The organism is Paraburkholderia phenazinium, from assembly GCF_900141745.1.
Taxonomy (GTDB): Bacteria; Pseudomonadota; Gammaproteobacteria; order Burkholderiales; family Burkholderiaceae; genus Paraburkholderia; species Paraburkholderia phenazinium_B.
This window is the reverse complement of sequence record NZ_FSRM01000002.1, coordinates 802,749-915,277: the sequence shown is the minus strand read 5'-3', so window position 1 is coordinate 915,277 and position 112,529 is coordinate 802,749. Positions and strand designations below refer to the sequence as shown.

The following is a 112,529-nucleotide window of genomic DNA, read 5'->3' as shown; positions in this document are numbered from 1 at the left end:
GGTTTGCGGATCTTTCGACGAGCGTAGGGGACCGCTCGGCAACGCACTGCCAAAGCGCCGCAGTCGGCTGCCAGGGCCGCTGTCCGGCTTGACGTTGGCGACGTCGAGATCGAAGTCAGCCACATAGACGATTGGGGGCTGAAGCGGCGCGCTGTCAGCGGCGCAACTGGCAACGGCAAGCGTGCCGAGCGACGCCGCCACGACGGCGGGTTGCATCCATCGACGTAGCATGACGCGCCTCCGCGATCGTCGTATTGACGCCGCTATCCTACATGGCCGAGCTTGCCCAGTAAGGTTGGCACGCACTTATTTGCGCAAGGGATAAACCCCTAGGGTCTGCGCCGGGCACCTCACGCAAGATCCTTCATCAACGCTGCCCGCACCTTCGGCTCGATAGCCTCGGTCGGCACCGGATAATTCGGATGATCGCAGCCGATCTGCAGCGCCGCGCCGTCGCGTAGCTTCGCTTTCATCGCGGGCGTCAGTTCGAAGCGGACGAAATGCACGGCCGAGGTCTTCTGCTCGTTTTCGCGCTCCAGGTCCTCGTCGGCGATCGCATAGACCGGCGGCTCGCCCTCCACCTGCAGGAACACGCGGTCCTCAATCCCAATCAGCCGCGCCAGCGCCGCCTGCCGCTCGATCTCGTTCTCGTATTCGATCTGCATTGTCGCCTTCAGATTGCTGCCGTCCGGCACCAGCGGCAAATAGGCGTTCAGTTCGCCCTGAATGCCGTCCTCGTCGAAAATTTTCTCGATATGGAGCATCTCCTGAATCTGATAACGGATCGTGGTTTCGTCTTCGAACAGGAACGTGACGTGGTTGCCGAGCGCGACCGTACGGTCTTTCTTGTGCTCGATCACCTTGGCGCGCATCGCGATACGCGACTTCGAATAGTTTTCGAGCGACAGCAGCGAGTTACGGGCGATGCTCATCTCGGTGTCCTTCCAGTCAGTGAGGGGTTATCAGAGGCCATACGCCTTGCGCAGCAACGTCAGCGGATGCGCAAGCTGTCCTTTCGACAAGCCGCTTTCGTCGAGCCCCTGTTCGATATGATGGCCGGCCAGCTGGCAATCCGATGAAATGTAATCGGGGTGCGGCTGCGCCATCGCCTTGAAAACCGGCGTGCCGATCTGCATCGCCGTGCGGTGGAACTCCTTCTTCACGCCGAACGTGCCGGCATGTCCGGAACAGCGCTCGACTACGGTGACCTGCGTATCGGGGACCAGCGCCAGCGTCTCGGACGTTTTGCGGCCGATGTTCTGCACCCGCGCATGACACGGCACGTGATACGCCACTTTTCCGAGGGGGTTCTTGAAGTCGGTCTTCAGGAGTCCATCGCGATGACGCGACACGAAATATTCGAACGGATCCCAGAAGGCCTCGCTGACGGCGCGGACATCGGCGTCGTCGGGGAACATCAAGGGCAGTTCGTGCTTGTACATCAGCACGCAGCTCGGAATCGCGCCGATGATCGCGTAGCCCTCGCGAGCGTATTTCGCGAGCACAGGAATGTTCTTGGCCTTTTTATCGGCGACGCCCTGCAGATTGCCCTGTTCGAGCAACGGCATGCCGCAGCACGCTTCGCTCTTCACCAGTTCGTAAGGAATTTCATTGTGCGCGAGCACGGCGAGCAGATCGTGACCGATCCCCGGTTCGTTGAAATTCACGTAACAGGTCGCGTAAATCGCCACTTTGCCGGGCGTGCGCTCGCCATCGCGCACGGCAGCGGTGCGAGACTTCTTTGCGGCACTGCGGAATTTGCGCGGAGCGAAATTCGGTAACCAGGCGTTCTTGTCCACACCAAGCGCGCTCTCCATCATCCCGCGCGCTGCAGCGGTGTGATTGACTGCGTTGATCGTTTGGGTCACCACCGGAATGCCTGCGAGGTGGCCGAGCGCGTCGGTATTCGAGAGAAACTTGTCGCGCAGCTTGACGTCGCCGCTTTTGTAGTCGATCGCCTTGGCGCGCAGCATCAGGTGCGGAAAATCGACGTTCCACGGATGCGGCGGCACGTACGGACACTTCGTCATGTAGCACAGGTCGCAGAGATAGCACTGATCGACCACTTTGCCGAACTCGGCTTTATCGACTTCGTGTATTTCGCCGGTGTCGGTGGCGTCGACCAGATCGAACAGCGCTGGAAACGCACCGCACAACGAGACGCAGCGGCGGCACCCCGCGCAGATATCGAAGACGCGCGCCAGTTCCTGGTCAAGCGCGTCCTGATCGTAGAACGCCTCCGAAAGCCAGTCGAGCGGATGCCGGGTGGGCGCCTCGAGGCTGCCTTCTTTGTGGGGCATGGAGTCGAACTCCTTGAATGCGGGTTTGCTTTTATGTTTGGTAGCCGACGGTGCACCGCACCATGCGGCGCGCCCATAAGAACGAAAGCCTGCGGACCGTGCCGCAGGCTTTCGTTGCCTGTCTAACCAGGGCCGGCGCTCGCGCCGATGCGTGCCGGGCTGTCGTAGCGCGCCGTATCAGTCAACCAGTGCTTCGAGCGCTTTCGAATAACGGTTCGCGTGACTGCGCTCGGCCTTTGCGAGCGTTTCGAACCAGTTGGCGATTTCGTCGAAGCCTTCTTCGCGTGCCGACTTCGCCATGCCCGGATACATGTCGGTATATTCGTGCGTTTCACCGGCAATGGCCGCTTGCAAATTTTGCCGCGACGAGCCGAACGGTAGTCCCGTGGCTGGGTCGCCTACCGCTTCGAGATATTCGAGGTGCCCGTGCGCATGACCGGTCTCGCCTTCGGCGGTAGAGCGAAATAGCGCCGCGACATCATTCTGGCCTTCGACGTCGGCCTTTGCTGCGAAATACAGATAACGACGGTTCGCCTGCGATTCGCCGGCGAATGCTGCCTTCAAGTTCTCCTCGGTCTTCGAACCCTTGAGTTGCGACATCTGAGCCTCCATACAAACCTGTAATGTGGGGTGCGCGACGGTGGACGAGCGATCGTCCGGTCACCTCCCGGGCAGACGCGCATGACTGCACGGTGTCTTTAAATCTAGAAGCTGGACAAGACGTTCCCCAATTGTGTTTTTCAATGCCGCCGATAGCCGTTTGCCTTGCATAACGCGAAGTCCGGTCTAGACTGTTAAGGCGATACTTCGCACTCTGTAAACGGAACTGCCATGCGCCTGACCATTCTCATCAACGGTTCCGATCCCACCGTCAGTCACGATTACGCTGTGCTATGGCTCGACACCGATGAGCGCCGGTGGTCGAGAGAAGCGCATCAAGGGATCGATCTGCCCCCTTGGGGCGAACTGCGCGACGCCGACGGCGTCACGACACTCTGCGCGCCCAGCACCGACGCACCGCTTTGCACGCTGCGCGGACTGCACGTGGACCGCAAGCAACGCGTCAGCTCGGCGCAGGGGTCGGCCGCGTGGACGTGTGTGCCGGCGCGTGCGCCCACTAATGGTTACTGGCGTCTGCAAGCTGTCGATCGTCAGCCCACGCGCGCGGAACATAGGGTGTTCGATAGCTAGGGCTGAGTTTGGGTTGAGCGGCCGGGTTGTTGTTTCTGTTGCTTCGCGTCACTTCTGATCCCACGCGTCGATGCGTCGGTTTGCTCGCGCGAACCTCACGCACGACGCTATACTTTTGCCCCCTCGTTCGTCCTATACCTCACCCATGAAGAAGTGGTTTGCCTCTCTGTTGTTCGCCGTCGCGGCTCACGCGATTGCTGCACCCTCCTCCTGCACCGACTTCACGCCCAACGCGCAATGGCCCGTACTGGCCAATGCGAGGATGGCACCGAAGACGCGCATGCTCTGTTACTCCGACTTCGCGGTCTTGCATTCGGGCATCACGCATGGACCGCTTTGGTCTGCAGAACATCTGACCCGTGCGCATATGGATGCCGCGCAGGACATGGTGCGCACCAACAAGTTTTTTGCGGACGCACGTCTGCCGGATGGTGAGGGCGCGACCCTCGACGATTACAGGCACAGTGGCTATGACCGTGGTCACATGAGTCCCGCCGGGAACCGTTGGAATCCGCAGGCGATGGCACAGTCGTTTACGTTGGCGAATGTCGTACCGCAGAATCGCGAGAACAATCAGCGTTTGTGGGCGCGCATCGAAACCTCGGTACGCGGGATCGCCTTCCGCTACGACGACACCTATGTCGTGACCGGCCCGATGTTCAATGGCCAGCAATTGCAGACCATCGGACCCACGAGAGTCTTCGTGCCGACGCAGTTGTTCAAGGTCGTGTATGTGCCGTCGAGGCAGATGGCATTCGCGGTGGTGGTCGACAACATCTCGACGAATCGCTACGACATCAAAACCGTGCACGAACTCGAAACGATGAGCGGGATCCGCTTTCCGGGCATTCCCGAGTCACTGAAGGATCAACGGCCAGGAGGACTCAAAGGTGTTTAACGCATTCGCGAACGACAACGACGTACTCAACATTGAGGGCGACGCGCTGACCGTCAGCAACGGTACGACGCGTGTCACGCTGAGCGGTACGCTCGAGTTGACCAAAGACCAACGCGGTCTGCAGGCTGCGCTTGCCTTGAAGCAGGCGCTGGATCGGGTTGTCGAAACATTGCAGGCCCAAGCTCATTTACCTGAGCGGATCAAGGACGAACCGGACGCAAAACCCGCCGTCACCGACAATCCATTCAATTGACGGATTTCTGGCGAAACCGGCCATGTCAGGCCAAAAGCGCCGACAAGACGATCGACATCGTAACAATTTGTAAAAACCTTAGCCTCCTGCCAGGCGTTGGGTGCGCTAGCACACAGAAATACGCGATTTGCAGACGTACCGTGCACGCACAAAGACTTAGCGCTGCCTGAACCGGGCGCGCCGCACCAAACAAGCCGCAGGGGCAGTCATGAATTGGAAAGATCCGCAGTTCCTCGTGGACGTCGGGCAGGTAGGCAATCGGGGTAGCCGGAAATGCGGCACCGGTGTCCGTTCGTTCCAGAAGCGTACGTGTCTCGTACCGGAAAACATTTGCGCTGCAGTCGCGCAATCGTTAGCGCGAGCGCCATCATGAGCGAACCGATTGATTCCCTGCAGATTGGCATGCACCGTCCGTCGGCCAGGGCCGATGGTCTCGACCGGATGCTCCAGACCCTGGCCGCAGCACTGCCCAGTCATGGCGTCAACGTACACGACCCGAGCGCTGAGTCGCCGGTGCTCCCACCGCTGCCCGTTTCAACCGCGCCATCGAACGCCATCGTGCAGACCTTCGCGAACGCGCAGGCGAGCCTAGCCAAACTTTTACGCCGCGCCCCTCCTAAAGGCGCGCTTGAACCGGTGCGTCAACCTGACGTGGTTGCGTTGCACTTTGCGTCACAGGCTGCGCCGACCCTGGGCAAATTCGGCAAGATACCGCGTGTCGTGCATTTTCACGGCTCCTGGGTCGACGAACATAGGACCGAACGCGGGGCCGCGTTGTTAGGGCCGATACGCTACGGCCTCGAGCGCATGGTGTACGGCGGCGCTACTCGCCATATCGTGCTGTCGCAGGAGTCCAGTGACGTCCTGCACAGGCGCTACCAGGTGCCGGAAGAAGCGATTAGCGTGGTGCCAGGATGCGTCGACACCTCGCGCTTTGCGTTACGTTTCACCAAAAGGCAGGCGCGTAAGCGCCTCGGTCTGCCGAACGATCGGCCGATTCTGCTGTGCGCGCGGCCGTTGGTCCCGGGCATCGGCCTCGACGAGCTGGTCGACGCGATCTTTATCGTCAAGAGGAGCGTGCCCGAGGTACTTCTGGTGATGGCTGGCATGGGTCCCGAGCAAAACCGGCTTTACGGGCGCATCATCGCGCGCGGTCTTGAGGAACATGTTCGGCTCGCCGGCTTCGTATCGGATGACGTCTTGCCCGAGTATTACCGCGCGGCAGACCTCACGGTTGTGCCGACCGTCAACATGAGAGACTGCGGGCTGACGGCCATTGAATCGCTGGCGACTGGCACACCGGTTCTGGTGACCTCCGAAGGCGGCGCTGCGAACGCCGTGGCGCCACTATCGGACGATCTGGTGGTGCAGTCCGGAGACCACATGGCGCTTGGCGGCGGTATCGCCGATGCGCTACTCGGCGTACGCCTCACCCCAAGTCACGACGCATGCCGCCGCTACGCTCGCAAGCACTTCGACCACTCGGTGATCGCGCCGCAAATCGCGGGAGTCTACCGCGACGCCATAGAGAAGTTCTGAGCAACACGCCGGTACCGATCAGCATATCTAATCAAGTGTTGCCACGCTCCGGCGTCATGTTCACGAGCGTGCTTCACATCGCACGCACACTCGCCTCTCGCATTTCTTAAGGAAAACTTAAATCTTCATATGCGTGAGCTTCGACGCTTACGCATTGTCCGTGAGAAGCGATTGTTTCCGTCGTTACGTTTTGTCACCAGAGCAGCGTCAACTCCTGTGATCCGGCTAGCGTTAAACCGGCAGCGCTGAACCTTTTCAGCCGCGACACACGGAGTTGATCCATGAAGATGATTCTTGCTGCTCTCGCTTCCACCCTGCTCGTTTCGACGGCGTTTGCACAAACCGCTGCACCGGCGATGTCAGGCGATCAACAAACTCAAGCGGCTGGCCAGGCAAATCTCAAAGCTGGCGGCGCGGCGTCTAAGGACGCAGCGAAGACCGACGTCTCGAAGAAGCAAGACAGCGCTTCCACCGAAAAGACCGAAGCAAAGCTTCACGCCAAAAAGATCGCGCCCACTCACACGCAAAAGACCAAGGCGCATCAGGTCAGCAAGAAGAAGCACGCCTCGGTTGCCAACGCCGAAAAAACAAAGGCCGCAGGGGATAGCAGCAAGGAGGCCAGCACTGCGCCGGTGAAGGCAGACGGCGCAAAGACCGACGCTACCAAAACCAACTAGGGTGATCGGTCGCCGACATAATCCGGCCGCCGGGGTCTTATAGTCGAAGCCGAATATGCCGTTGGGGAGGCGAGTCTACGGACTCGCCTTTTTTGCTTTTACGTAGGGCGATCGCACATGATTGAATCTACGAACGTTGATTCGCATGAGGATCGGCGAGCGCCGCGAGTATCTTGACGTCGACGATTTCTATTTCAGCATACCGCAGTTGCAGTGCACCCTGTGCTTCGAACTGCTTAAGAATCTGGTTGATGGTTTGGCGGGACAACGCCAGCATCATCGCGAGATCTTCTTGCGGCACCTTCAGCACACGCCGCAAAACACCCGGTTCGCCGTAGCCACCCGCCATCAGCAGCAAGCGACGCGCGATGCGCTGCGCCGCCGGCAACAGCGCCGCTTCTTCAATCGCGTCGAACGCGAGGCGCAGCTTTTGCGTCAACAGCAGACCGAAGCAATGCCAGTACTGTGGCGCACATTCGAGCAGCCCAGCCAGTTCCGCACGCGGCAAATGAAACAGCACGGACTCGCGCTCGGCGTATGCATCATGCGTGCGTTCGCGGCCGTCGAACAACGCGATCTCGCCAAACCAGTTGACCGGTTCGATCACCGCAAGCAGTGCTTCTTTACCGGCAAAGCTCGCTGCGCTGATACGCATGAGGCCATCCAGCACGCAGTAGAGGCCGTCGTCAGGATCCCCGCGTCTGAAGAGCCGCTCGCCTGTCTGCAGACGCTCAACGCGACCTAGCTGAACCAGTTGTGTGCGCAACGCTTCGGGCGCGGCACGGAACCACGCGCTACGTTCGAGCGTCGCAAGCGGATCATTCAGGGGCGAAGGCGAACTCATAGGCTGGCACCGTGCTGGACTGGAGTGCGGAGATTGTCGGCTACCCGAAGGTTTCAGAACCGCTTGAGCGCGATTATGATGGCTTTGATCCAGGAACGGCACCCATGAGAACGCTGACCCAACAACTGACCCAGTACGCCGCCTACCACCGCGACCGGCGCAACATCGCCACGCATTTCATCGGCATTCCGATGATCGTGCTGGCGCTCGCAGTGTTGTCGAGCCGCCCCGCGTGGGTCTTTGCCGCGCTGCCAGTGCAGCTCTCGCCCGCGTGGGTGATGCTGGTAGGGGGCACGCTCTACTACCTCGTGCTCGATGTGCCGCTGGGCGTGATGATGGCGATCTTCTCGGCACTCTGCCTCATCTGTGGTCAATGGCTCGCCGCGCAATCCACGCTCACCTGGTTGGCCAGCGGTATAGGACTATTCGTCGTCGGCTGGGTGTTTCAGTTCGTCGGTCACATAGCGTATGAGCATCGTAAGCCGGCCTTCGTCGACGATGTCATCGGCCTGCTGATCGGCCCGCTGTTCGTGCTAGCTGAAGCGCTGTTTGAATTCGGCTGGCGTCCTGCGCTACGCGAAGCAATCGAAGCCGAAGTGGGCCCGACCCGCATCAACCCGGACCGCGCCGCCGCGCATCATTGACGCTGACACCCAAACGCGATGCCAGTTTCGTCGCGATGCCAATCTTCCCGCCTCGCGGGCATTCATCGGACGGAATTCCCGGCGGCGTCGTGCGAACTGCGCTGGCACGCACCGCAACTCCGCGCATCACGCCGATACGCAAGCTTCATTTCAATTTGATGATTCCCGTGCCACGAGCCGGCCTCCTGGACGCCAGACGCGTTGCCAGCAAAACCAGGCGCCTCCGCGCATAATTAGTTCGTGCGCGATGGCCTGCGATGGACTAGAACATAACTTCACGCGTAGGCCGATCCACCATTGCGCCAATGACACGGCGCGCCGCCGCGTAACAGCGTGCAAGCGCGCTTCTTGCTTGATCACCCCGGCTAGCCCGGCTAAATCGCCGTCCATGCGGACCCACGGTCCGCTCCTTCCTGACGCGTGCGACGCCTCCCGTGTCGCGCCCGTGAACACTCTACCCAGACAGATAATCGTCAGAAGAACGTGAAAACTGGAGCAAGCATGACTCAGCCAGCCCTATCGCATGAAGTCTCGCCCGAGTTCGCCAATGAAGTCCGCGCCGGCCTCACACACGCGCCGCAAAAGGAGTTGCCGTCCAAGTACCTGTACGACGAAGTCGGCTCCGCGCTGTTCGAAGTGATCACCGTGCTGCCCGAATATGGCGTGACGCGCGCCGAGGAACGACTGCTAGCAAAGCACGCAGCGGAGATCGTCGAGCAGCTTCCGCACGACGTCACCGTCGCCGAACTGGGCAGCGGCAGCGGCCGCAAAACGCGCCGAATTCTGGAAGCGCTGTGTAAAAAGCGCCCCACCTCGTACTTCCCGATTGAAATTTCGCGCGCTGCGTTGCAATTATGTCGGCGCGAACTGGGCGACATCGAACGCATTTCGATCGTCGGTTACGAGCGCGACTATCTGGCGGGCCTCGCAGAAGTGAGCAAGAAGCGCGCTTCGGGCGAACGGCTGCTTGTGCTGTTTCTCGGCAGCACGATCGGCAATTTCAGCCGCCTCGCGGCAACACGCTTCCTGCGTTCGATCCGCAGCATGCTGGCTCCCGGCGACGCGTTGCTGCTCGGCACCGATCTCGAGAAGCCGATCCCCGTGCTGGTCGCGGCCTACGACGATCCGATTGGCGTCACTGCGTCGTTTAACCTGAACCTGCTCGCGCGGATCAACCGCGAACTGGGCGGCGACTTCCCGCTCGATGCGTTCGAGCACGTGGCGCGTTTCAATCCCGACGCGCGCAGCATCGAAATGCATCTGCGCGCACGGCGCGCCGTCACTGCGCATGTGCGGGCCGCGCAACTGACGGTGACGCTGGAAGAAGGCGAGACCATCTGGACCGAAAGCAGCCACAAGTACCGCGCTGAGGAAGTCCACGCGATCGCCGACGATGCCGGTTTCGCGTGCAGTCATCAGTGGGTCGAGCGGGAGTGGGGATTTGCCGAGAGCCTGCTGGTCGCACGGTAAGAAACGGGTGGCCTGGTAACCACCCTTAACCGCGACCGCTCAGCCTAGTGCTGTTCGAAGCGCTCGTAGCGCTTTTCCGTTGACCGCTCTTCGCCGGCCACTTCGCTCACGCGGGCGGCCGGCGGCCCATGGCGCAACCACGAGAGCATCCGGTCGACCTGATTGGCCGTTCCCTGCAAGATGGCTTCGACCGAGCCATCGTCGAGATTCGCCACCCATCCTTTGATACCGAGCGCGTGCGCCTGGCGTACCGTCGCGTGGCGAAAACCCACGCCCTGCACGACGCCGCGCACCTGCACGTAATACGTTTCGATCCGCGAATCCAGATCCGGGCCTGTCATGCCGTCCTCTCAAAGCAAACTTTCAAGCGGGCATTCTAGTCGTCTCGTGGCGAGATTGCTTGCACGGCATCACCCGTAAGAAGTCAGCGCAATGCGACACGCTCTGCACGCGCCACGTACAATCCGACGACCGCCACGCAGGGAATTGCAAAAGAATGATGGATCAGAATCGCGATCTCGTACTCGTCACCGGCGCTTCCGGCTTTGTCGGCTCGGCGGTGGCGCGCATTGCGCAACAGAAAGGTTTCAGGGTGCGCGTGCTGGTGCGCGCCACCAGTCCGCGCCGCAATGTCGAAGCGCTCGATGCCGAAATCGTCGTGGGCGACATGCGCGACGAAGCGTCGATGCGCGCCGCGCTGCGCGGCGTGCGCTATCTGCTACATGTCGCGGCTGACTACCGTTTGTGGGCGCCGGACCCGGGCGAGATCGAACGCTCGAATCTGGAAGGCACCGAGGCGACCATGCGTGCGGCGCTGAAGGAAGGCGTCGAGCGCGTCGTCTACACCAGCAGCGTGGCGACGCTGAAGGTCACGAGCTCCGGCCAGTCGGCCGACGAGACTTCGCCGCTCAAGGCCGAGCAGGCGATCGGTGTGTACAAGCGCAGCAAGGTGCTGGCAGAGCGCGCGGTCGAGCGGATGATTGCCGAAGACGGCCTGCCCGCAGTGATCGTCAATCCTTCGACGCCCATCGGCCCGCGCGACGTGAAACCCACGCCGACCGGGCGCATCATCGTCGAGGCGGCGCTCGGCAAGATTCCGGCTTTCGTGGACACCGGCTTGAACCTCGTGCACGTCGACGACGTCGCGGCCGGCCACTTTCTCGCGCTCGAACGCGGCAAGATTGGCGAGCGCTATATCCTCGGCGGCGAGAACCTGCCACTGCAGGCGATGCTCGCCGATATCGCCGCGCTCACTGGACGCAAAGCCCCGACCATCAGCCTGCCGCGATGGCCGCTCTATCCGCTGGCGATGGGCGCCGAAGCGGTGGCGAAAATCACGAAGCGAGAACCGTTTGTGACCGTCGACGGTCTGAAGATGTCGAAGAACAAGATGTACTTCACGTCCGCGAAGGCGGAACGCGAACTCGGTTATCGCGCACGACCTTACCGCGAGGGTCTGGCCGATGCGCTCGAGTGGTTCAGGCAGGCGGGGTATCTGAAGGCGTGAGGCCGGACCCGCACGCACTTTGTTACAACGTCGCGCGACCCGCGGCGGGTTAAAGCCCGCGCGCAACAGGTAAAATCGCGAGTCTTACCAGAGAATCCTCGCATGAACCTTCACGAACAGCTCGGCGCGCTTGAAGTGGGCGTCGCTCAGCTCATTCAGGCTGTCGTGGCCCCGCAGGCCCAGAACATCCCCGAGACACCCGCAGCAAACGCAGCGTCCCAGGCGCCCGCGCCTCAGGCTGAGCAAGTCGCACCAACAGCGGCTTCGGCAAGCGAAGACGCGTCAGCTCAAGAGGCAGCTGCTGAAGAGAAGCCCACTCTTTCAATTGGCCGTCCCGCTCAGAACGTCATCACGATGACGATCGCCGGCAAGACCGTCTCGCTGCATCCCGAGCAGGTGGGTCAGCTGATCGAGGAGCTGGCGAATGCACGCGCTTCGATGACGCCCGAGCCGCCGATGGGCGTGCCAGCCGGCTGGCGCTTCGCATCGACCCGCAACCCGGTCATGGCGGTACAGAAACAGTCGAACGGTGACCGCCTGCTGATCGTGCGGCATACCGGCCACGGCTGGGTGCCGTTCACGTTCTCGCCGGCTAACGTCATTCAGATGTACGCGCTGCTTACGCAACGGTAAGGCGACAGCGGCGTGAGACGCCTGCCTTGATGCGGCGTGGCGGTGAGCCAACAGGTACCGCCGCGCAGCATCCAGTCCGCTGCTGCGCTCACCGGTCCTGTTGCACCGGCGCCTGCACACGCGCCTTCCACTGACCGCCCTTTCCGCGCCAATAGCGCACGGCCGACGCAAACGTCGCGCCGACATAGAACAGCGCCACCAGCGGCAAGAACGGAGCCCACAGCGGCGAGCGGCCGTAGTAGCGCAGCATCGGCGCATACGCGCAGCACATCGCCGCCCAGGCGAGCCAGGCAGGCCAGTCCAACGGCCCGAGCACGAGTGCTGCTATGGGCGGGATCAGGTAGATGATCGTCATGCCCGCCAGCGTGCCTGCCAGCAACCATCCCGAGTAGCGCAACTGCGTGAACGCCGTGCGCGCAATCATGTTCCAGATCTCGCCCGAGTTGTCGTAGGGACGCAGCGAGACGCTGCGCGCCGCCACATCCAGCCGGATCGGATGACGCCCCTCACCGCGATGCTTGATACGCGCGGCAAGGCTGCAATCGTCGATCAGTTCGGCGCGGATCGACTCGATACCGCCCGCTTCTTCCAGCGCCGTACGCCGCACCAGCATGCAGCCGCCGGCCGCCGCCGCGGTCTTGTTGCGCGGGTTGTTGACCCACGAGAACGGATACAGCTTGGCGAAGAAAAACACGAAGGCCGGGATTAGCGCCTTCTCCCACAGCGAATCGCAACGCAGCCGCACCATCAGCGAGACCAGGTCGCGCTTCTCCGCATCGGCTCGCGCAACGAGTTGCGTGACGGCGTCGGTGGGGTGGCCGATATCGGCGTCGGTCAGCAGGAGGAAGTCGGCAGGCAGGCCCAGCGTGCGCACCGCCTCGATACCCTGCGACTGCGCCCATACCTTGCCGGACCAACCCGGCGGCAAAGGCTTGGCCGTCAGCACCGTGAGGCGGTCGGAGCACTGCAACTGCAGCGCGGCCGCGCGAGCGGCGTCAGCGGTGCCGTCAGTGCTGTGGTCGTCGACTACGATCACATGGAAAGGACCGGGGTATTCCTGGGCGAGCAGCGTACCGACCGCCTGCGCGATCACATCGGCTTCATTGCGCGCCGGTACCACGGCGGCTACCGCCGGCCATGCGTCGCGCGGCGCGGTCGCGATCGGCGCGGCGGGACGCGCGCGCCAGAAGCCGCCGCGGAAAAACAGCAGCACACACCAGATCAACAGCGAAAGACACGACAGAACGAACAGAACCACCTGCATTACGCGTTGCCCTCAATCGAAGTGGCGCGCACGCTGACGCGCCGGGACAGCCACATCGCGAGCGCGCGCGCCGTGACAACAGACCAGTCGAAGCCATCGAGCGCTGGCCGATGGCGGAACACATCGTAGCCCGCCCGCTCGATGCGCTCCAGAATGCGCAAGCCACCATGGACGATGCCGCAAAGAACGATTCCCGCGCGCCCTGGAATGCGCAGCGCGAGCGGCGCGCCTCGGACCAGCATTGCGCGGGCGTAGGCCACTTCATAAGCCATCAACGCGCGCCACCTATCGTCGACCACGCCGCCGCCGATTTGCGACTCGCTGACATTGAACCGCGCGAGGTCGCTTTGCGGCAGGTAGACGCGGCTATTCTTGAAGTCGATCGCGACGTTCTGCCAGAAATTGATCAGATGGAGCGCCGTGCAGATCGTATCGGAGTCGGCCAGATTCGCCGGGCTCGCAGCGCCGAACAGATGCAGCATCAGATGCCCCACCGGGTGCGCGGAGCGGCGGCAATAGTCGAGCAGAGCCGACCGGTCAGCGAAGCGGGTGGTGTCGATCTCCTGGTCGAGCGCTGCCACGAGATCGTAGAACGGTGCGAGCGGCAGTTTATACTGTGCAACCACGCCAGCGAGCTTGCCGAACAGCAGCGGATGCACCGGCGCCATCCGGCCGCTTGCCACGGCGTCGAGACCAGCCCGGAAGTCAGCGAGGCGCGTGTGACGCTCGGCGGCGCTCCAGTCGCCTTCCTCGGCGATGTCAGCGGCCGTACGGGCAACCTGATAGATCACGCCGACCGGGGTCCGCAACCTCTTCGGCAGCAATGCGCCGGCGATCGGTAAGTTTTCGTAGTGGTCGGCTTCCACGCAACGAGCCTCGAATCCATTCGGTAATGCGGTTGTAAGCATGCACCGCAGGGCCACATAGTTTAAGGGTTCCGCACTGGGACTGCAGCGCGCAAATCTTGCGGCACGGCGCTTACAGCCCAGTCGACCCGGCCCTGGCCAGAGCAAAGCAAGCCCGATAGCGTTAGAATGCGCGTTTGGTTTTCGTCTACCGGCTTAACGCTGGTTTAAGACATCAATTAATATCATGGTCGCGGCGACAAAGTCGTTTTTACCGACTTCATCGAAACCAGCGTCAGTCGGAGTTCGGCAGCCTATGCGAGTCATCCTTGCTCAACCCCGTGGCTTTTGTGCGGGGGTGGTCCGGGCGATCGAAATCGTCGATCGCGCGTTGCAGCAACACGGCGCACCGGTCTATGTGCGTCACGAAATCGTCCATAATCGGCACGTGGTCGACAACCTGCGTCAGAAAGGGGCGCGGTTCGTCGAAGAGCTCGATGAGGTGCCGGAAGGCGCCGTGGCGATTTTTAGCGCGCACGGCGTGGCTCAGACCGTCGAGCGCGCCGCGGAGCAACGCGGCCTCGACGTGCTCGACGCCACTTGTCCGCTCGTCACCAAGGTGCACGTGCAGGGGCGTCAATACGTGGGCGCCGGCCGCACGCTGATCCTGATCGGCCACGCGGGCCATCCGGAAGTCGAAGGCACGATTGGCCAGATCCCCGGCAAGGTATTGCTGGTGCAGAGCGAGGCCGAGGTCGCGCACCTGGATCTGCCGCAGGACGCGCCGCTTGCGTATGTGACGCAGACGACGTTGTCGGTGGACGACACGCGCGGCATCATCGACGCGTTGCAGCGGCGCTTCACGAACATTGTGGGTCCGGATACACGGGACATCTGCTACGCGACGCAAAACCGCCAGGCGGCGGTGCGCGAGTTGAGCACGCAGGTTGATGTATTGCTGGTGGTGGGCGCAACGAACAGTTCGAACTCGAACCGGCTGCGCGAGATTGGCAGCGAGACGGGCGTACCGAGCTATCTGGTGGCGGACGGTTCGGAAGTGAAGCCGGAGTGGTTTGCGAATGTGCAGACGGTCGGCATCACGGCGGGCGCTTCGGCGCCTGAGGAAATGGTTGAAAACGTAATCGATGCGCTGCGCGCATTGGGGCCTGTCGACGTTACGACGATGGCTGGCCGAGAAGAGAAAGTTGAATTCAAGTTGCCGTCGAAGTTGACGCAACCACTCGCCGCACGCGAAGTTTAAGGAGGACACCTTGTCTATTCCGTTGCTCCAGAAAGTCCGGGTTGGCGCATACATCATGCGTCAGCATTTGTCGCGCAATAAGCGCTATCCGCTGGCGCTGATGCTCGAGCCGCTGTTCCGCTGCAACCTTGCCTGCAATGGCTGCGGCAAGATCGACTATCCGGATCCTATTCTGAACCAGCGTCTGTCGCTCGAAGAGTGTCTGGGCGCGGTGGACGAGTGTGGCGCACCGGTCGTTTCCATCGCAGGCGGCGAGCCGCTCCTGCATAAGGAAATGCCGCAGATCGTGAAGGGCATCATCGCGCGCAAGAAGTTCGTGTATCTCTGCACGAATGCGCTGCTGATGGAAAAGAAGATGGACGACTACGAGCCGAACCCATACTTCGTGTGGTCGGTGCATCTGGACGGCGACGAGCAGGCGCACGATCACTCGGTGTCGCAAGAGGGTGTGTACGTCAAGGCAGTGGCCGCGATCAAGGAAGCGAAGCGCCGCGGTTTCCGTGTGAACATCAACTGCACGTTGTTCAACGACGCTGTGCCGGAGCGCGTCGCCAAGTTCTTCGATACGGTCAAGGAAATGGGCGTGGACGGCATCACCGTCTCGCCGGGCTACGCGTATGAACGCGCGCCGGACCAACAGCACTTCCTGAACCGCGACAAGACGAAGCATCTGTTCCGCGAGATTTTCAAGCGCGGCAACAACGGCAAGAACTGGTCGTTTAGCCAGTCGGCGATGTTCCTCGATTTCCTGGCCGGTAATCAGACGTATCAGTGCACGCCGTGGGGTAATCCGGCGCGTACGGTGTTTGGCTGGCAGAAGCCGTGCTATCTGGTCGGCGAAGGGTATGTGAAGACCTTCAAGGAACTGATGGAGACGACGGAGTGGGAGAAGTACGGTACGGGTAACTACGAGAAGTGTGCTGACTGCATGGTGCACTGTGGGTTTGAGGCTACCGCCGTCATGGATACGGTTACGCATCCGCTGAAGGCTCTTGGGGTTTCGCTGCGCGGGCCTAAGACTTCAGGCGCGTTTGCCAAGGATCTTCCTCTGGATAAGCAAAGGCCTGCTGAGTTTGTTTTCTCGCGGCATGTCGAGATTAAGCTTGAGGAGATTGGGCGCGCTGGTAAGGGGAAGAAGGTCCAGACTGCTACGGCTCATTAAAGCTGCCCGCTTTGGGGCCCTTCGCGGGGCTTGGTTTTACTGTTTTCCGCTTAGTTGTTGCTTGAAGCGCATCGGGTTTTTGACGGTGCGCTTTTTGCTTTTTTTGTCGCTCTTTGCGGGGCTTTTTTTGCCTGCGGCGCCTTGGTTTTTTGGTTTTACTGGGGTGTTGGCCTTTCCTTGCTGTCTTATCGGTCTATTAGCGATGCCCCTGTGCGGGGCGGCACTTACTTTCTTTGCCGCCGCAAAGAAAGTAAGCAAAGAAAGCGGGCTTCCAACCGCCAGCCTTTAGGTGTCCACCACTCAAGCTAACCCGGAGCGGTCCGCGCACGCACCGTGCCCTCGCACCACCACACTTAGTGACAAAGCACTCATCCACCCCACTCCGCACTACGTGCGTCGCGGATGGGTTTGCAAAGGAAGGCGGGGGTCGCTGGAACGCAAAGAACGCCGCACATTCCGCCGCTCCCGGACGCGAGGTGAAGGAACTTCTCAGCCCACCAAACAAGTCCACCCAACATAGTCAGCATCCCTACAGAGCATGAGAAGGGCGTTATGTCCAACGGCGGGGCGCGTAGCGCGACGCTGGAACGGATGACTGCCTTGTCACTAACGGGGGTGGCGTGAGGGCACATTGCGTGCGCGGACCACTTCGGCTTCATGCCAGTGGTGGACACCTACAGACTGGCGGTTGCAAGCCCGCTTTCTTTGCTTACTTTCTTTGCGGCGGCAAAGAAAGTAAGTGCCGCCCCGCACAGGGGCGAAGCTAATAGACCGATAACAAAGCAAGGAAAGGCCAACACCCGGTAAAACCAAAAAACCAAGGCACCGCAGGCAAAAAAACCAAAGCCCTATCCCGCACTCCGAGCATTATGCTCAGTCAAAAATTTAATAAGCCCGTCAACTCCACCCTTAGCGAGCTGATCTGCAAACTGCGTCTGATAAACCTGAATCAACCAAGCCCCCATCATATCGATGTCGTAAACCTTCCAACCGGAATCGGTCTTCTCCATCCGATACCCAACCGAATCATCCCCGCCATTGCTCAACACGTGCGACTGCACAACAGCATCCTTACCGCCAGCGCCAACATTCGCAGGCGCGAACTTGAACGTCACATCCTGATCCCTTAACTGCGCCAACGAAGCAGCATAAGTCCGCACCAGCAACGTCTGAAACTGCTCGTATAACTGCTTCTGCTGCTCCGGCGATGCCGTCGTCCACGCCTTGCCCACAGCAATCCGCGTCGTACGCTGAAAGTCCGTTGCAGGCACGAAATGTGTTACCACCACCTGGGTGATTTTGCCCATGTCGCCGCCGCGCGCCTGCGGGTCGGCCTTCATCGCGCTGACCGTGCCTTCAACAGCATTCTTTACCACCGCATCAGGCGCGGTTTGCGCAAAAGCCGCGGTGGAAACCACCGCCGCTGCCAGAAAAGCAGACAGATAACGTTTCATAAGCTCATCAGGACAGTAAATATGACCACTGGATGACCCACCGGGCCACGCTGAAAGCCAGTATACCGATTTTGCTGCTTCGTCCGTGCCCCACAACCTGAGCCAATTGGCCCTACGTCGGTATACTTATGCCCTTATGCCAAAAACGCCATCTGTGACAGGGCCCCACTCGCCTACATGCTGAAGTCATCTATCGTCCGCCTCGTCGCCTGGTCGGTCAGCCGCCCGCTGCGCGTCATCCTCATATCGCTCATCCTCGCGGTCCTGAGTAGCTATTACGTCGTCCATCACTTCAAGATCAACACCGACATCAGCCGTCTCGTCGAAACCAACAAGGCCTGGTCGTCCCTCGACGACGCCATGGATAACGCCTTCCCCCAACGCGGCCAAACCGTGCTGGTCGTCGTCGAAGCGCGTGCCCCCGAATTCGCCGATGCCGCGGCAAACGCTCTCACCGACGCGCTGAAAAAGCAGCCCAAGGAATTCGTCGCCGTCACGCAACCGGCCGGCGGTCCGTTCTTCGAACACGACGGCTTGCTGTTTCTATCGCTCGACCAGGTCCAGTCCACCACCGGACAACTCGTTCAGTCGCGTCCCCTCGTCAATGCGCTCGCCAAAGATCCCAGTCTGACCGGTCTTGCAGGGGTCCTCACCACCAGCCTGCTGCTGCCGCTTCAGCTCGGCCAGGTCAAGCTCAGCGATATGAGCCATCTGCTCTCGCAAAGCACCACCGTGCTCGACCGTGTGCTCGCCGGTCAGCCCGCCGCCTTCTCGTGGCGCGCGCTGGTCGACAAGGACATCAGCACGAACCCGGCGCGCGCCTTCATCACCGTGCAGCCGGTGGTCAACTACGGTGCGCTCGAACCCGGCGCCCGCGCCTCCGCCGCCATCCGCGCCACGGCCGCGTCGCTCGATCTCAACGCCCACTATGGCGCGTCGATCCGTCTGACCGGCGAACAACCGCTCTCCGACGAAGAATTGGCCTCAGTGCAAGATGGCGCCGCGCTCAACGGCATCATCACTTTCGTCGTGGTCCTCGTGATCCTGTGGCTCGCGTTGCGCTCGGGCCGGATGATCGTCGCCGTGCTCATCACGCTGTTCGTCGGTCTTGCTATCACCGCCGCGCTCGGCCTGATGATGGTCGGCGCGCTCAACATGATTTCCGTTGCGTTCATGGTGTTGTTCGTCGGGCTTGGGATCGACTTCGGGGTCCAGTTCGGCGTGAAGTACCGCGAGGAGCGCCATCGCGATGACCGGTTGGCCGCCGCCCTCGTCAACACCGCGCATACCATCGGCGTACCGTTGACGCTCGCCGCGGTCGCCGTGGCCGAAGCGTTCTTCTCGTTCCTGCCCACCGCCTACCGCGGCGTGGCGGAGCTGGGGCAGATCGCCGGCGTGGGCATGTTCGTCGCGTATGGGACCAACATGACGCTGTTTCCGGCACTCCTGAAGATTTTCAATCCACCTGGTGAAGTCGCTTCGCCAGGTTTCAAGCAACTGGCACCCGTCGACGATTTCCTCGACCGTCACCGCAAGCCCGTCCTGATCGGCACCCTCGTGGTTGTCGTCGGTGCGATGCCGTTGCTGACTCATCTGCGCTTCGACTTCAACCCGCTGCATCTGAAAGACCCGCATACGGAATCGATGGCGACACTGCTCTCGCTGAAGGATTCGCCCGAGGCCGCTGTCAACAACGTGCACGTGCTGACGCCATCGCTCGCGGACGCGGACAAGATCGCGGCGCATCTCAGGACACTGCCGGAGGTGGGCCTTGTCACGACACTGAGCACCTTCATTCCGACCGACCAGTCCCAAAAGCTTCTGCTCATCAATAGCGCAGCGCAGCAGCTCTTGCCCGCCTTGACGCAAACGCCCGCGCCGCCGTCGAGCGATGCGTTGCGCGTTGCCGCCTTGAAGCGAGCGGCCAACCAGCTGTCGCTTGCCGCGGAGGACCATCCCGGTCCGGGTGCGGCCGAGGCGCAGCATCTATCGACGACGCTGCAAAAGCTTGCCGCCGCAGATGCCGCCACGCGCGACCGCGCAGAAACTGCGATGTCCAGCACGCTGAAGATCGCGTTGCAGCAACTCGCCGAACTGCTGCAGCCGAGCGAAATCACGCGTGCCACCTTGCCGCCCGAAATCTCGCGCGACTGGGTCGCGGCCGACGGCCGCGCGCTGGTCGACATCGCTCCCAAGGTCGCGCCAGGCGCAGACCCAGGCGACGATGCGATGCTGCGACGCTTCGCCCATGCGGTGAAGACGACGGAGCCGGACGCGATCGGCGGGACCATCTCGATCCTGCATTCCGCAGACGTAATCATCAAGGCGTTCCTGGAAGCCGCCGCGTGGGCGCTGGTGACTATCACCATCCTGCTATGGCTCGCGTTGCGGCGACTCAGCGACGTGCTGCGCACGCTGATTCCGCTGCTGGTGTCGGCGCTGGTCACGCTTGAATTGTGCGTTGTGTTCGGCATGCCACTCAATTTCGCCAACATCATCGCGTTGCCGCTTATGCTCGGCGTAGGCGTCGCGTTCAAGATCTACTTCGTCATGGCGTGGCGCAACGGACAAACGGGTCTGCTGCAGTCGAGTCTCACGCACGCCGTGATGTTCAGCGCGGCGACTACCGCAACGGCGTTCGGGAGCCTCTGGTTGTCGCATCATCCGGGCACGTCGAGCATGGGGCGGTTGCTCGCACTATCGCTGTTGTGCACACTGATCGGCGCAGTGGTGTTTCAGCCCGTCCTGATGGGTAAGCCGCGCGCGCGTCGCGCATCGAAAGAAAAGCAAGGAATCACCAAATGAAGATGCGAACCACCGCCCTGACCCTGCTCGTTGCAGGTGCGCTTGCAGGGTGCGCGACGGGTCCCGACCGCAAGCCGGGCGACCCGCTGGAACCGATGAACCGGCAGATTTTCAAGTTCAACGATGCGCTCGACCGGACCATCGCGCAGCCCGTTGCGAAGGGCTATCAGAAGGTCACGCCGCAACCGGTCCGTCAGGCGATCAGCAACTTCTTTTCCAATCTCGGCGACCTGGGCAATGCCGCCAACAACCTTCTGCAGTTGAAAATCACGGATGCGACCGAAGATGTCATGCGCTTCGTGATGAACTCGACGTTCGGGATCGGCGGTCTGCTCGACTTTGCCACGCCGGCGGGGTTGCCGAAGCATCATGAAGACTTTGGACTGACGCTTGGCCGCTGGGGCGTGCCTGCGGGTCCGTATCTGGTGCTGCCGTTGTTCGGACCGAGCTCAGTGCGTGACAGTACGGGCTATATCGTCGACTTCCGCTTTAACGTGATCCACTATCTGAAGCCGGCCGTACGGAATCCGATGTATATCGCGCAGTTCATCAGCGCGCGCGCCGATCTGCTCGGTGCGTCGGACCTGCTGCAGGCTGCCGCGCTCGATAAATATTCGTTCGTTCGCGACGCGTATACGCAGCAGCGCCAGTCGCTGTTGCGTGGTTCGAGTTCGACGCCCGCTCCGCTGCCGAACTATGGTGATCCGGGCTCGGACGGTGGGGGCGCGGCGCCGGCAACAGGAGCATCTGGGACGGCGCCTGCTGGTCTGCCGGACTACACCGACCCGGGTGATTCGTCGGCGCCGGCTGCTCCAGCTAATGGTGCTTCGGGCACGGAACCCGCCGGCTTGCCGAACTACACGGATCCAAGTGATTCATCGGCACCGGCCGCACCCGCCAATGGCGCATCGGGTGCAGCGCCCGCAGGGGCACCGAATTACACTGACCCAGGTGATTCATCGGCACCTGCCGCACCCGCCAATGGCGCATCGGCTCCCGTCGGCGCAAGCTCGGCGAAGGCCGCCACGGCTCCGGCGGCATCTGGCGCGGCAGCCGCAGCAGCAGCTTCCGGCGCCGCCGCGCCGGTTCCGCTGAGGCAGTAACTAGTCGCATTCGTCTGGGCAATGCAAGTAGTTTGTCGCCGTCCTTTCGCCAGCGCTAAACGAAACAGCCCGACCGGCTATCAACGCCGGTCGGGCTGTTTCATTTTTCGCCTCTGGTGACGAGCGTAAGAAGACGCCCCAGCCTCACTTCAATGCATCGTATCGGTTTCGACGCCGGCTGCCGCATCCTCGACGCTCGCCGCCGGCTGGGCCGCCGGAGCCAAACTCGAGCGATAGCGCTCAAACGCCTCATCCGCGAAGCGAATCTGCGTGCGGCCATGCGGAGCCGGCTCGCCGTTTTCGCCGAGATTCACAAACACGATCTTCTCGATCGTCAGGATGCTCTTGCGGGTGATCTTGTTGCGGACTTCAGCGCGCAGCGTGATCGAAGTCCGGCCAAAGTGCGTCGCGGTAATGCCCAGTTCGATGATGTCGCCCTGGCGCGCCGAGCTGACAAAGTTGATCTCCGACATGAGCTTGGTCACCACGCGCTGGTTGTCCAGCTGGCAAATGACGTAAATGGCCGCTTCTTCGTCGATCCAGCGCAGCAGGCTGCCACCGAACAGCGTGCCGTTCGGATTCAGATCTTCGGGCTTGACCCATTTTCTGGTGTGGAAATTCATCTGGTATCCCCTTCGTGAGGTGATGCGGGCCGGCATCGCAGCCGGAATCTAGGGTTAATACCTAGATTATACCAAAATTAAGGGTTTTCCCTTATGCCGCGCAGCAGAGGGTACAGACATCTAGCCCCGTTTCACACACCCGGCTGCAACGCTCCGGCCGCACCTAGCGCCTGCCGCGCCTGAACCAGCGCCGTGCGGGCCGCACGGGCGTCGGTCGCCACCCTTAAAAGGGCCCCGAGTTGGGAAGGTTGCTTCAGCAGTTCGCGCAGGATTGGCCCAATCGCCGTGCTACCGTCGTCGCGTAAGCCGGCCGTGGCTGCCGAAGGCAACGTGCGCCGCGCCGGATCGACAATCGCCCGGCAGACTGCGAACGGAAGGCCCTGAGCCGCGGCGATGGCGCCCGCGATATGCGATTCCATATCTACAGCGAGCGCGCCGCTGGAGCGATGCAAAGCGGCTTTGTCGTCGGCGCCCGTGAGCGGCGCCGTCACGCCAGCCATCAGGCCACGGCGCAGGCTCGCGCCAAGCGGCGTAGCCGCCAGCGCGGCAGCCAGATGCCCGGACCAGAGCGGATCGGTGGGGAAACGCCCGTGCGGACCTTCTACGGCATCCGCCACGATCAGCGCGCCCGGTTCCAGATCCGGCGCGAGCCCGCCCGCCGTACCGAAGCTGATGATGCCCGAGCAGCCGCGCGCGAGCGCGGCGCGCAGCGCCCGTTCGAGCAGATCGGCCCGCGCCGCGTACACCACCTCGACGCCCTCGCCACGCACAATGCGCGCCTCGAAAGCCATGCCCGTGACCGCGATCACGGGCAGCCTGCTTCCGCCTGCCTTGGATGAAGGGAACAACTGACTAGAACCAGAAGACGTAGACACACTACATCCCGACCGTAACGCGCGTCAGCCCGTCACGTTTCAGTTGCCGGTAACGCGCCAGTGCCCAGAGCGGGAAGAACTTGCGATAGCCGTGATAGCGCAGATAAAACACACGCGGAAAACCGGTGGCGGTAAAGCGGGCTTCATCCCACAGACCGTGTTCGCGCTGCTCGCGCAACAGATACTCGATGCCGCGCGCCACCGCCGGATGTTCGACGCACCCCGCCGCCATCAGCCCGAGCACGCCCCACGCGGTCTGCGACGGCACGCTCGGCGCGCGCTCGTAGCCGCGGTAATCGAGCTTGTAGCTGGTGCCGTCCTCGCCCCAGCCGCCGTCGTCGTTCTGGATCGACACGAGCCACTGCGCGGCGCGCTTCATGCGCGGGTCGTCATGCGTCATACCAGCGGCGTTCAGCGAACAGAGCGCCGTCCACGTACCGTAGATGTAGTTCATGCCCCAACGGCCATACCAGCTGCCGTCCGACTCCTGTTCCTTGAGCATGTAGTCATACGCGCGGCGAGCCGGCTCGCTGTTGGCCGGCAGTTCACCCAGTTGCGCGAGCATCGACAGACAACGGCCCGACACGTCCGCAGTGGGCGGGTCAAGCAGCGCGCCGTGATCGGAGAACGGAATGTTGTTCAGGTAGTACTGCGTGTTTTCCGGCTCGAATGCGCCCCAGCCGCCGTCGCTGCTCTGCATGCCGACCACCCACTCGCGGGCGCGGGCAATCGCCGCATCATCGACGTTCGACTCCGTGAGCGCCGCCGAGCGCTGCATGGCCATCACCACCACGGCCGTATCGTCGACGTCCGGGTAGTACGCGTTTGCATACTGGAACGCCCAGCCGCCGGGACGCACATCAGGGCGGCGCGAGATCCAGTCGCCGCGCACATCGAGAATCTGCAACGGACGCAGCCATTGCAGACCGCGCTCGGCAGCCTGCTCGGCACGCGGCTCGCCGGTTTCGAGCAGCGCGTGCGCCACGAGCGAGGTGTCCCACACCGGCGACAGACACGGCTGACAATATGCTTCGTCATCCTTGATGACGAGAAGCTTGTCGAGCGATTGGCGAGCAATCGCTCGGCTCGGATGATCGGCCGGATAGCCCAGCACGTCATACATCATCACGGAGTTGGCCATCGCCGGGAAAATCGCGCCGAGTCCGTCCTCGCCATTCAGACGCTCGTCGACAAAGGCAACGGCCGCCTTGACCGCACGCTCGCGCGTGTACTTTGGAAACAGGCCGTCGACCAGGCGAAGCACGTTATCGACGCCGCGGAAGAAGGTGAACCAACCCTGATGCTGATGCGGGGCACGCGGCAACAGTCCGGTTGTGACGGGCGCGCCGCGGAACAGTTCGTCGATACGCACGCCGCGCGGGTTGCGCGCCACCGGGCGCTTCGCGTTGAGCACGAGCAGCGGCACAATCACGGTACGCGCCCAGTACGACACCTTCGACAGATGGAACGGGAACCACTGTGGCAACAGCATTATCTCGACCGGCATCATTGGCACTGCATACCAGGAGACCACGCCGAACAGCGCGAGCAGGACGCGCGTGAAGACGTTGGACGCTTCTGCGCCGCCGTGCGAGAGAATCGCTTCGCGGGCGCGGCGCATATGATCGGCATCCTCAGGATCGCCAATCATCTTCAGCGCGAAGTATGCCTTCACGCTTGCGCTGACGTCGAGCGCGCCATCCGTGAAGAGCGGCCAGCCACCGTTCGACAACTGGATGCGGCGCAGATAGCGCGCGATCTTCTGCTCGAGTTCCACGTTCGGCTCTTCGCCAAGGTAGTGAGTCAGCAGCACATATTCGGCAGGAATCGTCGCGTCGGCTTCGAGTTCATAGACCCAGTGGCCATCGGGGCGCTGCGCCGCGAGAATCGCGTCGGTCGCGCGGGTGACGGCGGCGTCCAGCGTGGTGGCGGACTGTGTAGCGGCACCAACGCCTGCAGTGGCGGTAGCCGCAGCAGCGTCGGGCTCGCTCGCGGGCGAAACAGCGGCCACCCCGGACGCGTCAGGTGAGACGACTGCGTCAGGAGAATCGGCTGAATCGTCTTGATTGGCGCCCGTCGTCTGGGCAAGGGAAAAATCGTTCATCTGCGTTCCATCGGTTCGTTCAGCAGCGTATCCGCGGCCTTCTGGCCGGAGCGGATCGCTCCTTCGATCGTCGCGGGCAAGCCAGTGGCCGTCCAGTCTCCCGCGAGCGTCAGGTTTTTCCAGCGGGTGCGCGTGCCGGGGCGGCGCATTTCTTCGCCCGGTAGCGCGGCAAAGGTCGCGTGGCGTTCAGACACGACCTGCCAGGCCGGCATGGGTTCGAGCGGCAGGCTCGCGGCCTGGGCGACTTCGGCCCAGACCGTCTTCGCAAGCGTTTCGTGCGGGGTGTCGAGCAAGCGGTCGGCACCGCTAATCGTCACCGAAAGACGCCCGTCGAATGCGAACAGCCACTCGGCCGTGCCGTTGAGCAGCCCCATCAGCGGCGGCACCCCGAACGGCGGTTCCACGGCAAAGTGCACGTTGAGCGTCGCGCTAAAGCGCCGCGGCGCCTGCAGACCGGGCACAAGCGTCTGCGCGATATCCGGCGGCACCGCCAGCACCACCGCCGCCTGATCGTCGAGTTCGACGCGCTGATTGCCGTCGCCTTCGGCAAACTCCAGCGCGCTCACCCGGCCCGTGTCCGCAAACACAATTTCCTTCAGTTGCGCGCCAAGCCGTATCGCCGCCCCGCCATGCTGCAACAGACGCAGCGCCGGATCGACGAAGGCGCTGCTCAAGCCATTGCGCGCCAGCAGCGGCCGGCACGCTTGACCACCAGCCGCAAGCGTCTCGCGAATCATCGCGGCGGCCAGTTCGGCGCTCGCCTCGCGCGGCTCGTGGTTGAGCATCAAGCGGAGCAGCGGCCGCAGCAAGCGGTCCCAAAGCACCCCGTCGCAGCGCATGGTCTGCGCCATCGTCCGGCCGGGCTTCGCCAACAGCAGCGGCGCGAGCATCAGATAGTCGCCCGGATGGGTATTGGGCACCCGCGCGGCCTGATCGAAGACCCACAACGGCAAGAGTCCAGCCGACGGACGCACGGTCCAGCGCGCCCGTGTCGCCAGGTCCATGAACGGATATTCGGGCTGAGTGGGCCCGACCAGCTCGTCGAACGCGCCAATCGCACGCACGTAATTCAGCGTCGCGTCGTTGCCCGACATCACCAGATGATTGCCACTGTCGATGGTCGCACCGAGCGTCCGATCGTACCAGGAGCGGCAGCGTCCACCCGCCTGCCCGGCCGCGTCGTACAACACGACCTGCGCGCCGCGCCGCTGCAATTGCACGGCGGCGGCCAGACCGGCGAGACCCGCGCCGATCACGTGGACGAGTTTCGGCATCAGAAAAACGCGTACCGGGCGACGATCCACAACAGACGCGCCTTAGGCTTGCTGACCTTGGTGCGCGGCAGATCGAAGCCGCGTTCAACGGTGCGATCGAGAAGACAGCGATAGACCCCGGACATGATGCGCGGGGCGCGAACGTGATTGCGCGGCGAGGCGTCCATGATCGCGTCGGCCTGGGCGAAATGCTCGCGCGCGAGCTTCACCAGCTTGCAGCAGACGCGCGGCAGCGACGGATCGTCGGCAATAATCGCGGGCGTCGTCGTGGCGATACCTTCGAGCGCGAGCAGTTCGCGCGGCAGATAGCAGCGGTTGATGTCCGCGTCTTCGTCGATATCGCGCAGGATGTTGGTCAGCTGCAGCGCCCGGCCCAGGTGATGCGCCAGCTGGCGCCCGGGCTCTTCCTGCATCCCGAAGATCCTCACCGACAGACGCCCCGCGGCGCTCGCGACACGGTCGCAATAGAGGTCGAGGGTGTCGTCGTCCGGCGCGCAGATATCTTCGGCGGCATCCATCGCCATACCGTCGATCATGGCGTGGAAATCTTCGCGTTGCAGGTGAAACGTGTGGATGTGCCGCGTCAACGCGCGCAACGAAGCGCGCGGCGCGCCGGCATAGCACGCGTCTATATCGGCGCGCCAGCGCTCGAGTCCAGCCGAGCGCTCGGCGCGCGGCAGGTCGCTATCGGCGATATCGTCGACAGCGCGGCAAAAAGCGTAGACCTGATACATCGCGTCGCGCTGCGCCGCTGGCAGGATGCGCATCGCGAGGTAAAACGAGCTGCCTGACGTGGCGGCAGCGGCGTCGGTTTCAGTATCGTCCACGACAAGATTGGAAACAGCCAAGACGATCTCCGCTGAGGGGCCCTCTGGAGGCGGTCAAGAAATCGGAAGCGTGCCCGCCCAGAGGGCAGGCCGCGCGCGCGGACACGCGCGATAACACCGGCAAGGGATACCGGAAACGGCGAAAAGTATAACAATCTTTGCGAGACGGCGCAGTTTGAGGGCGCAATCGGCCAATCTTGCGGATGACAAGGCGGCGCGGCGGCAGGCGGCGCCAGACCGGTCAGATAAAGGCGACCGAGCGGTTGCGGCCCTGACGCTTGGCGCTGTAGAGCGCGGCGTCGGCCTCGTTGATCAGCACGTCATAGTTCGGCACGCCGACCCGCGCCGATGCACCGCCGACGCTCGCCGTCACCGGTACCTGGGCGCCCTGCACCTCGACCGGCTCGTCGCCAATCGTATGACGGATTTTCTCGGCCACCTGCATCGCGTCTTCGAGCGGCGTGCATGGCAGGAGCAACGCGAATTCCTCGCCGCCGAAGCGGCCGAACGTATCCTGCACTCGCACCACCTGCGCAACCCGTTGCGCCATCTCGCGCAGCACCGTGTCGCCAACACCGTGGCCGAACTGGTCGTTGATCTTCTTGAAGTGGTCCAGATCGAACAGCAGCAACGACATATCGCCGCCGTAGCGCTGCCAGCGCGTGTACTCGTCGCGCAGGCGCGCTTCGAAATAGCGACGGTTCGCGATGCCGGTCAGGCCGTCGCGGTCCGCGTACTCCTGCAGCTTGGCAACCGCCTCTTCGCGCTCGCGCTGCACGATGCTCACGTGCGTTACATCGGAGATGGTCACGCACACGGCCACCACCTCGCGGTCGCGCGTGAGCGGCATAAAGGTGCAGTCCTGCTGCATGAAATCGACGCCGCCGGTAATGGGCCGGTCGTGGTCGAACTTGAACAGATAGGGCCGCTGCTCCCATGAACTGAACGCGAAGCTGCCGAGCTGGAACACGCTCTCCAGCTTGCGGGTCAGCCACACGCGCGGCAATTCGGGAAAATTGGCGAAAATCGACTTGCCGACCACCTTCTCGGCCGATAAACCGCTGTGATCCTGCATGAAACGGTTCCACATCAGCACGTTCATATCGCGATCAAGCACGAAAATTCCGAAACCGACGCGTTCGACAACGAGATCGCTTAGCGAAGCGGAGACATTCATAGACTGGACAGCAACGCGTCGAGCGCGTCATTCATGTGCACGATGGACTCTTCGGCCATCAGCATGACAAGGTGGGCGCGGAAACTCTGGTCCTCGAGCGCGAAGTTGACTTCGACCAGCAACGCGACTTCCCAGCCGAGCAAACCGGGCTGAAACACGTCCTCGAGCGACATCGACTCGCCGAGCAGACCCGGCGCCGAAAATACCGGCGTGCGGCCAAGCTGCTCGAGGATGCACGAGACGCAAGCGCCGATCAGCACATTGGCGACGTCGAAGATCACTTCCTGCTGGCTGACGGCCTCGTAGGCCGAACGCGGATACGGGTCGTTCACCAGCGCGCACAGCTGGTCGATGCTGCCGCTGCGGCAAATGACCAGGGCCTCGCCCTTGATGTCGGAGCGGAAACCCTGGCGCACGGCGCTCACGGTCTCCTGAATGCCGGTCATCTTGCGCAGCGCCGCAGCCGCGTCGCTTACCTCGACCACCTGCACGCGCGGCACGGACAGCTCGATAAACGTATCGAGCAGGCGAGCGAGCCGCGTCGCGGCCTGGCCCATCGCAAGGTTCGCAACCTCCTGCAGCGCGTCGCGCCGATCTTCGTTGAGGACTGGCTCACTCATACAACCCGTACTCCTTGAGGATGGGTAGTACTGCCTCGGGAGTGACGGGCTTGGCGATGAAGGCAATGGCGCCCAGGCTGCGCACGCGCGCCTGGGCCATCGGCTGCACATCGGCCGACACGACGATCACGAACGTGTTCAGGTCCTCATGCTGCAGCGCCTCCAACACCTGATAGCCGGTCATGTCCGGCATCGTCAGGTCGAGGAACATCACGGACGCCTTGCCTTCGCGATACAGCGAGAGCGCTTCGCGCCCATTGGATGCGTAGCTGACGTCCACATCCCACTGCGGCGGCAGCGCCTTTGTGAGCACCTTGCGGGCAAGCAACGAATCGTCGGCGATCACAATGGGCAATGACATGGCGGGAGGGTGAAAACGGAATGGGCTCGGTCGGATTAACGGCCTGGATCAAAGTTTCTTTAGCGGCCCGGACACAGACCGGCCGAAGCATGCCTCGACGCGAGCGGGACTACCAATTGCGTGAATGACGAACAGCAAGGGACGGCACACGCAGTTGCGCGTGCGATGGGAACGATGCGGATGCGCGCGTGCGCACGCGGGACGATAGCGATGACCGGCATGTTCGAGCCTACCCCAAAGGTGGTTCTGCGCGGCCGAATGGATGAAGGCGTACCCCAGCCTGTCGCGCGCGTTTCCGCGAACTCCCTCCGTCACGCTAGCAATGCGTTCTCGGGCTGGCCCTCGCGGCAAAGACGTCCGAGCATGGCGGACGCACTTTTTATCGTGGCAGGATTCTTAAATTATTCCAGCGAAAAGGCAACTCGCCAATATGGATTTAACGAACAGAAATCACTCGCCATATGACAGTTTGTGGGTTTTATATATCCTCAAACGCAAGCTATGACCCGTTTATGCTTTTGTGTACGTTTGCGCTTCTGGATTCTTCGCTGTTTGGAGAAAAAACTTTCGCATCATTCCCGAGGTCTATTGTTACCGGTTTCGACAATCCTTCCCGGCAAATTCCGGGTTCTCGTATGATGGTAGGCGTAAGGTTTTCCGTCCCAGACGACAGTAGCGGTATTAAAGATGACATCCGACCGGTCCGACCCGCGCGACGCGAGTCGCCTCTCCGCTGAACGCGAAGACGAGGCGCTGTTCCCGGTCGTCCCGGAGCAGAATTTCCACGTCCGGCGCATGACGCTGATCGCCCTGCTGATCGCGGCGATCGTGCTACCGTGCGTCTACGTAGCGGCCATGGCCGTCAGCGATCTGCACGCCCGCGAAGCCGACGCCACCGATCTGACGGTGCACACGGTGCGCGTCGGAGAAGAACACGCGCTGAAAGTGTTCGACATGAACGAAGCGCTCGACGCGCGCGTCGTCGATCTGGTGCAGGGCCTCGACGACAACGGTATTCGCGCGGACGAAGCGCAGATCCATGACAAGCTACGCACCATGGGCGGCGGTTACCCCCAGGTCGCAGCGGTGTCGATTTTCGGCGAGGACGGCTCGCTCCTCGCGAGCAGCCGGTTCAATCCGCCCCCAGCCGTGTCGATCGCTAACCGCGACGACTTCACCGGCATTCGCGACGGCAAGGTACTCGAACACGTCTCGAAGGATATGGTCGGCCAGGTTGCCGGCGAAAGTGTGTTCAACACGGGCGTCGCGCGGCGCAACGCTGACGGCGGCTTCGCCGGGGTGGTCTCGGTCGCCTTACGGCCGGGCTACTTCATCGCCTTCTATCAGGAACTGCTCGGCGGCACCAATACGCCGATGACCATGAGCCTGACCCGCGCCGACGGCTCGGTTCTCGCCCATTACCCGCCGGCGCCTGGCCAGCCGGCCATGATCACGCCCCACACGCAGCTCAGCCAAGCCTTGGCTCAAGGCAGCCACGCCGGCGTGGTCCGGCTGCACTCGGTGTTCGCCAACGACAACCTGATCGTGGCGTACCGGCGCGTCGGCGCCTATCCGGTCTACGTGTCGTGCGGCTACCGCACGTCGGCGATCTGGGCGGCCTGGTACCGCCATCTGAGTGTGCTGATCCTGTCGATGTTCACGCCATCCATCGTGCTGTGGTGCGTGATCTGGTTGTCGCTGCGGCGTCTCGGTGCGGAAGAGGAAGCGTGGGAGCGCTGGCAGGCCGAGGCTTCGATGCGGCGCTCGATCGAATCCGCCTATCGGCAGTCGCGCAAGATGGAAGCGCTCGGCAATCTGGTGGGCAGCGTCGCGCACGACTTCAACAACCTGCTGATGATCGTCTCGGCGAATGTGCAGATCGCGCGGCGGCGCGGCGCGCCGGGGCTCGATCGCGAGCTCTCCGCCATCGAGCGGGCGCTCAAGAGCGGTCAGTCGCTCACGCGCCAGCTGCTCGGCGTGGCGCGCAAGCAGCCGTTGCGCAACGAGACGCTCGCCGTCGAGCGCTGGCTGCCGGCCTGTCGCGAATTGCTGCGCGCGTCGCTGGGCGCAAAAGTTTCGCTCGTGATGGACATCGGCACCGACGTCTGGCCGATGCGCGTGGACGTCGCAGAACTCGAACTGGCGCTGATCAATCTCGCCGTCAACGCGCGCGACGCCATGCCCAACGGCGGCCGCTTCACCGTCCGGGCAGCCAACATTACCTTCCGTCATGAAGACGGCTTTCCGCTGACGGGCGATTTCGTGCAACTCTCGCTCGAGGATACCGGTGTCGGCATGCCGCCGGACGTACTCGCCCGGGCCTTTGAGCCGCTCTTCACGACCAAGCCGAAAGGCATGGGCACCGGCTTGGGCTTGCCGCAGGTGTTCGCATTTTGCGAGCGCTCGGGCGGCCTCGCCGCGATCGACAGCGCGATCGGCGCGGGCACCTCGGTGCGGCTGTACCTGCCGCGCGCCGCGGCGCTGCCGGAGGTCGAACGCCCCGTCGAGCCGAACGTCGAAGACACGGGCACGCCGCAAGGCTTGCGCATCCTGCTGGTCGAAGACAACGACGAGGTCGCCGCCGGCACCGAAGCCTTGCTGCAGATGATGGGCCACCAGGTCACCTGCGTGTTCAACGCGGATACCGCGCTGCGCCTGTTCGACGAAGCGCACGCCAGGCAGAAGCGCACCGGCGATCCGCTGCCGTTCGACCTGGTGATCTCCGACATCCATATGCCCGGTACGACAAACGGTATCGACCTGGCCGAAGCGGTTCAGGCCTTCGAAACCCGCCTGCCAGTCATTCTCGTGACCGGTTATGCGGAAGAACTCGACCGCGCACGACATGTCGACGTTCGGGTACTGTCCAAACCGTTCGATATCGCCCTCCTCGACAAGCTGCTGCAGGATATCCAGCACGATCTGGCACAGAACAGTGCGCATTCCGCGAATTGACCGTGTTACGGCGGGTTTCGACGCTGGGTACGCGGGACTTTGAATTTTCGGCAGCGCAGCACGCACGGCCCGAATTACCAGTTGTTGTAAAAGAAGCGCCTTGCCAGGCTGCCGGCCTCCGCCTCTAACTCGCTAACCCACGTGGCACATGGCTGTGCAGACGCGCCGCCTGACGCTGCGTGAGGGTCCGGCACGATCGTTGCGCGTCTCGACCAGTAGAAGGCTCCGCGCTATCGCGGCGGCCGTCAGTAAAACGTAGGGAGACAGCCATGCGACATACCGTGATTGGTTTATTCGGCACTTACGCCCAGGCGGAGAGCGCGCGCGACACGCTCGTGCAAACGGGTTTCGCCTATGACGCCATCGAGTTGCAGGCCAACCCGGTGCCCTCTGCGACCGACGCAGTCGAAAACGCCGGCGTGCTGGCCAATATCGAGCGCTTCATCTCCAGCCTGTTTGCCAAGGAGCCGCGCGCGCCGGAGGCAGAGCGATATACCGACGCCGTGCGCCGCGGTGCGGTGCTGGTTTGCGTCAACGCTGCCAGCGAGTCGCACGCGGAGCTCGCCAGTAGCACCCTGGCACGGCTGGGCGCCACCGACATCGGTGAACGCCAACCGGGCTGGGACACAGAACGGGACGAACCGGCCGCCCGCCGGGAAAACTCGGTACTCGACGAACTCGGCATAGGCGGCGTCAATACGCCGCCCTCTGCGAGCGTCGCCCCGGGAGATCCACGGCGAGGCGTGCCGCCCGTGCCTGCCGACCCGCTAGTCGACGAGCCTTTGACGGCGCGGCCACTCAGCGAAGCGGCCACGCTCAACACCATTGCCGCTGGCAGCGCGCCGGGGTTTGGCGCCGTGTTCACGCCGGTCGATGTGGCGCCCGCCGCGCGACGCCCGGAACCCATCGAAGGCGAGACGATTCCGGACGAGTTTCTCGAGTATGAAGAAGACTTCCGCAATCATTACGACGAGCAGTACGCGAGCGAGGAAGCTCGCTACGAAGACTACGTGCCCGCGTATCGCTACGGCGCGACGATTGCCCATGACGCGCGCTTTCGCGACCGCCCCTGGGACGACGTCGAGCCGGAAGCCCGGCGCCACTGGGAAACCACGTCACCGGCCGCGACCGATACGTGGGAACGGTTCAAGGCAGCGGTGCGGCATGGCTGGGATCGCGTGACGGGACACCATCACGTGTGACGCGTGAAGGCGCTTCGCGGGAGGTTGCGGTGGATAACCCTGCGGCCTCCAAAGTTATCCACAATTTCGCTGAATAACCTTGTGGATAAGTGGAGGTTTTGCCTTTGCAGTCAAGCACGTCTCCGGTCTGAGACGAATTAAGGCAAATGGCCGCTGTCGGAGCGTGGCGCGGTAGTGCGACGGAGCGGAAAAATGGCGCTATCGTCCGGTCACGCCGACAACCCGCAAGACGCCGGAATAGCGTCTGTTCTTTCGCCTGCGGTTACTCCGGTACGGCGATATCCCCATCTACAAGCTGCAAGCCGTACGTTTGCGCGTACAGTTCCGCAGCTTGTGCGTCTTCGAAAAACGGCATGTCCGCATGCCCCTGGAACGGGTAGATCGCCCGCCCATCGCTCAAACGTGTGACCTTAAGCGTCGGCACAGTCCCGCTCGACGTACGGCGCGACGATACCGCAACGTGATAATTCTCCCGGCCAGGGCGATCCGGCTGGTCTTGTAGCGGCTGGCGCCGGGCGGTGGTAGTGGAATAGGCCATCGGGACGCCGTTCACAACCCGACGATCGACTGGCCGGCAATCATGCCGTCAATGACCTGTTCCGCGTGACTTGCCGAGGCCATCCGCGCATCGCCCGTCGTGCCGAAGGGCGAGCGGCTTGGCACGCGAAATACGCGGCTCGTCGTCATCGTGTCGTCCTTGCCGCGCCGGCAGATCTTCACCGCGGCATCGAAACCCGCATCGTAGTGACGCGTGCCGTTTGCTCCCCGAGGCTGATGCGGATAAACCAACGGATAAATCTCGAGTCCGCGGTAGCTTCTGATGATGTTGTTCATGGTAGTTGTCTCCCGTAAGTGGTTTGCCGGGTGGCGATCGCGGTATGGACGCCGCCTTTTGCGCGACTCACAACACACGACTGCGGTTTCTGCGGCAAACGGTTCTGCGACTGGCGCAGGGATGTCGATACGCGCAAACGAAGGTCGCCTCCGTTACGTTGGAGCAGCGGCCACGCGTAGTGACTTAAAGAGGGATCCTGATCGATCCGGGAAGCGCGATAAAGCGAAGACGTGAGGGGGTCGGCGCAAGCGCGCGAGAGATCAACAAGCGGTTGAGCCACTGTAGCACGTATGCACCCAAATGACGCGGGACATTTGAATGGTGGCGGACCGCGCGAGGATCGTTGCCTCGCGGCGAAAATGTTCGAGCGCCCCGTTCAAAGAGAAAACATTCAATATTGCCGATACCGCTGTCATAAACGCGCGCTTTTACCGACTTATCTGTGTTTACGTCGCCGCTGCAGGCAAATCCATGCTGAACTTCCGTCTGCTACAGCAGGAGCGAGCGCGAAGATGAGCGCCACGCCCCATCTTCGATACCCCAAATATCCACACATGAACACCATCGATCTTGCAGCGCGTCCGAACAGACGCGTTAAAGCGGCGCCGGGCCCGATTGGGGATTCAGTTGACGCTTGCCCGGACGCCGTACGGCGGTGGGACCGGGCATGAGGCAAACGGCGGAGCGGGGTTTCGACGACCCGGTTTATCTGACGCAACTGCGGCGCGATCTGTTGCGCTTCGCCCGACTGCAGTTGCGCGATGCAGCCGCCGCCGAAGACGCCGTCCAGGAAGCGCTCGCCGCGGCGTGGTCGCAAGCGGATCGATTCGCCGCGCAATCGGAGCACAAGACGTGGGTGTTCGGGATCTTGCGGCACAAACTGGTCGACACCCTGCGCGCCCGCAAACGCACGGTGAACCTGTCAGCGCTCGACTCCGAACTCGACGACGAAGCGTTGCTCGACCGCGAGCTTTTCAAGGACAACGGCCACTGGTCGAAAGAGGCCAAACCGCGTCTATGGCCGACGCCCGAGACCGCGCTACGCCAGCAGCAATTCTGGCAGCTCTTCGAGATGTGCCTCGATCATCTGCCGGAACATATCGGCCGTGTGTTCATGATGCGCGAATTCCTCGATCTGGACACTGAAGAGACATGTACTGAATTGCAGATAACCGCCAATCACTGCAGCGTCCTGATGTATCGCGCACGGCTACGGCTGCGCACCTGCCTGACCGAAAAGGGCCTTTCCGGAGAAGATGCGAATGGGGAAATGTAAGCACATCACGCGGCTGCTATCCGACGCGCTCGATCGGCCATTGAAGGCCGGCGAGTGGATCGCGGTCGGCCTGCATCTTCCGATCTGCAGCGGCTGCCGCAACTACCGCAAACAAATCAGTTTGCTGCGGACGGCGTCGCGCGAGTTAAGCGGGCTCGATGGAGCCGGCGAGGTCCATTCTGACGATTGACGCGCCGGCAAGCGACCACAGCGGATTAGCGCTCGCCGGGCGGGATCGCGCGATACCGTTCGAGAAAGGCCGCGTGGCCGGCTTCGTTGATGTGTACAGAATGCCGCTGCGCGCCTGCGGGATTTTTGGCGAGCATCGCGCGCGGACGGATGGGCCGGGGCTGGAAATTGCCGCCGCAATTCGGACACACGTTGTCGAGCGTGCCTAGCGCGCAATTTTCGCAGAAGGTGCACTCGTAACTACAGATCATCGCGTCGGGCGCATTGGGCGGCAATGACTTGCCACATCCTTCACAGGACGGTCTCAGTTCCAGCATCGCATGCTCCCACGTTGAGAGAAAGAAAAAGGCGCGTTCGCTGCGCCCTTCGATACGAGACAGTGTAGGTGCTGCTGCAGGGCAGGCGAGGTGCCCATCCTGCGGCAGGCGGGTACCAAGGTACTGCCACGGCGTGTGGACGCGGTAGCGATCCGGCTTAGGTCAGGACACTCCACATCAAGAGCGTCAGCGCGAGTCCAACCACCGACACAATAGTCTGCAGGATCGACCAGACGAAAACGGTCTGCTTGAGTTTCAATCCGAAATATTCACGCACCATCCAGAAACCTGCATCGTTCACGTGGCAGAAGAACACCGAACCCGCGCCGATAGCGAGCGCCAGCAGCGAATTGTGCGTCGGGCTGAGGCCGATGACGACCGGCGCGACGATACCGGCCGTCGTCGTCGTGGCGACGGTGGCCGAGCCGGTGGCCTGGCGCAACGCGACGGCGATCAGCCAGGCGAGCAGGATTAAAGGCAGGTGCGCGCCGACCGCGATCTTGCCGATAGTCGTGCTGATGCCCGCGACCACGAGCGCCTGCTTGAGTCCTCCACCTGCGCCGATGGTCAGAAGCAGCGCCGCGATCGGCGGCAAGCTTTTGCGCAGGATGCCGCTCACGCGGTCGCGCGGCATGCCTCGCGACCAGCCGAGCGCCACGATGGCGAACAGCACCGTGAGCCCGAGGGCAATTAGCGGCTCGCCAAGAAAATTAAGCGCGTTAAAGAGGAACGTTTCCGGTTGCAGCGCGAGTTTCGCGACGGTGCGCCCTAACATCAAAATGACGGGCAACAGGATCGTGATCAGCGAAATGGCGAAGCTGGGCGGTTCGGCCGTATCGGTCTGCGCGGAGAACAGTTTGCCCATTTCCTCCGGCTCGGCCACGTCCATTCGCCCGGACAACCAGATGCCGTAGAGCGGTCCGGCCAAAATCACCGCCGGAATGGCGACGATCAGACCCAACCCAAGTGTCAGGCCGAGATCCGCGTGCAGGGCGCTGACGGCGATCAACGGACCTGGGTGCGGCGGCAGCAACGCGTGCAACGTGGTCATGCCGGCGAGGGCGGGAATTGCGATGCGCAGGATCGGCTGCTGGGAGCGCCGCGCCATCACGAAGATGATCGGCACCATCATCACCAGTCCCACTTCAAAAAACAGCGGCATCCCGATGATGATCGCCACCAGGGCCATCATCCACGGCAGTGAGCGCGGCGTGGAGTGCTTGAGGATGGTCGAGACGAGCCGGTCCGCTGCGCCGGACTCGGCCATCAACGCGCCGAGCATCGCCCCCAGCGCGATGATGATCCCCACATCTCCAAGCAGCGCGCCCGCTCCCTTGCTGAAAGCACCTGCCACCGCTTCGAGCGGCAGGCCGGCGGCAAACCCGGCAGCAAACGTGCCGACCAGTATCGACAGGAACGGTGCCAGTTTGAGCGCACTGATAAAGACGATGATCAGCGCAAGCCCTAGTACGCACGACAGGATCAGTTGGGTGTCGTGGGGCGACCACGGCGCGAGTGTTGTCGGTAAATGCACGATGTCCCTTTGTGTTGATTGACGCCTCCGCGGCCACGCGCGGATGACGGCGATTGTAGCGGGCGTCAGCGGTTCGGCGTAGCGGAGCCGGGCGTAAGTGAGGGATTCAGATGAACAACGGTTCGACGTTCTCGGGTGGCCGTCCGATGATCGCTCGACCATTGCGAACGACGACGGGACGCTGCATCAGGATGGGGTGTTTTTCAATCGCTTCGTATAACTGATCGTCGGAGAGGTCGGTGCGGTCAAGGTCGAGTTCTTCGTAGACGCTCTCGGAGTTACGCAGCATTTCGCGGACGGGGCAACCGAGCATTGCGTTCAGTGTTTTCAGTTGCGCGGAGGATAGCGGGTGCTTCAGATATTCCACGATCTCTATGGGCTCGCTTGCGACGTTGAGGCTGTTGGTGATCAGGTCGACTGCAGCTCGTGACTTGGAGCAGCGGGGGTTGTGATAGATCGTGATCATGGTGGTGTTTTGGTTGGATGCGGGCTGGCTGGAGAGCGGTGGCGATTTTAGCGTTGATTGTGAGGTGAAATTAAGGCTGTGGATGGGTGGGGTTGGCTGCCGGGGTAGGTGTAGATTCAATCGCGAAGTTTTGTTTATACGGTTTTTTGCGAAATGTTGGTGGCTAGCTTAGTGGCCGTCGTGCGATGTTGGTTGGGCTCTGGGCCGCTTATGGGTGAGGTGTCGGGAATGCGCCCCGTGGAAGGGCTCGCGGGTGGTAAAGCCGCGATGTTACGTAGCCGGGACGGTGACATTGAAAGTGAGAGGTGTACTGCCCGAGCAATGGTCGAACGAGGCAGGGAGCACCTTACGTCCGCTGGGCGATGTACATCTGCGACGGCAGCCCCCAGATTCTCGTAGCCGGCTGCGGTGGATCGCGTTTATGCGCATAAGGTCCGTGCCCTGCGCGATCACCTCCTCCCCACCGGCAAGGAGCAGTAGGCCCAAGCCAGCCGCTAAGTCATAGCAATCTGCTCCCAGATATCACCGAGCGCGGAGGCAGTCATTCGCCAGCGCCTCCAATCGTTCCCGATATTGATCGGGCTGGGTCAGGACACGGCCCCACACGACTTCCCCAATCACCGCCACGTAACCGCCACAGCACAACGTCATATTCACGCAAACGGACCTCGCAACTATCCGTCCTATTCCTGTTGCGACTCGCTGCCACCACCCACTCGCCAACCAACCGGCCTCTTTATGCGCATAAACCTTGGCCGAATGGCTAACGCGTCGCACGTTAACGACAAAACAGATTGAAATACAAATTCATCAAGGTAAAATCCATCAGCGTCTAAAAAGAGAGGTGAAGATTGGCAGCAGAAATCATCGCGGTAACTCAACAGAAGGGTGGAGTCGGGAAAAGCACAATCGCGATGCACCTCGGCGCTGCGTTCCATGAGAAAGGTAAGCGGGTCCTCGTCGTCGACGCTGACGGGCAAAACACTCTGGTCCACTGGACGAGCGCATCATCGGACAGCGAATCGGGCATCCCTTTTCCGGTCGTCAATCTCTCCGAGTTCGGTGGCCAGATCCACCGCGAGATCAAGAAGTTCGTCGGCGACTATGACATCATCGTCGTAGACTGCCCGCCATCCATCACCGAGAAAGTCTCCGGCGTCGTCCTGCTCGCCGCTACCGTAGCCATCATCCCGACCTCTTCGTCCCCGGCCGATTATTGGTCGAGCGTGGGACTGGTCAAGCTGATTCAGCAAGCCCAGTCAATGAACGAAGACCTGCGCGCTGTCTTTCTGCTCAACAAGACCGAAGAGAAGCGGATGCTGACCCGCGAACTCAAGCGTGCGCTGGAAGAACTAGGTTTTCCGCTGCTCAAGACCCAGATTCCTACCCGCGAAGCCTATAAGCAGGCCATGGCGCTCGGGCAGACTGTGCTGCAGATGAATGACCGCGGCGCCAAGCTCGCGGCCGCCGAAGTACGTGCGTTCGCCGACGAGATCGCCGCCCTGCTCCCCTGAATTTATGCGCATAAAGGACACTGAATGAAACCCTCCCAATTCGCCAAAGGCTTTCAAGCACGTCCGGACACGACGACCAGCGAGAAGCGGACTGCCCTCGACCGCCTCAACGCCATTGATGGCCTGGTGCAAAATGCTCCGAAGGTGAGCAACATCGCGGGCCGATCGAGTCAGCCTGTCTCCGCACCGCCCGCTACCGAAGCCGAATTGGCGGAAACGCTGAATGAATCTGCCGCGTACCGTGCGTGGCGCGTCGAGAATGGATATCGTCCCGGGCAGGTGATTGAGATCGCGTTGAAGGCGATCAAGCCCAGTCCGTTCAATCCGCGCCACTTTTATCTGAAGACATCGATCGCCGAGTTGGCTGTCAATCTGGCAAAGCAGGGCCAGCAGCAGGCGATCCACGTGATCCCCGACTACGACAACCCGGGCACGTATTTCGTGAGCGATGGCGGACGACGGGTGCGTGCGCTCAAGGAAGCCAACAAGGAGTCGGTGAAGGCAATCGTCATCGATCTGCCGATCGGTCTCGAGAGCTACAAGCTCGGCTACGATCTCAACGTTCAGCGCGACTCGCAGACAGTGTTCGACAACGCGGTCGTCTGGAAGCGTTTTCTGGACGAAAAGTACTTCCAGAGTCAGAAGGAACTGGCCGAGCATCTGGGACTGGATGAGTCGACTGTCGCAGTGGCCTTGTCCATTGCCAAGTTGCCAGAGGTAGTGATGCAGGAGATGGTCGCAAGAACGGATCGCTTCGGGTCGAACATGGCCTATCAGGTTGGCCGATACCACGGCGCTCGCGGCTCGGACGCCACGTTGCGTCTGATCAACAAGATCCTCTCTGATGATCTGAGCACGCGCCAGGTTGCCGACATCGTTAAAGGGCGGGCCAGCGCGCAGGAAAACACCAAACCGGCGGGACGACAACGCTACGCGCAGCGTCTTGAGATCAAGCTGGATGGCGTGTCGGTGGGAGATCTGAAGTCGTATGGAGACGACCGTATCGAACTCCGACTGAAGGGTCTGTCAAAGGAAAAGCGCGACGACATCCTCAGGCAGATCGAGCAGATGTTGCTGCCGAAGTAACCTGTTGGTGCGGCGTCGCAACGACGCCGCACTGGCAATTAGCAGCTAGGAAGCTTCACGCGGCGCGGGACTGGCTCAAGGTGAAAGCAAGCAGGTCGCCATCGGTTGGCTCACCCCAGGTCTTGCGGGCCAGCCAGTCGAAGAACGCGGTTTCAACAATCTTCGAGTCGAGTCCGCGACGGCGCCAGTCGTCGCGCATGTGCGAACCAAGACCCGGCAACTCGTCGTCCTCGAACGACCGGCGCGCAATTTCCCGCTCGTTTTCACCCTGTTCATCGTAGAGCGCCCGCGCTTCCTTGCGACGATAACCCGAGTATTCGCCAAGCAGGCGCGCCTTGAGATCGTCCGCCGGCGCTGCCACCGCCGCCTTGCCGGCGCTGCCCGACACCAGTGATTCGACTGGCGGCGCATAGCCTTTCTTCAATGCATCCTTGAAAAGCGCCGGCGCGCTGCGTACCGGTGGCAGCGAGGTACTGCGCATGCGCTGTTCCGTCATCTGCAACGCGGCGCGAATCCGGTTTTCCTCGCTATCCGCGTAAAGCGTCTGGGCTTCCTTGAGCGGAATTCCGATCTTGACCATGCGGTCGACGAGCGTGCTGTCGAAGACGTTCGGATGTTCGTCGAGCGCCAGCATCGGCTGCTTACGCTCCGTCACGCGGAACTGGATCTCGGCGACGCGACGGCCTTCCCGATGTTCGATCAGCTCGACAAAGATGTTGGTGACCGCGTTGACTTCGGCAATAGCTGGCCGCAGGTAGTCGCGCTTGAAGTACTTGTACTCGCGCTTTGCCTCGTCTCCCGCTTCGGTGTCGGGCGTGCCGGAGAGAATTGGGCGCCACCATTCCCACGACTCGCGCATCGTGAGGTGACTCGGATTGGTCAGATAGCGCACGCAGATCTCATATAGCGCCAAGCCCGCGCTACTTCGCAATTGGCTTTGGAACTGCAGACTCAACCGCGCGTACTGGACAGGGTCGAGCAGCTTTTTCTTGATCTTAGGTGCGAACGAGAATTCCACCCATACGCGCCGGGTAGTCGGATCCTCGAGAATTTCCGCGTCTGCGATTAGCGTCGAGATGCCCCATTTGCGGCCGGGCTTCTGGCTAGACGTGCCGGTGCTCCATTCCACCTGCACCGACACCATCCGCCGCAGGTGTTCTTTGACCAGCGCGGTATCGTTCGAGTCGAATGCCGAGTTGGCGACAATGTCCGAAAGCAAAGCGCGGTAGGTGTCGCCGGACTCGTCTGCCTGCTGGGCGACAGCAAGCAGAACGTTGAACAGCTTTCGGGTGAGGAGGGTGATCTTCCCGCTCTTGGGCTGAATCGCGATCGCCTCGACGGCTTTGCGCAATTCGGCTGAGCTCGGGCTCACCACATCAGTCTTCTTCGCGCGCTTCGTCGTGGCCATGCGTCGGGTCGAGGAGGGATTTGGCGGAAGCATACCGGCTGTGGTGAAGCACGTCTATAGGGGCCATCTCACCATTCCCGGTGAAGTGAGTTTACGGATCGCGACTCACCTCGATTCACTCCTGAAAACTCTCACCTCTACTGTTTAAGGCCAGGTCGCGGGGTTCGTTGCTCGTCGCGGGCCAGGCAAAAACCCCCTGTTCCATGGTGCGTTGCGAAAGGGAGGGTTTCGCTCCCGTATCGGCTCACCATAAAAAAAGTCGTAAATTCACGACTTGATTCGCACTCCTGGGGGTCGCCTGGTCCCAGGTTTTCATCCCGCCGGAAGAGGGGTCGAGGGTGAAGTGCTCACATCGTGGCAAGCGCACCATAACCGGGCGGCCATATTAAGCACTCCCGCACGCGCCCGTCCACGGAAAGACCTGAGAGCGGCGCCAAGGCCGCCATCCGGCCTTGCATAGACGGCGCGCTCCCCGGCACTTTAAGCAGGACAGGAAGGACGCTCGATCGCACCGAAGCCCGCTGCTGGCCGGATCGAAGCAGCATCCAACGCCATCCCGCCAGATGCAGACGGGGTCGCCGCTCTTACGAACAGAACGGCGATCCCTCTGCGGACGTAATCCTTTTCCAACCGCCCCCGAAAACCCTCACCTTAGACCTCTCGTGAACCCGCGAAAACACTCGGCTCACAGCAAATCACATACGAGCAGGCCACCGAAGCACTCCCGAAAATCCTCACCTTTGAGCTTAATCACACTTTGCCTTCCGCTCGAGGGCTAGCATGCACCAGCACCGTTTCAGGCTCCCGAAAAGTCTCACCCATCCTCGATATCGGGGAAAAATGTAGCATTTTCATATAGTTACAGAAACTACGTCGAGTAACGCTTGAAATAATCAGGTCCCGCAAAACCTCACCTTAACGGTTCTGTCCGAACAACCGTTATCAGATTCCTGCATCGCAGCACTCTCCCGTAAAACCTCACCATCGACGAACCAAGGCCGTGCGATCCTTCTTCACCAATCAAGCTGTGTAGGCTTTTCCACAGAAGTAACCACAAACTTCCTCCCGAAAAACCTCACCTGGAGGGATTTTTCGCATCCGGATGAATCCCGAAAACACTCACCTTATGGCTTGGCGGTGAGTTTTCCGATCATCATCTAGCTCCCCTTGGCAGCCTCCCGTATAGGCTCACCTTGGCACCTCGAAGTCTCTCGCCTGGTTCTTTCGGCACCTCAAGGGCTTAAAAATATGGAGTAGCTCCCGCAAACCCTCACCTTAGGGTAATCAGTGCACAAAATTCGGGCATAAAAGCGGGCGATTCCCCGAAAAGCCTCACCTTGGGTACGCGTTTTCTCCTGCGTTGTCTCACCGAGGGCTTCCGACACCCCAAATCTGCGCCAAAAAGAGGGACAAAAAGCCCTCCCGAAAGCGCTCACCGCACCGATCTCGAGTCTGTGAGATCATTTTTACGTCCAGTGGGCCTGCACGGCCCGCCAGGTCCCGCAAAACCTCACCTATCATTAGATGCCGTCTTGTAAGCGTCTCCTGAAGCCGCTCACTCACTGTCCCGCAGGTCCTCACCCCGGTCCCTGAACCCCATCACCCGCCCATCCCGCAACTCCTCACCCAGTCTCCCGTAAAGATTCACCTGACTGCCCGCAAACCCTTGCCTGGTAAGGCTCTGCCGTGGCGTTAACGTTTTTAATAAGGGTTCAAGGGTGTTTACTTTTATTACTCTCAAGAATTTCCACCCCGCGCGTCCTTCGGACAAACCGGAATCCCACACCCGCCCCGCATTCCGCTTCGTGAAACAGTCTCTGCACGACTGAAAAGGTAAAAAACTCTTTTCTATCCAATGGGTTATTGGCTATTCTTAGTTTTGTTTCACGGAAATTCCACCCAACGCAACTACCGCAGCGTTCACTTCCACCAAATCAGTCACCGATCAGCAAGAATGCATCGCACCCCGATAAACTTGTAGCAAATGCTACGTAAATTGTTATGATTTATCGAAATCGGGCAACCTCGAGGTGTAAATGAATCTGGACGAAGAGCGTCAGGCGATCCGCCGGGAGCTGGAATCGATGCGTGAGAGCGGCGCACGCCGGCAAGAATTATCGCTTCATGCCTGCAAGCGTCTGTTTTTTGATCTGGGCATTCGGCCGTCCATGGCAGCGGTCCGAGATCTGACCCAAACCGGAAGTGCCAGCGATATCCCCAAAGACATTGATAGCTTCTGGGAACGGATTCGCGGTGCATCCCGTGTTCGAATCGGTGCTGGAACTATCCCGAAAGCACTTGAAGATCGCGCGGGTGAATTACTCGGAGCGTTATTCGAGGAAGCCATCGAACACGCGCGCTCGACCCTCGACGGCGAACGCGAGGACATCCAGGCACAGATCGCCGCCGCGGAACGCGAAACGAGAGAAGCTGAGATTCGCCGGCAGGCATCGGAAGATGCGATTCGTCGAAGTGACGCACGTGCTGATGCCGCCTGGGAACGGGTTCGGATGCTCGAAGCGGAGCTGGCCACAGCCAATACCCACGGCAGTGTTCATCAGGACAGTTTGCAGGCAAGCGTCCGGCGTCTCGACGCCGAAAACGAGGCTCTCCGCAAACGTCTCGAAACGGAGCAGTCCACCAACGCCGCGCTGCGCGACCGCATCGATACATTGCATAACGAACTGCGTCAAAGCACCGAGCATTACGCGCAACAGATCAAGGACGCCGTGGCCGAGGCCGAGCGCCGCGTCAAGCCCATGCTTGTTGAGCTCGATTCGTTACGAAGCATGGCGGCGACCTATCAGTCCGGCGTTCGCGATGCCAGCCGGAAAGAATTCGAGTTCATTCAGCAAATCGCTGCGGCAAAAGCGCGAGGCGACCGGCTGGACGCTCAACTGCGCGAACAGTCCGACGAGCTCGATGCACTAACAGGTGAAATTGCGCTGCTACGCGCGCAGCAAGGCGTAGATCCGGAAGTCGCCGCCCTGTTGTGCACGCTTGCCAATACCGGCCGCTTGAGTGCCGATGACCTCGCGACGATCGGCACGGTTGCCGACGGTCATGTCACGCTTCCGTTGCGTTGTCCAAAATGCGAGGAAGGTGAACCCGAGCTCTCTGAAGTCGATCACCGGTTCGAACTTCAGTGTCCCGAGTGTGAGCACTCGTCAGGGCTCGGACATTCACGGCTCGAGGCCGTCACGCGGTTTTTGGCCGTTAGGCCGGTGAGTTCCGTAGCGTAACCACACTCACTTCACCTCGTGGTCATCTCGGCATCCGGCGAAAGGTGAGGTAATTCGGGACCGGAAAGGTGAGCCTTTCCGGGCTGATTTTCACACTGTTAACCAGTCGAAGGCCCGCCACGCGGACTTGTCCTTCCAGAGGGCCCGGTGGAATCTGCCTCGTCGCAGGTCGGAATTTTCTGCTGATCCGACCATGCCTTCCATGCCCGGTGGAGTCGAGCCGCAGAAACCGGCTGCATGAATCCTAGCCACTCACCCACCAGATCCGGCGCGACGCCCGTCTCAAACAGATCGGCGGCGAAGGTATTGCGTAAGGTCTGCGGACTTGCCCGCGATTCGCGCGACTCGGCGAAGCCAGCAGCGTCGATCAATGCATCGATAGAACGCAGCATCGTTGCCTTGTGCATTGGCCGTCCAGAAGGAGACGCCGGAAATACGAGATTGCCGGCGAGTTCACACAGGCGCCGCTCCGCGAGCCATGCGTCGAGCGCAGCGATGGCAAATGGCGATAACCGTGTGCGCCGGGTCATCATTGGATTGGGTGACTCGACTATGACCCAAGGCGACCCCGCTACAACGCAACTAACCGTAAGCGTTCGAGCTTCACCTGTTTTCAATCCTCCACCAAGGAACACAGCAATCAACGCCCGATCGCGACGTTCCCTCCAACGCTGAGCCGCAGTGAGGTCGGTCACCGGCGAGAACAGATGTGCGATCAGTAGTGCTCGCTCGTGGGTAGTGAGAAAACCCGTGGGCTCGTTGTCGCGTGCATTGCGCCAGGCGGCCTCGCCGTCCTGCGCGATAAATCGCGCGGGGTTCGTTGACGCGGATTCGATCTCACGAACGTGGTCGAGCACCCGTTCGATCAAACGTAAATACCGTACACGCTGCGGTTTTCGGATTGCCAGTCCGGCAACAAAGTCGGCAATGGTTTTTCCGTCGACGGTGATCAGATTGGCATGCCTAACTTTTAGCCAGTCAAGAAAGAGTCCCCACTGTGCCTGGTACACCTCGGCCGAAGATCGACGAAAGTGCTGTTTGGCGAGCCATGCGTCGAAGGCGATGCGCGGATCGCGACGCCAGTCTTCGCGTTCCTGGTCGAAGAGATCGGTAGCTGGGATGTCTCGGTCGGCGGAGCCGGGCGAGTGGGGAGCGGCCATGAAATGATCTACTGTTAGTTGCGTATCATTGTAGGTCAGTCTACTCCAGACCGAGAACAAACCTATCTAACAGATCAAACCAGGGCAGACCCACCCGATCCTTGGGACTCACCCACCCCACGCCCGCGCGCGGCGAGGCGTGCCGCGAGTGGGCGCCGCTTGCGCGGCCCTGCGATGGGCCTCTTCATATACACATACCGCAAACGCGAACACGGCTGGCAAAGCGTTCGACGCGCCGAAATCCACAGGCTCGTCAGTTTCCGGATAAGGAAGCGCAGAAGGACGCTGGAACAACCCAAGCATCAGCGCGTCGTGCCGGCCGGCGAAACCAAGGTCAGCGAGCGCTTCCGCCTCGATGGCGTGCAGTAGCCGCCAGGTTAACGGTACTTGCTGGACGATATAGCGAGCAGCGACGCTGCGGACGATGTGTTCAAGATCGCGCGCCGCGGCCTGGAAACGCAGCGCAGCCAGTCCTTGGTCGGCATGATGAGATGTGAGTTCGTTCATTTCGGCTCCGGTCAGTCTGCGTATACTGTACAAATATACAGTACCCAAAGCAACCTCGGCCGAACGGCCAAGTACTCAAGCGCGTGTGTTCATTCCGCTCGCATATCAGGACTGGAGGAGGTACAGCGCGGCCGTGCCCGCCGACTATCCATGAATCACCACGAGTAAAGCCTTCGCCTCGCTTTTCCCGGCATTGCGGATAGCGTGCGGTTCGTCTGCGACGTAGCGTGCCGTATCTGCCGCCTTTAACCGCCTGGTGGTACCGGCAGCCTCGATCTCGATCGACCCATGCAGCACAGTCAAATGTTCGCGCGTGCCCGGTTCATGCGCGTTCGAGACCAGCGCTCCGCCAGCCTGCAGCGTCAACTCGTACCACTCGAACTTGCCCGCCAGCTCGATCGGCCCCCACACGCGCAACTGATATTTAGCGTCGTGCCCGCTCAACGTCGGGATTTCGTGCGGACCCGAAACGGCGATCGCCTCGGGCGCCTTTTGCGGCGCGAACAGCGAATCGAGACTGACGCCCAAAGCGTTGGTTAGCCGCCATGCCACCGCGATGGTGGGATTGGCCTTGTCACGCTCGATTTCCGACAACATCGACTTCGACACGCCGGCCGCGCGCGACAGGTCATCGAGCGTCATGCGGCGTTCGCTTCGCAGCCGCTGGATCTGTTCGCCTACCCGCGGCGGTGCCGCGACAGTTTGGGCTAAAGTGGGTGCAGCGCCGGTTGCTGCGCGCCGGGTTCCCGAACTTGCCATTTTTTGACCTATCGTTTAAAGTTGTTCGACATACCGAACTTAAGTTCGAAAAATCGAAATTGTTCGATAAAACCATTATCCGACTATAGCAGGCCGCCACAGTGCCGAACATCACGGCCACGCGGTCCACCGCCCCTACAGGAGCCCGATGTATGCGTGAACCCTACCTCGCCCATTTGCGCAGCACGCTCGAGCAGATCCGTTCCGACGGTTTTTACAAGACTGAGCGCGTAATCGCCAGCCCGCAATCGGCTGACGTGCGGCTCGCAAACGGCACCGACGTCCTGAACTTCTGCGCGAATAATTATCTGGGTCTTGCCGACGACGCGCGCCTGATCGAAGCCGCCAAAGACGGACTCGATCGCGACGGTTTCGGCATGGCGTCGGTGCGTTTTATCTGTGGCACGCAGACCGTTCACAAGGAACTGGAGCAGGCGCTCGCCGCGTTCCTGCAAACTGACGACTGCATTCTCTACTCGAGCTGTTTCGATGCAAACGGTGGCCTGTTCGAAACGTTGCTCGACGAATCGGATGCGATCATCAGCGACGAGTTGAATCACGCCAGTATCATCGACGGTGTGCGACTGTCGAAGGCCAAGCGCTTTCGCTACAAGAACAACGATCTCGCCGATCTCGAAGCAAAACTGAAAGAAGCCGATGCCGCCGGCGCGCGCTTCAAGCTGATCGCCACAGACGGCGTGTTCTCGATGGACGGCATCATCGCCAACCTCGCCGGCATCTGCGATCTGGCCGATCGTTACGGCGCGCTGGTGATGGTGGACGATTCGCATGCGGTTGGATTCATTGGCGAACACGGCCGCGGCACACCGGAGCATTGCGGCGTGCTGTCGCGCGTCGACATCATCACGGGCACACTCGGCAAGGCACTGGGCGGCGCATCGGGTGGCTATGTGGCGGCACGCAAGGAGATCGTCGAACTGTTGCGGCAACGCTCGCGTCCCTATCTGTTTTCCAACACGCTCACGCCAAGTATCGCTGCCGCTTCGCTCAAGGTGCTTGAGCTGCTCGCGAGCGCGGAAGGCGCCGAACTGCGTGATCGCGTGCGGGCTAACGGCGCGCACTTCCGCAGCAAGATGAGCGCGCTCGGCTTCACGTTGGTTCCGGGCGAACATCCGATCATCCCGGTGATGCTCGGCGACGCGCAACTTGCCTCACGCATGGCTGATGAACTGCTGAAAGAAGGCGTATACGTGATCGGCTTTTCGTTCCCGGTGGTGCCGAAGGGCCGCGCGCGCATTCGCACGCAGATGAGCGCCGCGCACACGTCCGAACAGATTGACCGCGCCGTGGATGCATTTGCACGCGTCGGCCGTTCGCTCGGCATCATCTGACCAGGAGGCGCATATGAAAGCACTCGCAAAACTCGAACGCGCTCCCGGCCTGACGATGACGGATGTGCCCAAGCCCGAAGTCGGCCATAACGACGTGATGATCCGCATCAAGCGCACGGCCATCTGCGGTACGGATATTCACATCTGGAAGTGGGACGACTGGGCGCAAAAGACGATCCCCGTGCCGATGCACGTCGGTCACGAGTATGTCGGCGAGATCGTCGAAATGGGCCAGGAAGTCCGCGGCTTTGCGATCGGCGATCGCGTTTCGGGCGAAGGCCATATCACCTGCGGTTTCTGCCGTAACTGTCGCGCGGGACGCCGGCATCTGTGCCGCAATACCGTTGGCGTGGGTGTGAATCGCGAAGGCGCATTCGCGGAGTATCTGGTGATTCCGGCATTCAATGCCTTCAAGATTCCACCGGAAATCTCCGATGACCTCGCCGCGATCTTCGATCCGTTCGGCAACGCGACGCATACAGCGCTATCGTTCAACCTGGTTGGCGAAGACGTGCTGATCACGGGTGCAGGTCCGATCGGCATCATGGCGGTGGCGATTGCGAAACACGTCGGTGCGCGCAACGTCGTGATTACCGACGTCAACGATTACCGGCTCGAACTCGCTCGCAAGATGGGCGCGACACGTGCGGTGAACGTCTCGCGCGAATCGCTGCGCGACGTGATGGCCGATCTGCACATGACCGAAGGCTTCGACGTCGGCCTCGAAATGTCAGGTGTGCCAAGTGCATTCACCAGCATGCTCGAAGCCATGAATCACGGCGGCAAGGTTGCGTTGCTCGGCATTCCTCCTGCGCAGACGGCGATCGACTGGAACCAGGTGATCTTCAAGGGTCTGGAAATCAAGGGCATCTACGGCCGCGAGATGTTCGAGACCTGGTACAAGATGATCGCGATGCTGCAAAGCGGGCTGGACCTGTCGCCGATCCTCACGCACCACTTCCCTGTCAGCGATTACCAGCGTGCCTTCGCCACGATGCTCTCGGGAGAGAGCGGCAAGGTGATTCTCGACTGGACCGCCTGACTTCTACTGCACCAAACCAAACCACACCGCACCGCACCGCACCGCACCGCACCGCGCGGCGCGGCGCCCCTCAGGCGCCCGCGGCCGGCCTGACGAATTCCGCCTGAATCCGCACGTGTACGTCGTCGCCCACGGCCGGATACCACGTCGCTAGCCCGAACTTCGACCGGTTGAACGTGCCCTCGGCGGAAAAGCCGAGCGTGTCCTGTTTGGTGAGTGGATCCGGGCCGAAGCCGTTGAACACCACATCGAGCGTCACCGGTTGCGTCGCTCCATGGATTGTCAGATTGCCGGTGAGCTTGCCGCGCGCGTCGCCGGTCCGCTCAAAACCGGTGCTGACGAAGTGGATCTGCGGATACTGTGTCACGTCGAGCACGCTGTCGCTTTTGACCTGCTTGTCGAGTAGCGGCACGTTGGTGTCGAGGCTGGCAGCGTCGATGTTCACGTCCACCGAACTCTTGTCGAGGCCGCCCGCGTTCCAGTCAAGCTGGGCGGTGGCGCGGTCGAAACGCATCGTGAAGCGCGAATACTTCAGATGCTCGACATCGAACGTGACGCTCCAGTGATGCGGGTCGAGCGTGTACTGGCCGGTCGGCACGCTAGCTTCGGTCTGCGTGACCGAGTGCGTGACGACCTGCAACGGCGTACACGCGGCGGCCGTAGCGACCGCCGCAATCGACAACGCGCGCACCAAAGCTGCACGAACAGCGTCCTTCTTCATCGTTTTGCTCCCTGATTCGGCCCACGCCAGGATAACGCAAACCGTACGCCCACGCCCAAGCGTTCATTCGTTCATCGACCGGGCGCTTACGGTGCACTTTCAGGTTAACGCTGCCGACGCCAGAAAAATTCCCACGGGCGAATTTTTCTTGACGAAGGAGAATGATCGTTCTACCCTTCGTCCATGGCTACTTCAACTGAACCGCTCATCTCCGGCAGCGCGCGTGAACGCCTGCTCGACGCTACAGAGGCGCTGATCTACGCCGGCGGTATCCACGCAACCGGAGTGGACGCGATCGTCCGGCAGTCCGGCACGGCTCGCAAAAGCTTCTACACGCACTTTGGATCGAAGGATGCGTTGGTCGCCGCAGCGCTCGAGCGACGTGACGAACGCTGGATGAACTGGTTTATCCAGGGCACGTTGCGCCATGGAGAGAGCACGCGCACGCGTCTGCTCGGCATGTTCGACGTATTGCGCGAGTGGTTCGCCTCGGCGGATTTCCACGGTTGCGCGTTTCTGAATGCGGCGGGCGAAATCGCCGGTGCGGAGGATCCAATCCGCGTCGTCGCGCGCGAGCACAAAGAACGCCTGCTGGTCTTCGTGCGAACGCAGTGCGACGAATACCTGGCCGAGCGCAACGTCGCAGATAGTGATCAAGCGGCACGCCTCGCGCGTCAGTGGCTGATCCTGATAGACGGCGCCATTGGCGTGGCGCTGGTGAGCGGCGAACCCGACGCGGCATTGGATGCGCGCGCGGCCGCAGAACACTTGCTCAACGCGATAAACGCGCTGAGCGTGCAGAACCCGGAATCCACCCACGCACGACCGCCTTCCCGACGTGCGCCCACCTGACCTTTGGAGCAATCACCATGGCTGACCCAATCGAAACCCGTCCCCCTGTGCCGCCTTTTACGCGCGAAACAGCGATCCAGAAAGTACGTGGTGCCGAAGATGGCTGGAATACCCGCGACCCTGAACGCGTATCGCTGGCTTACACGCCGCAAAGCGTGTGGCGCAATCGCGCCGAATTCGTGACGGGCCGCGCGGAGATTGTCGGACTGCTACGCCGCAAATGGACGCGAGAGCTCGACTATCGCCTGATCAAAGAGTTGTGGGCTTTCACGGACAATCGCATCGCCGTGCGTTTTGCGTACGAGTGGCACGACGACGCCGGCAACTGGTTTCGCTCATACGGCAACGAAAACTGGGAGTTCGATGAGCACGGCCTGATGGCGCGTCGCCACGCGAGCATCAACGATCTGCCGATTCGCGAAGCGGACCGTCTCTACCATTGGCCGCTGGGACGCCGTCCAGACGATCATCCGGGACTCTCGGACCTGGGGCTGTGAGCGCGAGCGAGCGACACTTCAGACAAAGGCCGCATGAGCACGCGGCCCGCTACTCAAAGGTGAGCGCCTGAGGGCGTTCACCGATCTGCCACTGCTTTCCGCTATTGTGCTGACTGGGCGCGGCTGCGCAGGCTGCGTGCCCATCTTTCCGAGCGTCGCCTCAACACTGACCGTACGGGTTGAGGTACAGTGCGCGACGGACGGCCAACCCGATAATTACCAGCACATTCAATACGCCGGCGCTCGACCGGTGGCGGAGAAGATATGCATTTGCGGCAGACCAGCAACAACATCCGGCGCTCGCTCGTGGCGCTCGTCGCCAGTTTTGCGGTGGCATCCACCGCTCACGCGGCGGACTGGTGTGGTGGTGGAGTATGGTTTGACGCGATGCTCGGTTCGTATCACATCGATCCTGATCCCGGTACCCACTTCAACGAGTTCAATCCCGGCCTTGGCGTCGAGTGCTGGTTCAACGGCGAATGGGGGGTAACGGCAGGTGGCTTTCGCAACTCGCTGCGGCGCCCTTCGTACTATGGCGGCGGCCTGTGGGCGCCGGAGTTTGCGCATTGGGGCTTCGTCAGACTCGCGGTGATCGGCGGCATTATCTCGGGCTACAACTATGGCAACTGGGGTTTGGGCCGCAATCACACGGTTGGACCGGTGGCGGCGCCGATCGTAATGTTCGACTACAAGCGGGTAGGGGCGAACCTCATTTTTATCCCACCGATTCCATCCGATCAATTGCCGTTCACCATTGGGTTTCAGGTGAAGTACAAGTTTTGAGGCGGGTATCGCGGGACAATAAAGTTGCGACTTTTGGAAAATTGCCTAAAACGGACAATAAAGTTGCGACCACAGATCTCACGATATGGAATTTGACCTTGTCAGCCATAGCTGGAGCGGGCGCCGGCAATAGGAGCACAAGATCCGAGCAAGGCAAATCTCGCCAATTTTTCTCCGTTACGGCCACTCACTAAATTCGCTTTACTAAATAAAAGTCTCGACTTCCCTTTGTGCATAAGGGGTCCGAGGAGAGTGTGCAAAAAACTGGCGTATGCGAATTGTCCATTCGTAAGCCTCACAGTTGTTGGGTAACCGTCCGACCCTGACCGTATAGACGGCCGATGAAGGCGAAGCCATGCTTTCCTGGGGCACAAATGTGACTGTGTCCACAAAGGAATCATGGAATGAAATGAACGGTCCCCTCCCACCGCTGACGGCCGTACGATGATCGCGCGTCGCAGCGAGACCCAGGCAACCCTTCGAGATAGGAGATCATCAGGATCTTGACAGGCAAACCGGAGAATCAGAGATGACGCATACGGCAGTCGGTGTTGATATCGCGAAGTACGTTTTCCAGCTTCATTGGGTCGAGCCCGAGACTGGCGAGATTGTTCGCAAACAGATCAAACGCGCAGCGTTTCTCGAACACTTTTCGAATCGCACGCCTTGTCTGATCGGAATGGAAGCGTGCAGTGGTGCGCATCACTGGGCGCGGCGGCTGATAGAAATGGGGCATCAGGTGAAGGTAATGCCCGCCAAGTTCGTCAAGGCGTTTGTGACAGGAAACAAGAATGACGTGGCTGATGCCCGGGCGATCTGGATGGCACTTCAGCAACCAGCGAAAGCGGTCGCCGTAAAGACTGAGGCGCAGCAGGCGGTCTTGGCGATGCATCGCATGCGGCAGCAGCTCGTGAAGTTCCGAACGATGCAGATCAACAGTCTGAGGGGATTGCTGACTGAGTATGGCGAAGTAATGGGCAATCGCGTCGACGAACTGTTGCCATGGGTCGTCGCCGATCAGCTTCACCACGCCGCCGCCTGACTCAACACGCTGTCAAGAACGGTCGCGGTCGGACGGTTACGTTGTTGGCGAAGTCAATCGACTCGGAAGCACTGACGACAAATACCGACCACGGACGAAGCGACGGTGTTTGCGGGCAGAAGCCTCGCGCGCGGAGAATGCTGGCTCGGCGCAGTTTGCGTCGAGGGCTGCTGGTAGCACTTAGAAGAGTCGCCGTCCATTTTGACGGTTCGTCTCCCCTGTGTGCCAGGCTTGTGAAGGGGGGCGGTTACCAACTGAGTCATGGATGCTATGCACTGTCATTTGGTGCTGCCAAATCAATACTCCGCACGGGATACTTCGAACCCGCAATATTTCACCGGTTCAAAGCCTTGCGGATAGGTGAGTGCTTCAAGGATGGTGAGGGATTCCAGGTAATCGAGGTGAGCGATTCCCAGAGACGAAGAGACCTTGAGCGAGCGGTTAGCCAATACAAAGTGAGGATTTCCAGGAGCCGGTGCCGGCGGTATGAAGCATCTGTAATCAAGTTCCCATTCCGCCACGGTGATACATCGAGGAACCGTTGTTTCACCGGTTCGAAACCTTGTGAATAGGTGAGCGCACCCAGGATGGTGAGGACTTCCAGGAGACGACGTCACGGAGGTGAGCAATTTCCGAGGCGAGGAAATCTCGGAGGACTGCTCGCAAATACAATAGGTGAGGATTTTCGGGAGCCGCTGACGCGGGATAACGCGGAGGTGGGTAAAATTTATATTTCGCCAAGGGTGATACATCGAACACACGCTATTTCACCGGTTCGAACCTTTGCAAATAGGTGAGCGCATCCAGGATGGTGAGGACTTCCAGGAGACGACGTCACGGAGGTGAGCGATTTCCGAGGCGAGGAAATCTCGGAGGACTGCTCGCAAAAACAATAGGTGAGGATTTTCGGGAGCCGCTGACGCGGGATAACGCGGAGGTGGGTGAAATTTATATTTCGCCAAGGGTGATACATCGAACACACGCTATTTCACCGGTTCGAACCTTTGCAAATAGGTGAGTGTATCCAGGATGGTGAGGACTTCCAGGAAGCGGCATCATGGAAGTAAACGGTTCTCAGAGGTGAGATCATATTGGCGATGGTTAGCAAATACAGCGGACGTTCGTCAACCGACTCCAGGCGCCCGTTCACCCCTCCGCGACACAGCTACGCCCGCTCACTGTCTCAGACCAGTCATTCGTCGACGCCAACAGCGAAGAGTTGCTGCCCACTTTGACGAACAAGTGCTTTCGACCCGTGAAAAATTAATCGACTTGGGCATTCGGCTATGTCCAACTACAAGCTAACGACAGTCGTCGACGTTGGTCTGTTGATCATGAGAGATGGGTGCAAATGATTTGCACCGTTAGGTAGTCTGATTCGAAAAAAATCAAACGTGAATATCCATACCGCAGCGTCGCGCGCTCAATTCCTTTGAAAATTGGCGCTCGTCGGTTGAAGTGCGGCGCCTTTGCTCGACCTTCTGAATTGCAATCGCGGCGGGCAGGAGGGAAGCTACTGATGTAAGCGGCGCAGCCGGTCTTATGCCACGATCAGTGTGTTGCCAAGTTATGGTGGCGTGTTCCGACCAGCACGGGTACGAAGGCGGCGAGGGTCACCGCAAATTTGCGGCAGTCAGCGGGACGCTCGACGACTTTCCAAAGAAATGACGAGCCTACGATGTTGATTCCGACGAGTATCGGCGACAGGAGGATGGCCCGGTCCGTGCCATGAGGTGAGACTCGTTAAGCGGGCTGTTCAGTGCGCCCGCTTTTCGATCGCGGTACGTGTATGTCCGACATGCTTTTCTCCAATCAAAGTCCGGACGTCGGCGTCAAAACAGTCAAGGGGCGCTGATAAGTTTGCGGAGAACGGAAATTGCGACGACATCAAATGACGCCGTCTTGAACTGCCGAGTGTAAGGGACTACGTCATCGCTACCAAGGGGATCTCGCTGGCAAGTCCCGCGACGACACTGCTGGCAGTTGATATGAAATTGACGTAGGTGTTGATATTGCTTTGTAGTTGCGTAAGTTCATCCGTGGACTGCTTGAAATCGTCAGTCAACGCCTCGTAGGCGCTATTGGAGGCTGTCAGGCCAGCCGTTGAGATCGCGTTGACATCTCGCTCTCTGGAGTTTCCGGAAAGGGGTTCTACCTTGCGCATGGCTTCTGCAATCTCACGCTCTACGGACAGGCGCTGGCGCTTGACTGTCTCGCCGCGACCCGCGCCGCCCCGGTTCCGCACGGCTTTCTTCATCATGCACTCTTGTTTCGGCAGGCCGGTCGAGGACGGATTGCAGCTAGTCAGGTCGAAGCTTCTTTCCCACTGTCAATAGCGGCAAAGCCCTCACGCAGCAAGGCCTCCTGCTTCTCGAACAGTGCCGGATTATTCTTTCTGAGCTTTTCGAGATTGATGAGTTTCCACCTTATGGGCGGCAGTTTGCTCAGGTGCTTGTAGGGCATCAGGGACCAGTCGGGTTCGGTGCGAAGCAGGGAAATCAGGAACTGGCGGTGTGGTTCGGTCAGGGCGGTCGGCAGTTCCCGATGCGGACGCTCCTGCGTCGCTTCGAGTACATCAAGACCGACAGTCTCGATCGTCATCCCGACGAAGTCACTCTCGTAGACGCCTGCCATCGAGTGCCTATGGTTAAACAACACTTCGTGACGGGTAAGTTTCGGGTTCTTCACGACCACATCGATGTCGACAGAGAGGCGAGGCATCTCCTGCAAGAACAGGTTCAACGCGGTTCCACCTTTCATCGCGAACAGAGGGGTGATGATCGGTGCGATGCCCAGCATCAGCCGGACGGTGTCTACGTAGATTTCGTTCGTTCTGGCTTGAGTGTTATGCGGCCATTTTTTGTCTGATTCGACCATCTTTTCCCGGCGCCAAGACGGTCCACATGCTTCTGAAGTCCTCGAGCCCACGAAAAATCGGCCTCAAGTCCGAGGTCACGGACGAGCCTGACAACCTTCACCCGGTGGCAGTGGCTCAAAAACTCGTCCAGCACGTCAGCGCGCAGGTTACGCAGGCTCACCATCAGGTTGCCCGCTTCCTCAATCGACTGACCTTTGCCAATGTCGCTGGCGAGTTCCAGCATGGCTCGCTCGGGTACCGACACCTTGACCTCCGGGTCACCAGCAGGGAGCGGCTTTAGGCCTTTTTCGTAGGGCAGGTCGTCGTCAAACAGGGCAGTGGTCTGAAATGAGTAGATCAGGTGCCGGTCCACCCAGGAGGGGATGCGATAGGGCTTCTGACCCCACAGCACAATATTTTCGCGAAACGCGATGTTGTGACGCACGCCTTGCCAGGAAAGGGCTGTTTTCCCCCCAACGTGAAGACCGGCGATGCGTCGAGTCAGGTACGCGATCGAACCGTCCCTTGTCGGAATGTCCCCGGTCAAAAGGTAGACGCCCTGCGAGAGCCGTTGCAGCCACCCGGATTTGACCATATGCGCCGCGAGCGCAGCGCTGATGCCCATGTTCCGGAGCATGTCTGAATCGATAGGATGACCGCGCCGGCTTTCCTGCATCAGCCGCTGGACTGTTTTGTTGCTCATCAGTTTTTTCTGGATGCGTTATCTGGATGCAGTATATACAGCAAATATTTGATTATTTGCAATTATTTAATGTGCCAGCAAACTGAGGAATCGGTGTGAACTCGCTGCCCCGGGTTGTTTACATACCGAAACGATAGACCGCGCGGGCAGTCAATACACCGTTCACGTTGAACGCTTCAATCCAGTCGTTATCGACCACGCCTATTTTTCTGGCGTCGATCTCCGATGCCCAGACGATGGGGCCTCCGCGCGAGAGTGTCAGCATCAACAGATTGTCGGTGTAGGTGCTGTGTATGCCCTATTTCTGATGAGGCGTCAGGAAGTTCAGTGCGATCTCGAGATTGCCGTTCGAGCGGGTGTCCCCGATGCCCACCGTACTGCGCGTATCGATCGGTGGTTTGTAGACGCACAGCGACTCGCCAAAATCGCGCATCCACGGTGATCCTGGTAAAGCTGTTGACGTCCCGAGAGGGTGCGCCAGGGGATCGGTTCACGTACGTTCGTGTAGCTCGCGCTGTATGAGACGTGCTCGGATTCGATGCCGCTCCAGGTGGGCGACGAAATGGTCTTGCGCGGTTGCGCCTGAATGTCGCGAAAGCGGATTTTTTCATCTTCGCGGGCGCGCGAGAGATGGGTGTGATCAGTGACTGTGATTGCCGGCAATGCCTGTCACGCTTTGACTGCAACGGCACCGTTGGTTTTCCGTACGTTGCGTGGCCGTCAGCGATAACATTCGACCGGAGATTTTGCCTTCTGCCTTGGCCTGTGCGACATTGGCGTGCGTGCGCTCCATCAGTTGATCGCGTTCGGACTGAGCGAACGCCGCAAACGTGCGCGTTATGAGATCACCTGCCGCGCTGGGCGCTTCCATGACCGACGGACCTGGCACAATGACTCCGTGAACCTAAGCAGTGCGCGCCATGCGGCTGCGCAGACGGAGCATCTGGATAGTAAGAAGGGGAGTCATGGGCAGACGGGATAGGTTTCGCCAACCTGTCTTTCCGGCAGGACAAGGGCCGCGTGGCAGGCCAAGTCTGTTCTGCCAGGTGGCCTTCGTCATTTTTGACGCGTCAATCGTGATACGGAAGTCACGATTGCGTATATCACAACATGACATATAATAAAAACTGCCGGCAACGAGCGGCAAGAGGAGGACGAATGCTTTTCCGACATGATTTGTCCGTGGGATTTCTGGTGGCAATCACGACCATCCTTGGGATGATACTGATTGGCAATCTGGGGGAAGCCCTGCGGCTCAACCGTTGGCACCCCGCGTTAATTGGTGCGGCCGTTGGCGCGTTGTTGGGCGTTGCTCTTATCGAAGCGGTGCCGATGATCGTCTGACTCGCTGCCACGGAAGGGAGGTGCGCGTTGGCCGATTGTAGAGGGGATACAGATGGTCCTGTTTGACCGGGTTCTCCTGTGCTATGACGCGACGCCTGAAGGCCGACTCGCGTTGCGCCGCGGCGCGCTGCTTGCGCAACAGCTAGGGGCCGAGACGCACGTGCTGTCAGTTTTCGACAGCACGTACTGGTCAAGCGGATTCGACGTCGTGTCGTCCGCCAGGTTCGAGATTGATGAGGAAGCCTCAAGAGAAACGCTAAAGGAAGGGATCGACAGGCTGAGAGCATGGGGCGTGAGCGCGACAGGGCATGCGGCGGTGGGAAACGCCGTGGATCAGATAGCGCGCCTTGCCAATTCGTTGAAGGTCGACCTGATCGTTATTGGGCACCATCAGCGCGGCTTCCTTGCGCGCTGGTGGACCGGAGAAAATCATGCGCTTCTGCTTGAGCGCGTGTCGTGCGGTGTTCTGTTCGAGGTTGCCGATTAAGTCTCGCGCAAGATTTTAAACGGGTGTGTGATGAACAGGTACGCGTACGAAGAATACCGGTCGTGCCAGATCTACGCGGGTGCGCAGATCGATCGGGATGCTGGCGAAGGCGCGCAGTTGGGCGTCGTCTATCAGCCGGTGGCCGTTATCGAGTGGCAAGACAGCACCGGGTCACATCGAAAGCTGCTATGTGATCCGAAACAAAGGGTCTTTGCGCGCTCAGGAGACGCTTTGAAAATTGCCACTGCGATTGCGAAAGACTATATCGACAGTATGTCGTTGCTGGCCCATCTGACTTAGGTCTACCAGACCTCCATCCACACTGCAATGGGCTTCTACAGCCCCCAGATGATATCGGCATTCTGTTTTCGGGCTTCGCGCAACATGTCGAGAAACGGCCACGCCCGTTGCGACAGCCCACTGCCCGATTGCTGGTGGTGCTCGCGCGAGTACTGAAACGATTCGAGAACAATCTCCGCTTTTTCGTCGTCCGAGATTGCCGCTTCAAGCCGGCTGATTGCGAGGGGCAGTTCATCGTGCAGGATGACGCCGCGCGTATCGAGTCGCTTGCCGACGAGCCCCAGCAAATACTGGGCGAGATCCCTAAGCATTACTACATCTGGCGCAGCGGGCGTTTGAAACGTGATCAGCATGATAGCTCCTTGTGGCCTGGCGCGATCCGTCGCAACGGATGATTGTCTTCCGTGACGACAGTCGAGGCCTTCAGGATGACCGGATTTGTGCATTCGAGCGAACGTGGCGTCCCCATGGGCGCACGCAATCCGGGCGAATCATCCTTGTAATTTCATCCGGACTGCCTGTGCTCAAACATCAGTCACGAGAAGGCCTGCTTTCATTTTAGATCATGATATGACATATTCAAGCCGGATAGGCCGTCCGTCGGGGCGCCGTGTGACCGCCGAACGCGGAGGCGGGCCGCTGGAGGTCCCGGTTCTGCCACCAGCGATCGGCTCAGAATCCGCTTTTATATCACAATGAAATATAATAATGACAAGACGTTCTTTCGCTTCGGGAGGGTTAGACCTTAAGGTGTAGTCCCTTCCCGCGTCATGCCATTTACCCACGCCCGGTCCAATCTTGTCCTCCTACGCTGTTTCCCGCTGGTTATCTGGCTTTCTTCCCAGTCTCATCGCCGTCCGTTGGCCGGAACGCTTGAGATCGTGCCTCGGTGCGTTGCTTGGGATCGCGTTTACCGGCGGAACCATGCACGTCCTGCTCGGACCGGCTGCAAGCATTCCGCTGCTGGTTGCGCCAATGGGCGCGTCGGCCGTGTTGCTGTTTGCGGTGCCGGCAAGTCCGCTTGCGCAACCGTGGTCGATCATTGGCGGCAATCTCGTCTCCGCTACGGTGGGTGTCGCCTGTGCAAGCTGGATCGCCAATCCGGTCGGCGCCGCCGCGCTGGCCGTCGCGCTGGCGATTTGCCTGATGTTCGCGCTGCGTTGTGTCCACCCCCCGTCGGGCGCAGTCGCGTTGACTGCGGTCCTCGGTGGTCCGGCCGTTCACGCTCTGGGCTACCGTTTTGTCGCTGAGCCCATTGCCATGCAGTCTGCGGCGCTTCTGGTCGCCGCTATCGTGTACCACGCGGCCACTGGGCATCGTTATCCGCACGTCGCACATCCGGGTGTGGGTCAGCGTGCAACGGGATCTCCGGCGGCACCTGCGGCCGGATTCACGCGCGCGGACCTTGATGCGGCGCTGAACCGGCGCGGCGAATTGCTCGACATCAACGTCGACGATCTGGAATCGCTGCTGCGCGATGTCCAGTTGCAGGCCTATGCGCGCACGGTCGGCGAACTGAGTTGCGCCGATATCATGTCAAGCCCCTTGGTGGCCGTATCAGCGACGACGCGGGCTTCGCAGGCATGGGGTCTGCTCAAGGAGCACGGTATCAAGGCGCTCCCCGTCATCGATGCGGAACGGCGCGTGATCGGCATCGTCACGCGCGCTGACCTCGTTGACAAACGGGCCTTCGGGAGCGCGTCGATTCTGCCGCCGCTGGTGCAACGCTGGATCAGGCGAGGCATGGCGTTGGCGCCGGTGGTTGGCGCATTGATGAATCCCGACGTGCGTACCGTGACTGCGAATACATCTTTCGCGGAACTGTTGCCCCTTTTTGCAAACGACGGACACCACCATATTCCGGTCTTGGATGTCGAGGAGCGACTCGCCGGGATGATTACCGAGGCGGATCTGATTGCGGGCCTGTACCGCCAGACATATAACGGGCAGCAGCGCGCAGCGTAGCCGTTGTCCCTGTGCCTCGGTCGGTTTCAGATGTAAATATCATAAAGCGATATAATCGCACTTTTGCCTTCTACACCGGGACTCCGATGAAAACACTCGCGCGCGGTTTGACCAAGACGAACTTCGAGCAACTGTCCGAGTTTCGCTACCAGATGCGCCGCTTCGAGCGATTTTCCGAGCAGGCCGCGCAGGGCGAAGGCATTACCCCTTTGCAGTACCTGTTGCTGCTGCATATCAAGGGCTATCCGGAGCGCGACTGGGCGACCATCGGCGAACTCGCGGAACGGCTCCAGTCGCAGCACCACGGCGTGGTCGCCCTCGTGTCCCGTTGTGAGGCGCTTGATCTCGTCCGGCGCAAGATCAGCGACACCGATCGCCGCCAGGTCGAGGTTCATCTGCTAAAAGCGGGCGAGCAGGTGCTCTCCCGTCTGGCGGAAATGCATCGTGCCGAATTGAAATCCCTCAAGGGTGCCTTCAAGGTTCCCCAGATCGACGTTGAGTAACCATGAACCACGATACGCATAAGCGCGACTTCTCGTCCAACGCGCGGCTTCCTGGAATTTCCTTGCTAGCGGCAGCGATTGGCGCGCTCAGCACGCTCGCGGCGTTTGTGCTGCTGAGCCTGATTCACCTGTTCACAAATCTGTTTTTCTTCGGTGCGTTCTCTTTCGCGGATCGATCGCCGGCACTGAACACGCTCGGTGGCTGGGTGATCGTGATACCGGTGGTGGGTGGCCTGATCGTGGGTCTTATGGCGCGCTACGGTTCGGAGAAAATCCGCGGCCACGGTATTCCGGAAGCAATCGAAGCTATCCTGTTCGGCAAGAGCCGCATGTCACCGAAAGTCGCGATTCTCAAGCCGCTGTCGTCCGGCATCGTGATCGGCAGCGGCGGCCCGTTTGGTGCCGAAGGCCCGATCATCATGACAGGCGGTGCACTCGGTTCGCTGATCGCGCAGTGCGTGAAGGTGACGTCGGCGGAACGCAAAACGCTGCTGGTGGCCGGTGCGGCTGCCGGTATGACAGCAGTCTTCGGGACGCCCGTGGCCGCCGTGCTGCTGGCGGTTGAACTGCTGTTGTTCGAATGGCGGCCGCGCAGCTTCTTGCCGGTTGCACTGGCGTGCGCAGTCGCGGGCTTTGCGCGCGCGGCATTCTTCGGTACAGGTCCGCTGTTTCCCCTCGAAACGGCGCCTCCTGGCGCGCTCTCGCTCGTGTCATGCGTGATTGCCGGCCTGTTGAGCGGGGCGCTAGCCTCCGGCCTGTCCGCTGCTTTGTACAAGACCGAAGACCTGTTCGGCAAGCTGCCTGTTCACTGGATGTGGTGGCCCGCGCTCGGCGGCCTTGTGGTGGGGATCGGCGGATTTCTCGAACCTCGCGCGCTTGGCGTGGGCTACGACGTGATCGGAGACCTGCTGCATCAGCATGTCGTGCTGCAGGTCGCTATCGCCATTCTGGTTGTGAAGGCCATTATCTGGGTGGTTGCGCTGGGCTCCGGCACGTCGGGCGGGGTGCTCGCTCCGCTGCTCATGTTGGGTGCAGGACTTGGCACCGTGTTTGGCCACGTGCTGCCAGGCGGCGAACCAGCGCTGTGGCCGCTCGTTTGCATGGCAGCGACACTCGGTGCAACGCTTGGTGCGCCGCTCACGGCAATCGTGTTTGCGTTTGGCCTGACGCACGATAGCAACGCGTTGTTGCCGCTCCTGGCCGCTACGCTCGTGGCACACGGCTTTGCGACCGTGGTCATGCGGCGCTCCATCATGACGGAGAAGATCGCTCGCCGCGGATACCACATCTACCGGGAGTATGGTGTCGATCCGCTCGAACGCCACTACGTCGACGAGGTGATGTCCCGGTCCGTCGAGACGATCGACGCCAACCTGCCGGTGAGCGAGGCGCTGACGACATTCTTTGGCACCACGCAAACGCATCGAGCCTATCCGGCGCTCAAGGACGGTGTAGTGACCGGCATGGTAGACCGCGCGGCGCTAGAGCAGTTTCGTGATAAAGGGACCGCAGGGGCCGCCCAGGCGTCCGATGCGCGCCTTGCCGATCTGTTGAGCGCAAACGCGCCGATTGTTGCGTTGCCCGATGAAACCTGCAGGCTGGTCGCGACGCGGCTCGCAGTCCATGGTCTCGAACGTTTGCCCGTGGTTGCCGACAGGCAGACGCTCCGTCTGGTCGGGATCGTCTCGCGAAGCGATCTGATCAAGCCGTCTCTCGCGCATTTCGAAGACGAACACAAGAGAGAGCGGTTCCGCCGCGTTACGTTTAACCGCAGTGCGAAGCGTTTTCCGCCAGTGCGGCGGACGGGATGATTTGAATCGCACCGCTGGCGTTACCTGCTGCCCGAGCCCTTCCTGTTGTCGAGGCATTGCCGCGGTGCGCGAGACATATATCATAAAGTGATATATAATAGAGGTAAGGTGCAGCGGGCTTTTGAGTGGGGCGACCGCGCTCACGAGCAGTGTGTGGTTGCGTAGCGGCTACGCCGCAATTGAATGGCAACGGTCTTGAATCGGAGGCAGTGTCGATATGCCCGCATTCGGCCGCATCCTGCTCTGTTATGACTCAACGCGTGAAGGACGAAGGGCGTTGCGCCACGGGGCTGCCTTGGCGGAACAACTCAAGGCCGAAACTCACCTGCTTGCCGTGCTGAATAGCGCGGCGTGGGTGCAAGCGGCCGAGATCGCGTCTGCCGTGCCGTTCGATGTCCTTGAGCAGTCTGCAAAGAAGATCCTTCGTGATGGAATAGCGAAGCTTGCAGCGCGCGGTGTAATCGCCACCGCCCATTTCGCGATCGGCGATCCGCTGGAACGGATTCCGTTTTTCGCCAATCAGCTCAAAGTCGACCTGGTCGTCATCGGCCATCAACGCACCGGCCTGCTTAAGCGCTGGTGGAGCGGCAAAAACGACGGGTTGCTGCTGGACCGGGTTTCCTGCGCGGTGCTGGTTGCTATGGAGCGGGAAGACCAGGAGACTGACACGCGGGCAGAGGCGACCTCCGCGCGCGCTTGATCGGCTGGGTTGGTCAGATCCGGCCCACCAACAGTCTGCGTGACCCACCCTCGTCAATATTCTGGAATATGACCTACAGGACGATTGAAACCACGATCGGCAACACCTCCCTGGTTGAACTTGTCCGTCTGCCGGACGAGCTGATTCGGGCGCGCAACAACGTCATTCTCGGCAAGCTGGAGGGCAACAACCCAGCGGGTTCAGTCAAGGATCGCGCGGCGCAGTCGATGATTAGGGGGGCCGAGCAACGCGGGCGCATCCGGCCCGGCGACGTGCTGATCGAAGCCACCAGCGGAAACACAGGTATCGCGCTCGCCATGATCGCCGCCCTGGGCGGCTACCGGATGGTGCTGCTGATGCCGGAGGATGTGTCGGTGGAGCGGTGCCGCAGCATGGCCGCGTACGGCGCAGAAATCATTTTGACTCCGGCCAACGGAGGCATGGAATGCGCGCGGGACATCGCTGCGCAGATGGAGCGGGAAGGCCGGGGGATTGTGCTCGATCAGTTTTCCAATCCCGATAATCCGCTCGCACATTACGAAGCAACCGGTCCGGAGATCTGGCGCGAAACGCAGGGACGGATTACGCATTTCGTGTCTGCGATGGGCACCACAGGGACCATCATGGGCGTGAGCCGGTTTCTGAAAGAGCAGAATCCCGCCGTCCAGATTGTCGGGGCGCAACCTGAAGAGGGTTCGCGCATTCCCGGCATACGCAAGTGGTCCGACGGATACCTGCCTGCATTCTTCGAGCCCGGGCGGATTGATCGAACCGAGTCGATCAGTCAGGCGACCGCCGAAACCACGGCCAGGCGGCTCGCCGCGATCGAGGGAATCTTCTGCGGCATTTCCGCAGGGGGTGCATGCGCCGTCGCACTGCGTATTGCGCATGAGGTTGAGAATTCAACGATTGTGTTTGTCGTTTGTGATCGCGGCGATCGATATCTGTCGACTGGCGCGTTTCCAGCATAGGTGGATCTGACTATGAACGCCGACAATGCTTCGGTATGGCTGATTGCCATATTGGTTGTGTGGGGCGTGCTGGGTGCCGCCCTGTGTGACCTCCTCAATGATGCCGATTGGGAACCGGCTTCGCGCCCACGCGAGACATTGGCGGACGGGCGTAACGGCACCTCTCCGGGCAACGGTGCAAACCGGCAACCGCCGGCGCTGCCGTGGCGCAGGTGTATTCGGTGGCCAAAGGCTCGACGGAGGATGAGTCGTGCGAATCGTTTGCACAGGCGTTATTGATGCCCTACAGCGGGCAAGCGCAAGTCCTGAAATAAGTGGTAGCCCTATGCGCGCCCCGTTATTTGCTGTCCGTTACAGGCGGCTGGTGGTCCTCGTCAGGCTGCCGTAGAACGCAATAAAGTTGTCAACGTTGCATCAATAGACCCGTCAATTCGACGATGCGCGGTGCGTGAATCGTTGCAGATCCTTGATAGGCGGCGATTTGCCCTTGTGCGATAAGGTTCTAACCAAACTCGATCAGCAGGGCACTTGTTAATGTAATTCCCGCTGTGAGCTCCTATGCGATGAGAACCCCGGTGAAGAATCAGGGGTTGCCCGGTTGCATTCGCTTCCGGCTGCGCTGCGCAGATCCCGAGCTTGCAAATCTCTGGGGGCATACGCCAAAACGAAGCAGGCAGTAGCCGGACCGCAGACCGTCGTTCACATGCGACGTCGATCGGACGTTCAGACGTCCGATCCGCCCGGCATGCGGCCATTCAATTCGCGACGATGAGCGTCGCATCCCTGGCATGAGAGTTATTACATTGCAGCTCACGTGCGTGGTTCGCAGGGTCCGCTTTCGCGGTCGACCGAGCACAGTTGCGGACCCGTACGAACAGACAGTACCGTCCACAGCCAACCAAAAGACTACGCTTACAACCGCACGCTGACGCCGAGGACTTGCGTGCATCCCGGCAGATCACCCGGTGACGGGAGCAAGGACAAACTCATAAGCGTTGTGCAAATTACATCACATTATGATATATATAGCGTCCACATGTTATCGATCATTGGCTGTCAGGCAAGGGTAATCATGAGCGAGCACAAAGGCGACTTCGCAACAGATGTCCGGCTTCTGCGTATCAGTGCCATTGCGGCGGCCGGCGGCGCGTTGAGCACCGTCGCCGCCGATTTTCTGCTGCACCTGATCCGCTTCTTCACGAACCTGTTTTTCTATCAGACGATATCCACGGCGAACCATTCGCCGTCGGAGAACACGCTTGGACTAATCGTCGTTGCAATTCCCGTAATTGGCGGCCTGCTGGTGGGATTGATTGCGCGGTACGGTTCGGAGCAGATTCGCGGTCATGGCATACCCGAAGCCATCGAAGCCATTCTGTTCGGCAAGAGCAAGATGTCGCCGAAAGTGGCGATCCTCAAGCCGTTCGCCTCGGCGATCGCGATCGGCAGCGGCGGACCCTTTGGTGCGGAAGGACCGATCATCATGACGGGCGGAGCGATCGGTTCGCTCATTGCTCAATATTTCCATCTGTCGAGTGCCGAAAGAAAGGCACTCCTGGTGGCGGGCGCGGTGGCCGGCATGACCGCGGTGTTCGGCACACCGGTTGCGGCTGTGCTGCTCGCCATTGAGCTCCTGCTGTTCGAACTGCGGCCTCGCAGCCTCTTGCCGGTCGCCATCGCGTGTGCTGTGGCAGGTTTCACCCGGCCGCTGTTTTTAGGCAGCGGGCCTTTGTTCCCGTTGCATACGTTGCCGCTCGGTCCGATGGGTCTCGTGTCGTCGGCCATCGCGGGTGTGATCACCGGTGCGTTGTCCTGGGGATTGTCCACGGGGCTCTACAAGGTGGAGGATATATTCGGCAAGTTGCCGATCCACTGGATGTGGTGGCCGGCATTGGGTGCAATCGCGGTCGGTATCGGCGGCTATTTTCAGCCGCGCACGCTCGGTGTTGGTTACGACGTCATCGGAGACCTGCTGCAAAATCACCTTGCTGTGAAAATCGTGATCGCGATTGTCCTGGTCAAGGCCATCATCTGGGTCATTGCCCTGGCCTCGGGCACATCCGGTGGCGTACTGGCTCCGTTGCTGATGATGGGCGCAGGCGTGGGCGCCATCGTCGGCCCGTACATGTCTGGAGGCGAGCCTGCGGTCTGGCCGCTCATCTTCATGGCCGCTGCGCTCGGCGGCATGATGCGCGCGCCCGTGATGGCTTCCGTGTTTGCGTTCGAACTGACGGGCGACGGGAATGCGTTGCTGCCGCTGCTGGCGGCCGCCGCAGTCGCCTATGGTTTCACGGTCCTTCTCATGCGCCGCTCGATTCTGACAGAAAAGATTGCCCGCCGCGGCTATCACATCTATCGCGAGTACAGCATCGATCCACTCGAAAGACATTATGTCGAAGAGGTCATGACCCGCGCCATCGTGACAATCGACGCGAAAACGACGGTCGCCGAGGTACTCCGAGACTATTTCGGGGCGGGGCAGAAGTATCGTGCCTATCCGGTTGTCGACTCCGGAATCCTGGTGGGCATGGCAGACCGGACGCTGCTCGACCGGATTCCTCCGGAAAAAGCCGGTGCTCCGCTTGGCACGTTCTTCGGGCAAACGCGGCCCGACATCGCGCTACCAGGAGAGACCTGTAGAAGCGTGGCCGCTCGCCTCGCTATAACCGGACTCGACCGTGTTCCCGTGGTCGAAGACGAGAAAACGTATCACCTGCTCGGCATCGTATCGCGGCACGACCTGCTCAAGCCGTCGATGTCGGTGTTCGCCGAAGAGCATGAACACGAGCAATTCCGCCGTGTTTGGATTCCGCGCAGCACGCGCCTCGCACCGACCAACAAGCGGGAAGATATGCCGAGCGAGCACGCCGATATACGGCGGTGAAAAACAACAGGGCAACGGAGAGACAGATGCCTCAGGACGGAAAAGTAAGCCGGTGGATCAGCGAGGTTCGCACGCGGATGAGCACGTCCGCGCGCACCAAGCCATGTGAGAGACAGCCATACAATGTCGAAAGGTCCGAACACCGAAAACTTTCTGCCGTTTTGAAGTCGGTTGCGGCGAAAGCGCTGCTGGAGCGGGACAGGCGCCGGCGCAACATGCCGCACGAATACTACCCAATGTTGCTGGATCCGCGCATGGTCTATTCGTGCGCCTATTTCGAAAACGGCGACGAAGACCTCGCAACCGCTCAACTGAAAAAGATCGATCACGTCCTCACGAAAATCGGGCTCAAGCCGGGGCAAAGTCTGCTTGATGTCGATTGCGGGTGGGGAGCGTTGGTGATTCGGGCCGCCGAGAAGTTCGGCGCGCGTTGCGTCGGCATTACGCAGTCGAAGAATCAGTTCGATCGGGCCAACGAGTGCATTAAGGCAGCAGACCTGGCCGACCGTGTCGAGATCCGTTTGCAAGCTTATCCCGATGTCGAGGGCTGGTTCGACCGGATCACGAGCTTGGGCATGTTCGAGTTCGACAGTCGCGGCGATCTTTGGGAGTACTTCTCCGTCTTGCAGGAGCATCTCGCAACGGATGGCGTGCTGGTCAGTCATGGAATCATGGCGGCGGGACCAGCTAGCAGCGAGTTGGGCCTGGATGGTGGCGGGTTTTCCGGCGGATATGTGTTTCCGGACGACGAACTACCCGACCTTGGCTATGCGTTAACTGCGATGCGGGAAGGTGGACTAGAGGTGTCAGACATTCAGAACCTGCGCCGGCATTGTGTGAGGACGCTGCGTTTGTGGGAGCAGAACTTCAGGACGAAGTCGATGGCACTGCGGCAACACGTCGATGACCGTAGCTTCCAGACCTGGTGCGACTACCTGAGCGGCTGGGCCGCTGCGTTCGAGCATGATGATGTGGCCATTTACGAGATAGTCGGGCGTAAGGTAGGCACGCGCGCCAGTGCGCTACCGTGGCCCGGCCCGGCGGGTTGATCGCCCTGTGGCTTCTCAGCGCGTTTAACTGCCGCCTGCGCTCGATCGGCGCTTGGTGACCTGTGACTTGTAGATTCCCGAATAACCGCTGCCGAAGTCGAGCTGGCGTGCAAGCACGCCGCGCATCGTGAGAAAACGCTCGCGGCGGTAGGTCTCGATCTGATGCCCGCAGAACACCTCGCCCGCTTCTTGAGGAATGGGTGGGCAAATGTATCTTGTAAATCGACGTGAGAAGCTCAGCCAGGCGTAAAGACGATGGACGCGTTCACTTAGAACGTACATCATTCATTGTGCCAACACAGCATGGCCAATGTCCGCTTCGTACGAGAGTGAGAGACTGTATCGGGTCGCGTGCCGCCGATCGCGGACAGGCCGGGAGCGGCCAGGAACAGGCATTCGACATGGGCATCAAGTCTGGTGACAATCGCAGATGCGTCGGCTGAACCATTTCGAATGCCGCATTGGAGTTGCAATGGCAAAGCATGGGCAATTCATCACGTTAGGTCGGTCAGTCATCGCGTATCCGATAGCCGTGGCTGCGGGTGCGATGACGTTTATTCCAGCCCTTATTGTCGGAAGTACGCAACTCCCTGGTGTCGCCGCAAAGCACGGATTTGTGTTCAGCATTCCTCACTTTTTCGGAGTTGAGCTGGGCGCTGCCCTATTGGGCCTCGCGATTTTTGCGTTGCCGATCTTCCCCTTCTACGTAGCCGGAATGATCGTTGCCAACAAAGTCGGAACGCGGCACTGGCTTTATTTCGCGACTATGGGCGTGGTGCTGTCCGTGGGCCTCTGGGCGGGCATGATCTTTTTGTCTCCCCGCGTTGACAACGAACATTTCGCATTCAGCGTGCTGATCCGGCTCGTTGCTCCCGTTGGGGTAGTGAGCGGTCTTGCTTGCTGGCTGTTCCTCTATCTTACGTGGCTGCGTGAGGCCTCATAACCATCGTCCGATTCGTCTTTTGAATGTCTGCTGTCGGCAAAGGCAGTGGTCCGCTGTGGGTCGCGTGCTGTCGATCGGGACCGAAGGCGATTCGGGCGGTCCATGCCGTTTGCATGAGACAGTAGCCGGCCACTTTCGGACGGTCGACAACATCGCGGGAATCGTCAACAATCGTCGATATCCCAATGCTGCGGTCGACGCTTTCGAATGGAAAATTTTGAAGTCATGCTTCGTGCGGCGACCGCGGCCGACGAGCCGTTTCTGTTCGACTTGCGGAGAGCGACGATGGACGAACACCTGGAACGCGCTGGCGAGTCGACCGACGAGCGCGCTCATTGGGAGCGTCTTCGCTATCGCTATAACGACGCTTACATAATCTGTTGCGGATCGGAAAGACTTGGAATTTTCAAATTCTTCCGGGACCCGGATGAATGGACGATCGTACAGATCCAGATCTCGCCGACCCATCAGGGACGCGGCATCGCGGCCTATCTGGTTGGGGAATTTTTACGGCAGGCAGATGCCGCCGGCGTACCTGTCAAGCTAAGCGTTTTGAAAGGAAATCGCGCGATTAATCTTTACCAACGCCTTGGATTTCAGGTAGTCAATACAACTCTCACGTCGTTGCAAATGCAGCGCTTGTAACCGGCAGTCAGCGGCCATTGGCGTACCTTCGACAACCACACATGAATTGGTTGACAATCCAGACCACACGGTCGAACGTGGGCTATCTGGACCGCTGCCCCGCTCCGGTCATCGTTTGGAAAGCGGCGCGCCGTCGTGTCGGTCTTCACCGACAGAGGCCCGGCGGTTTCGGACTATCCATAACTCGGTCCACCACGAAGCAAAATCGCTTCTCGAAAGAAGGAGGGTGTTGAATTGCAAGTACGCAGCATTTCCCCGACCGAGCTTGATCAACTGCTCCTTCTCTATCGTCACCTGCATCCAGCCGATGAAGCGCTCCCGGATGAACCGGTTATTCGCTCAATCTGGAATGAGCTTATGGCGAACCCTCGTCACACCCTGTTCGGTGGATATATGGATAGCGAGCTGGTTTCTAGCTGTGCTCTGACTGTCATACCAAATCTCACCCGTGGTTGCAGGCCTTACGGTGTCCTGGAGAACGTCGTCACTCACAGCGCTCATCGCGGGAAGGGCTACGGCAAAGCAGTGCTTCGAGAGGCGTTGACATCGAGCTGGACGGCTGGCTGCTATAAAGTCATGTTGCTGACGGGAAGAAAGGATAAAGCAACTGTGCACTTCTATGAGTCAGCGGGGTTTGACGGACATGAGAAGCTCGCATTTATCGCGAAGCCAGGACTGTAGTCCCGGCGCCGGCCGACTTTCCACATCTGTCGACACGGGCGCTCAGACTGCTGAGAATCGGTGGGCAAACTTGGGGAGCGCAAACTATGAATTCCGCGATGGCATTGCCGGGTGCAATCAAGACCATCCTTTTCGATGTCGACGGTACGCTTGTGGGAAGAGGAAGAGCCTTACCAGGTGCCGCCGGCGCCGTGGCTTGTGCCCGACGCCAAGGCCTGGCCGTTCGCTTCCTGACGAACACGACCAGCCGGAGTCCCGACCTGTTAGCTGCTGAATTGCAAAGCCGGGGCTTGGCGATCGAGAGCGACGAAATCCAGACCGCTGGCACCGCATGCGTTGAATATCTGAAATCGCGGCCCGGCATTACATGTCACCTGATCGTGCCGTCTTCAATCCGCCCCATGTTTGATGGCATTGCGATCAATGATAAAGAACCCGACGTGGTTGTCATCAGTGATATCGGCGAGCAGTTCAACTTTCAGGTACTGAACCAGGCCTTTCTGATGTTAAGAGCTGGAGCCGAATTGGTTGTGCCTCAAAAAGGGCTCTTCTGGTTTGACCATGACGGTCCCAAGCTCGACTGCGGCAGCTTTATCGTAGGGCTGGAAGCGGCCACGGGCAGACAGGCTACGGTAACCGGCAAGCCGTCAGAACTGTTCTTCCAGCGGGCACTCGCTCATGTTGGCTGCCGTGCCGATGAAGCGCTGATCATCGGTGACGACATCAGTACCGATGTGCTTGGTGCGACACGCATAGGCGCCAGATCGTTACTGGTGGGTACCGGAAAATACACCCTAGGCGCGGAGCGCAATGGTGCAGTTTGTCCGGATTACTTCCTGCCCACTCTGGAACAACTGCCGCAACTGCTGGGTGACCATTGAGAGTCGCGCGCTGCGGATCGCCATCAGGCGGTGACCGGCCACAACCGGCCATTAGACGTCGCGGTCCAGATCGTCCACAATCGTGGAGTCTAGAACGGCCTACTGAACTACCTACGTGGGTTGCAGTTCCTCCTATCCGGCAAGGCACGGGCTTGCCGGAGCGACGCTGTGCGCAAAAATGCTCTTCGATATGCCCAAGGAGCAGTAAAAGATGACAACTCCTGAGATTCGCGCGACTCCGCCGAAGCTAGATTCGGGCGTCGAGTTGCTCAAGCTCGATATCGAACGCGACCGACTTCGGGCGGAAATAGAAGCACGGCGACGCGAGCTCGATCTGAAGGAGCGCGAATTGATCCTCCAAGAAGGCGAAATCGCGACACATCGCGCGGCTAACTTCACACCAATTAGGGCAGCCATCATCGCGGGTGCCACTGCAATAATCGGAGCGGTTATTGGAGCGCTCCTCCAAGGTTTTTCCAATCTAACGCTTGAGAAATCGAAGCTTGAATCCTCGCTAATTCTGAAGGCAGTGGCGACAGGCAACCAAGAGGACGCTGTCAAGAATCTTGAGTTCCTCCTCAATACGCACCTAATCGAGGACAAGGAGGGCAAGCTTCGCCACGCCGTGGAGAGTGCCCCACAATCTGTAGCGGTGTTGCCCGCTGAAGAATACGTTCGATCTGGGATTGCGAGCGCACAAGGCGGCAGAATAGATGATGCAATCGTTGCATACAGAAAAGCGCTCAAACTCAACTCCCAAGACGCTATGACTTACAACTTGCTTGGGTATGCGTTGTTGCAGAAAGGGAATGTCGGCGAGGCGTTGGAGAATCTTAAAACGTCGGTAAAGATTGACCCTCAGTACGTTTGGGGTTACTACAATTTAGCGCTAGCCCTCTGGGCGGCTGGCGAACGCCAGGAAGCGATCGAAGCCCTGAAATCCGTCATTAAGATAAATCCAAACTTTAAAGCGATTATTGCCGACGACAAACAGTTTTCGCAATTTCATGCACAAAAAGATTTCCGCGCGCTAATACATTGAAACACGGGCGAGGCGTTCGCCGAAGAGCTCATCCACATGATCCTATCGTTGCGGTTGCCGCGTCGTACTGGGGCGAAGTCTTGATGCCCGTCGAGCGGCCGCTCTCGAGAAAGCCGAAAGTCCGCGATGGGTCGATTTGGTGCGCTCGCCGGCGGCCCGGGTTCGGCCACCAACGGCCAGTCGACACCGGCACGTAGATCGTTAACAATCGTGGCTACACATTTGCTCCGGCCATCTACAGATGAAGGTATCGCGAGATTTCGGAATCGTTGTCCGACGAGCCGCACTCACGGCCAAGAATGTCGATCTCTCGACGGTTATGGTCGAATTCAATTTGCGGACCTATTTTGACGAATCTAGCAATCTAATTTCGCTTGGTCCGTTTTTCGGCGGAGATGCAGCAGACTCGTGCATGAGGTCTTTGGAAAAGCTCGGTCTCGCATACATCGACGATTTTTTCATCTTCGAAGGGTTCGTGCCCGACTGGTGTTCGGTCGAAGTATTTTGAAACGCAGCCGCCGGCGAAATGCTTCTGACGGCCAGTTTCGGTCATTCGACAGGGCTAGCAAAATCGCCGACAATCGAATGGGCCGCAGAACCATGACGCTATCCGGGCGGCGCTGAATGACTCCGGCCCGGGCACGGTGTAAGGTGCAAACTGCGCCGTAATCAGACGCTAGAAAATCGATATGTCTACCCATAACCTAGTTTTTCTTCCTTTTACAGCGTTTCACCATGGAGAAATCGGGCGAGCAGTTATTTTGTTTTTTTTTGATGCTCTAATCCTCTTCTGTATCGGTTCGCTGATTTTTCTGATCGTGAACTATGCTGGCGTGAAGGTGCAAACGGCGGAGGCCAAGGTATTGGCAAAACGTATTGTTCCTGCCCATTGGGAGTGGCAAGGTCGAGGACGATTTACTACATACGCCTATGTGGCCGAATATGAAATACTTGATTTAAATGTAAATGGTCAGGATATGACATATCGGCCTACTCCTTGGATTATGGAGCGGACAATAGCGAATACTACGGAGCCTGTGCAGTTTGTAGCGGGTAGATTGAACGGGAAGGTGCAGATTAAAAAATTCAAATACCTGTGATCTTTACTGCGGTGGAAGATTAGTGATCCTCTGCGGCATCGGGGGACGTTCAGGAACGCCATACGCCCGATGCATCCGGCGGCACGCGGCCAGGGAGAGTCATCCAGCTTCGTTGCCTAAATCGTGAACAATTTTCGCAATCATAGGACGCGTGTAGGTCTCAATCGGATCGACTCCCGGTCGACTAACTTCACCCGCGTCAAAGGCTAAATAGATTTCGTAAAACAAGGCGGGGAAGTCTTCCCCCTTCGCGGTCCAGTCGCCATACACGAAACCGATAATCGCGTTTACCACAGCGTCGCAAAACCAGAAGGGGAGTCGCCCCTCGTGAAATCCGACCGCGATTTGCCGAGCCATCGCGTTATACGCGTCCCGCCTCGTCGATCCGACAATCTGGGTCCAGAGTTCAATGTCGGGGGCTGAAAGCAACCATCCTGTGGGCCTCTGATCGTAGCGAGACTGCAATTCCCGTATAAATGCTGTTTGCGGATCATTTGGAACCGGGCTCATGCTGGTGATTTTTTGCTATGGCGAGCGACCAAGTATAAGCGACAACACACGGCCATCTTGAACGGCCGGTTGCGGTAATCTTGTAGGTCCCCTGTGGGTCGATCAGAGTCAATCGCTCCGTTTGAACTTCGTCCAGAATGACATAAAACCTGATCCAGGACTTTCCGCTTGCTTATTACCGACCACCAGATTGTTGGGTCGAATACTTTAGCCGATTCGCCGAACCTATCGCACCAGAGCCCGGAAGGGTTCCAATAACGAGACGGTGGTTCCGTGACCAATCCTCTCAACCTCGATCTTCGAGCACGCCGACCGTGCGCTCATCCAGATGAGCCAGCACTTCCGCGATGATCGGCGGTCCATGATCGGAAATGATCGACATCGACTGCTCGATGAGCGGCAGGGCGACCCTGTCGAACGCGACATCTACGATCGCATCGCGCACGGCAACGACGCGGCCGCCGGGCACTTGCGTCGCGGCATTCATGGTTGAACCGGGCTTCTGCCGGTTGCAGGATTGCGTTCGCGAATTGCCGGCATGCGCAGCGGCAATCCAATAACCGTCGCGGCGGAGGCGTCCTGCGCTGGGCCTACCGGCAGCACAGTGCGGCCATGCGTTTCGTTGATGATTTCCGCCGCCGACAGATAGAACGCGAGCGCAGCGGTGACAAGCCCGCCATAGCCGCCAGCATGGTGCAGCACGGCGAGACCAGTCCATTCGCCTGCGGCAAGCAGGAAGAAGGTGATCCACAGCGCGAAAAACACCAGTTGCAGTGCACGGGGCGAGCGCCATGTCGCAACCCACATGTACAGCGTGAAAACGCCCCACAGGCCGAGATACCAGCCGACAAACGTTGCGGGAACCTTATCGTGCAGAAACAGCACGAACAGCACAAGCGACCACCAGAAAGCGGCGTAGCTCAGAAAGGCGGTGGCGCCGAAGGTGTTGCGGCGTGGAATCTCCATGAGCCCGGCGAGCGCCTGTGCCGTACCGCCGTAGGCGAGTGCGACCGCGAGCACCAGCCCCATCGAATCAGCGCTATACCAGCCGGCGTTGATCATGCTGAGCAGCCAGGTGGTCAGGGCAAACCCGGCAAGTCCAAGCGGACCGGGATTGAGTGTCTTCGTATTCATGATGAGCGTCTCTTGCAGCATGGCAGAAATGAACCGTAGCGCCGCGCGTCCGGATACATCAGGCGCACGGCGATAACAGAGGGAAGATCGCGCATGACCGCCTTTAGGCCAGATCGGCAAACTGCGCGATGACAGCGGGATTTTCGACCGTGGACATATCTTGTGCGAGTGCTTCGCCTTTCGCTACCGACCGCAGCAACCGGCGCACGATCTTGCCGGAGCGCGTTTTCGGCATGGCATCGCCGAAGCGGATCTCCTTCGGCTTCGCGATCGGTCCGATTTCCTTGCCGACCCATGCACGCAGTTCGGCCGCGACCAGTTTTGCTTCTTCACCTTCGGGACGTGTGCCTTTCAACACGACAAATGCGACGATGACTTCGCCTAATGTTTCATCCGGGCGACCGACCACCGCTGCCTCGGCGACCAGTGGGCAGGCGGCAAGCGCGGACTCGATTTCCATCGTGCCCATCCGGTGTCCCGACACGTTCAGCACATCGTCGACACGTCCCGTGATCGTGAAATAGCCGTTCTCGGGATCGCGTATTGCCCCGTCGCCGGCAACGTAGAGCTGGCCGCCGAGTTCGTCGGGGTAGTAGCCGGTGCGAAAGCGCTCCGGGTTACCCCAGACGGTGCGCATCATCGAAGGCCATGGCTTCCTGATGACGAGAATGCCGGCCTGACCATTCGGCACTTCATGACCGGCTTCGTCGACGATGGCTGCGTCGATACCTGGAAGCGGCAACGTGCACGATCCGGGCACGAGCGGCGTCGCACCAGGCAACGGCGTAATCATGTGGCCGCCGCTCTCGGTCTGCCAGAAGGTGTCCAGCACCGGACACCGGTTGCGGCCAACATGCTGCGCATACCACGTCCACGCGCTCGGATTGATCGGCTCGCCGACGGTGCCGAGGATGCGCAGCGTACTCAGATCGAAGCTGCGGGGGTGGACGGCTTCGTCCGCTTCGGCGGTCTTGATGAGGGAGCGGATGGCTGTCGGCGCCGTATAGAAGATCGTCACCTTGTGGCGCTGGATCATTTCCCAGAAACGGCCTGCATTCGGATAAGTCGGCACGCCCTCGAACATCACCTGGGTCGCGCCGACAGCGGTTGGGCCATAGCAGATATAGGTGTGGCCGGTGATCCAGCCGATGTCTGCGGTACACCAGAAGACGTCGTCCGGTTTGATGTCGAAGGTCCATTTCATCGTCACGGCCGCCCACAAAAGATAGCCGCCGGTGCTGTGCTGAATGCCTTTGGGCGAACCCGTCGAACCAGAGGTGTACAGCACGAACAGAGGATGCTCTGCGCCGACCCATTCCGGCTCGCAGGTATCCGGCTGGCGCTGTTCCAGTTCGTGCAACCACGCGTCGCGCCCGGCGATCCACGGAATCCGCCCACCTGTACGCCTGTAAATGATGACCGTCTTGATCGCATCGGTACCGCCCATACCGAGCGCTTCGTCGACAATGGTCTTGAGCGGCAAGGTCTTGCCTGCGCGCACCTGTTCGTCCGCCGTGATAATCGCGACTGCGCCGAGATTGACCATCCGCTCATGGAGCGACTTCGCGGAGAAACCGCCAAACACGACCGAATGCGGCGCGCCGATACGGGCGCACGCCTGCATTGCGACGACACCTTCGATCGACATCGGCAGGTAGATGATGACTCGGTCGCCTTTCTTCACACCCTTTGCCCGCAGCGCGTTGGCGAGGCGGCAAACGCGGTGATAGAGCGCCTGATAGTTGATGGTAGTGACGGTACCGTCGTCCGCTTCAAAGACAATGGCGGTTTTGTTCGCGTTGCCGTTGGCGAGATTACGGTCGAGACAGTTATACGACGCGTTCAGTTCACCATCTTCGAACCACTTGTAGAACGGCGGATTGGTGTCGTCGAGAATCTGCGTGAACGGCCGGCGCCAGCTCAGATGTTCCCGGGCGAGACGGGCCCAGAATGCTTCGTGATTCTCGTTTGCTTCAGCGACCAGCGCACGGTAGCCGTCGATGCCGTCGATGGAGGCGTGACGCGACGGCAAAATGAGCGGCAGCGTATCGCCAACGGCGTTGTCCAGTTGGGTCGATTCGATAGTAGACATGGTCTTCTCGCGTGAATCATGAGGTCGGCGACCGGCACGCGATCGTCGTTCGAGAAAGGGCTCTCGATAGCCTTGCGGGATGCCGCCCTCATGACACCTGCGGGAAGCCCGGTGCAGGGCGAGAGTGCATCGCGGTGCTCCGTAAGCGTGACGCTGAACCCTGTGTGGATGTACGGCGTCGCGATGAAACGACTATAAATCTCTATTCGATTGAGCTCTTGATACAGCTCAACGACCCCTCGCGTTGCGGATCAAATGAGTGCCAGTCCTTCGAAATCGACGATCCGGATCTGCTTGCCGTGAGTTTCGACCAGTTCGTCTTTGTGAAGCTTCGAAAACATGCGGCTCACCGTTTCGAGCTTCATCCCAAGATAACTGCCCATCTCTTCGCGCGTCATCCGCAGATTGAATTCGGCCGCGGAGTAGCCAAGTGTTTTCAGGCGTTGCGACAGGTTGAGCAGGAACGCAGCGACCCGCTGTTCCGCCGTCATCGTGCCGAGCAGCATCATCAGACCGGACTCGCGAACGATTTCGCCGCTCATCATCCGGTGCACATGTTGCTGCATCGCCTTCATCTCGTGACAGAGGCCCTCGAGCACGCTGAACGGGATGATGCACACGCTGCTGTCTTCGAGCGCGATGGCATCACAGCTGTGGCGCTCGGTATGGACACCATCGAGGCCGAGCATCTCGCCGGCCAGGTTGAAGCCGGTCACCTGCTCGCGGCCATCGCGATGCATGACGACAGTTTTGAACGAACCCGACCGTACTGCATAGACGCTCTGGAAAGTATCGTTCGCGCGATACAGCGATTCACCGCGCCTGATCGTCCGCGTCGAGCAGATGATCGAGTCGAGCCGGGCCAGTTCGGACGGTGTCAGGGTCTCAGGCATGCACGTTGCGCGGACCGGACAGTTTGAACAGACGTTTCCGGCGCGCTTCGGAATAGACAAGGCAAAAGACGCGGCAGACGACGGCGGTGGCAGCGCGAGCGTCGTGTCGTCCACGCTATCGTCCACGTATTGGGCTGCATTGAACATGCTGACCTCCGGTTCATTCGATGATGTGGTCTGAGCGCGCGCGGGCAATGTGCGCAATCGTGTCCCGCGCGAGGTCGAACTCGCTTGTCTTGTCGAAAAAGTAATCGGCGCCCGCGGCGAAACTGGCTGCGCGAAAAGCCTGCGTCGAGTAGTTGGTCAACACGATCGTGATCACCTTCCGGGCACCGTGCGAAAGATGGCTGACCAGGTCCAGGCCGTCACTTCCAGCGAGGCGCAGATCGACGATCACCAGGTCGGCGCCGCTGTTTGCAATGCCTGTCAACGCGGTGCCGGCATCCTCGGCTTCGCCGACCACGTTGGCTTCGGCAATCGGCTTGATCAGGGCGGCGAGTCGCAGGCGTACCGGCGACGAATCTTCAACGAGGAAGACTTTCAGCATGGCACCAGCGTTTTCGGGTTCATGACAGCAGTATCGGCCGCACTATCTTGAAAAAATATCGGCGGCGAATGAGGTTCGGGTAGGCTATATGGAAGCTGTGTAGGGGTTTGCCTACACGACTTCCCCGTTGGGATGACGTGCCACCTGTCCCACTTCAAGTCTGCGACTTTTTACGGACGCTGCGGCGGCGGGGTCAGAGTTCGTCGTTTTCTTCGAAGAGCTTGTGACGGATCGCGTAACGCACGAGCGCGGTGTCGTGCGGCATCTGCATCTTTTCAAGGATGCGGGTTTTGTACGTGCTGACCGTTTTAGCGCTGACGCTGAGTTCCTGCGCGATCTCCGAGATGGTCTGGCCGGCGGCAATGCGCCGGAATACGTCGAATTCGCGGTCAGAGAGCCGCTGGTGCGGCAAGGTGTCGACGGGTTCGTTCAGGCTCAGTGCGAAGCGCTCCGCCATCGCGAGGCTCACATAGACGCCGCCGGCGGCCACTTTGGTGACCGCCGCCACCAGTTCCGCACTGGCGCTTTCCTTTGTCAGATAGCCCGACGCGCCGGCCTTGAAGGCACGCACGGCATATTGCTGTTCTGCATGCATGGTCAGTACCAGCACGCGCAGCGTGGGCTTCTCGTCCTTGATCTGTCTGATGAGTTCAATGCCATTGCGCCCGGGCATCGACAGGTCGAGGACGAGCACGTCGGCCGCACTCGCGCGGACGAGCGCAATGGTGCTTGTGCTATCGCTGGCTTCGCCCGCGACCTCGAAACCGCTTGCACTCTTGAGGATGTGGCGCAGACCGTCGCGCACCAGCGCATGGTCATCGGCCAGTAGCACGCGGGTCATGGGAGTGTCTCATCCTGTTGGATCGAATGCAGCGGGAAAACGGCGGTGATTGCAAAGCCGCGCGCGGCCGCCGTTTCAATTGAGATCGAGCCGCCGAGCATATGTGCGCGCTCGCGAATGCCGAGCAATCCAAACGATTTGCTATTTCGGCCATCCGGTTCGACGGTACCTCGACCATTGTCCTCTATTCGCAGGATGCATTGTTCGCCTTCGATGCGTAATACCAGCGTGACGAGTGTCGCGTCCGCGTGCCTCGCGACATTGGTGAGCGCCTCCTGGACGATCCGGAACAGGGTGGTGGCGCCATTACGGGTAAACACGATGTCACCCGGCTCGATCTGACGTTCGATGTCGATACCATAACGGTTCGTGAAATCGTTCGCGAGCCATTCGATCGCGGGCACGAGACCGAGGTCGTCGAGCATCACGGGCCGCAGGTCCGCCGCAATGCGCCGTACCGACGCAACGGTCGCGTCGATCAGACGGCGCATGCCGCGCAACTGGGTGCGCACTTCCGGATCGCCCGCGGGCAGGGCGTCGAGCGCCAGTTCGACGGACGATAGATCCATCTTCAGGGCAGTCAACTGCTGGCCAAGGTCGTCGTGCAATTCGCGGGCTATGCGGGCTTTCTCCTCCTCGCGCACGTTTTGCAGATTCGCCGACAGTTCGCGCAGGTCCTCGCGCGACGCCTTTAGCGCGTTATCGGCCCTGACGCGCTCGGTGACGTCGCGTAGTACCACTGTGTACAGCTTGCCGTTCGCGTCGAGAATCTGCGAGATCGACGCTTCAATCGGAAATTCTTCGCCGTTTGCCCGCAGCCCGAACAGGACGCGCTGCCGGCCCATCTGGCGCTCCGAGACGCCTGTCACGCCAAACTGTTCGACATGTTTTTCGTGTGCACTGCGAAAGCGTTCCGGAATGAAGCGTACGAGAGGCGCGCCGATGGCGTCCATCGCAGAGCAGCCGAATATGCGCTCTGCCATCGGATTGAAGATCACGATGCGCTGCGCTTCATCGACGGTGATGATCGCCTCCATCGATGACCTGATGATGCCCATCATGCGGGCTTCGTTGAGCGTCGATTGAGAACTCGCCCGGCTGGTTTCCGCCGATGTGCCTGCCGCACGGCGGGCGAGCAGAAAGGCGATGCCGGCGAGAAAGATCGCGGCGAGCGTTCCGGCGGCGAGGACCGCGTTGCTGCTGTAATCGGGAATGGCGCTCAGAGCGGCGTCGCTGGTGCTGTAGGACAGCGTTAGCGCTTCGCCGCCGACAGTCAGCGTGTCTGTCTCGTGGAACAGCGGCGGGGCGTCGGCGGAATCGTCCGATGACGTGTCCGTGGTGAACAGTGGCATTGGTGCACCCGCGTTGCTCACCGTGACGCGCAGTGCAAGGCGTGGGTCACGCATGACGATGTCGCCGAAAAGTTGTCCGGTATCGAGCACCGCAACCACGAACCCCGAGATCGCAGCGCGCCGCGCTTCGCGCGACAGCGGCGCGGACCCGGCCGCATACACCGGCAAATACAGATCGAGCATGGCGCGCTCATTGCCCTGGGGCGCCTGTTGCCCGCCGGCGTGCACGTACAGCGAGACCTGTGCGGAATCGCCGGCGCGCAGGAGCGCCGCACGCGCAGTCGCATCGGCCCCGAGGTCGCGATCGGGGCGCGCCGCATCGGCGAACCTGGGCCACATCACTCTGACGGGCGCGAACAGCGACCCGGATGCGCCCAGCGCTGTGGGGTGAGGCGCATCGGCGTACCCGAGCGCTCGGGCTGAGGCCAGGGTGTCGGCCAGATCGATTTGAGACACGTAACGGGACCAGAGCTCAGGTGTGACGGCCCCGGGTGGCGAGACATCGGCGAACAGACCGCTCGCACCGAGCATTACCTGCTCGCAGGCCCGGAATTCGTCGCGCAGGTCCGCCGTGATGCGTTGCGTGCGCAACTCGAAGTGCGCCTGTGCGGCATGCCGCAGATGGTCGCGGACAAGGCTCGCCGAGCTGACGGTGATGGCCATCGCCATCACGAATGTCAGCGCGGCAATGAGCACGGGTCGGCGGTTGGGAGCGATCTCCGGCGTGGACCGGTTCGCCGCGTCATAGGCGGGAAGCTTGGCGTGACCGGACATGCGAGCGTGCCTCGGTGATGATTCGGTGGCTCAGCGTGAGAAGGCGCGATCCTGAACGGACGAAGCGAACGCAGGAGCAATCTGTTCAACATAGCGCGTGCGTGCGAAATTGTCGTCTATTTGTTTCATGCCGGCTTGCGGGCGGCCTCGATACGAATTGCCGGACGGTAGGACACGACTGGCCTTAGCTAGCGCCGCTGTCCCACCAGATCGTCCACCAGTGGCACTACCGCCAGCACAACCAGCATCGCCGCCAGCGGCACGGTCGACACGAAGCCCTCGTATTTAAAGCCCAGCGCTCCCGCCAGTCCGCCCGCGAAGAACATGCCGAGCAGCGAAGCGAACAGGCCGAGCTTCGACCGGTCAGCCCTGACCGCACTCACGCCTGGGCCCGCTTCGGAGACGTTCCAGTAAAGCAGCTTACCTAGCTCGATTCCGATGTCGGTAACGAGGCCGGTCACGTGCGTGGTCCGGATTTCGGCCTTCGATATCTTCGTGATAATGGCGTTCTGCAGGCCCATCACGAAGCACAGCAACCCAACCGTAGCGGGCAGGAACAGGACGCGATGACTCTCGAGGTTCGATCCCAGCAGACCGAAACACAGCAATAACGCGGCTTCCAGCATCAGCGGCATCGCGTACTCGCTTTGTGCGCGCCGCCGCCGGCCCCAGTTGATCAGGATGGCCGATAGCGCTGCGCCAGCCAGAAACGCCACGAGCGAACTGAATCCCGCGACCACGAGGCCAAGGTCACCCAGCGACAGGTTATCGGCCAGTGACGAGACGATCCCCGACATGTGCGACGTGTATTGGCCGACCGCGAGAAAGCCGCCGGCATTCGCGGCACCGGCGATGAACGCGAGCGAGCGGCCAAGGCGCCGGTTGCTCTGATCGGTGCGCTCGGGGCGGGCGAAGCTGCGAAGATAGTCGATAGGCATGGCATGGACCCGGCGCAAAGCTGCGTTGCAGTGGCTGAACGGGAAGCCGTTGATGATACGCGACTCGCCGCGGACCGTCGGGAACTCATCATGGACAACGAAGACGGCTTCGCGCTGATCTGGATCAACCAAAGCCACATTGGCGTCGCGCCAGCCGATCAGTTGGCGTAATGCGCGTGCGGGCCATACGGTCGGACATCCGGTCGATCTGATCGGGCAAGCCGCTGGCGACGGTTCGATGGCGCCACGCGCTTCCCCATTGGTTGATCCAGGTCAACGGAATAGCGGTGCGCGAGCTTAGAGTCGTTTGCATGACGGTCATGCACGGTTCTGGCCATTGATTCATGGCTTCGGCACCATCGCGTTTCTGGCCGGTATCGTGTTGCTCTTCGCGGGCGTCGAAGGACAGGCTGTCCATGTGATGGAAATGCGCAGCCCGAGATGAAACTCGCCGTCCGATGACTTTTGCAAAGGCATTGCATCGTGACCGAAGCAATGCCTCCAGTGTTTTTGGGAACTGGGCGTATCGATCATGTTGCGAGAATCGTGAGTTGCCGCATCTGCGAAAGTGCTCGGCGTTGTGTACTGCCGTACTGCCGATTGCGCACTTGTACGGCACCGTACCGACCTCCTCGGACGTTGAGCGCACCGTAATTACGGTGCGTAGCGCAAGACGGTAGAGAGTCGAAGACGCCCTGAAACACAAATAGACAGGACGACATGCACGGCGAGCGATCGTGATCGCGATTCGTGCATCCGGATCAAAACGACGCTGAATACGCGGAGGGATATCATGCGCGTCATCATCGAGAAACTTCAGGCGGAACACGTCAGGCTTGCGCGCCTTGTGAACCTGCTCAATCGTCAATCGTGCCTGCGCACGGATGCGACCGCCCCGAATATCGCGTTGCTGGTCGACGCGCTGTGCTATTTGACACGCTTTGCCGACCTTGCGCATCACGTGATCGAAGACCGGATGGTCGAGAAGCTGCTGGCAAAGAGAGCGCTATCGGTCGAATTCGGTCGGGAAATCGAGTCCCAGCATCAAGTGCTGATCCGGGATGGTCGTGATCTGTTGCGGGACCTGGAGTCTGCGGTACGCGGCGAAAACATGTCACAGGAGCTCGTCGATAGCCGTGTCCGGCTTTACGCCGAGCGGCTACGGCACAACATGGTCATCGAGGAGTTGACGCTGTTCCCCGCCGCGGAGAAAAACCTCAGCGGCGCGGACTGGCATGAACTCGAAAGCGCAGGTGCGTATGGGCAGCCTGATCCGCTCTTCGACGCTACGGTAGACGAGCGATTCGCCGAACTGTATCGGGTCATCACCGCGGAAGTGAGTGCCGCGGGCGTAGAAGAACCGTTTGGGCAGGGCGCCTGACGTCATGCCGGCATTCGGGGGCCGTCAACAGACACCCGACCACACATTGACCCAGGGAGGTCGTCATGTTCAGAAAGGTGCTTACTGCCAGGCAGATCCAGCAGGAAGTCCATAGGCGGGTACTGCTGAAGCCGCCGGCGTCCGGCTATCCCTGGGACGTCTCTTTACCGTTGCCCAAAGCGCATGCACCGGATGCTGAGGCATGTAACTGGGACATCGAAACGGTAGGTCGCGCCGGCTATAGCGCGTACGTACGGCACGTAGTGGATGAGGCGAGGAAAGAGTTCCTGCTGTCCGACGCAGCTGAACGCGACGAGATCATGGGCGACTCCTTCGCTCATGGTTAGGCCGTCTACCTCATCGCGGCGACAGGCTGTCGTAAAACCAGAAATCGAAGGACGGGGTACGGGTGCCCCAGATGACGGCCGAACGCTGTGTTGGGACGTGGCGTAACCGTACGCGCCTAGTATTGACCGTGATCAGAGTGATAGTCGCCGTGATGATCACCGTCACCGCCAACCGGCACCAGAATGCACGCACTCAGATTAACGATCAGCAAAAGCGCGATCAGTATCCATACCTGCGGGTGGATTTTCATGTGTGTTCCCCTTTCTTTTGCAGCTGAGGCGCGCCTCAGGCCTAACGTGGCTCGGGTCGCTCATCCATAGATTGCTCACAGTGTGGCTGGAAGTCGGTACGGTTCCGTACCCGTTTTAAGGGCGTTGACTGCTACCGTACAGACACATCGCATCCAGCGTGCAACCATGAACCTCTGCGCTGCATGCAGCCACGCCGTTTGGGCGAGTCTCGCGAGGCAATTTGTCACAAAGGACGGTTAGGCCGGACAGCGCGCCAGCCGTCAGGCTGGCGGCCGCAAGTCTGAGTGCAGGACAAGCTGGGTTGCGAATCTTTCGATATCTAGCAACGGTTTGATCTGGGTCAATCGGTTCGCATGGCCGACAGCGCATGGTGGGCTGTGGATTGGACGCGAATAAAAGCGCTTACCGATGTTCGAAGCCGCCATCCGGCCCAAGCTTGTAAAGTGATCTGGATCAATAGTTAGGATAACAAACACACATACCCTTGGATCTTGTACACGCTTGATGTTCCTCGATAGGACTCGAGCACATTTCCATTTAAAGAGGGCACCACCATGGTTTACCAAAGCGTCAACCCCAACAACGGCAAGGTCCTGAAGAGTTTCGACAAGCTTACCGACGAGCAGCTTGAAAAGTCGATCGCCGCCGCTGAGACATGTTTTCAGACATGGAAGCACACCAGCTACGCCCAGCGTGCCGAAATCGTGGCTAAGGCCGCCACGCTGATGCGCACGAACGTCGATAAATTTGCTAGGCTGGCGACCCTTGAAATGGGCAAACGCATCGACGAAGCGCGCGGCGAAGTGAAGTTCAGCGCCGACATCCTCGCGTACTACGCCGAGCATGCCAAAGTGTTCCTCGCGCCGACCAAGCTGAATCCGAAAGTCGGTGAAGCTCACATGGAAAATAGCCCATTCGGCGTGCTTTTCTGCGTGGAGCCGTGGAATTTTCCGTATTACCAGCTCGCACGCGTCGCCGGTCCGCAACTGATGGCGGGTAACGTACTGGTGGTCAAGCATGCAGGCTGCGTACCGCAATGCGCGATCGCCTTCGAGAAGCTCCTGCTCGACGCTGGCGCGCCTAAGGGTGCGTACACCAACCTGCTGATCTCGCACGAACAGTCCGAGCGGATCATCGACGACCCGCGCATCAAGGGCGTGGCGCTGACGGGCAGCGTCGAGGCTGGCAGAAGCATTGCAGCGCGAGCGGGGCAGAACCTCAAGAAGACTTCGATGGAGCTAGGGGGTAGCGATGCTTTCATCGTGCTCGACGACGCCGACCTCGAAAAGACCGTTCCCTGGGCGGTATGGGGACGCATGTATAACGCTGGCCAGACGTGCTGCGCGGCGAAGCGATTCATTGTTCTCGATTCAATCGCCGACAAATTTCTCGCCAAATTCAAGTCGGCACTCTCCGAACTGAAGGCGGGTGATCCAATGGACGAGAAGACCACGCACGGTCCCTTGTCCACCGAGGCCGCGCTCGTTCAACTGCTCAAGCAGGTCGACGATGCGGTGGCACATGGCGCCACGCTGGTGATGGGCGGCAAGCGTATCGACCGTCCCGGCTCGTTCATGGAGACCACGATCCTGACGGACATCAAGCCTGACAATCCGGCCTTCCGCGATGAGTTCTTCGGCCCGGTCGTTTCATTCTTCCGCGTCAAGGACGAGGCCGCAGCCATCGCGCTCGCCAACGACTCGGACTTCGGCCTGGGCGGTTCGGTCTTCACCGAAGACGTAGCGCGCGGCAAACGCGTTGCGAGCGGGGTCGACACCGGAATGATGTTTATCAACAACATCGACTGGTCCGATGCGGAACTGCCGTTTGGCGGCATCAAGGATTCCGGCTACGGCCGTGAGCTCGGCAACATGGGCATACAGGAGTTCGTCAATACGAAGCTGGTCCGCACCGCCCACCTCGACGCACCGGCCTGATCGCCACAAGGAAAGCCCGCCATGTATATCAATGTCGCCGTTCTGACGGAGACCCGGGCCCATGAGCGCCGTGTGGCGCTCGTGCCGTCCGTGGTCCAGAAACTGATCAAACTGGGTGCCCGGCTGCATATGCAGCCGGGGGCGGGCGCAACGATTCATCTGGACGATGCCGCGTTCGGGAACGTTGCCTTCATAGCGGACCGCACTGCGCTGGTTAAAGAAGCCGATGTCGTGCTCGCCGTTCAGCCTCCCGCGCTGGAGGTGGTCAATGCAATGAAGGAAGGTGCGATCCTCGTTTCGTTCGTCTACGCGCACAACGAACCCGCGCTGTTGAAGCGCCTGCTCGAAAAGAAGATCACCTGCTTCGCGATGGAGCGGGTGCCACGCATTACGCGCGCCCAGTCCATGGACGCGCTATCGAGCCAGTCCGCGCTGGCTGGCTACTACGCGGTGCAACTCGGCTCGACGCATCTTGCTCGCGTGGTGCCCAAAATCACCAGCGCGGCAGGTTCGATCGGACCGGCGCATGTCCTGGTGATGGGCCTCGGTGTGGCAGGGCTGGAGGCCATTGCAACGGCGCACCGGCTCGGAGCTGTCGTCGAAGGTTATGACGTGCGGCCCGAGACTCAGGAGCAGGCGCTCTCGCTGGGCGCCACTTTCGTCGACACCGGTATCGATGCGCGCGGCAAAGGCGGCTATGCCCGCGAGCTGAGCGCCGAGGAAAAAATCAAGGTCGCGGACGTGCTGACGAAGCACATCCAGAGCGCCGATCTGATCATCACAACCGCCGCGATTCCCGGTAAGGCCTCGCCCAAGCTCATCAGCCACGCACAGGTGGCCGGCATGAAGGCCGGCTCGGTGATCGTCGATCTGTCGGCGGAAGGCGGCGGCAACTGCGAAGACACGCGGCCTGGCGAGACTACGCGGATCGGCAACGTGACGATCGTCGCGCCGCTGAACGTGCCTTCGCTGCTCGGCGAGGACGCGAGCGAGCTGTATGCGAAGAATCAGTACAACCTGCTCGCGTTGATCATGAAAGACAACGTCATCGAGATCGACTGGAGCGACGGAGTTCTCGCCGAAACGGTGCTCACCCACGCGGGCGAAAACAAGGCAGAGGCGAGCGACGCGGCAGCAAAACCTGTTGTTCCTGCGAAAAAGCCGCCAGCGAAAGCCGCACCTGTTACGCCCGCGTGAGCAATGTTATCAGGCACCGGCATCGACACCAGCACGAACACGAACACGAACACGAACACGAACACGAACACGAACACGAACACGCCCGAACCAAGGACATAGAGATGGACTTCCAGATCAGCATTTCCGGCTTCGTCGCAATTTACATCTTCATGCTGGCCGCGTTCGCCGGCTGGGTGATCATCGGACACGTGCCGGCCATCCTGCATACGCCGTTGATGTCGGGCTCGAATTTCGTACACGGCATCGTGGTGGTGGGCGGCATCTATGCGCTCCTGAACGCGAGTACGGTACAGGAGCAGGTGATCGGCTTCGTCGCCGTGCTGTTCGGCGCGGGCAACGCCGCAGGCGGTTATGCCGTCACCGACCGCATGCTCGCCATGTTCAGGACGAGCGGCCACCCCGCGGGGCACGGCGCACATGGTAAGTCCGGCTCGGTGAAGTCAATCCACGCAAAGAAGCATTGAGGGCGCCCCCATGCTGACCCTGATCCCCCAACTCGGCATCGGCGCGGTCGATCTCGCTGCTGCTTTTCTCTTTCTCTATGGCCTGCATCGCATGTCTTCGCCGGTGACGGCGCCTTCGGGCATTTTCGTCGCAGGGATCGGCATGGCAGTGGCCGTGCTCGCGAGCTTTCTGTACGCCTTTGACGTCGGCGCGGCAGCCCGGCCCAACCTGCCGGTCAACCTGGGGCTCGCCGTCGTCGCGCTGGTGCTCGGTGGCGGGGTGGCCTGGTGGGGCGGCCGCAAGGTGGCGATGACCGCCATGCCGCAGATGGTGGCGATATACAACGGCATGGGCGGCGGCGCGGCCGGCGCGATTGCCGCGGTGGAACTGTTCGGCAACAAGGCCCAAGGCGCACCCGCACTGATCATGACGTTGCTGGGCGCGCTGATCGGCGCGGTATCTTTCTCCGGGTCGCTGATTGCGTGGGCCAAGCTCGACGGCGTCATCAACAAGCCGGTACGCGTGAAGGGTCAGCAGGTTTTCAACGGGCTGGTGCTGCTGCTGACGGTCGTTGTCGGCGCCTATATCGTCTTCGCTAGCGCGGGCAATGCGGCGTTGATCCTGGCCATGCCCACATGGATTTACCTTTTCTTCGCTTGCGCGCTGGCACTCGGCATCCTGATGACGCTGCCTATCGGTGGCGCCGACATGCCGGTGGTCATTTCAATTTTTAACGCCTTTACCGGCCTGGCAGTAGGCATTGAAGGCTACGTGCTGCAGAACCCTGCATTGATGATCGCAGGCATGGTGGTGGGTGCGGCCGGTATGTTGTTGACGCTGCTGATGGCCAAGGCGATGAACCGCTCTGTGAGCAATGTGATTTTCACCAATTTCGGTGACGTGGTCACGCACAAGCAGGGCAAGATCAAGGGCGAGCTCAAGCCCACACAGCCGGGCGACGCCGGTATCGCGATGCGCTATGCCGCGTCGGTGATCATCGTGCCGGGCTACGGCCTCGCGGTCTCGCAAGGTCAAGGCAAGCTATACGAATTCGTCAAACTGCTGCAACTGGGCGGCGTGTCGGTGAAGTTTGCGGTTCACCCGGTGGCGGGCCGCATGCCGGGCCAGATGGACGTGCTGCTGGCCGAGGCTGGCGTCCCTTACGACATGATCTTCCAGCTCGAGGACATCAATGACCAGTTCGCCACCGCCGATGTGGCGCTGGTAATCGGCGCCAACGACGTGGTGAACCCGGCCGCGCGTAGCGACAAATCCTCGGCCATTTACGGCATGCCGATTCTCAACGCCGACCACGCCAAGCAGGTGTTCGTGATCAAGCGCGGGGAAGGCAAGGGCTACGCAGGCATCGTTAATGAACTCTTCTACGCAGACAAGTGCAACATGGTCTATGGCGACGCCCAGACCGTGCTCATCAAGATGAGCGAAGCGGTCAGGGGGCTCGGATTGCCCGCTGTGGCTTAGCACGCTGAACCCATCGCAACCGAGGAACAAGCCATGACATCCAAAATGCAAGCTGCCGTTGTCGAACAGTTCGGCAAACCGCTGGTGCTTAAGGAACTGGATATTCCGGAACCCGCTCCCGGCCAGATTCTGGTCAAGACCGAAGCCTGTGGCGTATGCCACACCGATCTGCATGCCGCGAACGGGGACTGGCCGTTAAAGCCAACGTTGCCATTCACGCCGGGCCATGAGGGTATCGGTATCGTCACCGCTCTTGGCGCGGGTGTGACGGCGGTGAAGGAGGGCGACCGTGTCGGCGTGCCCTGGCTGTATTCCGCCTGTGGACACTGCGAGTTCTGCCTCACGGCGCGCGAGCCCGTGTGCGCCGAAGCACAGTTCGGCGGCTACACGAAAAACGGTGGCTTTGCCGAATACATCGTGGCGGACCCGAACTACGTCGCCCGCATACCGGCGGGTCTGGTGGCTCGCGAAGCCGCACCGCTCATCTGCGCCGGCATCACTTCGTACAAGGGCATCAAGGAGACCCAGGCGCGGCCAGGGGAATGGGTCGTGGTCTCCGGCGTTGGCGGATTGGGGCATCTAGCGATTCAGTATGCCAAAGCGATGGGCTTGCACGTGTGCGCGGTCGATATCGACAACGACAAGCTAGCCCATGCGAAACGCCTCGGCGCCGACGCCGTGGTCAATGCGAAGGACGGCGATCCGATTGCCGCCGTGAGAAAGGCCACTGGCGGCGGCGCGCATGGCGTGCTGATTACGGCGCCCTCTCTTGGGGCGTTCAAACAAGGCGTCGGCATGACGCGCAAATGCGGTACCTGCGTGCTGGTGGGACTGCCGCCGGGTGAATTTCCCACGCCGCTGTTCGATGTCGTGGCCAACTGCATCACGATTCGCGGCTCCTTCGTTGGCAATCGCCGCGACATGGCGGAAGCGCTTGCCTTTGCTGCCGACGGCAAGGTCAAGGCCGACATCGAGCTGCAGCCGCTTTCGGCGATCAACAACGTGTTCCAGCGCCTGGCACACGGCGATGTGCCATCGCGCGTGGTGCTCGAGTTTTCTCCCAGCCGCTATCTTTAAGCGGCTACACTGAGGTTCCAGCAGTCTAAAGCGACGTGTCATGAATAATGCCAACAATATTTCTTCGACACCCAGAACTGCTAGTGCTCTCCGAATCGTCGCTATCGGTGCGTCAGCCGGCGCTCTTCATGCCCTAAGCCTGTTTTTTCGCGCGGCTTCCACCATTCCGCACGATATCGCCTTCGCGGTCGTGGTCCATCTGGCGCCCGGCGCCGAAAGCCACCTCCCGGAGCTGCTGGCCAAAGATACGTTTTTTGCTGTATCGGCCATTGAGGACGGCATAACGCTGCGTGCGGGACACGTCTATGTTATTCCACCTAAAGTGTCGGTCGTTATCGAGCATGGCGCTTTCAGGCTGTGGCCTGGGGTCGAACGCCCGATCATTCCGATGCCGATCGACGAATTCTTCATTTCGCTGGCCGCCGACCAGCACGATCGTGCGATCGGGATTGTTCTCACCGGCGCTAACGCGGATGGTTCGGCGGGCCTGAGAGCCATCAAGGCGGCTGGTGGGATGGTGATGGCGCAAGCGCCCGATACGGCTGAACACGATTCGATGCCCACGCATGCGATCGCGACGGGGCTGGTTGACTACGTGTTGCCGGTCGAAAAAATGCCAGCTGTGTTGTTCGATTACATTGCGCGTTCCACCGAAGGAGTATTGCCGGGGTCAGGTGAACCCGGGGCAATGGCCGATCTCGAGCCGGTTCTCAGGGCATTGGCAACGGCCGGCTCCGACTTCAGGGGTTACAAACGAGGTACCCTCGAGCGTCGCATTGCGCGGCGCATGACGGTCAACCAGGTAGACAGCCTCAACGCGTATTACGAAATCCTAAGGACCTCGGCAGAGGAGAGCCAGGCGCTGAGTCTGGACATGATGATCGGGGTAACGGAATTCTTTCGCGATCCTGAGGCCTGGAAGGCCTTGGCCGAACGCGTCCTCAGCAATCTGCTCAACGAGCCGCAGAGCGATCAGCCCTTGCGGGTTTGGGTGCCCGGGTGCGCAACGGGGGAGGAGGCCTATTCGATAGCTATGCTGCTTACGGAAGAGATCGAGAAGCGTAAGCTTACCCGGTCATTCATGATTCTTGCCTCCGATGTAAACCGTGCAGCCCTCGCGCGTGCCCGACAGGGCATCTATGCGCCTGGTGTCGCCTTACCCGTGGGTGAGGCGCGACTCGAGCGCTTTTTCCGTGCAAACGGCGATGGCTATCAGATCGATCAGGCCTTGCGCGAAAAGATCCTGTTTACACCACAGAACCTCATTGCCGATCCGCCGTTTTCCCGCGTCGACCTGATCAGCTGCCGAAACCTGCTTATCTACCTGGAGCCTGAAGCGCAGCAGCGTGTGTTCGAGGTGTTTCACTTTGCGCTCAACCCGAAGCGCTATCTGTTTCTGGGGCGATCCGAGAGCACCGATCCGGATTCCAGCCAGTTTCAGGAAGTTTCGAGGGCCTGGCGAATCTACCAACGCAGTCCTGTCGTCATCCCGGCCGTGTCGGGCTATCGGTTTTCCACAGCCACGGTGCGCCGTGAGGCATTCCCACCGTCGAGTCGCGTGGGCGTGCGTAGCAAGGGATATGCAGAACTGGTCAATGCCACCCTGCTCGAGGAGCACAATTCGGCATCGGTGCTGATCAATACCGCTCACCAGGTTCTCTATGTAAGCGGGGCGGCCGATGAGTACCTGAGGCAGCCAGCCGGCGAACCGACGGGCAACATTCTCGACATGGCACGCGAGGGGCTGCGCCTCAAGCTGCGGATCGTATTGCGCCGCGCGACCCAGGACCCAGGAGCCTCGCCAGTCACTGAGGTCGTCTCCGATGGTGGCGCCCCGGCGATAAAAATAACAGTGACGCGCCCATTCGACACGGCTCATGCAGGCAAGGCATGGCTTGTCCTCTTCGCCCGCTTGCCGATGGTTGACCGCCCGGCGTTGCTGGTGCCGACCGGTGTGGACTCCGATCTCTGGCACCTCGAGAGCGAACTTCACACAACGCAGGTCGAGCTTGGCAGCACGATCGAGGAACTGGAAGAAAGCAATGGCGAATTGCGGGTGTCGAACGAGGAAATCCTCTCAATGAACGAGGAGCTGCGCTCCGCCAACGAAGAACTCGAGACTTCGAAAGAGGAACTGCAGGCTCTTAACGAGCAACTGAATGTAGTCAATTCCCAAATGGGACAGAAGGTTCATCAGCTGGAGGTGCTTAGCGCGGACGTGACGAATCTTCTGGCCAGCACGGAAATCGCGACGCTGCTCCTCGACCAGCACGGCGAGATCAGGCGTTTTACTCCAAGCGCTGCCCGCATCCTGGGTCTGGCATTGGCTGACATCGGCCGCCCGATCGTAAATGCGCTCGGGAATCCTCTGGGCGACGCCCTGCTGGAGGATATTCGCCGGGTACGGTCGACCCAGGCCGGCCAGGATGGCACAGAAATCGAAACGGCGACAGGACAGTGGTACGTTCGACGTATCACGCCGTATATCGCCACGCCTGGTGCGCCGGTAGCGGGCGTGGTGGTGACCTGGACCGATATTACCCACGTCAAGGCATCAGACGAACGGTCCCGCCGTCTTGCCGCAGTGGTTCAGGATTCGAATGACGCCATGACGGTGTTCGATCTGAACGGCCATGTGATTGCGTGGAACAGGGCCGCGACTGTGTTGTATGGCTATACCGAGGCCGAAGCGTTGGGTATGACTGTCTCCGACATGTTACCGTCCGGCACGAGGCAAGATCATCTGGATTTCATCCGCTACGCTGCGCACAATGAGGCGCTGCATTCCTATGAAGCCCAGCGGGTCACAAGGGACGGACGCGTGATCGATATCTGGATCACCCTGTCGATTCTCTCTGACGGCCAAGGCAATGCCATGTCTGTCGCGACGACGGAACGCGAGCTCACCGACCGCGGTATGAGCAACGCCCAGCTTCGTGAACGCGCTGAGCGCCTGGCACAGGCCGACCGACGCAAGAACGAATTCCTGGCGATGCTTGGGCACGAGCTGCGCAATCCACTTGCGGCCCTGTGTTCGGCGGGAGACCTGCTCGCCTCGGAAACGGTCGATTCAGCGCAGAGAGATTGGGCCGTCGGAGTCATACAGCGACAGGGTCGGTCCATGACGCAACTGGTCAACGAGATGCTCGATCTCACACGTATGACGAGTGGCAGCATCGAGCTTCATCGTCAAGCTGTCACGCTGAAAGCGATCGTCCAGAGCGCGATCGAGGTCTGCCGGCCGATTGTGGACGAACGGCATCACACGCTGTCGGTGTCGCTACCGGACGAGCCGGTATTGCTGTATGTCGATCCTACCCGTCTGTCTCAGGTTGTCGAAAACATCGTGATCAACGCGGCTAAATACACGGCGCCCGGCGGCACGGTCAGCCTGACCGCAATAAGAACGGGCAATCGGCTTTCGCTTCGTGTCAAGGACAACGGAAGGGGGATTCCGTCTTCGATGCTCAGCACGCTGTTCGACATGTTCGTCAAGGGTCCCGTGCTCCACGGTCAGCTTCATAACGGGCTGGGAGTAGGGCTATCGGTGGTCCGGCGGCTGGTTGAGTTGCATGGCGGATCGGTCGAGGCCGTCAGCGATGGCAAGACCGGTAGCGAGTTCATCGTCGACCTTCCAGTGGGCATGATTCCGCCCGGGGTGGGACAGATCGGCACACCGCAGACACCGATCAAGGCGTCTCCGGGCAAGATCCTCATCATCGACGACAACGCCGATGCGAGCGAGGCCCTGGCCATGCTTCTGGCGAGTGAAGGGCATGTGGTGGAGACACGGCTGGATGGCCCTCAGGGTTTGGAAGCCGCCAGCACTTTCAGGCCGGACGTTGTGCTCCTTGACATTGGATTGCCGGGAATGGACGGCTACGAGGTGGCAAAGAAGCTACGCGAGTCGGCCGCCACACTAGGCGCTATGCTGATTGCTGTCACCGGCTACGGCCAACCAGGCGATCAGCTCAGATCCGCCGAGGTAGGATTTGATCACCACATGGTCAAGCCAGTGGATATTGCGGCGTTGACGCGTCTGCTCGCTGGGGAGGCGAAATCGCGCTAACTGCGTCGTACTTCCAGGCGTGTCAACCAGATGCCAGGCAGCATCGGCAGCCAGAAAGTCAGGGCTCGCAACAGAAGCGTGGCGGCGAGCGCCGCTTCCACCGACACACCAAGCAAACTCAACATTCCCACGGAGGAGGCTTCGAAAGTCCCCAGACCAACCGGAATGGGGCCAATGGTGGCTACCATAGACGCGACAATGAAGCTCACGAATACGACCCAGAGCGGTGGGATCTCGCCGATCGCCTTGAACGCGAGCCATAGCGTCATGGCATCGAATACGAAGATCGCAAGCTGTAGTGCCACTGTCTGCAGCAGCAGGCTGGGGCTGCGGAGCAAGCGAGTCGGTGCATCGGTCAACTCCTGTAGCAGCGCGGTGACGCCCAGGCACTTGCTGAGCCACGCGATCGGCGCGCGTCGGCCCCATTGTTTGAGTCCCAGCACCGCACATGGTACCGCGACTGTAACCACTACAAAGATCACCATACCAACGATCAGGGCTACGTTCAGACGATTTTGAAGCCACAGCGCGCTGGTACTTGCGAGCACCACGAACAGGTAGGCGATGTCGTACGACACCATGCCGGCCAACATGGCCGCCATCGCGATCCCGGCGGGCACTCGTCGGCCGGTCAGGCCGCGCACCACGAGCATCGTGCCGCTGACGCCGCCGCTTGGCAGCACCTGATCGATAAAGACCTTGGCGATGCCGAGGGGAATCAATGTGCGAAGGGACAGCGGATGGCCGGCCTGGCGTAAGGCCTGGCGCCAAACAAGCGCCGCGCTGACATAGGTAGCTGATTGAACCGCGAGCGCGACCAGCATCCAGCCAGGACGAGCCGAGCGTATCAGTTCTGCCATCTTCTGCAGCGAGCCAAGGTGCAGCACCACCAGAATGACGGTGAGAAAGCCCATCAGTCCGACGATCCAGAACATGAGCAGGCGCAGCCGCGACGTTTTGCCGAGTAACCCTGGCGCGATGTGCACGAGGCCGGTTTCGGCGACAGGTGTGGGTGCTGGCTTTGGCTGCGCAAGCGGAACGCTGGCGGCGTGGAGTGGCGAGATACTCATAGGACGAGATGCAATTGAAGGCACAGCAAGTTTTCGAGAGCCTTATCTGTGCTGGTCATGCGTCGCCGCGGCGGCCTTGGTGTGGCTGGGTTTGGCCGCATCCGCGACTGTGTTTTGCGCTTGCCGTCTCGGCACCAGCAACACTGGAAGGCTTGCGCTGCGCACGACGCGTTCGGCCACGCTGCCCAGAAACAGACGCCTGAAACCCCGGCGCCCGTGCGTACCGAGCACCAGCAGATCCGCATTGAATTCGTTGGCCGAGATGCGGATCCGCTCCGAAATGTCCTCGCCGATTGGCGCGACGTCGACAAGCCGTGGCACGCCTGCCACATTCTCGTTCTTCATCCGCGCCAATGCATCGGCCAATAACCGCTGGCCTTCCTCAACCATGGCATCGCGCAGGGTCGTCGGATCGTAGCCGGCCGCGTCGTAAGTCATCAATGGGTTGTCGACGACGTAGAGCGGCTGCAACTGCGCGTCGTTATCGCGTGCGAGTTGCAATGCGGTGTCAAACGCATGTTCAGACGTCTCGCTGCCATCGATCGCTACCAGAATGCGTCTATACATATCGGCCTCGAAGAATTCGTCAGGACGGTGAGCGTCGTCCAACGTCGGGATGGTGTCGAGCTGCTACCGGGACGGCACAACTGCTCGCTCGAACTCGTTAAAGAGCCTGAGTAACCGGGCCACGCGCCTGCGGCCGTCGGGCAAGAGGGCTTGCTGCGCTTCTAGAGCGACGACTCGTCGCCGCCAGTACGGTAACGACAGCGGATTGCCGTGCTTGAGTAATGGCAGAACGTATTCAAGGTGAGCGAGATCTTTGGCGAAGTCATGCAGCGACATCCGTTTTCCTTTGAGAGGCTGGTCAGTACCTCACTTGAAGGGTAGGCCGACTGAGGGCCGGCGTCTGCACGCTACCGTACAAGTTGCGAATTAGCGTCGACGCACCAGACAGACAGCAGTTTGTACGCTGACGTACCGCTTTCCGAGCTGATCAAGCATAGTGTGAATGTCTCTATCTGCAGACGTGGAGGCCATCATGCTGCGAAGAAATTTTCTGTTGACGACGCCTGGTTCGATTCTGGCGATCGGGCTTGCTGTGTCAGGTTGCACGACGACGGGCGCTTCCGACGCCACTAGCGCGAAGATGGACAAGCGTCACAGCATCGACGCTGGCGTGGACTCTACGTTGGCGCGGCTTTACAACGACGCAAATGGATCGCGCGAACTGGTTGCGAAGTCCCGTGGAGTGTTGGTGTTCCCTTCAGTCATCGACGCCGGCTTTGTCGTAGGTGGCCAGTATGGTGAGGGCTCGCTGCGGGTCGGCGGCCGCACTGTCGGGTACTACAGTACGGCAACGGGTTCGATCGGCTGGCAAGCTGGCGCGCAGTCGAAGGCGATCATATTTCTGTTCATGACGGACGAATCGCTGGTGAAATTCCGCAATAGCGAGGGTTGGTCGGCGGGGGGCGATGCCTCGGTGGCATTGCTGAAGGTTGGAGCAAATGGTAACGTCGACACGAGTACAGCAACCGGTCAGGTGGACGCATTCGTGTTGACCAATACTGGCTTGATGGCCGGTGTGACGCTAGACGGTACGAAGGTCAGCCGGCTCAAGACCCTGTAACGCGCAAACGGGTACTACGAAACGGCACTGTTCGAGTTTTACGGGCACGAGCGGCGGCTATTGCTATCGCCGCTTCGACCTTGAGCTTCCAAAAGCCTGCGTCAGGAAGCCAGCGTCGCGCCGGGCGCACGGTGCTTTTTGTGTTTGCCTTCGACCTCTAGCTCAACCTCCGCATTACTTTCGCGAAGCGACGCATTGGCTGCCACCAGCAAGGTAGCATTCTGTTCGAACAGCGCCGCGTCGAGGGATTCGAACATCTCAAGCAGCAACTTTCGATCCGTCTTGCTTCCGCCATCGCTTTTGGCCACGGCTTCGCCTTCCTTCTTCAGGCGTTTGACGAACTTCGCCGCGCATCGGCTGTCGAGGGTCTGGTCAAACACCAACTTCTGGATGTGACGTGCGAGGCCCGCCAGCGCCGCGTCGGTAGATTGCGTAATGACGCTTGCCGCGCCTGCATTGTGTTTTGCCACGATGGTTCTCCAAATGGGCATGCGCATCGTCGAGCGCAGCGAATGCCCCACCTTGCGCTCAATGGCGGCGCAATGCAATGAACGGATTTTATGAACGGCCGCAGCGCGGTACGGCACCGTACCGACTTTGCCCGACCGTTCGTGCATGGTGCTGACTGAAGCTCTCCGGTCCGCTCCCTATCCCCATCTCACTCTCTTCGGCGTTCGCTCGCGAAACCGTCGCGCTTGCTTCTGCACGTGTCTCCCGCGCTCGCCGACGTGTTCATTTCACATCAGGAGTACCGCACCATGACCTTTCTCAAGTCTCCGCCATCGTCGCCCGATGCGGTCGCCGACGAATACGCCGCAACGATCTCCGGATCTTCGTTACCGAAGTACCGGATTCCGGAAGCATCTTCCGACCGTCGTGCGGTATTCGATCTTGTGCGCGACGAATTGCTGATGGACGGCAATTCGCGGCAAAACGTCGCGACGTTCTGCACCACGTACGCCGACGACGAAGTTCGCAGTCTGATGGATCTGTCGATCGACAAAAACATGATCGACAAGGACGAATATCCGCAAACCGCGGAAATCGAAATGCGCTGCGTGCACATGCTCGCGGATCTGTGGCATGCACCAAAGTCGTGGAAGACCACCGGTTGCTCGACGACAGGATCGAGCGAAGCCTGCATGCTCGGTGGCCTCGCACTGAAGTGGCAGTGGAAAAAGCGCAGGGAAGCGCAAGGCAAGCCGACCAACAAGCCGAACTTCGTCTGCGGTCCGGTGCAGGTGTGCTGGGCCAAGTTCGCTCGCTACTTCGACGTCGAGATGCGTCAGGTGCCACTTAGCGGCGACGCCACCGGACTTCGCCCGGAAGATCTGGCTCAGTACTGCGACGAGAACACGATCGGCGTCGTGGCGACACTCGGCATCACGTTCACCTGCGTCTATGAACCGGTGAGGGCACTGGCGGCCGCGCTAGACGACCTGCAAACCAATGTGGGCCTCGATATTCCGATTCACGTCGATGCGGCCAGTGGCGGGTTCGTCGCACCGTTCATCCAGCCGGACCTCGAATGGGACTTCAGCGTGCCGCGCGTCAAATCGATCAATGCGTCGGGCCATAAGTATGGGCTAGCACCGCTTGGGGTCGGTTGGGTAGTGTGGCGTAGCACTCAGGACTTGCCTGAGGAGCTGATTTTCCGGGTCGACTATCTGGGCGGCGACATGCCGACGTTTGCGCTGAATTTCTCGCGACCGGCTGGGCAGATCATCGCGCAGTACTACATGCTGCTGCGTCTGGGACGTGAGGGATATCGGCATATCCAGCAGGAATGCGCCGATACGGCGCAGGCGCTGGCCGACGGTCTGGCGAAAATCGATGCACTGGAGATGATCTATGACGGGCGCGGGGCGTTGCCGGCTGTTTGCTACAAGCTGAAGCATCCGCAGACAGCAGGCTTCACGCTCTTCGACCTGTCCGATCGGGTACGGATGCGCGGTTGGCAGATTGCCTCGTACGAACTGCCGGCGGGACGCGAGGACACCATCGTGCAACGCGTATTGATCCGGCGCGGCGTGACGCGTGACATGGCGTCGATGCTGCTCGAGGACATCAGGCATGCCATCGCGCATCTGACGAAGAATCCGGTCCCGCATTCGACCGCCGGCCCGACCTTCCACCACGATTGATGTCGCCTCTTCAAAGGAGCGCACGAAATGAATGACACTGTTAGCACGGTGGCCGCTCTACCGACCGCCAACACAGCCGATGCCTCGAAGCGCGGCCAGTATCTGAGCGTCACCTCGATAGGACTTATGACGGCCGCCGCGGTGGTGACAAGCCTGCGTGGACTTCCTTTGCTTGCCAAGGAAGAGATGACGATGTTCGTCTATCTCGCGTTTACCGTCGTGTTCTATCTGATCCCCGCATCGCTGATTTCTGCTGAGCTGGGCGGTGCCTTTGCTGACCGCCGCGGCGGCATCTACACGTGGGTCGCGGAAGCGTTCGGCACGCGTTGGGGCTTCCTCGCTATCTGGTTGCAGTGGATTCAGAACGTCGTCTGGTTTCCCGTTGCGCTCACCTTTGGGGCGGCGGCACTCGCCTACACGATCGGTCGCCCCGAGCTGGCGAAGAACGGGACCTACGTCGGAATTTTCTGCATAGTCGCGTACTGGCTCGCGACGTGGGTCGTGCTGCAAGGCGTCGAAGTGTTCGCGAAGATTGCCAACTGGACCTTCGTGATCGGCACCATCGTACCAGGCATTGTGTTGCTCGCGCTGCTTGGCTACTGGATTAGCAGTGGACATCCGCTGGGCTGGCAGCACCTGAGAGACGCCGCTCTGTCCCAGGACGGTCATGCTCGCTTCTGGCCCGCAATCCACGGCTTCGGCACGATCTCGTTTCTTGCAGGGATCGTGTTGCTGTTTGCCGGCGTCGAGGTGCAAGCGGTTCACGTGATGGACATGCGCAGCCCAAGTCGAGGGTATCCGGCGGCCATCGGACTGGGTGCGCTGATCTCAGTGCTGATCTTCGCACTCGGCGCGTTGCCGATTGCTGCGATTTTGCCCTACGACAAGATCTCGCTGCAATCCGGCGTATTCGACGCGTTCGGTGCCGTGCTTGTAGACATCTGGCACATGGGCTGGGCGGTGTCTGCGTTGTCGCTGCTGGTTGGCGTTGGTGCAATCAGTGGCGTGCTGGCATGGCTCGGCAGTCCGTCGCGCGGCTTGCTCGAGACAGCTCATGAAGGTGAGCTGCCACCGATCCTTCAGGCGAAGAATCGCAAGGGCATGCCCACGCATATTCTGCTGGTTCAAGGTTTGATCGTGACCGTTATTTCATGCTTCTACTTCGTGATCCAGGACGTCTCGGTGGCATTCTTCCTGATTTCCGCCATGACGATCGCGCTTTACCTGATCGCCTATATGCTGATGTATGCAGCGGCGATCCGGCTGCGCTACTCTGCACCGGCTTTGCCGCGCCCCTTTACGGTGCCGGGCGGTTTGGCGGGTATGTGGTTGACTGCCGGAATCGGCTTTGCTGGCGTGCTGTTCAGCTTTGTCGTTTCTTTTTTTCCGCCGGACCAGTTGCCGGTCGGTTCGCCCTGGCTTTATACGGGACTGGTCGTGCTCGGCATCGTCGTGTTCGGGGGTATTCCATTGATCATCCACCACGTTCGCCGCAGCGACTGGGCGACTGTGCATGAAGCAACGCTCGTTCGTCCCGCAGCGGTGCCGCTGAAGTAGTAGGTGCGTGCGGATCATTCGACGTGCCCCACGACTGTTGCCGTCGTGAAGGCCGTTGCTGAGTAACATGGCGGGACTGTGTCGGTGCTCAGCGCCGGCCCAGGTCCCGGCAGCGAATTCACGCTTCGACTACCCATCGTGGACTTGCCGCCGAGAGATGTTTCACTGCGAAGGATTGGATCGCGAACCGAGCAATAGGAACGATATGACATCGGCAATGTGGGGAATCGTAGTGGGAATGGCGTTGATGTTCGCCACCTCGCTCTACCGCTACAAGCACCAGCCTTTGGGCTCGCCGTCTCCTGCGCTGCCCGCAAGGCGGCGCGAGGATCGCAGATAGCTCGCGGTTTGTACGTTGACGTACCGCTTTCCGAACTGATCGCGCGTATTGTCAGAGTCAATATCTGCAGACGTGGAGGCCATCATGCTGCGCAACATAGCGTTTTTGCAGGGATCCGCCGTCAAGGCAAGTGATGGCGATGTCGGCACCGTGAGGCAAATCTATTTCGACGACGAAGCGTGGGGCGTTCGCTATCTGGTGGTCGAAACAGGTGACTGGCTCAGGGATCGGCAGGTGCTGATTTCGCCGTATGCCGTATCTCACTCGGATCCCGGGTCCAGCGCCGTGCACGTAAAACTCACGCGACTACAGGTGCGCGACAGCCCGAATATCGACACCCATAAGCCCGTGTCGCGTCAGCATGAGATCCAGTACCTGCGCTACTACGGCTATCCGACGTATTGGGGCGGTGCGAACATTTGGGGGATGGGTGCCTATCCCGCCTTCGACGAATCAGCGACGGCCGCTTTGCCACTGGGTGCTTTCCCGGTTGTCGGCCCGGCCCCCGGGGCCGATGATCCGCTGGCGGATACGCATCTGCGTAGCACGGAAGGGGTGAAGGGTTACCACATCGAGGCGATCGACGGCAGCATTGGTCACGTTTCCGGCTTTATCTTCGACGATGAGGCCTGGGTCATACGCTATCTGACCGTGGATACGCGCAACTGGTGGCCCGGCGGCAAGGAAGTCCTGCTGGCGACCGAATGGATCGAGTCGATCGACTGGTTCGGCTCAAGCGTTTCCACGATGCTGACGCGCGATGCGATCAAGCAGAGTCCGGCGTACGACGATGCGATTCCGGTCAACCGGGACTACGAGACCGCACTGTACGAGTTTTACGGCCGCGAGGGCTACTGGTCGAAGCAGAGGGTTTAGATTGCGCGCAGATCGGGTAGAAGCCGATCGAACTCGCGTCTTACGACGCCGTAACATTCGCAGACGCGCTTTTCTAGTCCCGGTCTGTCCAGCACCTCGATATGGCCATAGCTATAACGGATCAACCCGGCGTCCTGGAGCTTCGTGGCGGCTTCGGTCACGCCAGGGCGGCGCACGCCGAGCATATTGGCGATCAGTTCCTGCGTCATCTTCAACTTGTTGGAGGGCAGTCTGTCGATACTCAGGAGCAGCCAGCGGCACAACTGTTGATCGATGGAGTGATGCCGGTTGCACACCGCGGTTTGCGCCATCTGGGTAATCAGCGCCTGCGTGTAGCGAAGCAGCAACCGCTGCACGGGGCCGGCGCGATGGAACTCTTCCTTCAGGATGTGGGCGTCCAGCCGGTAAGCGTGCCCTGCGCTTTGCACGACGGCGCGGCTGGGTGTGGTTTCTCCACCCATAAAGAGCGCAATGCCGACGAGCCCTTCGTTACCGACAATCGCAATCTCGGCGGACGCACCGTCTTCCATCACGTACAGCAGCGAGATGATGGCGGTAGTGGGGAAGTAGACGTGATCGAGGCGGTCACCCGATTCGTATACCACCTGTCCCAGTGACATATCGAGCGGCATGAGATGCGGCTCGATGCGTTTCCACTCTGCTTCCGGCAGGACCGATAGCAGGTGATTCTCTTTGGGATGATGCGCGTTGGGCATCGCCACTCCTAGGCATTCTGTTGAAAACTGGCGTTGTTTTGAACGAGCGCGCCAAGAAATTACCTATTGAGGCCAGACTTCAACTGGGGTTAGACGTGGAGCTGGCTAAACGTGCTGTTGTGCCTCTGCGGCACGACCTTAGGTGAGGCGATTTGGGGGAACCCTTATCTCATTATAGGGCAGCGCTATCGAACGCTGCTCCTGAGTAGCGAAATATCTTACGCAAACACCGAGACCGCCATGGCGACGACGGTCATTGCCATCGTCGTGGTTGCCAGCCAACCAAGGACGCGCAGCGGCATGGGCAAGGTGAAACCGCTCATGATGCCTGTGCGCATGGACAGATGCATCATCACCATCATCACTGGGACAGCGACCACACCGTTTAGCACGGCACTCCAGTACAGCGCCTTGACGGGATCGATACTGGTGAAATTCAGCGCGACGCCGATTAGCGTCGCCGCTGCGATCACGCCGTAAAACGCTTTTGCCCGGAGTGGAAGGCGCGCGAGGCCGACACGCCACGATAGTAGTTCGCCTACCGCATAAGCTGCCGAGCCCGCAAGTACGGGAACGGTCAGCAGACCGGTGCCGATAATCCCGGCAGCAAAAATCACAAACGTGAAGGGGCCAGCCACAGCCCGAAGCGCTTCGGCCGCCTGGCCGGATGTCTGGATGTCGCTCATGCCGTGGGCGTGTAGCGTCGCTGCCGTTGTCACGACGATAAAGAACGCAATGACGTTCGATAACGCCATTCCCAGGTAGGTGTCGATGCGAATCCGCGTGAATTCCGACTTTGCTTCCCATGGCGCGTGGGTCAGCGGGTGTGCGCTAGGCCGCTCGCGCTGGTCCTCGACTTCCTGTTCGGCTTGCCAGAAGAAAAGGTAGGGGCTGATGGTGGTGCCCATCACCGCGACTATCGCGACGAGATAGTCGGGGCTGGCCGATAGCGGCGGCCAGATGGTCGCCCAGCCCACTTCACGCCACGGCACCTTCACGACGAACGCGCAGATCACATAGCTGAATAGAGACAGGCACAGCCACTTCAGAACGGAGACGTAGCGCGCATAGCGTGTGAAAACCTCCAGTGCGATCGAAAGCAGGCCGAAAAGGCAGACATAGAGCAATGCCGGGCCTGAGATCAGAAGCTTGAGCGCGGCACCCATTGCACCGAGATCCGCACCGAGATTGATGACGTTCGCGGTCATCAGCAGAGCGACGACACTGGTCGAAAGCCAGCGCGGATAGTGGCGGCGCAGATTGCCGGCGATGCCGTATCCGGTTACACGTCCAATTCGCGCACTGATCTCCTGAATGGCCGTCATCAGCGGATAGCTGAAGAGCAACGTCCAGGCGAGTCCATAGCCGAACTGGGCGCCGACCTGCGAATAGGTGGCGATGCCGCTCGGGTCGTCGTCGGAGGCGCCCGTAATGAGACCGGGGCCCATCACCTCGAACAGTTTCGGCTGCGGCGGTTGTTTCACCGGGTCGCGTATCAGCGTATCCATCGGAGAGCGCTCCTAGGGGTCAATGCTGCGGAAAACACATGCGGTCGCGCAATGCCGAACTAAACCGAGCTGACGCCGAACACTCCAGCCGCCAGATCACGCTCGAAATCGGCGTGCCATGCGGTGCCTTGGCCAGCAGCATAAACGGCAGACTTGTCAGTGCTCCGCCGGGTAACCATGACTTGTCGGCGAATCAGACTCGTACCATCTTCCGCCAGGTACTGATCTTCGTCCCGGATGTCGAAATCGATGATATCGAAGCTGTGGCTGGCGAAAATTGACTCCGCGTCGGCTTGTTCGTCTTCACTGAACTCATGAAACTGATGCCTAATCATGTGCGCCGTCCGGTTATAAGATGAGCTGTAGCGCGAGCATCACGGAAGCGAGTCTGGACCGCATTGAATATTGCGGCAATGTGACGAGCGTCCTCGGGAGATCGCGGCGTGGCTTTGCGTTTGGCGTGGTATTGGCGAGCGGACCGCAATCTGGCTTAGACGGCCCCGCGCTATGATCCCAGATGTCTACAAGGAATTCGGTACGGTAACGTTCAAAGTTACTTCCCACACTGGATTAGCGATCGCGAGTGTCCGGTCCGCTGCTAACAAGCGGACATATGAACTATGCATTCGATTGTCCGGGTCGGGCCGAATGCTGCCGATTACGATTTTGTGAGATGCGTCCCGCATATGCGGGACGCATCAGCCAATGTTCGGCGACAAACGGTCCTTCGCGACGCCATATCGTTGGCCCTCCTCAAGCGTCACCACGACCGTTGGAAGTCTACTATCGGAGTCTTCGGACTCGGATACATTGTTGCTGTCGAACTTGTAATGCGGTTCGTCGCTCGCTGCGTCCCCCTTAATGTGAACGCATGGGATTGCATACGAACGAAGTCACTTGATTAGATTTCCTGCATTGCGCTAATCGCACCGGGCACGGGCCGTCGATTGGCAGGTGGCGGCGGTTGCTGGCCTTAGGTGCCAAGCGGCGGGCGGTGCAGCATCCAGTCGAGCCAGCCCCGTCTATCGTTGGCTATCCATTCGCGGGCTTCGGCATCGTCGGTAAAGCCGGTGATTCGCTGTTGGTAACCGTCAGGCCAAATAGCCCGCACGAAGTACCCCGATCGGTCATCAAGCCGCATCGCTTCTGCGCATCGTTCATCCAGCCCCCCGTTTTTTGTCACTCGATCATACGGCGTTGGTGTGGAGTCCTGTTTGAACCTCGACGCTAATCCCGAGGGCGCAAGAGGATGGGCAGCAACCAAAAAAGCAGTTCGTGAACCATGAACAGGCTGCTTTACACGCTCTCAGGGAGGGCATTCAAATCTCCCCTGCGGCGTCGGCGTCTTCTGCTCAAGAGCATTTGTCCGACCGGCAAATGGGCGAAATATATGGAAAGAATTTAAAGCTGGATTAAAGCTTCTCCCACCTGTCTATCGGCGTCAATGCTGCCGATAAACAGACTGTGACTGCATGACGCCAGCGGCAATACCGGTTACCAATGCCCAGGTGGTCAATGGCGGCACCAGCAACGGTCTCTCAGGTTCCAGCGCGCCCTCGAAATACGGCTGGAACTTCTCATCGGCGCAGTCCACAAGGCGGCGCTTTTTTATGGCCGAATCCCGGGGCGTGATACTTCCAAACGCCCGTTGTCGATCTGATCCTTTCATATGCACGCCTCATTCTGGATCGCAGCGACGAAGCCGTTCGGGTCGTCCGACAGGATTCTCTCAAGGGTGTGACGCGCTTCGACCAACTGGGCGATTTCGCCGAGACCCGGCTCGCGGATGCGCTGGGACAATTCAAGATGACGCTTGACGACTCCCAGGAACCCTAGGCGCTAAAGATATTGACCCGGGATGCCGACATGTCAATTTGGTCCTGTTATAAAAAATCCTACTCACTATGGTCGCGATGAAATACACCGATCTTGTCCCGCAAACAGTGTTTTTGGCCTTTGTCTCTATAGTCGCATTGCCCTTGTACGCTCACGCGGACGATACGTCGCCGACAACCTTCGACCAGTTCGTCGACAGCGCGCCGGGCAGGGAGGTGGGACATCAAGGGGATTTCCCCAACGATGCCTACCGTGCCAAGCGGGTGAACAAGAACCTTTGGACCTTCATCGATCGACGAGGCTACTACATCACTTTCCGAACGAAACTCGAGGCATGGTGCGAAGGAAACGGCGGGGTTTATCGAGGGAGTAGCGACGATTTGAAAGGAGTTTGTGTGGATAAACAAGCTCTAGAGAAGGCCTTGGGTGCGTATCAGGTTGAAATCACTAGAACCGCGAGCTACGGTGACCAGATGACTGCGGGATACGCGACGTTCTATTACTACAATCAGGACGGTTACGCGCAACGGGAAAAGGAAGAAGTGTTGGGCGAGCAAACAAAGCGCGAAATCGATCAGAATAATCAGCAGTGTTATCAGGACCAGTTGAGATCCATTCAGCAAAATCCCCAGCCCGGCATGGACACCAACCTGGGAATGGTGATTGACGTAAAGTTGCCGTTGGTCCTCATTCAAAACACGGCCTACAACCCGCCGACTCAGTGGGTACGCGTCGCGCAACTTGCACCTGCGCCCAAAAAATTCTATTGCAGCGGTAGCGTGCTCCCAAGCACGAATTGATTCGATGAAGAACAGAGAGGGGCGCGAAAGCGGCCTTGCGTGCTTATGGGAAAGGCCGATGGCGCCGTCCCCCCGTGACGGTCGAGCGACGATTGCATTCCGGAAGCGGGCGTTGCGGTGTCCGAATCCGAACGGCAGTCCAACGTAGACATATGCTTGGCGCATCGGGCAGCACGCGGCCATGAAGCGCCACTCGTGGAATCACAGCGAATGGCCGAAGCCACGCCCGTAGCAGTCGATTGGCTTACTGCTGTGGCTGGCGTTCCGGTAGACGGCGCGCGTGCATAACTTACGCACCGTTGCAAGAAAGAGTAACTCAGCCACTGGCTTTTTCAGGCAACGGTTCCATTCGTGCAGGAGAACGTCGTCGGGCGGCGCGGCCTAGTAACCTAGAATCGGGATATCCGAGAGGTCAGTCAGGATGAGATCTAATGTGTGGCGGCACAGTGTTAGTTCGTCCATCACTGGCATTATCCAGTCGGTAACAACCAGGTCAACGCGACCCGCTTTCAGTTAGGCAAGCGCTTCAATGCCGTTGCTCGCACATACGACCCTGTAGCCTGAATTTTCAAGAATGCGGTGCCACGCGGCGAGGACTTCCGGCTCGTCATCAACCAGCAGAATTGTGTGCTCACGACCGCCGATCTCATTCACTGCTTTATCGTCGACGCCCATATACGCACGACGGGTTCCACGATTCGCGGTGCCGGCGATAATGTACAGAGGTTGTCGGCTACTGCGGTTCAAGCTCGGCGTCCAACGGGAAATTGTATTCCTTGCTCTTTTTCTCCGGCAGTTCCCATCAGGCTGGATTCCTCGATCATCGACATGTCTTTCTCTCAGATTCCGTTCGTCGCGTCGTCAGTCCAAAGACGCTCGATTTCGCGAGCGTCGACCCGCAAAGTCCCGCCTATTTGACCTTTGCTGCCGCAGCGAGCTTGCGTACTGCTTCTTGCGGATCCTCATTCGAGTTCATGAAGTTCGTCACGGCGTCGGTAATCGCGCCCTCGGTGGCCGACGACTGAACATCACCGAAAGCCAACGACGGAAAGAAACTGTTGGCTTTGATCGTGGATTGCTCGTCTGCGTATGATTTCTTGGCACAGGCGTCGAACTTGCCGATGGGAACATCTTGCCGGACAGGAATCGAACCCTTGTAAAGGCTAAACTGCTCCTGGAAATCGACGGACATGATCGTCTTGGCAAGCGCGAGCTGCCCAGGAGTCGCGTCTTTTTTGCCGTTCTGCTGGAAGAACACGAACGAGTCTACCGTGTAGGTGAAGGCGTTCGATGTGCCTGGCGCAGCCGCGCAGATATAGTCAACGTCCGCCTGCTTGTTCGCATTCGCGAACTCGCCCTTCGCCCAGTCGCCCATGAACTGCATCCCACCCGATCCATTAATGACCATGGCGGTTGCGAGATTCCAGTCACGACCGGTAGAGCCTTTATCAAAGTAACCCTGGATCCTGCGGACAATCTGGAACACCTGCACCATCTGCGGCGAAGTCAGTGCTTTCTGATCGAGATCAATCATGGTCTTGCGATAAAAATCTGGGCCCTGAGAAAGTACAATGGTCTCCCAGATGGTCATGTCCTGCCAGGGCTGGCCGCCGCGTGCGACAGGCGTAATGCCCGCAGCACGGAACTTGTCGGCGAGCGCGAAGAACTCCGGCCACGTCGCAGGTGGCTTACCTCCAACTTTATCGAGGTCGGCTTTGTTGATCCACAGCCAGTTGATCCGGTGTATCGAGAACGGCGCGGCCACATAGTGGCCGTCTGACCTCATGGTCTTGTCAATTTGCGCTGGCAGTTGGGTTTTCCAGTCGGTAGCCGATTTATCTATATCGACCAATACACCTTGATTTGCCCAGTCCTGTATCAACGGGCCCTTGATCTGTGCTGCCGACGGTGCATTCCCCGACATGACCTGGGTCTTCAACGCGGTCATGGCAGCTGCACCCGCCCCGCCGGCTACGGCGAAGTCTTTCCACTCGTAGCCCTGTTTATTCATGTCGTCCTTAAGCACTCTGATGGCCTTCGATTCGCCGCCCGAGGTCCACCAGTGCAACACCGAAAGAGACTCGGCAGCACTTGCGACCTGTGCACTTGTGGCGAGCGCCGCTGCGACAACTGTGGCTGAAATGAGCGTTCTTTTCATTGCTGTCTCCTTTAGTTTTCCTTATGAATCACCGGGCAGGGCGCACACCGTGATGGGCATGCGTCAGATCGTTTCGATGGGTAGCGCTTACAGGCCGAAGCCGAGTTGGGCTTTACCGAGGGGCGTCAGATCTTCGGCCGTAGCTCGTCCGACGAAGTCGACCTCGAAATGGTCAGTCGGAAAGTCAGGAGGGCTTTTGCCTTCAAGGAAGCTGGGCAATTGGCGCTTGAGGTATTCGTCGTTCTTGGCACACGCGGGCGCTGACGCGATATACATTACGTTGCTGTAGCCCGTGCCACGGTGCGCGTCTTCTACTGCGTGGATGACGTCGCTGTGCCAGAACACGGTGTCGCCCGCCTGCATGTGCGGAATCGATGACAACGCGTCGAAGAGCGGCGCATGGAATTCCGGCTTGATCGACAGCGCGCGGCCAGGCATTGCGCCGCATAGGTCGTCGTCAGCAACATCGTCCTGAAGGGCGCGCAACAGGATATAGGCCATCGAGTTCGCAATGGGCACGAGTTGCAGCGTGCCATCTCCGGGACCCTGAGGTGTCAGGGCTGTCCAGCCCTGAAACGTGCGAAACATCGAACATACGGCTGGCGAAGCAATTTCCTCGACGTCCGGCCGGAAGGCGGCGTCGAATGGATCGTATTGACGCCAGTTGCCGCTGAAAACATGCCGGTACACGTTCCGGAAATTCGCTTCGATCCAACGCTCGACCGAGCCACCATCGCAATGCGCGGACAGGCCCAAGGACTCTGACCCGGGCGGCCGCCGGCGCAACCGGTCCGCGTAAGCGGGTACGTGCTCCGGATCGAAGTGGACCTGACCTTCGCTCTCACTGCGCCACAAACGGTTCAGAAACACGCGAGCCGTAGTCAGCGACGTAGACTGACGCGCGAGGACCTGCGGCTTTGACCAGTACACGCCGTAAATCTGTGGCTTGCTCGATGCCAGCTGGCCGAAGTATTTGTCCTCGGCACGGGTCTTCAGTCGCGTATCGAGGTCGTTCCGTTCGACGTAGTCCGCGATGTCGCGGTCCCAGGCTTCCACCTGAGAGCGGTCAAACACATTGCGGATGACGCATGCACCCCGTGCTTTGACGAGTTCGATCTGCTCCGCGCTCACTCGCTGCCCAGCTATGTCGGAGAATTGAATTTCGGGGATCACGTTTTCGCCGCGACTCCGTTGCTCGGCAATTCTGCTGGCTTCGGTACGGATTGCTTCGTCCACTTCGGCGAAAACATCCCGATAGTTCGGAAGTCTTTCGCGAAGCTCCTGCTTGGCCTGCCGGATGGCTGCCGGCAG

109 protein-coding genes and 3 pseudogenes (2 of these 112 cut by a window edge) are annotated in these 112,529 nt (G+C 60.2%); 56 read left to right on the top strand and 56 right to left on the bottom strand.

Going from position 1 to position 112,529, the window contains the following annotated elements; translation table 11 throughout:
* From BUS06_RS24165 to BUS06_RS24150, 4 genes are all read right to left on the bottom strand, one after another.
* On the bottom strand, nt 1-231 hold the 5' end (the start) of the coding sequence (locus BUS06_RS24165) for a DUF4410 domain-containing protein (protein ID WP_074266946.1). Its footprint begins 432 nt before the window's first position; the window shows 231 of its 663 coding nt (coding positions 1-231); the start codon lies at nt 229-231; its stop codon lies off the left edge, out of view.
* A 119-nt stretch (nt 232-350) separates the two neighbouring features.
* Nucleotides 351-932, bottom strand: coding sequence for a DUF3501 family protein (locus BUS06_RS24160; RefSeq protein WP_074266945.1), 582 nt, complete (start codon nt 930-932; stop codon nt 351-353).
* A gap of 30 nt (nt 933-962) precedes the next feature.
* Nucleotides 963-2,300, bottom strand: coding sequence for a heterodisulfide reductase-related iron-sulfur binding cluster (locus BUS06_RS24155; RefSeq protein WP_074266944.1), 1,338 nt, complete (start codon nt 2,298-2,300; stop codon nt 963-965).
* A 177-nt stretch (nt 2,301-2,477) separates the two neighbouring features.
* Nucleotides 2,478-2,900, bottom strand: coding sequence for a rubrerythrin family protein (locus BUS06_RS24150; protein ID WP_074266943.1), 423 nt, complete (start codon nt 2,898-2,900; stop codon nt 2,478-2,480).
* A gap of 231 nt (nt 2,901-3,131) precedes the next feature.
* Between BUS06_RS24150 and BUS06_RS24145 the strand changes: the two genes are divergently transcribed.
* The 5 genes from BUS06_RS24145 (at nt 3,132) to BUS06_RS24125 (ending at nt 6,858) form a co-directional block, all read left to right on the top strand.
* Nucleotides 3,132-3,491: a DUF3564 domain-containing protein gene (locus BUS06_RS24145; protein ID WP_074266942.1), complete on the top strand. Its 360-nt coding sequence runs from the start codon at nt 3,132-3,134 to the stop codon at nt 3,489-3,491.
* A 145-nt stretch (nt 3,492-3,636) separates the two neighbouring features.
* On the top strand, nt 3,637-4,389 hold the full coding sequence (locus tag BUS06_RS24140) for a DNA/RNA non-specific endonuclease (protein WP_074266941.1): 753 nt from the start codon (nt 3,637-3,639) through the stop codon (nt 4,387-4,389).
* Nucleotides 4,382-4,642 carry a hypothetical protein gene (locus BUS06_RS24135; protein ID WP_074266940.1) on the top strand — a complete coding sequence of 87 codons (261 nt, stop codon included), beginning with the start codon at nt 4,382-4,384 and terminating at the stop codon, nt 4,640-4,642. The genes BUS06_RS24140 and BUS06_RS24135 overlap by 8 nt, the downstream gene beginning before the upstream one ends.
* Before the next feature lie 369 nt (nt 4,643-5,011).
* A complete protein-coding gene (locus tag BUS06_RS24130) occupies nt 5,012-6,181 on the top strand; it encodes a glycosyltransferase family 4 protein (RefSeq protein ID WP_074266939.1) in 1,170 nt (389 codons plus the stop codon).
* Nucleotides 6,182-6,462: 281 nt separating this feature from the next.
* Nucleotides 6,463-6,858 (top strand): hypothetical protein, encoded by a 396-nt coding sequence (locus tag BUS06_RS24125; RefSeq protein WP_074266938.1) that lies wholly within the window; start codon nt 6,463-6,465, stop codon nt 6,856-6,858.
* 127 nt (nt 6,859-6,985) lie between these two features.
* Here BUS06_RS24125 and BUS06_RS24120 read toward each other — a convergent pair whose 3' ends face one another.
* Nucleotides 6,986-7,702: a Crp/Fnr family transcriptional regulator gene (locus BUS06_RS24120; protein ID WP_074266937.1), complete on the bottom strand. Its 717-nt coding sequence runs from the start codon at nt 7,700-7,702 to the stop codon at nt 6,986-6,988.
* A 104-nt stretch (nt 7,703-7,806) separates the two neighbouring features.
* Between BUS06_RS24120 and BUS06_RS24115 the strand changes: the two genes are divergently transcribed.
* The gene (locus tag BUS06_RS24115) at nt 7,807-8,346 is read left to right on the top strand and encodes an Mpo1 family 2-hydroxy fatty acid dioxygenase (RefSeq protein ID WP_074266936.1); all 540 of its coding nucleotides are present in this window, start codon (nt 7,807-7,809) and stop codon (nt 8,344-8,346) included.
* Between the two features lie 501 nt (nt 8,347-8,847).
* A complete protein-coding gene (gene egtD, locus BUS06_RS24110; RefSeq protein ID WP_074266935.1) occupies nt 8,848-9,816 on the top strand; it encodes an L-histidine N(alpha)-methyltransferase in 969 nt (322 codons plus the stop codon).
* Nucleotides 9,817-9,860: 44 nt separating this feature from the next.
* Here egtD and BUS06_RS24105 read toward each other — a convergent pair whose 3' ends face one another.
* Nucleotides 9,861-10,157 (bottom strand): acylphosphatase, encoded by a 297-nt coding sequence (locus BUS06_RS24105; RefSeq protein WP_074266934.1) that lies wholly within the window; start codon nt 10,155-10,157, stop codon nt 9,861-9,863.
* Nucleotides 10,158-10,312: 155 nt separating this feature from the next.
* On the opposite strand from BUS06_RS24105, the gene hpnA reads away from it, so the two are divergent.
* Together hpnA and BUS06_RS24095 are read left to right on the top strand one after the other, a co-directional pair.
* Nucleotides 10,313-11,323: a hopanoid-associated sugar epimerase gene (gene hpnA / locus BUS06_RS24100; RefSeq protein ID WP_074266933.1), complete on the top strand. Its 1,011-nt coding sequence runs from the start codon at nt 10,313-10,315 to the stop codon at nt 11,321-11,323.
* A gap of 102 nt (nt 11,324-11,425) precedes the next feature.
* Entirely contained in the window at nt 11,426-11,956 is a 531-nt protein-coding gene (locus BUS06_RS24095) for a hypothetical protein (RefSeq protein ID WP_074266932.1), read from the top strand.
* An 88-nt stretch (nt 11,957-12,044) separates the two neighbouring features.
* Here the strand turns inward: BUS06_RS24095 and BUS06_RS24090 are convergent, their stop codons facing one another.
* Together BUS06_RS24090 and hpnC are read right to left on the bottom strand one after the other, a co-directional pair.
* Nucleotides 12,045-13,220: a glycosyltransferase gene (locus BUS06_RS24090; protein ID WP_074266931.1), complete on the bottom strand. Its 1,176-nt coding sequence runs from the start codon at nt 13,218-13,220 to the stop codon at nt 12,045-12,047.
* Nucleotides 13,220-14,086: a squalene synthase HpnC gene (hpnC, locus tag BUS06_RS24085; RefSeq protein ID WP_074266930.1), complete on the bottom strand. Its 867-nt coding sequence runs from the start codon at nt 14,084-14,086 to the stop codon at nt 13,220-13,222. Before hpnC ends, BUS06_RS24090 begins: the two co-directional genes overlap by 1 nt.
* A 295-nt stretch (nt 14,087-14,381) precedes the next feature.
* Between hpnC and ispH the strand changes: the two genes are divergently transcribed.
* The 3 genes from ispH (at nt 14,382) to BUS06_RS37930 (ending at nt 16,777) form a co-directional block, all read left to right on the top strand.
* Complete coding sequence (gene ispH / locus BUS06_RS24080) at nt 14,382-15,326, top strand: 4-hydroxy-3-methylbut-2-enyl diphosphate reductase (protein WP_074266929.1); 945 nt, start codon at nt 14,382-14,384, stop codon at nt 15,324-15,326.
* A gap of 10 nt (nt 15,327-15,336) precedes the next feature.
* On the top strand, nt 15,337-16,488 hold the full coding sequence (gene hpnH, locus BUS06_RS24075) for an adenosyl-hopene transferase HpnH (RefSeq protein WP_074266928.1): 1,152 nt from the start codon (nt 15,337-15,339) through the stop codon (nt 16,486-16,488).
* A gap of 61 nt (nt 16,489-16,549) precedes the next feature.
* On the top strand, nt 16,550-16,777 hold the full coding sequence (locus tag BUS06_RS37930; protein WP_167379423.1) for a hypothetical protein: 228 nt from the start codon (nt 16,550-16,552) through the stop codon (nt 16,775-16,777).
* 559 nt (nt 16,778-17,336) lie between these two features.
* On the opposite strand, the gene BUS06_RS24065 is transcribed toward BUS06_RS37930, so the two are convergent.
* Nucleotides 17,337-17,942: an MlaC/ttg2D family ABC transporter substrate-binding protein gene (locus BUS06_RS24065; RefSeq protein ID WP_074266926.1), complete on the bottom strand. Its 606-nt coding sequence runs from the start codon at nt 17,940-17,942 to the stop codon at nt 17,337-17,339.
* 177 nt (nt 17,943-18,119) lie between these two features.
* Between BUS06_RS24065 and BUS06_RS24060 the strand changes: the two genes are divergently transcribed.
* Together BUS06_RS24060 and BUS06_RS24055 are read left to right on the top strand one after the other, a co-directional pair.
* On the top strand, nt 18,120-20,747 hold the full coding sequence (locus BUS06_RS24060) for a hopanoid transporter HpnN (RefSeq protein WP_074266925.1): 2,628 nt from the start codon (nt 18,120-18,122) through the stop codon (nt 20,745-20,747).
* The gene (locus BUS06_RS24055; protein ID WP_074266924.1) at nt 20,744-21,850 is read left to right on the top strand and encodes an MlaA family lipoprotein; all 1,107 of its coding nucleotides are present in this window, start codon (nt 20,744-20,746) and stop codon (nt 21,848-21,850) included. Before BUS06_RS24060 ends, BUS06_RS24055 begins: the two co-directional genes overlap by 4 nt.
* 149 nt (nt 21,851-21,999) lie before the next feature.
* On the opposite strand, the gene BUS06_RS24050 is transcribed toward BUS06_RS24055, so the two are convergent.
* The 8 genes from BUS06_RS24050 to BUS06_RS24015 all read right to left on the bottom strand — a co-directional run bounded on the left by BUS06_RS24050 (nt 22,000) and on the right by BUS06_RS24015 (nt 29,711).
* Nucleotides 22,000-22,473, bottom strand: coding sequence for an acyl-CoA thioesterase (locus BUS06_RS24050; protein ID WP_074266923.1), 474 nt, complete (start codon nt 22,471-22,473; stop codon nt 22,000-22,002).
* 131 nt (nt 22,474-22,604) lie between these two features.
* Nucleotides 22,605-23,264 carry a phosphorylase gene (locus tag BUS06_RS24045; protein WP_143787728.1) on the bottom strand — a complete coding sequence of 220 codons (660 nt, stop codon included), beginning with the start codon at nt 23,262-23,264 and terminating at the stop codon, nt 22,605-22,607.
* Nucleotides 23,265-23,349: 85 nt separating this feature from the next.
* Nucleotides 23,350-25,452 (bottom strand): squalene--hopene cyclase, encoded by a 2,103-nt coding sequence (gene shc / locus BUS06_RS24040; protein WP_074266921.1) that lies wholly within the window; start codon nt 25,450-25,452, stop codon nt 23,350-23,352.
* On the bottom strand, nt 25,449-26,726 hold the full coding sequence (gene hpnE / locus BUS06_RS24035; protein WP_074266920.1) for a hydroxysqualene dehydroxylase HpnE: 1,278 nt from the start codon (nt 26,724-26,726) through the stop codon (nt 25,449-25,451). The genes shc and hpnE overlap by 4 nt, the downstream gene beginning before the upstream one ends.
* Nucleotides 26,726-27,574 (bottom strand): presqualene diphosphate synthase HpnD, encoded by an 849-nt coding sequence (gene hpnD / locus BUS06_RS24030; protein WP_074266919.1) that lies wholly within the window; start codon nt 27,572-27,574, stop codon nt 26,726-26,728. Before hpnD ends, hpnE begins: the two co-directional genes overlap by 1 nt.
* A gap of 220 nt (nt 27,575-27,794) precedes the next feature.
* Nucleotides 27,795-28,730, bottom strand: coding sequence for a sensor domain-containing diguanylate cyclase (locus tag BUS06_RS24025; protein ID WP_074266918.1), 936 nt, complete (start codon nt 28,728-28,730; stop codon nt 27,795-27,797).
* Nucleotides 28,727-29,350 carry a chemotaxis protein CheC gene (locus BUS06_RS24020; protein ID WP_074266917.1) on the bottom strand — a complete coding sequence of 208 codons (624 nt, stop codon included), beginning with the start codon at nt 29,348-29,350 and terminating at the stop codon, nt 28,727-28,729. Before BUS06_RS24020 ends, BUS06_RS24025 begins: the two co-directional genes overlap by 4 nt.
* Entirely contained in the window at nt 29,343-29,711 is a 369-nt protein-coding gene (locus tag BUS06_RS24015; RefSeq protein WP_074266916.1) for a response regulator, read from the bottom strand. Before BUS06_RS24015 ends, BUS06_RS24020 begins: the two co-directional genes overlap by 8 nt.
* A 687-nt stretch (nt 29,712-30,398) precedes the next feature.
* On the opposite strand from BUS06_RS24015, the gene BUS06_RS24010 reads away from it, so the two are divergent.
* Both BUS06_RS24010 and BUS06_RS24005 read left to right on the top strand, forming a co-directional pair.
* Nucleotides 30,399-32,666, top strand: coding sequence for a hybrid sensor histidine kinase/response regulator (locus BUS06_RS24010; RefSeq protein ID WP_074266915.1), 2,268 nt, complete (start codon nt 30,399-30,401; stop codon nt 32,664-32,666).
* A gap of 269 nt (nt 32,667-32,935) precedes the next feature.
* Entirely contained in the window at nt 32,936-33,868 is a 933-nt protein-coding gene (locus BUS06_RS24005) for a hypothetical protein (RefSeq protein ID WP_074266914.1), read from the top strand.
* A gap of 262 nt (nt 33,869-34,130) precedes the next feature.
* On the opposite strand, the gene BUS06_RS24000 is transcribed toward BUS06_RS24005, so the two are convergent.
* Together BUS06_RS24000 and BUS06_RS23995 are read right to left on the bottom strand one after the other, a co-directional pair.
* The gene (locus tag BUS06_RS24000) at nt 34,131-34,406 is read right to left on the bottom strand and encodes a DUF6723 family protein (protein ID WP_074266913.1); all 276 of its coding nucleotides are present in this window, start codon (nt 34,404-34,406) and stop codon (nt 34,131-34,133) included.
* 11 nt (nt 34,407-34,417) lie between these two features.
* Entirely contained in the window at nt 34,418-34,702 is a 285-nt protein-coding gene (locus BUS06_RS23995) for a hypothetical protein (RefSeq protein ID WP_074266912.1), read from the bottom strand.
* 668 nt (nt 34,703-35,370) lie between these two features.
* Here BUS06_RS23995 and BUS06_RS23990 point away from each other — a divergent pair.
* Nucleotides 35,371-35,979, top strand: coding sequence for an RNA polymerase factor sigma-70 (locus tag BUS06_RS23990; RefSeq protein WP_074266911.1), 609 nt, complete (start codon nt 35,371-35,373; stop codon nt 35,977-35,979).
* Nucleotides 35,960-36,169: a zf-HC2 domain-containing protein gene (locus tag BUS06_RS38325; protein ID WP_254368949.1), complete on the top strand. Its 210-nt coding sequence runs from the start codon at nt 35,960-35,962 to the stop codon at nt 36,167-36,169. The genes BUS06_RS23990 and BUS06_RS38325 overlap by 20 nt, the downstream gene beginning before the upstream one ends.
* A 25-nt stretch (nt 36,170-36,194) precedes the next feature.
* Here the strand turns inward: BUS06_RS38325 and BUS06_RS23980 are convergent, their stop codons facing one another.
* The 3 genes from BUS06_RS23980 to arsC form a co-directional block, all read right to left on the bottom strand.
* Nucleotides 36,195-36,485, bottom strand: a complete 291-nt coding sequence (locus tag BUS06_RS23980; RefSeq protein ID WP_074266909.1) for a DUF1272 domain-containing protein — start codon at nt 36,483-36,485, stop codon at nt 36,195-36,197.
* Nucleotides 36,486-36,642: 157 nt separating this feature from the next.
* Nucleotides 36,643-38,019 (bottom strand): GntT/GntP/DsdX family permease, encoded by a 1,377-nt coding sequence (locus BUS06_RS23975; protein WP_074266908.1) that lies wholly within the window; start codon nt 38,017-38,019, stop codon nt 36,643-36,645.
* Nucleotides 38,020-38,125: 106 nt separating this feature from the next.
* Nucleotides 38,126-38,485: an arsenate reductase (glutaredoxin) gene (gene arsC / locus BUS06_RS23970; protein ID WP_074266907.1), complete on the bottom strand. Its 360-nt coding sequence runs from the start codon at nt 38,483-38,485 to the stop codon at nt 38,126-38,128.
* Nucleotides 38,486-39,336: 851 nt separating this feature from the next.
* Here arsC and parA point away from each other — a divergent pair.
* Together parA and BUS06_RS23960 are read left to right on the top strand one after the other, a co-directional pair.
* Nucleotides 39,337-39,999, top strand: a complete 663-nt coding sequence (parA, locus tag BUS06_RS23965) for a ParA family partition ATPase (RefSeq protein WP_074266906.1) — start codon at nt 39,337-39,339, stop codon at nt 39,997-39,999.
* 24 nt (nt 40,000-40,023) lie between these two features.
* A complete protein-coding gene (locus BUS06_RS23960) occupies nt 40,024-41,085 on the top strand; it encodes a ParB/RepB/Spo0J family partition protein (RefSeq protein ID WP_074266905.1) in 1,062 nt (353 codons plus the stop codon).
* A 55-nt stretch (nt 41,086-41,140) separates the two neighbouring features.
* On the opposite strand, the gene BUS06_RS23955 is transcribed toward BUS06_RS23960, so the two are convergent.
* A complete protein-coding gene (locus BUS06_RS23955; protein ID WP_367946968.1) occupies nt 41,141-42,526 on the bottom strand; it encodes a replication initiation protein in 1,386 nt (461 codons plus the stop codon).
* A 2,003-nt stretch (nt 42,527-44,529) separates the two neighbouring features.
* On the opposite strand from BUS06_RS23955, the gene BUS06_RS23945 reads away from it, so the two are divergent.
* Complete coding sequence (locus BUS06_RS23945; protein WP_074266902.1) at nt 44,530-45,735, top strand: DNA-binding protein; 1,206 nt, start codon at nt 44,530-44,532, stop codon at nt 45,733-45,735.
* Between the two features lie 98 nt (nt 45,736-45,833).
* Here BUS06_RS23945 and BUS06_RS23940 read toward each other — a convergent pair whose 3' ends face one another.
* From BUS06_RS23940 to BUS06_RS23930, 3 genes are all read right to left on the bottom strand, one after another.
* Nucleotides 45,834-46,895, bottom strand: coding sequence for a tyrosine-type recombinase/integrase (locus BUS06_RS23940; protein WP_074266901.1), 1,062 nt, complete (start codon nt 46,893-46,895; stop codon nt 45,834-45,836).
* Between the two features lie 108 nt (nt 46,896-47,003).
* Nucleotides 47,004-47,402, bottom strand: coding sequence for a DUF2471 family protein (locus BUS06_RS23935; RefSeq protein ID WP_074266900.1), 399 nt, complete (start codon nt 47,400-47,402; stop codon nt 47,004-47,006).
* A 144-nt stretch (nt 47,403-47,546) separates the two neighbouring features.
* A complete protein-coding gene (locus BUS06_RS23930) occupies nt 47,547-48,161 on the bottom strand; it encodes a helix-turn-helix domain-containing protein (RefSeq protein ID WP_074266899.1) in 615 nt (204 codons plus the stop codon).
* 152 nt (nt 48,162-48,313) lie between these two features.
* Between BUS06_RS23930 and BUS06_RS23925 the strand changes: the two genes are divergently transcribed.
* Nucleotides 48,314-49,513, top strand: coding sequence for a glycine C-acetyltransferase (locus BUS06_RS23925; RefSeq protein ID WP_074266898.1), 1,200 nt, complete (start codon nt 48,314-48,316; stop codon nt 49,511-49,513).
* A gap of 13 nt (nt 49,514-49,526) precedes the next feature.
* A complete protein-coding gene (gene tdh / locus BUS06_RS23920; protein ID WP_074266897.1) occupies nt 49,527-50,555 on the top strand; it encodes an L-threonine 3-dehydrogenase in 1,029 nt (342 codons plus the stop codon).
* 70 nt (nt 50,556-50,625) lie between these two features.
* Here the strand turns inward: tdh and BUS06_RS23915 are convergent, their stop codons facing one another.
* Nucleotides 50,626-51,276 (bottom strand): YceI family protein, encoded by a 651-nt coding sequence (locus tag BUS06_RS23915; protein ID WP_074266896.1) that lies wholly within the window; start codon nt 51,274-51,276, stop codon nt 50,626-50,628.
* Between the two features lie 183 nt (nt 51,277-51,459).
* Between BUS06_RS23915 and BUS06_RS23910 the strand changes: the two genes are divergently transcribed.
* The 4 genes and pseudogenes from BUS06_RS23910 to BUS06_RS23895 all read left to right on the top strand — a co-directional run.
* A complete protein-coding gene (locus tag BUS06_RS23910; RefSeq protein ID WP_074266895.1) occupies nt 51,460-52,128 on the top strand; it encodes a TetR/AcrR family transcriptional regulator in 669 nt (222 codons plus the stop codon).
* A gap of 17 nt (nt 52,129-52,145) precedes the next feature.
* The gene (locus BUS06_RS23905) at nt 52,146-52,625 is read left to right on the top strand and encodes a nuclear transport factor 2 family protein (protein WP_074266894.1); all 480 of its coding nucleotides are present in this window, start codon (nt 52,146-52,148) and stop codon (nt 52,623-52,625) included.
* A 264-nt stretch (nt 52,626-52,889) separates the two neighbouring features.
* A complete protein-coding gene (locus BUS06_RS23900; protein ID WP_074266893.1) occupies nt 52,890-53,408 on the top strand; it encodes a hypothetical protein in 519 nt (172 codons plus the stop codon).
* Nucleotides 53,409-53,937: 529 nt separating this feature from the next.
* Nucleotides 53,938-54,420: pseudogene (locus BUS06_RS23895) on the top strand (IS110 family transposase); the annotation flags it as partial.
* A 1,954-nt stretch (nt 54,421-56,374) separates the two neighbouring features.
* Here the strand turns inward: BUS06_RS23895 and BUS06_RS23890 are convergent.
* From BUS06_RS23890 to BUS06_RS38820, 5 genes and pseudogenes are all read right to left on the bottom strand, one after another.
* The gene (locus BUS06_RS23890; protein WP_143787646.1) at nt 56,375-56,710 is read right to left on the bottom strand and encodes a hypothetical protein; all 336 of its coding nucleotides are present in this window, start codon (nt 56,708-56,710) and stop codon (nt 56,375-56,377) included.
* 44 nt (nt 56,711-56,754) lie between these two features.
* A complete protein-coding gene (locus tag BUS06_RS23885) occupies nt 56,755-57,327 on the bottom strand; it encodes a nucleotidyl transferase AbiEii/AbiGii toxin family protein (RefSeq protein WP_083611572.1) in 573 nt (190 codons plus the stop codon).
* Nucleotides 57,264-58,010 (bottom strand): type IV toxin-antitoxin system AbiEi family antitoxin domain-containing protein, encoded by a 747-nt coding sequence (locus BUS06_RS23880; protein ID WP_074266890.1) that lies wholly within the window; start codon nt 58,008-58,010, stop codon nt 57,264-57,266. The genes BUS06_RS23885 and BUS06_RS23880 overlap by 64 nt, the downstream gene beginning before the upstream one ends.
* Nucleotides 58,011-58,146: 136 nt before the next feature.
* Nucleotides 58,147-58,712 (bottom strand): annotated as a pseudogene (locus BUS06_RS38320) (molybdopterin dinucleotide binding domain-containing protein); the annotation flags it as partial.
* 55 nt (nt 58,713-58,767) lie between these two features.
* A pseudogene (locus tag BUS06_RS38820) lies at nt 58,768-58,881 on the bottom strand (hypothetical protein); the annotation flags it as partial.
* A gap of 287 nt (nt 58,882-59,168) precedes the next feature.
* Between BUS06_RS38820 and BUS06_RS23865 the strand changes: the two are divergent.
* From BUS06_RS23865 to BUS06_RS23855, 3 genes are read left to right on the top strand one after another with little or no spacing between them, the layout of a single operon-like run.
* Nucleotides 59,169-59,354, top strand: coding sequence for a hypothetical protein (locus BUS06_RS23865; RefSeq protein ID WP_074266888.1), 186 nt, complete (start codon nt 59,169-59,171; stop codon nt 59,352-59,354).
* A gap of 52 nt (nt 59,355-59,406) precedes the next feature.
* The gene (locus BUS06_RS23860) at nt 59,407-59,841 is read left to right on the top strand and encodes a universal stress protein (protein ID WP_074266887.1); all 435 of its coding nucleotides are present in this window, start codon (nt 59,407-59,409) and stop codon (nt 59,839-59,841) included.
* Between the two features lie 30 nt (nt 59,842-59,871).
* Nucleotides 59,872-60,141, top strand: coding sequence for a hypothetical protein (locus BUS06_RS23855; protein WP_074266886.1), 270 nt, complete (start codon nt 59,872-59,874; stop codon nt 60,139-60,141).
* A 35-nt stretch (nt 60,142-60,176) separates the two neighbouring features.
* Here the strand turns inward: BUS06_RS23855 and BUS06_RS23850 are convergent, their stop codons facing one another.
* A complete protein-coding gene (locus tag BUS06_RS23850) occupies nt 60,177-60,494 on the bottom strand; it encodes a DUF1840 domain-containing protein (RefSeq protein WP_074266885.1) in 318 nt (105 codons plus the stop codon).
* A 445-nt stretch (nt 60,495-60,939) separates the two neighbouring features.
* Here BUS06_RS23850 and BUS06_RS23845 point away from each other — a divergent pair, with 445 nt between their 5' ends.
* The 7 genes from BUS06_RS23845 (at nt 60,940) to BUS06_RS23815 (ending at nt 70,024) form a co-directional block, all read left to right on the top strand.
* Nucleotides 60,940-62,106, top strand: a complete 1,167-nt coding sequence (locus BUS06_RS23845; protein WP_074266884.1) for an HPP family protein — start codon at nt 60,940-60,942, stop codon at nt 62,104-62,106.
* Between the two features lie 86 nt (nt 62,107-62,192).
* Nucleotides 62,193-62,609 carry a MarR family winged helix-turn-helix transcriptional regulator gene (locus tag BUS06_RS23840; protein ID WP_074265355.1) on the top strand — a complete coding sequence of 139 codons (417 nt, stop codon included), beginning with the start codon at nt 62,193-62,195 and terminating at the stop codon, nt 62,607-62,609.
* Nucleotides 62,610-62,611: 2 nt separating this feature from the next.
* Entirely contained in the window at nt 62,612-64,420 is a 1,809-nt protein-coding gene (locus BUS06_RS23835) for a chloride channel protein (protein ID WP_074266883.1), read from the top strand.
* A 217-nt stretch (nt 64,421-64,637) separates the two neighbouring features.
* The gene (locus BUS06_RS23830; RefSeq protein WP_074266882.1) at nt 64,638-65,120 is read left to right on the top strand and encodes a universal stress protein; all 483 of its coding nucleotides are present in this window, start codon (nt 64,638-64,640) and stop codon (nt 65,118-65,120) included.
* A 68-nt stretch (nt 65,121-65,188) separates the two neighbouring features.
* A complete protein-coding gene (cysM, locus tag BUS06_RS23825; RefSeq protein ID WP_074266881.1) occupies nt 65,189-66,091 on the top strand; it encodes a cysteine synthase CysM in 903 nt (300 codons plus the stop codon).
* A 1,072-nt stretch (nt 66,092-67,163) separates the two neighbouring features.
* Nucleotides 67,164-68,975 (top strand): chloride channel protein, encoded by a 1,812-nt coding sequence (locus BUS06_RS23820; RefSeq protein ID WP_074266880.1) that lies wholly within the window; start codon nt 67,164-67,166, stop codon nt 68,973-68,975.
* 77 nt (nt 68,976-69,052) lie between these two features.
* On the top strand, nt 69,053-70,024 hold the full coding sequence (locus tag BUS06_RS23815) for an SAM-dependent methyltransferase (RefSeq protein ID WP_083611776.1): 972 nt from the start codon (nt 69,053-69,055) through the stop codon (nt 70,022-70,024).
* Nucleotides 70,025-70,048: 24 nt separating this feature from the next.
* Here the strand turns inward: BUS06_RS23815 and BUS06_RS37510 are convergent, their stop codons facing one another.
* Nucleotides 70,049-70,309 carry a hypothetical protein gene (locus BUS06_RS37510; RefSeq protein WP_143787645.1) on the bottom strand — a complete coding sequence of 87 codons (261 nt, stop codon included), beginning with the start codon at nt 70,307-70,309 and terminating at the stop codon, nt 70,049-70,051.
* Between the two features lie 187 nt (nt 70,310-70,496).
* Here BUS06_RS37510 and BUS06_RS23810 point away from each other — a divergent pair, with 187 nt between their 5' ends.
* The 6 genes from BUS06_RS23810 to BUS06_RS23780 all read left to right on the top strand — a co-directional run bounded on the left by BUS06_RS23810 (nt 70,497) and on the right by BUS06_RS23780 (nt 75,316).
* Complete coding sequence (locus BUS06_RS23810) at nt 70,497-70,967, top strand: hypothetical protein (RefSeq protein WP_074266879.1); 471 nt, start codon at nt 70,497-70,499, stop codon at nt 70,965-70,967.
* A 207-nt stretch (nt 70,968-71,174) separates the two neighbouring features.
* Nucleotides 71,175-71,612, top strand: coding sequence for a GNAT family N-acetyltransferase (locus BUS06_RS23805; protein ID WP_074266878.1), 438 nt, complete (start codon nt 71,175-71,177; stop codon nt 71,610-71,612).
* A gap of 234 nt (nt 71,613-71,846) precedes the next feature.
* Entirely contained in the window at nt 71,847-72,293 is a 447-nt protein-coding gene (locus tag BUS06_RS23800) for a GNAT family N-acetyltransferase (protein ID WP_074266877.1), read from the top strand.
* Nucleotides 72,294-72,379: 86 nt separating this feature from the next.
* Complete coding sequence (locus BUS06_RS23795) at nt 72,380-73,174, top strand: TIGR01458 family HAD-type hydrolase (RefSeq protein ID WP_217272831.1); 795 nt, start codon at nt 72,380-72,382, stop codon at nt 73,172-73,174.
* A gap of 211 nt (nt 73,175-73,385) precedes the next feature.
* Nucleotides 73,386-74,216 carry a tetratricopeptide repeat protein gene (locus tag BUS06_RS23790; protein WP_074266875.1) on the top strand — a complete coding sequence of 277 codons (831 nt, stop codon included), beginning with the start codon at nt 73,386-73,388 and terminating at the stop codon, nt 74,214-74,216.
* A gap of 689 nt (nt 74,217-74,905) precedes the next feature.
* A complete protein-coding gene (locus BUS06_RS23780) occupies nt 74,906-75,316 on the top strand; it encodes a hypothetical protein (RefSeq protein ID WP_143787644.1) in 411 nt (136 codons plus the stop codon).
* A gap of 99 nt (nt 75,317-75,415) precedes the next feature.
* Here BUS06_RS23780 and BUS06_RS23775 read toward each other — a convergent pair whose 3' ends face one another.
* From BUS06_RS23775 to BUS06_RS37505, 10 genes are all read right to left on the bottom strand, one after another.
* A complete protein-coding gene (locus BUS06_RS23775) occupies nt 75,416-75,826 on the bottom strand; it encodes a hypothetical protein (RefSeq protein WP_143787643.1) in 411 nt (136 codons plus the stop codon).
* Between the two features lie 286 nt (nt 75,827-76,112).
* Entirely contained in the window at nt 76,113-76,313 is a 201-nt protein-coding gene (locus BUS06_RS23770) for a hypothetical protein (protein ID WP_074266871.1), read from the bottom strand.
* On the bottom strand, nt 76,310-76,960 hold the full coding sequence (locus BUS06_RS23765; RefSeq protein ID WP_074269257.1) for an acetate uptake transporter: 651 nt from the start codon (nt 76,958-76,960) through the stop codon (nt 76,310-76,312). The genes BUS06_RS23770 and BUS06_RS23765 overlap by 4 nt, the downstream gene beginning before the upstream one ends.
* A 103-nt stretch (nt 76,961-77,063) precedes the next feature.
* The gene (gene acs / locus BUS06_RS23760; RefSeq protein WP_074266870.1) at nt 77,064-79,052 is read right to left on the bottom strand and encodes an acetate--CoA ligase; all 1,989 of its coding nucleotides are present in this window, start codon (nt 79,050-79,052) and stop codon (nt 77,064-77,066) included.
* 251 nt (nt 79,053-79,303) lie between these two features.
* On the bottom strand, nt 79,304-80,092 hold the full coding sequence (fnr, locus tag BUS06_RS23755; protein ID WP_083611571.1) for a fumarate/nitrate reduction transcriptional regulator Fnr: 789 nt from the start codon (nt 80,090-80,092) through the stop codon (nt 79,304-79,306).
* A 13-nt stretch (nt 80,093-80,105) separates the two neighbouring features.
* The gene (locus BUS06_RS23750; RefSeq protein ID WP_074266869.1) at nt 80,106-80,492 is read right to left on the bottom strand and encodes a response regulator; all 387 of its coding nucleotides are present in this window, start codon (nt 80,490-80,492) and stop codon (nt 80,106-80,108) included.
* 193 nt (nt 80,493-80,685) lie between these two features.
* Nucleotides 80,686-81,333 (bottom strand): response regulator, encoded by a 648-nt coding sequence (locus BUS06_RS23745; protein WP_074266868.1) that lies wholly within the window; start codon nt 81,331-81,333, stop codon nt 80,686-80,688.
* Nucleotides 81,330-83,354, bottom strand: a complete 2,025-nt coding sequence (locus BUS06_RS23740) for a sensor histidine kinase (RefSeq protein ID WP_074269255.1) — start codon at nt 83,352-83,354, stop codon at nt 81,330-81,332. The genes BUS06_RS23745 and BUS06_RS23740 overlap by 4 nt, the downstream gene beginning before the upstream one ends.
* A 293-nt stretch (nt 83,355-83,647) precedes the next feature.
* Complete coding sequence (locus tag BUS06_RS23735; RefSeq protein WP_074266867.1) at nt 83,648-84,397, bottom strand: YoaK family protein; 750 nt, start codon at nt 84,395-84,397, stop codon at nt 83,648-83,650.
* 124 nt (nt 84,398-84,521) lie between these two features.
* A complete protein-coding gene (locus BUS06_RS37505) occupies nt 84,522-84,815 on the bottom strand; it encodes a hypothetical protein (protein WP_143787642.1) in 294 nt (97 codons plus the stop codon).
* 375 nt (nt 84,816-85,190) lie between these two features.
* Between BUS06_RS37505 and BUS06_RS23730 the strand changes: the two genes are divergently transcribed.
* Nucleotides 85,191-85,778, top strand: coding sequence for a hemerythrin domain-containing protein (locus BUS06_RS23730; RefSeq protein ID WP_074266866.1), 588 nt, complete (start codon nt 85,191-85,193; stop codon nt 85,776-85,778).
* 65 nt (nt 85,779-85,843) lie between these two features.
* Entirely contained in the window at nt 85,844-86,125 is a 282-nt protein-coding gene (locus BUS06_RS23725) for a hypothetical protein (RefSeq protein WP_074266865.1), read from the top strand.
* A 116-nt stretch (nt 86,126-86,241) separates the two neighbouring features.
* On the opposite strand, the gene BUS06_RS38565 is transcribed toward BUS06_RS23725, so the two are convergent.
* Nucleotides 86,242-86,376: a hypothetical protein gene (locus BUS06_RS38565; RefSeq protein WP_302050862.1), complete on the bottom strand. Its 135-nt coding sequence runs from the start codon at nt 86,374-86,376 to the stop codon at nt 86,242-86,244.
* Nucleotides 86,377-86,931: 555 nt separating this feature from the next.
* Between BUS06_RS38565 and BUS06_RS23720 the strand changes: the two genes are divergently transcribed.
* From BUS06_RS23720 to BUS06_RS23695, 6 genes are all read left to right on the top strand, one after another.
* Nucleotides 86,932-88,314: an NAD-dependent succinate-semialdehyde dehydrogenase gene (locus BUS06_RS23720; RefSeq protein ID WP_074266864.1), complete on the top strand. Its 1,383-nt coding sequence runs from the start codon at nt 86,932-86,934 to the stop codon at nt 88,312-88,314.
* Between the two features lie 21 nt (nt 88,315-88,335).
* On the top strand, nt 88,336-89,511 hold the full coding sequence (locus tag BUS06_RS23715) for an NAD(P) transhydrogenase subunit alpha (RefSeq protein WP_074266863.1): 1,176 nt from the start codon (nt 88,336-88,338) through the stop codon (nt 89,509-89,511).
* Between the two features lie 104 nt (nt 89,512-89,615).
* Complete coding sequence (locus tag BUS06_RS23710; RefSeq protein WP_074266862.1) at nt 89,616-89,978, top strand: NAD(P) transhydrogenase subunit alpha part 2; 363 nt, start codon at nt 89,616-89,618, stop codon at nt 89,976-89,978.
* 10 nt (nt 89,979-89,988) lie between these two features.
* Complete coding sequence (locus BUS06_RS23705) at nt 89,989-91,440, top strand: NAD(P)(+) transhydrogenase (Re/Si-specific) subunit beta (protein ID WP_074266861.1); 1,452 nt, start codon at nt 89,989-89,991, stop codon at nt 91,438-91,440.
* Nucleotides 91,441-91,473: 33 nt separating this feature from the next.
* Nucleotides 91,474-92,517, top strand: coding sequence for a zinc-dependent alcohol dehydrogenase (locus tag BUS06_RS23700; RefSeq protein WP_074266860.1), 1,044 nt, complete (start codon nt 91,474-91,476; stop codon nt 92,515-92,517).
* Nucleotides 92,518-92,557: 40 nt separating this feature from the next.
* Nucleotides 92,558-96,586, top strand: coding sequence for a CheR family methyltransferase (locus BUS06_RS23695; protein ID WP_074266859.1), 4,029 nt, complete (start codon nt 92,558-92,560; stop codon nt 96,584-96,586).
* Here the strand turns inward: BUS06_RS23695 and BUS06_RS23690 are convergent.
* Together BUS06_RS23690 and BUS06_RS23685 are read right to left on the bottom strand one after the other, a co-directional pair.
* Nucleotides 96,583-97,521, bottom strand: coding sequence for a lysylphosphatidylglycerol synthase transmembrane domain-containing protein (locus tag BUS06_RS23690; protein ID WP_254368948.1), 939 nt, complete (start codon nt 97,519-97,521; stop codon nt 96,583-96,585). The genes BUS06_RS23695 and BUS06_RS23690 overlap by 4 nt on opposite strands.
* Before the next feature lie 177 nt (nt 97,522-97,698).
* Nucleotides 97,699-98,223 (bottom strand): universal stress protein, encoded by a 525-nt coding sequence (locus tag BUS06_RS23685; RefSeq protein WP_074266857.1) that lies wholly within the window; start codon nt 98,221-98,223, stop codon nt 97,699-97,701.
* 472 nt (nt 98,224-98,695) lie between these two features.
* Between BUS06_RS23685 and BUS06_RS23675 the strand changes: the two genes are divergently transcribed.
* Nucleotides 98,696-99,283 carry a BPSL1445 family SYLF domain-containing lipoprotein gene (locus tag BUS06_RS23675; RefSeq protein WP_074266855.1) on the top strand — a complete coding sequence of 196 codons (588 nt, stop codon included), beginning with the start codon at nt 98,696-98,698 and terminating at the stop codon, nt 99,281-99,283.
* Between the two features lie 101 nt (nt 99,284-99,384).
* Here BUS06_RS23675 and BUS06_RS23670 read toward each other — a convergent pair whose 3' ends face one another.
* Nucleotides 99,385-99,900, bottom strand: a complete 516-nt coding sequence (locus tag BUS06_RS23670; RefSeq protein ID WP_083611569.1) for a hypothetical protein — start codon at nt 99,898-99,900, stop codon at nt 99,385-99,387.
* Nucleotides 99,901-100,041: 141 nt separating this feature from the next.
* Here BUS06_RS23670 and BUS06_RS23665 point away from each other — a divergent pair, with 141 nt between their 5' ends.
* From BUS06_RS23665 to BUS06_RS23655, 3 genes are all read left to right on the top strand, one after another.
* Nucleotides 100,042-101,427 carry a glutamate decarboxylase gene (locus BUS06_RS23665; RefSeq protein WP_074266854.1) on the top strand — a complete coding sequence of 462 codons (1,386 nt, stop codon included), beginning with the start codon at nt 100,042-100,044 and terminating at the stop codon, nt 101,425-101,427.
* Between the two features lie 27 nt (nt 101,428-101,454).
* On the top strand, nt 101,455-102,984 hold the full coding sequence (locus BUS06_RS23660) for an amino acid permease (protein ID WP_074266853.1): 1,530 nt from the start codon (nt 101,455-101,457) through the stop codon (nt 102,982-102,984).
* A gap of 424 nt (nt 102,985-103,408) precedes the next feature.
* Nucleotides 103,409-104,200 (top strand): PRC-barrel domain-containing protein, encoded by a 792-nt coding sequence (locus BUS06_RS23655; protein ID WP_074266852.1) that lies wholly within the window; start codon nt 103,409-103,411, stop codon nt 104,198-104,200.
* Here the strand turns inward: BUS06_RS23655 and BUS06_RS23650 are convergent.
* From BUS06_RS23650 to BUS06_RS38560, 5 genes are all read right to left on the bottom strand, one after another.
* Nucleotides 104,197-104,916 carry a Crp/Fnr family transcriptional regulator gene (locus BUS06_RS23650; protein ID WP_074266851.1) on the bottom strand — a complete coding sequence of 240 codons (720 nt, stop codon included), beginning with the start codon at nt 104,914-104,916 and terminating at the stop codon, nt 104,197-104,199. The genes BUS06_RS23655 and BUS06_RS23650 overlap by 4 nt on opposite strands.
* Before the next feature lie 218 nt (nt 104,917-105,134).
* Nucleotides 105,135-106,424, bottom strand: coding sequence for an NRAMP family divalent metal transporter (locus tag BUS06_RS23645; protein ID WP_074266850.1), 1,290 nt, complete (start codon nt 106,422-106,424; stop codon nt 105,135-105,137).
* Between the two features lie 59 nt (nt 106,425-106,483).
* Entirely contained in the window at nt 106,484-106,759 is a 276-nt protein-coding gene (locus BUS06_RS23640) for a hypothetical protein (protein WP_074266849.1), read from the bottom strand.
* A gap of 1,106 nt (nt 106,760-107,865) precedes the next feature.
* The gene (locus BUS06_RS23635) at nt 107,866-108,093 is read right to left on the bottom strand and encodes a hypothetical protein (protein WP_074266848.1); all 228 of its coding nucleotides are present in this window, start codon (nt 108,091-108,093) and stop codon (nt 107,866-107,868) included.
* The gene (locus BUS06_RS38560; protein WP_302050861.1) at nt 108,090-108,224 is read right to left on the bottom strand and encodes a hypothetical protein; all 135 of its coding nucleotides are present in this window, start codon (nt 108,222-108,224) and stop codon (nt 108,090-108,092) included. Before BUS06_RS38560 ends, BUS06_RS23635 begins: the two co-directional genes overlap by 4 nt.
* A gap of 113 nt (nt 108,225-108,337) precedes the next feature.
* Here BUS06_RS38560 and BUS06_RS23630 point away from each other — a divergent pair, with 113 nt between their 5' ends.
* Nucleotides 108,338-109,060, top strand: coding sequence for a hypothetical protein (locus BUS06_RS23630; RefSeq protein WP_143787641.1), 723 nt, complete (start codon nt 108,338-108,340; stop codon nt 109,058-109,060).
* Between the two features lie 513 nt (nt 109,061-109,573).
* Here BUS06_RS23630 and BUS06_RS38035 read toward each other — a convergent pair.
* From BUS06_RS38035 to BUS06_RS23620, 3 genes are all read right to left on the bottom strand, one after another.
* Nucleotides 109,574-109,807, bottom strand: coding sequence for a response regulator (locus tag BUS06_RS38035; protein WP_174567546.1), 234 nt, complete (start codon nt 109,805-109,807; stop codon nt 109,574-109,576).
* Nucleotides 109,808-109,970: 163 nt separating this feature from the next.
* Nucleotides 109,971-111,218, bottom strand: coding sequence for an ABC transporter substrate-binding protein (locus BUS06_RS23625; protein WP_074266846.1), 1,248 nt, complete (start codon nt 111,216-111,218; stop codon nt 109,971-109,973).
* A gap of 87 nt (nt 111,219-111,305) precedes the next feature.
* Nucleotides 111,306-112,529, bottom strand: partial view of a DUF1479 domain-containing protein gene (locus BUS06_RS23620; RefSeq protein ID WP_074266845.1) — the 3' portion only. Its footprint extends 21 nt past the window's final position; 1,224 of the gene's 1,245 nt are visible here — the last part of the coding sequence; its start codon lies off the right edge, out of view — the gene reads right to left on this strand; it ends in the stop codon at nt 111,306-111,308.

Bases quoted from the DNA above. Each gene is read 5' to 3' on its own strand.
- BUS06_RS23835 (WP_074266883.1), top strand. From the start codon at position 62,612: ATGAACCACGATACGCATAAGCGCGACTTCTCGTCCAACGCGCGGCTT.
- fnr (WP_083611571.1), bottom strand. From the start codon at position 80,092: ATGTTCAATGCAGCCCAATACGTGGACGATAGCGTGGACGACACGACG.
- BUS06_RS23700 (WP_074266860.1), top strand. From the start codon at position 91,474: ATGACATCCAAAATGCAAGCTGCCGTTGTCGAACAGTTCGGCAAACCG.
- BUS06_RS24020 (WP_074266917.1), bottom strand. From the start codon at position 29,350: ATGAGTGAGCCAGTCCTCAACGAAGATCGGCGCGACGCGCTGCAGGAG.
- BUS06_RS24105 (WP_074266934.1), bottom strand. From the start codon at position 10,157: ATGACAGGCCCGGATCTGGATTCGCGGATCGAAACGTATTACGTGCAG.
- BUS06_RS24015 (WP_074266916.1), bottom strand. From the start codon at position 29,711: ATGTCATTGCCCATTGTGATCGCCGACGATTCGTTGCTTGCCCGCAAG.
- BUS06_RS23855 (WP_074266886.1), top strand. From the start codon at position 59,872: ATGAACAGGTACGCGTACGAAGAATACCGGTCGTGCCAGATCTACGCG.
- BUS06_RS23625 (WP_074266846.1), bottom strand. From the start codon at position 111,218: ATGAAAAGAACGCTCATTTCAGCCACAGTTGTCGCAGCGGCGCTCGCC.
- BUS06_RS37510 (WP_143787645.1), bottom strand. From the start codon at position 70,309: ATGATGTACGTTCTAAGTGAACGCGTCCATCGTCTTTACGCCTGGCTG.
- BUS06_RS23960 (WP_074266905.1), top strand. From the start codon at position 40,024: ATGAAACCCTCCCAATTCGCCAAAGGCTTTCAAGCACGTCCGGACACG.
- BUS06_RS23690 (WP_254368948.1), bottom strand. From the start codon at position 97,521: ATGTTCTGGATCGTCGGACTGATGGGCTTTCTCACCGTCATTCTGGTG.
- tdh (WP_074266897.1), top strand. From the start codon at position 49,527: ATGAAAGCACTCGCAAAACTCGAACGCGCTCCCGGCCTGACGATGACG.
- BUS06_RS23765 (WP_074269257.1), bottom strand. From the start codon at position 76,960: ATGAATACGAAGACACTCAATCCCGGTCCGCTTGGACTTGCCGGGTTT.
- BUS06_RS23805 (WP_074266878.1), top strand. From the start codon at position 71,175: ATGGAAAATTTTGAAGTCATGCTTCGTGCGGCGACCGCGGCCGACGAG.
- BUS06_RS37505 (WP_143787642.1), bottom strand. From the start codon at position 84,815: ATGGACAGCCTGTCCTTCGACGCCCGCGAAGAGCAACACGATACCGGC.
- BUS06_RS24145 (WP_074266942.1), top strand. From the start codon at position 3,132: ATGCGCCTGACCATTCTCATCAACGGTTCCGATCCCACCGTCAGTCAC.
- BUS06_RS23955 (WP_367946968.1), bottom strand. From the start codon at position 42,526: ATGCTTCCGCCAAATCCCTCCTCGACCCGACGCATGGCCACGACGAAG.
- shc (WP_074266921.1), bottom strand. From the start codon at position 25,452: ATGAACGATTTTTCCCTTGCCCAGACGACGGGCGCCAATCAAGACGAT.
- BUS06_RS23840 (WP_074265355.1), top strand. From the start codon at position 62,193: ATGAAAACACTCGCGCGCGGTTTGACCAAGACGAACTTCGAGCAACTG.
- cysM (WP_074266881.1), top strand. From the start codon at position 65,189: ATGACCTACAGGACGATTGAAACCACGATCGGCAACACCTCCCTGGTT.
- BUS06_RS23645 (WP_074266850.1), bottom strand. From the start codon at position 106,424: ATGGATACGCTGATACGCGACCCGGTGAAACAACCGCCGCAGCCGAAA.
- BUS06_RS23735 (WP_074266867.1), bottom strand. From the start codon at position 84,397: ATGCCTATCGACTATCTTCGCAGCTTCGCCCGCCCCGAGCGCACCGAT.
- BUS06_RS38325 (WP_254368949.1), top strand. From the start codon at position 35,960: ATGCGAATGGGGAAATGTAAGCACATCACGCGGCTGCTATCCGACGCG.
- BUS06_RS23815 (WP_083611776.1), top strand. From the start codon at position 69,053: ATGAGCACGTCCGCGCGCACCAAGCCATGTGAGAGACAGCCATACAAT.
- BUS06_RS24025 (WP_074266918.1), bottom strand. From the start codon at position 28,730: ATGAATGTCTCCGCTTCGCTAAGCGATCTCGTTGTCGAACGCGTCGGT.
- BUS06_RS24155 (WP_074266944.1), bottom strand. From the start codon at position 2,300: ATGCCCCACAAAGAAGGCAGCCTCGAGGCGCCCACCCGGCATCCGCTC.
- BUS06_RS23630 (WP_143787641.1), top strand. From the start codon at position 108,338: ATGAAATACACCGATCTTGTCCCGCAAACAGTGTTTTTGGCCTTTGTC.
- BUS06_RS23640 (WP_074266849.1), bottom strand. From the start codon at position 106,759: ATGATTAGGCATCAGTTTCATGAGTTCAGTGAAGACGAACAAGCCGAC.
- egtD (WP_074266935.1), top strand. From the start codon at position 8,848: ATGACTCAGCCAGCCCTATCGCATGAAGTCTCGCCCGAGTTCGCCAAT.
- BUS06_RS23675 (WP_074266855.1), top strand. From the start codon at position 98,696: ATGCTGCGAAGAAATTTTCTGTTGACGACGCCTGGTTCGATTCTGGCG.
- BUS06_RS38565 (WP_302050862.1), bottom strand. From the start codon at position 86,376: ATGAAAATCCACCCGCAGGTATGGATACTGATCGCGCTTTTGCTGATC.
- BUS06_RS24095 (WP_074266932.1), top strand. From the start codon at position 11,426: ATGAACCTTCACGAACAGCTCGGCGCGCTTGAAGTGGGCGTCGCTCAG.
- BUS06_RS23685 (WP_074266857.1), bottom strand. From the start codon at position 98,223: ATGTATAGACGCATTCTGGTAGCGATCGATGGCAGCGAGACGTCTGAA.
- BUS06_RS23885 (WP_083611572.1), bottom strand. From the start codon at position 57,327: ATGGTCGAATCAGACAAAAAATGGCCGCATAACACTCAAGCCAGAACG.
- BUS06_RS24160 (WP_074266945.1), bottom strand. From the start codon at position 932: ATGAGCATCGCCCGTAACTCGCTGCTGTCGCTCGAAAACTATTCGAAG.
- BUS06_RS23940 (WP_074266901.1), bottom strand. From the start codon at position 46,895: ATGGCCGCTCCCCACTCGCCCGGCTCCGCCGACCGAGACATCCCAGCT.
- BUS06_RS24130 (WP_074266939.1), top strand. From the start codon at position 5,012: ATGAGCGAACCGATTGATTCCCTGCAGATTGGCATGCACCGTCCGTCG.
- BUS06_RS23770 (WP_074266871.1), bottom strand. From the start codon at position 76,313: ATGAATGCCGCGACGCAAGTGCCCGGCGGCCGCGTCGTTGCCGTGCGC.
- BUS06_RS23790 (WP_074266875.1), top strand. From the start codon at position 73,386: ATGACAACTCCTGAGATTCGCGCGACTCCGCCGAAGCTAGATTCGGGC.
- BUS06_RS23750 (WP_074266869.1), bottom strand. From the start codon at position 80,492: ATGCTGAAAGTCTTCCTCGTTGAAGATTCGTCGCCGGTACGCCTGCGA.
- BUS06_RS23710 (WP_074266862.1), top strand. From the start codon at position 89,616: ATGGACTTCCAGATCAGCATTTCCGGCTTCGTCGCAATTTACATCTTC.
- BUS06_RS23775 (WP_143787643.1), bottom strand. From the start codon at position 75,826: ATGAGCCCGGTTCCAAATGATCCGCAAACAGCATTTATACGGGAATTG.
- BUS06_RS23935 (WP_074266900.1), bottom strand. From the start codon at position 47,402: ATGAACGAACTCACATCTCATCATGCCGACCAAGGACTGGCTGCGCTG.
- BUS06_RS24005 (WP_074266914.1), top strand. From the start codon at position 32,936: ATGCGACATACCGTGATTGGTTTATTCGGCACTTACGCCCAGGCGGAG.
- BUS06_RS24150 (WP_074266943.1), bottom strand. From the start codon at position 2,900: ATGTCGCAACTCAAGGGTTCGAAGACCGAGGAGAACTTGAAGGCAGCA.
- BUS06_RS24120 (WP_074266937.1), bottom strand. From the start codon at position 7,702: ATGAGTTCGCCTTCGCCCCTGAATGATCCGCTTGCGACGCTCGAACGT.
- acs (WP_074266870.1), bottom strand. From the start codon at position 79,052: ATGTCTACTATCGAATCGACCCAACTGGACAACGCCGTTGGCGATACG.
- BUS06_RS23865 (WP_074266888.1), top strand. From the start codon at position 59,169: ATGCTTTTCCGACATGATTTGTCCGTGGGATTTCTGGTGGCAATCACG.
- BUS06_RS23980 (WP_074266909.1), bottom strand. From the start codon at position 36,485: ATGCTGGAACTGAGACCGTCCTGTGAAGGATGTGGCAAGTCATTGCCG.
- BUS06_RS23820 (WP_074266880.1), top strand. From the start codon at position 67,164: ATGAGCGAGCACAAAGGCGACTTCGCAACAGATGTCCGGCTTCTGCGT.
- BUS06_RS24050 (WP_074266923.1), bottom strand. From the start codon at position 22,473: ATGAATTTCCACACCAGAAAATGGGTCAAGCCCGAAGATCTGAATCCG.
- BUS06_RS23900 (WP_074266893.1), top strand. From the start codon at position 52,890: ATGCATTTGCGGCAGACCAGCAACAACATCCGGCGCTCGCTCGTGGCG.
- BUS06_RS23995 (WP_074266912.1), bottom strand. From the start codon at position 34,702: ATGAACAACATCATCAGAAGCTACCGCGGACTCGAGATTTATCCGTTG.
- hpnE (WP_074266920.1), bottom strand. From the start codon at position 26,726: ATGCCGAAACTCGTCCACGTGATCGGCGCGGGTCTCGCCGGTCTGGCC.
- BUS06_RS23890 (WP_143787646.1), bottom strand. From the start codon at position 56,710: ATGATGAAGAAAGCCGTGCGGAACCGGGGCGGCGCGGGTCGCGGCGAG.
- BUS06_RS23925 (WP_074266898.1), top strand. From the start codon at position 48,314: ATGCGTGAACCCTACCTCGCCCATTTGCGCAGCACGCTCGAGCAGATC.
- BUS06_RS23705 (WP_074266861.1), top strand. From the start codon at position 89,989: ATGCTGACCCTGATCCCCCAACTCGGCATCGGCGCGGTCGATCTCGCT.
- BUS06_RS23655 (WP_074266852.1), top strand. From the start codon at position 103,409: ATGCTGCGCAACATAGCGTTTTTGCAGGGATCCGCCGTCAAGGCAAGT.
- BUS06_RS23650 (WP_074266851.1), bottom strand. From the start codon at position 104,916: ATGCCCAACGCGCATCATCCCAAAGAGAATCACCTGCTATCGGTCCTG.
- BUS06_RS23990 (WP_074266911.1), top strand. From the start codon at position 35,371: ATGAGGCAAACGGCGGAGCGGGGTTTCGACGACCCGGTTTATCTGACG.
- hpnA (WP_074266933.1), top strand. From the start codon at position 10,313: ATGATGGATCAGAATCGCGATCTCGTACTCGTCACCGGCGCTTCCGGC.
- BUS06_RS23665 (WP_074266854.1), top strand. From the start codon at position 100,042: ATGACCTTTCTCAAGTCTCCGCCATCGTCGCCCGATGCGGTCGCCGAC.
- BUS06_RS23660 (WP_074266853.1), top strand. From the start codon at position 101,455: ATGAATGACACTGTTAGCACGGTGGCCGCTCTACCGACCGCCAACACA.
- BUS06_RS23915 (WP_074266896.1), bottom strand. From the start codon at position 51,276: ATGAAGAAGGACGCTGTTCGTGCAGCTTTGGTGCGCGCGTTGTCGATT.
- BUS06_RS23945 (WP_074266902.1), top strand. From the start codon at position 44,530: ATGAATCTGGACGAAGAGCGTCAGGCGATCCGCCGGGAGCTGGAATCG.
- BUS06_RS23695 (WP_074266859.1), top strand. From the start codon at position 92,558: ATGAATAATGCCAACAATATTTCTTCGACACCCAGAACTGCTAGTGCT.
- arsC (WP_074266907.1), bottom strand. From the start codon at position 38,485: ATGATCACGATCTATCACAACCCCCGCTGCTCCAAGTCACGAGCTGCA.
- BUS06_RS24060 (WP_074266925.1), top strand. From the start codon at position 18,120: ATGCTGAAGTCATCTATCGTCCGCCTCGTCGCCTGGTCGGTCAGCCGC.
- BUS06_RS23810 (WP_074266879.1), top strand. From the start codon at position 70,497: ATGGCAAAGCATGGGCAATTCATCACGTTAGGTCGGTCAGTCATCGCG.
- BUS06_RS23780 (WP_143787644.1), top strand. From the start codon at position 74,906: ATGTCTACCCATAACCTAGTTTTTCTTCCTTTTACAGCGTTTCACCAT.
- BUS06_RS23910 (WP_074266895.1), top strand. From the start codon at position 51,460: ATGGCTACTTCAACTGAACCGCTCATCTCCGGCAGCGCGCGTGAACGC.
- BUS06_RS24010 (WP_074266915.1), top strand. From the start codon at position 30,399: ATGACATCCGACCGGTCCGACCCGCGCGACGCGAGTCGCCTCTCCGCT.
- BUS06_RS24055 (WP_074266924.1), top strand. From the start codon at position 20,744: ATGAAGATGCGAACCACCGCCCTGACCCTGCTCGTTGCAGGTGCGCTT.
- BUS06_RS23860 (WP_074266887.1), top strand. From the start codon at position 59,407: ATGGTCCTGTTTGACCGGGTTCTCCTGTGCTATGACGCGACGCCTGAA.
- BUS06_RS23880 (WP_074266890.1), bottom strand. From the start codon at position 58,010: ATGAGCAACAAAACAGTCCAGCGGCTGATGCAGGAAAGCCGGCGCGGT.
- BUS06_RS23795 (WP_217272831.1), top strand. From the start codon at position 72,380: ATGAATTCCGCGATGGCATTGCCGGGTGCAATCAAGACCATCCTTTTC.
- BUS06_RS24090 (WP_074266931.1), bottom strand. From the start codon at position 13,220: ATGCAGGTGGTTCTGTTCGTTCTGTCGTGTCTTTCGCTGTTGATCTGG.
- BUS06_RS24125 (WP_074266938.1), top strand. From the start codon at position 6,463: ATGAAGATGATTCTTGCTGCTCTCGCTTCCACCCTGCTCGTTTCGACG.
- BUS06_RS23720 (WP_074266864.1), top strand. From the start codon at position 86,932: ATGGTTTACCAAAGCGTCAACCCCAACAACGGCAAGGTCCTGAAGAGT.
- BUS06_RS23730 (WP_074266866.1), top strand. From the start codon at position 85,191: ATGCGCGTCATCATCGAGAAACTTCAGGCGGAACACGTCAGGCTTGCG.
- BUS06_RS23745 (WP_074266868.1), bottom strand. From the start codon at position 81,333: ATGACCCGCGTGCTACTGGCCGATGACCATGCGCTGGTGCGCGACGGT.
- BUS06_RS23830 (WP_074266882.1), top strand. From the start codon at position 64,638: ATGCCCGCATTCGGCCGCATCCTGCTCTGTTATGACTCAACGCGTGAA.
- ispH (WP_074266929.1), top strand. From the start codon at position 14,382: ATGCGAGTCATCCTTGCTCAACCCCGTGGCTTTTGTGCGGGGGTGGTC.
- BUS06_RS23930 (WP_074266899.1), bottom strand. From the start codon at position 48,161: ATGGCAAGTTCGGGAACCCGGCGCGCAGCAACCGGCGCTGCACCCACT.
- BUS06_RS23725 (WP_074266865.1), top strand. From the start codon at position 85,844: ATGTTCAGAAAGGTGCTTACTGCCAGGCAGATCCAGCAGGAAGTCCAT.
- BUS06_RS23905 (WP_074266894.1), top strand. From the start codon at position 52,146: ATGGCTGACCCAATCGAAACCCGTCCCCCTGTGCCGCCTTTTACGCGC.
- BUS06_RS23740 (WP_074269255.1), bottom strand. From the start codon at position 83,354: ATGGCGATGGCCATCACCGTCAGCTCGGCGAGCCTTGTCCGCGACCAT.
- BUS06_RS23850 (WP_074266885.1), bottom strand. From the start codon at position 60,494: ATGCTGATCACGTTTCAAACGCCCGCTGCGCCAGATGTAGTAATGCTT.
- BUS06_RS24115 (WP_074266936.1), top strand. From the start codon at position 7,807: ATGAGAACGCTGACCCAACAACTGACCCAGTACGCCGCCTACCACCGC.
- BUS06_RS23670 (WP_083611569.1), bottom strand. From the start codon at position 99,900: ATGCACGAACGGTCGGGCAAAGTCGGTACGGTGCCGTACCGCGCTGCG.
- BUS06_RS24140 (WP_074266941.1), top strand. From the start codon at position 3,637: ATGAAGAAGTGGTTTGCCTCTCTGTTGTTCGCCGTCGCGGCTCACGCG.
- BUS06_RS24045 (WP_143787728.1), bottom strand. From the start codon at position 23,264: ATGGCTTTCGAGGCGCGCATTGTGCGTGGCGAGGGCGTCGAGGTGGTG.
- BUS06_RS23715 (WP_074266863.1), top strand. From the start codon at position 88,336: ATGTATATCAATGTCGCCGTTCTGACGGAGACCCGGGCCCATGAGCGC.
- BUS06_RS23635 (WP_074266848.1), bottom strand. From the start codon at position 108,093: ATGAAAGGATCAGATCGACAACGGGCGTTTGGAAGTATCACGCCCCGG.
- BUS06_RS24065 (WP_074266926.1), bottom strand. From the start codon at position 17,942: ATGAAACGTTATCTGTCTGCTTTTCTGGCAGCGGCGGTGGTTTCCACC.
- BUS06_RS24000 (WP_074266913.1), bottom strand. From the start codon at position 34,406: ATGGCCTATTCCACTACCACCGCCCGGCGCCAGCCGCTACAAGACCAG.